Source organism: Escherichia sp. HH091_1A (genome assembly GCF_030295175.1).
In the GTDB taxonomy this organism is placed as follows: Bacteria; Pseudomonadota; Gammaproteobacteria; order Enterobacterales; family Enterobacteriaceae; genus Escherichia; species Escherichia coli_F.
In genome coordinates this window covers 3,503,580-3,618,922 of the sequence record NZ_AP025747.1, presented here as the reverse complement: position 1 = coordinate 3,618,922, position 115,343 = coordinate 3,503,580, and the positions used below count along the sequence as shown (strand labels likewise).

101 protein-coding genes, 4 tRNA genes, 4 pseudogenes and 1 other annotated feature (2 of these 110 cut by a window edge) are annotated in these 115,343 nt (G+C 47.0%); of the genes and pseudogenes, 73 read left to right on the top strand and 36 right to left on the bottom strand.

What is annotated here, in order from left to right:
• The 18 genes and pseudogenes from QUF14_RS18245 to QUF14_RS18160 all read left to right on the top strand — a co-directional run.
• A tRNA-Gly gene (locus tag QUF14_RS18245) sits at nucleotides 1-71 on the top strand (it extends 3 nt beyond the left edge of the window).
• 232 nt (nucleotides 72-303) lie between these two features.
• Complete coding sequence (gene ygeQ / locus QUF14_RS18240) at nucleotides 304-1,128, top strand: protein YgeQ (protein ID WP_283936781.1); 825 nt, start codon at nucleotides 304-306, stop codon at nucleotides 1,126-1,128.
• Between the two features lie 75 nt (nucleotides 1,129-1,203).
• A protein-coding gene (locus QUF14_RS18235; RefSeq protein WP_097494069.1) for an IS3-like element IS2 family transposase occupies nucleotides 1,204-2,432 on the top strand; the annotation gives its coding sequence in 2 pieces (ribosomal slippage) (nucleotides 1,204-1,519 and nucleotides 1,519-2,432; 1,230 coding nt in all).
• Nucleotides 2,432-3,250, top strand: a pseudogene (locus tag QUF14_RS18230) (hypothetical protein); the annotation flags it as partial. The gene QUF14_RS18235 and the pseudogene QUF14_RS18230, both read left to right, overlap by 1 nt.
• Before the next feature lie 66 nt (nucleotides 3,251-3,316).
• On the top strand, nucleotides 3,317-3,496 hold the full coding sequence (locus tag QUF14_RS18225) for a GhoT/OrtT family toxin (protein WP_001301699.1): 180 nt from the start codon (nucleotides 3,317-3,319) through the stop codon (nucleotides 3,494-3,496).
• Nucleotides 3,497-3,841: 345 nt separating this feature from the next.
• The gene (eivF, locus tag QUF14_RS18220; RefSeq protein ID WP_000568778.1) at nucleotides 3,842-4,591 is read left to right on the top strand and encodes a type III secretion system transcriptional regulator EivF; all 750 of its coding nucleotides are present in this window, start codon (nucleotides 3,842-3,844) and stop codon (nucleotides 4,589-4,591) included.
• Nucleotides 4,588-6,291, top strand: coding sequence for a type III secretion system outer membrane ring subunit SctC (gene sctC / locus QUF14_RS18215; RefSeq protein ID WP_100733552.1), 1,704 nt, complete (start codon nucleotides 4,588-4,590; stop codon nucleotides 6,289-6,291). Before eivF ends, sctC begins: the two co-directional genes overlap by 4 nt.
• Before the next feature lie 4 nt (nucleotides 6,292-6,295).
• Nucleotides 6,296-7,441, top strand: coding sequence for a YopN/LcrE/InvE/MxiC type III secretion system gatekeeper (locus tag QUF14_RS18210; protein ID WP_000974421.1), 1,146 nt, complete (start codon nucleotides 6,296-6,298; stop codon nucleotides 7,439-7,441).
• Nucleotides 7,434-9,494, top strand: coding sequence for an EscV/YscV/HrcV family type III secretion system export apparatus protein (locus QUF14_RS18205; protein WP_000482500.1), 2,061 nt, complete (start codon nucleotides 7,434-7,436; stop codon nucleotides 9,492-9,494). The genes QUF14_RS18210 and QUF14_RS18205 overlap by 8 nt, the downstream gene beginning before the upstream one ends.
• A gap of 31 nt (nucleotides 9,495-9,525) precedes the next feature.
• Complete coding sequence (gene sctN, locus QUF14_RS18200) at nucleotides 9,526-10,818, top strand: type III secretion system ATPase SctN (RefSeq protein WP_000734305.1); 1,293 nt, start codon at nucleotides 9,526-9,528, stop codon at nucleotides 10,816-10,818.
• Complete coding sequence (locus QUF14_RS18195) at nucleotides 10,808-11,266, top strand: SpaM family type III secretion system protein (RefSeq protein ID WP_001305819.1); 459 nt, start codon at nucleotides 10,808-10,810, stop codon at nucleotides 11,264-11,266. Before sctN ends, QUF14_RS18195 begins: the two co-directional genes overlap by 11 nt.
• Nucleotides 11,244-11,474, top strand: a pseudogene (locus QUF14_RS18190) (SpaN/EivJ family type III secretion system needle length determinant); the annotation flags it as partial. The gene QUF14_RS18195 and the pseudogene QUF14_RS18190, both read left to right, overlap by 23 nt.
• Before the next feature lie 75 nt (nucleotides 11,475-11,549).
• Nucleotides 11,550-12,119 carry a SpaN/EivJ family type III secretion system needle length determinant gene (locus QUF14_RS28940; protein ID WP_349642480.1) on the top strand — a complete coding sequence of 190 codons (570 nt, stop codon included), beginning with the start codon at nucleotides 11,550-11,552 and terminating at the stop codon, nucleotides 12,117-12,119.
• A pseudogene (locus tag QUF14_RS18180) lies at nucleotides 12,079-13,066 on the top strand (YscQ/HrcQ family type III secretion apparatus protein). The gene QUF14_RS28940 and the pseudogene QUF14_RS18180 overlap by 41 nt, the downstream one beginning before the upstream one ends.
• The gene (locus QUF14_RS18175; protein WP_000071537.1) at nucleotides 13,056-13,721 is read left to right on the top strand and encodes an EscR/YscR/HrcR family type III secretion system export apparatus protein; all 666 of its coding nucleotides are present in this window, start codon (nucleotides 13,056-13,058) and stop codon (nucleotides 13,719-13,721) included. Before QUF14_RS18180 ends, QUF14_RS18175 begins: the two are co-directional and overlap by 11 nt.
• Nucleotides 13,722-13,730: 9 nt before the next feature.
• Nucleotides 13,731-13,991 (top strand): EscS/YscS/HrcS family type III secretion system export apparatus protein, encoded by a 261-nt coding sequence (locus QUF14_RS18170; protein ID WP_100733550.1) that lies wholly within the window; start codon nucleotides 13,731-13,733, stop codon nucleotides 13,989-13,991.
• Nucleotide 13,992: 1 nt separating this feature from the next.
• Nucleotides 13,993-14,760: a type III secretion system export apparatus subunit SctT gene (gene sctT, locus QUF14_RS18165; RefSeq protein WP_000503296.1), complete on the top strand. Its 768-nt coding sequence runs from the start codon at nucleotides 13,993-13,995 to the stop codon at nucleotides 14,758-14,760.
• A gap of 8 nt (nucleotides 14,761-14,768) precedes the next feature.
• Complete coding sequence (locus QUF14_RS18160; RefSeq protein WP_001284723.1) at nucleotides 14,769-15,881, top strand: EscU/YscU/HrcU family type III secretion system export apparatus switch protein; 1,113 nt, start codon at nucleotides 14,769-14,771, stop codon at nucleotides 15,879-15,881.
• A 69-nt stretch (nucleotides 15,882-15,950) separates the two neighbouring features.
• Here QUF14_RS18160 and QUF14_RS18155 read toward each other — a convergent pair whose 3' ends face one another.
• Together QUF14_RS18155 and QUF14_RS18150 are read right to left on the bottom strand one after the other, a co-directional pair.
• Nucleotides 15,951-16,244: an invasion protein gene (locus QUF14_RS18155; RefSeq protein ID WP_000060687.1), complete on the bottom strand. Its 294-nt coding sequence runs from the start codon at nucleotides 16,242-16,244 to the stop codon at nucleotides 15,951-15,953.
• Nucleotide 16,245: 1 nt separating this feature from the next.
• Nucleotides 16,246-16,746 carry a helix-turn-helix transcriptional regulator gene (locus QUF14_RS18150; RefSeq protein ID WP_001195865.1) on the bottom strand — a complete coding sequence of 167 codons (501 nt, stop codon included), beginning with the start codon at nucleotides 16,744-16,746 and terminating at the stop codon, nucleotides 16,246-16,248.
• A gap of 258 nt (nucleotides 16,747-17,004) precedes the next feature.
• Between QUF14_RS18150 and QUF14_RS18145 the strand changes: the two genes are divergently transcribed.
• The 7 genes from QUF14_RS18145 to QUF14_RS18115 all read left to right on the top strand — a co-directional run bounded on the left by QUF14_RS18145 (nucleotide 17,005) and on the right by QUF14_RS18115 (nucleotide 21,623).
• On the top strand, nucleotides 17,005-18,186 hold the full coding sequence (locus QUF14_RS18145) for a PrgH/EprH family type III secretion apparatus protein (protein WP_001354949.1): 1,182 nt from the start codon (nucleotides 17,005-17,007) through the stop codon (nucleotides 18,184-18,186).
• A gap of 13 nt (nucleotides 18,187-18,199) precedes the next feature.
• Nucleotides 18,200-18,439 (top strand): type III secretion system needle complex protein, encoded by a 240-nt coding sequence (locus QUF14_RS18140; RefSeq protein ID WP_000796272.1) that lies wholly within the window; start codon nucleotides 18,200-18,202, stop codon nucleotides 18,437-18,439.
• 19 nt (nucleotides 18,440-18,458) lie between these two features.
• Complete coding sequence (sctI, locus tag QUF14_RS18135; protein ID WP_000116717.1) at nucleotides 18,459-18,791, top strand: type III secretion system inner rod subunit SctI; 333 nt, start codon at nucleotides 18,459-18,461, stop codon at nucleotides 18,789-18,791.
• Nucleotides 18,788-19,522, top strand: a complete 735-nt coding sequence (locus QUF14_RS18130) for an EscJ/YscJ/HrcJ family type III secretion inner membrane ring protein (protein WP_000875228.1) — start codon at nucleotides 18,788-18,790, stop codon at nucleotides 19,520-19,522. The genes sctI and QUF14_RS18130 overlap by 4 nt, the downstream gene beginning before the upstream one ends.
• 15 nt (nucleotides 19,523-19,537) lie before the next feature.
• Nucleotides 19,538-20,119 (top strand): type III secretion apparatus protein OrgA/MxiK, encoded by a 582-nt coding sequence (locus QUF14_RS18125; protein WP_001389479.1) that lies wholly within the window; start codon nucleotides 19,538-19,540, stop codon nucleotides 20,117-20,119.
• Complete coding sequence (locus QUF14_RS18120) at nucleotides 20,061-20,768, top strand: hypothetical protein (protein ID WP_001227544.1); 708 nt, start codon at nucleotides 20,061-20,063, stop codon at nucleotides 20,766-20,768. Before QUF14_RS18125 ends, QUF14_RS18120 begins: the two co-directional genes overlap by 59 nt.
• A gap of 222 nt (nucleotides 20,769-20,990) precedes the next feature.
• Nucleotides 20,991-21,623 (top strand): LuxR C-terminal-related transcriptional regulator, encoded by a 633-nt coding sequence (locus tag QUF14_RS18115; RefSeq protein ID WP_000516283.1) that lies wholly within the window; start codon nucleotides 20,991-20,993, stop codon nucleotides 21,621-21,623.
• Between the two features lie 17 nt (nucleotides 21,624-21,640).
• Here the strand turns inward: QUF14_RS18115 and QUF14_RS18110 are convergent, their stop codons facing one another.
• The 5 genes from QUF14_RS18110 to QUF14_RS18090 all read right to left on the bottom strand — a co-directional run bounded on the left by QUF14_RS18110 (nucleotide 21,641) and on the right by QUF14_RS18090 (nucleotide 25,533).
• Entirely contained in the window at nucleotides 21,641-22,144 is a 504-nt protein-coding gene (locus tag QUF14_RS18110; protein ID WP_001239196.1) for a lytic transglycosylase domain-containing protein, read from the bottom strand.
• An 83-nt stretch (nucleotides 22,145-22,227) separates the two neighbouring features.
• A complete protein-coding gene (locus QUF14_RS18105; RefSeq protein WP_000184105.1) occupies nucleotides 22,228-22,446 on the bottom strand; it encodes a hypothetical protein in 219 nt (72 codons plus the stop codon).
• Between the two features lie 166 nt (nucleotides 22,447-22,612).
• Nucleotides 22,613-23,989: a HilA family transcriptional regulator YgeH gene (gene ygeH, locus QUF14_RS18100; protein WP_000362671.1), complete on the bottom strand. Its 1,377-nt coding sequence runs from the start codon at nucleotides 23,987-23,989 to the stop codon at nucleotides 22,613-22,615.
• 334 nt (nucleotides 23,990-24,323) lie between these two features.
• Nucleotides 24,324-24,815 carry a tetratricopeptide repeat protein gene (locus tag QUF14_RS18095; protein ID WP_000102383.1) on the bottom strand — a complete coding sequence of 164 codons (492 nt, stop codon included), beginning with the start codon at nucleotides 24,813-24,815 and terminating at the stop codon, nucleotides 24,324-24,326.
• A 226-nt stretch (nucleotides 24,816-25,041) separates the two neighbouring features.
• Nucleotides 25,042-25,533 carry a hypothetical protein gene (locus tag QUF14_RS18090; protein WP_000804513.1) on the bottom strand — a complete coding sequence of 164 codons (492 nt, stop codon included), beginning with the start codon at nucleotides 25,531-25,533 and terminating at the stop codon, nucleotides 25,042-25,044.
• A gap of 430 nt (nucleotides 25,534-25,963) precedes the next feature.
• Between QUF14_RS18090 and yqeK the strand changes: the two genes are divergently transcribed.
• A complete protein-coding gene (gene yqeK, locus QUF14_RS18085; protein ID WP_000350603.1) occupies nucleotides 25,964-26,389 on the top strand; it encodes a protein YqeK in 426 nt (141 codons plus the stop codon).
• Nucleotides 26,390-26,424: 35 nt separating this feature from the next.
• Complete coding sequence (locus QUF14_RS18080; RefSeq protein ID WP_072132081.1) at nucleotides 26,425-26,505, top strand: hypothetical protein; 81 nt, start codon at nucleotides 26,425-26,427, stop codon at nucleotides 26,503-26,505.
• 32 nt (nucleotides 26,506-26,537) lie between these two features.
• Here the strand turns inward: QUF14_RS18080 and QUF14_RS18075 are convergent, their stop codons facing one another.
• The 4 genes from QUF14_RS18075 to QUF14_RS18060 all read right to left on the bottom strand — a co-directional run bounded on the left by QUF14_RS18075 (nucleotide 26,538) and on the right by QUF14_RS18060 (nucleotide 30,477).
• Nucleotides 26,538-27,020 carry a YqeJ family protein gene (locus QUF14_RS18075; RefSeq protein ID WP_000568331.1) on the bottom strand — a complete coding sequence of 161 codons (483 nt, stop codon included), beginning with the start codon at nucleotides 27,018-27,020 and terminating at the stop codon, nucleotides 26,538-26,540.
• A complete protein-coding gene (locus tag QUF14_RS18070) occupies nucleotides 27,013-27,822 on the bottom strand; it encodes a winged helix-turn-helix domain-containing protein (protein WP_001354945.1) in 810 nt (269 codons plus the stop codon). The genes QUF14_RS18075 and QUF14_RS18070 overlap by 8 nt, the downstream gene beginning before the upstream one ends.
• Nucleotides 27,823-28,155: 333 nt before the next feature.
• A complete protein-coding gene (locus QUF14_RS18065; RefSeq protein ID WP_001305805.1) occupies nucleotides 28,156-28,788 on the bottom strand; it encodes a helix-turn-helix transcriptional regulator in 633 nt (210 codons plus the stop codon).
• 459 nt (nucleotides 28,789-29,247) lie between these two features.
• Nucleotides 29,248-30,477, bottom strand: a complete 1,230-nt coding sequence (locus QUF14_RS18060; RefSeq protein WP_000065947.1) for an amino acid permease — start codon at nucleotides 30,475-30,477, stop codon at nucleotides 29,248-29,250.
• Between the two features lie 254 nt (nucleotides 30,478-30,731).
• Here QUF14_RS18060 and QUF14_RS18055 point away from each other — a divergent pair, with 254 nt between their 5' ends.
• The 5 genes from QUF14_RS18055 to ygeA all read left to right on the top strand — a co-directional run bounded on the left by QUF14_RS18055 (nucleotide 30,732) and on the right by ygeA (nucleotide 36,381).
• The gene (locus QUF14_RS18055) at nucleotides 30,732-31,913 is read left to right on the top strand and encodes an acetyl-CoA C-acetyltransferase (RefSeq protein ID WP_000656039.1); all 1,182 of its coding nucleotides are present in this window, start codon (nucleotides 30,732-30,734) and stop codon (nucleotides 31,911-31,913) included.
• 286 nt (nucleotides 31,914-32,199) lie between these two features.
• Entirely contained in the window at nucleotides 32,200-33,036 is an 837-nt protein-coding gene (gene kduI / locus QUF14_RS18050) for a 5-dehydro-4-deoxy-D-glucuronate isomerase (protein WP_000383251.1), read from the top strand.
• Nucleotides 33,037-33,065: 29 nt separating this feature from the next.
• Nucleotides 33,066-33,827, top strand: coding sequence for a 2-dehydro-3-deoxy-D-gluconate 5-dehydrogenase KduD (gene kduD, locus QUF14_RS18045; RefSeq protein ID WP_000603526.1), 762 nt, complete (start codon nucleotides 33,066-33,068; stop codon nucleotides 33,825-33,827).
• A gap of 314 nt (nucleotides 33,828-34,141) precedes the next feature.
• Nucleotides 34,142-35,560, top strand: coding sequence for an arabinose-proton symporter AraE (gene araE / locus QUF14_RS18040; RefSeq protein ID WP_000256438.1), 1,419 nt, complete (start codon nucleotides 34,142-34,144; stop codon nucleotides 35,558-35,560).
• 128 nt (nucleotides 35,561-35,688) lie between these two features.
• Nucleotides 35,689-36,381 (top strand): amino acid racemase, encoded by a 693-nt coding sequence (ygeA, locus tag QUF14_RS18035; protein ID WP_000848650.1) that lies wholly within the window; start codon nucleotides 35,689-35,691, stop codon nucleotides 36,379-36,381.
• On the opposite strand, the gene lysR is transcribed toward ygeA, so the two are convergent.
• Nucleotides 36,368-37,303 carry a DNA-binding transcriptional regulator LysR gene (gene lysR / locus QUF14_RS18030; RefSeq protein WP_000741809.1) on the bottom strand — a complete coding sequence of 312 codons (936 nt, stop codon included), beginning with the start codon at nucleotides 37,301-37,303 and terminating at the stop codon, nucleotides 36,368-36,370. The genes ygeA and lysR overlap by 14 nt on opposite strands.
• 121 nt (nucleotides 37,304-37,424) lie before the next feature.
• Between lysR and lysA the strand changes: the two genes are divergently transcribed.
• A complete protein-coding gene (gene lysA, locus QUF14_RS18025) occupies nucleotides 37,425-38,687 on the top strand; it encodes a diaminopimelate decarboxylase (protein ID WP_001120733.1) in 1,263 nt (420 codons plus the stop codon).
• Nucleotides 38,688-38,693: 6 nt separating this feature from the next.
• Here the strand turns inward: lysA and galR are convergent, their stop codons facing one another.
• Nucleotides 38,694-39,725: an HTH-type transcriptional regulator GalR gene (gene galR / locus QUF14_RS18020; RefSeq protein WP_000201034.1), complete on the bottom strand. Its 1,032-nt coding sequence runs from the start codon at nucleotides 39,723-39,725 to the stop codon at nucleotides 38,694-38,696.
• Between the two features lie 585 nt (nucleotides 39,726-40,310).
• Between galR and aas the strand changes: the two genes are divergently transcribed.
• Nucleotides 40,311-42,470, top strand: a complete 2,160-nt coding sequence (aas, locus tag QUF14_RS18015; RefSeq protein WP_000899019.1) for a bifunctional acyl-ACP--phospholipid O-acyltransferase/long-chain-fatty-acid--ACP ligase — start codon at nucleotides 40,311-40,313, stop codon at nucleotides 42,468-42,470.
• A complete protein-coding gene (gene lplT / locus QUF14_RS18010; protein ID WP_000004604.1) occupies nucleotides 42,463-43,656 on the top strand; it encodes a lysophospholipid transporter LplT in 1,194 nt (397 codons plus the stop codon). The genes aas and lplT overlap by 8 nt, the downstream gene beginning before the upstream one ends.
• A 38-nt stretch (nucleotides 43,657-43,694) precedes the next feature.
• On the opposite strand, the gene QUF14_RS18005 is transcribed toward lplT, so the two are convergent.
• The 5 genes from QUF14_RS18005 to mutH all read right to left on the bottom strand — a co-directional run bounded on the left by QUF14_RS18005 (nucleotide 43,695) and on the right by mutH (nucleotide 48,483).
• Nucleotides 43,695-45,350, bottom strand: coding sequence for a DUF4139 domain-containing protein (locus tag QUF14_RS18005; protein WP_000904521.1), 1,656 nt, complete (start codon nucleotides 45,348-45,350; stop codon nucleotides 43,695-43,697).
• Between the two features lie 157 nt (nucleotides 45,351-45,507).
• Nucleotides 45,508-46,548, bottom strand: coding sequence for an NADP(H)-dependent aldo-keto reductase (locus tag QUF14_RS18000; protein WP_001199299.1), 1,041 nt, complete (start codon nucleotides 46,546-46,548; stop codon nucleotides 45,508-45,510).
• Between the two features lie 107 nt (nucleotides 46,549-46,655).
• A complete protein-coding gene (ygdR, locus tag QUF14_RS17995) occupies nucleotides 46,656-46,874 on the bottom strand; it encodes a lipoprotein YgdR (protein ID WP_000758655.1) in 219 nt (72 codons plus the stop codon).
• 137 nt (nucleotides 46,875-47,011) lie between these two features.
• On the bottom strand, nucleotides 47,012-47,725 hold the full coding sequence (locus tag QUF14_RS17990) for a TerC family protein (RefSeq protein WP_000895624.1): 714 nt from the start codon (nucleotides 47,723-47,725) through the stop codon (nucleotides 47,012-47,014).
• Nucleotides 47,726-47,793: 68 nt separating this feature from the next.
• Entirely contained in the window at nucleotides 47,794-48,483 is a 690-nt protein-coding gene (gene mutH, locus QUF14_RS17985) for a DNA mismatch repair endonuclease MutH (protein WP_000082189.1), read from the bottom strand.
• A 185-nt stretch (nucleotides 48,484-48,668) separates the two neighbouring features.
• Between mutH and ygdT the strand changes: the two genes are divergently transcribed.
• The 13 genes from ygdT (at nucleotide 48,669) to recD (ending at nucleotide 67,511) form a co-directional block, all read left to right on the top strand.
• Nucleotides 48,669-48,815, top strand: coding sequence for a protein YgdT (gene ygdT / locus QUF14_RS17980; protein WP_269218580.1), 147 nt, complete (start codon nucleotides 48,669-48,671; stop codon nucleotides 48,813-48,815).
• Nucleotides 48,816-49,167: 352 nt separating this feature from the next.
• On the top strand, nucleotides 49,168-49,698 hold the full coding sequence (gene rppH, locus QUF14_RS17975) for an RNA pyrophosphohydrolase (protein WP_000564486.1): 531 nt from the start codon (nucleotides 49,168-49,170) through the stop codon (nucleotides 49,696-49,698).
• 12 nt (nucleotides 49,699-49,710) lie between these two features.
• Nucleotides 49,711-51,957, top strand: coding sequence for a phosphoenolpyruvate--protein phosphotransferase (ptsP, locus tag QUF14_RS17970; RefSeq protein WP_000957918.1), 2,247 nt, complete (start codon nucleotides 49,711-49,713; stop codon nucleotides 51,955-51,957).
• Nucleotides 51,958-52,107: 150 nt separating this feature from the next.
• Complete coding sequence (gene lgt, locus QUF14_RS17965; RefSeq protein WP_000204658.1) at nucleotides 52,108-52,983, top strand: prolipoprotein diacylglyceryl transferase; 876 nt, start codon at nucleotides 52,108-52,110, stop codon at nucleotides 52,981-52,983.
• Between the two features lie 6 nt (nucleotides 52,984-52,989).
• Nucleotides 52,990-53,784, top strand: coding sequence for a thymidylate synthase (thyA, locus tag QUF14_RS17960; protein WP_000816232.1), 795 nt, complete (start codon nucleotides 52,990-52,992; stop codon nucleotides 53,782-53,784).
• A 184-nt stretch (nucleotides 53,785-53,968) separates the two neighbouring features.
• The gene (locus QUF14_RS17955; RefSeq protein ID WP_000857046.1) at nucleotides 53,969-54,439 is read left to right on the top strand and encodes a prepilin peptidase-dependent protein; all 471 of its coding nucleotides are present in this window, start codon (nucleotides 53,969-53,971) and stop codon (nucleotides 54,437-54,439) included.
• Nucleotides 54,430-54,993 (top strand): prepilin peptidase-dependent protein, encoded by a 564-nt coding sequence (locus tag QUF14_RS17950; RefSeq protein WP_001144320.1) that lies wholly within the window; start codon nucleotides 54,430-54,432, stop codon nucleotides 54,991-54,993. Before QUF14_RS17955 ends, QUF14_RS17950 begins: the two co-directional genes overlap by 10 nt.
• Nucleotides 54,990-55,397: a DUF2509 family protein gene (locus QUF14_RS17945; protein WP_001078401.1), complete on the top strand. Its 408-nt coding sequence runs from the start codon at nucleotides 54,990-54,992 to the stop codon at nucleotides 55,395-55,397. Before QUF14_RS17950 ends, QUF14_RS17945 begins: the two co-directional genes overlap by 4 nt.
• Nucleotides 55,382-55,705, top strand: coding sequence for a prepilin-type N-terminal cleavage/methylation domain-containing protein (locus QUF14_RS17940; protein ID WP_001276462.1), 324 nt, complete (start codon nucleotides 55,382-55,384; stop codon nucleotides 55,703-55,705). The genes QUF14_RS17945 and QUF14_RS17940 overlap by 16 nt, the downstream gene beginning before the upstream one ends.
• A gap of 12 nt (nucleotides 55,706-55,717) precedes the next feature.
• Nucleotides 55,718-59,086, top strand: coding sequence for an exodeoxyribonuclease V subunit gamma (gene recC, locus QUF14_RS17935; protein ID WP_000946851.1), 3,369 nt, complete (start codon nucleotides 55,718-55,720; stop codon nucleotides 59,084-59,086).
• 175 nt (nucleotides 59,087-59,261) lie between these two features.
• The gene (ptrA, locus tag QUF14_RS17930) at nucleotides 59,262-62,150 is read left to right on the top strand and encodes a pitrilysin (protein ID WP_001138178.1); all 2,889 of its coding nucleotides are present in this window, start codon (nucleotides 59,262-59,264) and stop codon (nucleotides 62,148-62,150) included.
• Nucleotides 62,143-65,685 (top strand): exodeoxyribonuclease V subunit beta, encoded by a 3,543-nt coding sequence (recB, locus tag QUF14_RS17925; protein WP_024212120.1) that lies wholly within the window; start codon nucleotides 62,143-62,145, stop codon nucleotides 65,683-65,685. Before ptrA ends, recB begins: the two co-directional genes overlap by 8 nt.
• Nucleotides 65,685-67,511, top strand: a complete 1,827-nt coding sequence (gene recD, locus QUF14_RS17920) for an exodeoxyribonuclease V subunit alpha (RefSeq protein WP_000775993.1) — start codon at nucleotides 65,685-65,687, stop codon at nucleotides 67,509-67,511. The genes recB and recD overlap by 1 nt, the downstream gene beginning before the upstream one ends.
• 237 nt (nucleotides 67,512-67,748) lie before the next feature.
• On the opposite strand, the gene argA is transcribed toward recD, so the two are convergent.
• On the bottom strand, nucleotides 67,749-69,080 hold the full coding sequence (gene argA, locus QUF14_RS17915) for an amino-acid N-acetyltransferase (RefSeq protein ID WP_000237940.1): 1,332 nt from the start codon (nucleotides 69,078-69,080) through the stop codon (nucleotides 67,749-67,751).
• A 230-nt stretch (nucleotides 69,081-69,310) separates the two neighbouring features.
• Between argA and amiC the strand changes: the two genes are divergently transcribed.
• The 6 genes and pseudogenes from amiC (at nucleotide 69,311) to QUF14_RS17885 (ending at nucleotide 76,043) form a co-directional block, all read left to right on the top strand.
• Nucleotides 69,311-70,564: an N-acetylmuramoyl-L-alanine amidase AmiC gene (amiC, locus tag QUF14_RS17910; protein WP_000016907.1), complete on the top strand. Its 1,254-nt coding sequence runs from the start codon at nucleotides 69,311-69,313 to the stop codon at nucleotides 70,562-70,564.
• Nucleotides 70,565-70,821: 257 nt separating this feature from the next.
• On the top strand, nucleotides 70,822-71,646 hold the full coding sequence (locus QUF14_RS17905) for a PRD domain-containing protein (RefSeq protein ID WP_024212121.1): 825 nt from the start codon (nucleotides 70,822-70,824) through the stop codon (nucleotides 71,644-71,646).
• A gap of 31 nt (nucleotides 71,647-71,677) precedes the next feature.
• Nucleotides 71,678-73,258 carry a PTS transporter subunit EIIC gene (locus tag QUF14_RS17900; protein WP_000810570.1) on the top strand — a complete coding sequence of 527 codons (1,581 nt, stop codon included), beginning with the start codon at nucleotides 71,678-71,680 and terminating at the stop codon, nucleotides 73,256-73,258.
• On the top strand, nucleotides 73,258-74,433 hold the full coding sequence (locus QUF14_RS17895) for a MalY/PatB family protein (protein WP_000382401.1): 1,176 nt from the start codon (nucleotides 73,258-73,260) through the stop codon (nucleotides 74,431-74,433). Before QUF14_RS17900 ends, QUF14_RS17895 begins: the two co-directional genes overlap by 1 nt.
• 125 nt (nucleotides 74,434-74,558) lie before the next feature.
• Nucleotides 74,559-75,013 (top strand): annotated as a pseudogene (locus tag QUF14_RS17890) (KpsF/GutQ family sugar-phosphate isomerase); the annotation flags it as partial.
• 82 nt (nucleotides 75,014-75,095) lie between these two features.
• Complete coding sequence (locus QUF14_RS17885) at nucleotides 75,096-76,043, top strand: phosphoglycerate dehydrogenase (RefSeq protein ID WP_100733548.1); 948 nt, start codon at nucleotides 75,096-75,098, stop codon at nucleotides 76,041-76,043.
• A gap of 78 nt (nucleotides 76,044-76,121) precedes the next feature.
• Here QUF14_RS17885 and QUF14_RS17880 read toward each other — a convergent pair.
• From QUF14_RS17880 to QUF14_RS17870, 3 genes are all read right to left on the bottom strand, one after another.
• A tRNA-Met gene (locus QUF14_RS17880) sits at nucleotides 76,122-76,198 on the bottom strand.
• Between the two features lie 33 nt (nucleotides 76,199-76,231).
• Nucleotides 76,232-76,308 (bottom strand) — tRNA-Met (locus QUF14_RS17875).
• A 33-nt stretch (nucleotides 76,309-76,341) separates the two neighbouring features.
• Nucleotides 76,342-76,418, bottom strand: a tRNA-Met gene (locus QUF14_RS17870).
• A gap of 208 nt (nucleotides 76,419-76,626) precedes the next feature.
• Here QUF14_RS17870 and mltA point away from each other — a divergent pair.
• Both mltA and tcdA read left to right on the top strand, forming a co-directional pair.
• Entirely contained in the window at nucleotides 76,627-77,724 is a 1,098-nt protein-coding gene (gene mltA, locus QUF14_RS17865) for a murein transglycosylase A (protein WP_000678652.1), read from the top strand.
• Nucleotides 77,725-77,800: 76 nt separating this feature from the next.
• A complete protein-coding gene (tcdA, locus tag QUF14_RS17860) occupies nucleotides 77,801-78,607 on the top strand; it encodes a tRNA cyclic N6-threonylcarbamoyladenosine(37) synthase TcdA (RefSeq protein ID WP_000117732.1) in 807 nt (268 codons plus the stop codon).
• A 50-nt stretch (nucleotides 78,608-78,657) separates the two neighbouring features.
• Here tcdA and csdE read toward each other — a convergent pair whose 3' ends face one another.
• The gene (gene csdE / locus QUF14_RS17855; RefSeq protein ID WP_100733547.1) at nucleotides 78,658-79,101 is read right to left on the bottom strand and encodes a cysteine desulfurase sulfur acceptor subunit CsdE; all 444 of its coding nucleotides are present in this window, start codon (nucleotides 79,099-79,101) and stop codon (nucleotides 78,658-78,660) included.
• Nucleotides 79,101-80,306, bottom strand: a complete 1,206-nt coding sequence (gene csdA / locus QUF14_RS17850) for a cysteine desulfurase CsdA (RefSeq protein WP_024211950.1) — start codon at nucleotides 80,304-80,306, stop codon at nucleotides 79,101-79,103. The genes csdE and csdA overlap by 1 nt, the downstream gene beginning before the upstream one ends.
• A 191-nt stretch (nucleotides 80,307-80,497) precedes the next feature.
• Between csdA and QUF14_RS17845 the strand changes: the two genes are divergently transcribed.
• The 4 genes from QUF14_RS17845 to rlmM all read left to right on the top strand — a co-directional run bounded on the left by QUF14_RS17845 (nucleotide 80,498) and on the right by rlmM (nucleotide 83,500).
• The gene (locus QUF14_RS17845; protein WP_000750398.1) at nucleotides 80,498-80,725 is read left to right on the top strand and encodes a YgdI/YgdR family lipoprotein; all 228 of its coding nucleotides are present in this window, start codon (nucleotides 80,498-80,500) and stop codon (nucleotides 80,723-80,725) included.
• Nucleotides 80,726-81,075: 350 nt separating this feature from the next.
• Nucleotides 81,076-81,993: a glycine cleavage system transcriptional regulator GcvA gene (gene gcvA / locus QUF14_RS17840; protein WP_000044406.1), complete on the top strand. Its 918-nt coding sequence runs from the start codon at nucleotides 81,076-81,078 to the stop codon at nucleotides 81,991-81,993.
• 18 nt (nucleotides 81,994-82,011) lie between these two features.
• Nucleotides 82,012-82,407, top strand: coding sequence for a DUF423 domain-containing protein (locus QUF14_RS17835; protein ID WP_000203905.1), 396 nt, complete (start codon nucleotides 82,012-82,014; stop codon nucleotides 82,405-82,407).
• A complete protein-coding gene (gene rlmM / locus QUF14_RS17830) occupies nucleotides 82,400-83,500 on the top strand; it encodes a 23S rRNA (cytidine(2498)-2'-O)-methyltransferase RlmM (protein WP_001045520.1) in 1,101 nt (366 codons plus the stop codon). The genes QUF14_RS17835 and rlmM overlap by 8 nt, the downstream gene beginning before the upstream one ends.
• Nucleotides 83,501-83,543: 43 nt before the next feature.
• On the opposite strand, the gene fucR is transcribed toward rlmM, so the two are convergent.
• From fucR to fucP, 5 genes are all read right to left on the bottom strand, one after another.
• A complete protein-coding gene (gene fucR, locus QUF14_RS17825; RefSeq protein ID WP_001308912.1) occupies nucleotides 83,544-84,275 on the bottom strand; it encodes an L-fucose operon activator in 732 nt (243 codons plus the stop codon).
• 57 nt (nucleotides 84,276-84,332) lie between these two features.
• Nucleotides 84,333-84,755 (bottom strand): L-fucose mutarotase, encoded by a 423-nt coding sequence (gene fucU / locus QUF14_RS17820; RefSeq protein WP_000920840.1) that lies wholly within the window; start codon nucleotides 84,753-84,755, stop codon nucleotides 84,333-84,335.
• A 1-nt stretch (nucleotide 84,756) separates the two neighbouring features.
• The gene (gene fucK / locus QUF14_RS17815) at nucleotides 84,757-86,175 is read right to left on the bottom strand and encodes an L-fuculokinase (protein WP_000808365.1); all 1,419 of its coding nucleotides are present in this window, start codon (nucleotides 86,173-86,175) and stop codon (nucleotides 84,757-84,759) included.
• 108 nt (nucleotides 86,176-86,283) lie between these two features.
• Nucleotides 86,284-88,059, bottom strand: coding sequence for an L-fucose isomerase (fucI, locus tag QUF14_RS17810; protein ID WP_000724148.1), 1,776 nt, complete (start codon nucleotides 88,057-88,059; stop codon nucleotides 86,284-86,286).
• A gap of 32 nt (nucleotides 88,060-88,091) precedes the next feature.
• Nucleotides 88,092-89,408, bottom strand: a complete 1,317-nt coding sequence (gene fucP / locus QUF14_RS17805) for an L-fucose:H+ symporter permease (protein WP_000528581.1) — start codon at nucleotides 89,406-89,408, stop codon at nucleotides 88,092-88,094.
• 546 nt (nucleotides 89,409-89,954) lie between these two features.
• On the opposite strand from fucP, the gene fucA reads away from it, so the two are divergent.
• Nucleotides 89,955-90,602, top strand: a complete 648-nt coding sequence (fucA, locus tag QUF14_RS17800) for an L-fuculose-phosphate aldolase (protein ID WP_286333074.1) — start codon at nucleotides 89,955-89,957, stop codon at nucleotides 90,600-90,602.
• Between the two features lie 27 nt (nucleotides 90,603-90,629).
• Nucleotides 90,630-91,778, top strand: coding sequence for a lactaldehyde reductase (gene fucO / locus QUF14_RS17795; protein ID WP_000013607.1), 1,149 nt, complete (start codon nucleotides 90,630-90,632; stop codon nucleotides 91,776-91,778).
• 54 nt (nucleotides 91,779-91,832) lie between these two features.
• On the opposite strand, the gene xni is transcribed toward fucO, so the two are convergent.
• From xni to queF, 5 genes are all read right to left on the bottom strand, one after another.
• Nucleotides 91,833-92,588: a flap endonuclease Xni gene (gene xni, locus QUF14_RS17790; RefSeq protein WP_024211949.1), complete on the bottom strand. Its 756-nt coding sequence runs from the start codon at nucleotides 92,586-92,588 to the stop codon at nucleotides 91,833-91,835.
• Between the two features lie 111 nt (nucleotides 92,589-92,699).
• Entirely contained in the window at nucleotides 92,700-94,067 is a 1,368-nt protein-coding gene (gene sdaB, locus QUF14_RS17785) for an L-serine ammonia-lyase II (protein WP_000626401.1), read from the bottom strand.
• Nucleotides 94,068-94,124: 57 nt separating this feature from the next.
• Nucleotides 94,125-95,414, bottom strand: a complete 1,290-nt coding sequence (gene sdaC, locus QUF14_RS17780) for an HAAAP family serine/threonine permease SdaC (RefSeq protein ID WP_286333073.1) — start codon at nucleotides 95,412-95,414, stop codon at nucleotides 94,125-94,127.
• Nucleotides 95,415-95,970: 556 nt separating this feature from the next.
• Nucleotides 95,971-97,335, bottom strand: a complete 1,365-nt coding sequence (ppnN, locus tag QUF14_RS17775; RefSeq protein ID WP_000627995.1) for a nucleotide 5'-monophosphate nucleosidase PpnN — start codon at nucleotides 97,333-97,335, stop codon at nucleotides 95,971-95,973.
• A gap of 111 nt (nucleotides 97,336-97,446) precedes the next feature.
• Nucleotides 97,447-98,295, bottom strand: a complete 849-nt coding sequence (queF, locus tag QUF14_RS17770) for an NADPH-dependent 7-cyano-7-deazaguanine reductase QueF (protein WP_100733546.1) — start codon at nucleotides 98,293-98,295, stop codon at nucleotides 97,447-97,449.
• Nucleotides 98,296-98,362: 67 nt separating this feature from the next.
• Here queF and syd point away from each other — a divergent pair, with 67 nt between their 5' ends.
• From syd to QUF14_RS17750, 4 genes are all read left to right on the top strand, one after another.
• Nucleotides 98,363-98,908 carry a SecY-interacting protein gene (syd, locus tag QUF14_RS17765; protein ID WP_000342436.1) on the top strand — a complete coding sequence of 182 codons (546 nt, stop codon included), beginning with the start codon at nucleotides 98,363-98,365 and terminating at the stop codon, nucleotides 98,906-98,908.
• Between the two features lie 621 nt (nucleotides 98,909-99,529).
• Nucleotides 99,530-99,859: a YqcC family protein gene (locus tag QUF14_RS17760; RefSeq protein WP_000206981.1), complete on the top strand. Its 330-nt coding sequence runs from the start codon at nucleotides 99,530-99,532 to the stop codon at nucleotides 99,857-99,859.
• Complete coding sequence (gene truC, locus QUF14_RS17755) at nucleotides 99,859-100,641, top strand: tRNA pseudouridine(65) synthase TruC (RefSeq protein ID WP_000890001.1); 783 nt, start codon at nucleotides 99,859-99,861, stop codon at nucleotides 100,639-100,641. Before QUF14_RS17760 ends, truC begins: the two co-directional genes overlap by 1 nt.
• Before the next feature lie 17 nt (nucleotides 100,642-100,658).
• The gene (locus QUF14_RS17750) at nucleotides 100,659-101,108 is read left to right on the top strand and encodes a flavodoxin (protein ID WP_000807756.1); all 450 of its coding nucleotides are present in this window, start codon (nucleotides 100,659-100,661) and stop codon (nucleotides 101,106-101,108) included.
• 64 nt (nucleotides 101,109-101,172) lie between these two features.
• Here QUF14_RS17750 and QUF14_RS17745 read toward each other — a convergent pair.
• A protein-coding gene (locus tag QUF14_RS17745) for an IS3 family transposase (protein ID WP_371829233.1) occupies nucleotides 101,173-102,386 on the bottom strand; the annotation gives its coding sequence in 2 pieces (ribosomal slippage) (nucleotides 101,173-102,098 and nucleotides 102,098-102,386; 1,215 coding nt in all).
• Nucleotides 101,989-102,105 (bottom strand) — a sequence feature (AL1L pseudoknot). It overlaps the preceding gene by 117 nt.
• A 454-nt stretch (nucleotides 102,387-102,840) precedes the next feature.
• Between QUF14_RS17745 and gudP the strand changes: the two genes are divergently transcribed.
• From gudP to gudD, 3 genes are read left to right on the top strand one after another with little or no spacing between them, the layout of a single operon-like run.
• On the top strand, nucleotides 102,841-104,193 hold the full coding sequence (gene gudP / locus QUF14_RS17740; RefSeq protein ID WP_000097082.1) for a galactarate/glucarate/glycerate transporter GudP: 1,353 nt from the start codon (nucleotides 102,841-102,843) through the stop codon (nucleotides 104,191-104,193).
• Between the two features lies 1 nt (nucleotide 104,194).
• Complete coding sequence (locus QUF14_RS17735) at nucleotides 104,195-105,535, top strand: enolase C-terminal domain-like protein (RefSeq protein WP_000235398.1); 1,341 nt, start codon at nucleotides 104,195-104,197, stop codon at nucleotides 105,533-105,535.
• A 20-nt stretch (nucleotides 105,536-105,555) separates the two neighbouring features.
• Entirely contained in the window at nucleotides 105,556-106,896 is a 1,341-nt protein-coding gene (gene gudD, locus QUF14_RS17730) for a glucarate dehydratase (protein WP_000098256.1), read from the top strand.
• Nucleotides 106,897-107,127: 231 nt separating this feature from the next.
• On the opposite strand, the gene barA is transcribed toward gudD, so the two are convergent.
• Nucleotides 107,128-109,884 (bottom strand): two-component sensor histidine kinase BarA, encoded by a 2,757-nt coding sequence (gene barA, locus QUF14_RS17725; protein ID WP_100733541.1) that lies wholly within the window; start codon nucleotides 109,882-109,884, stop codon nucleotides 107,128-107,130.
• 56 nt (nucleotides 109,885-109,940) lie between these two features.
• Here barA and rlmD point away from each other — a divergent pair, with 56 nt between their 5' ends.
• The 4 genes from rlmD to pyrG all read left to right on the top strand — a co-directional run.
• Entirely contained in the window at nucleotides 109,941-111,242 is a 1,302-nt protein-coding gene (rlmD, locus tag QUF14_RS17720) for a 23S rRNA (uracil(1939)-C(5))-methyltransferase RlmD (protein ID WP_000046782.1), read from the top strand.
• Nucleotides 111,243-111,289: 47 nt separating this feature from the next.
• Nucleotides 111,290-113,524, top strand: coding sequence for a GTP diphosphokinase (gene relA, locus QUF14_RS17715; protein WP_000226814.1), 2,235 nt, complete (start codon nucleotides 111,290-111,292; stop codon nucleotides 113,522-113,524).
• 95 nt (nucleotides 113,525-113,619) lie between these two features.
• Nucleotides 113,620-114,411: a nucleoside triphosphate pyrophosphohydrolase gene (gene mazG / locus QUF14_RS17710; RefSeq protein WP_001071637.1), complete on the top strand. Its 792-nt coding sequence runs from the start codon at nucleotides 113,620-113,622 to the stop codon at nucleotides 114,409-114,411.
• Nucleotides 114,412-114,638: 227 nt separating this feature from the next.
• A protein-coding gene (pyrG, locus tag QUF14_RS17705) for a glutamine hydrolyzing CTP synthase (protein WP_000210878.1) crosses the window boundary here: on the top strand, nucleotides 114,639-115,343 show its 5' end (the start). The gene runs 933 nt beyond the window's last position; the window shows 705 of its 1,638 coding nt (coding positions 1-705); it begins with the start codon at nucleotides 114,639-114,641; its stop codon lies beyond the right edge, outside the window.

Genomic DNA, 115,343 nt, shown 5'->3' with positions numbered 1-115,343 from the left:
GGCGTAGTTCAATGGTAGAACGAGAGCTTCCCAAGCTCTATACGAGGGTTCGATTCCCTTCGCCCGCTCCAATTTATCTTCACCTCATCAACCTGCCATTTTTGTTGTATCTGATTTTCTATATTATCTTAATTCAATCGCTTCAGACTTTTCGCAATCGCCGTAATACTTCCCCATTTTTTTGTAAATAAAAGCGTTTACGCAATGCAATCCATTTGTAACAACCCAGGTAAAATACCTTATTTTCAAGTTGTTAAATAAGTGGTTATCTACGCTTTTAACAAACGATTGATGGAATCTTTTATGAAAGGGAAATCTACATTAACTCTTCTGCTCGCTGGTATATTTTCATGCGGCACATGCCAGGCGACAGGGGCAGAAGTGACGAGTGAATCTGTATTTAACATTCTTAATTCCACAGGGGCAGCAACTGATAAAAGTTATTTATCGTTAAATCCAGATAAGTATCCTAATTATCGTCTTCTGATTCACTCAGCCAAATTAAAAAATGAAATAAAGAGCCACTATACCAAAGACGAAATTCAAGGATTGTTAACATTAACAGAAAATACACGAAAGTTAACGTTGACGGAGAAACCCTGGGGAACATTTATTCTTGCTTCTACTTTCGAAGATGACAAAACAGCGGCAGAAACCCACTATGATGCTGTCTGGTTGAGGGATAGTTTATGGGGCTATATGGCATTAGTATCAGATCAGGGAAATAGTGTAGCCGCAAAAAAGGTTCTGCTCACTCTGTGGGATTATATGTCTACGCCCGACCAGATTAAGCGGATGCAGGATGTCATTAGCAACCCAAAACGACTGGATGGTATTCCTGGGCAAATGAATGCTGTGCATATCCGATTTGACAGCAACTCCCCCGTGATGGCAGATGTGCAGGAAGAAGGCAAGCCGCAGCTGTGGAACCATAAACAAAATGATGCGTTAGGTCTTTATCTTGATCTCCTTATACAAGCAATCAATACTGGTACTATTAACGCTGAAGATTGGCAAAAAGGTGACCGATTAAAATCGGTTGCGCTGCTGATTGCTTATCTGGATAAAGCCAATTTCTATGTTATGGAAGATTCCGGAGCGTGGGAGGAAGATAGACTGGCCCCCTGAATCTCCAGACAACCAGTATCACTTAAATAAGTGATAGTCTTAATACTAGTTTTTAGACTAGTCATTGGAGAACAGATGATTGATGTCTTAGGGCCGGAGAAACGCAGACGGCGTACCACACAGGAAAAGATCGCAATTGTTCAGCAGAGCTTTGAACCGGGGATGACGGTCTCCCTCGTTGCCCGGCAACATGGTGTAGCAGCCAGCCAGTTATTTCTCTGGCGTAAGCAATACCAGGAAGGAAGTCTTACTGCTGTCGCCGCCGGAGAACAGGTTGTTCCTGCCTCTGAACTTGCTGCCGCCATGAAGCAGATTAAAGAACTCCAGCGCCTGCTCGGCAAGAAAACGATGGAAAATGAACTCCTCAAAGAAGCCGTTGAATATGGACGGGCAAAAAAGTGGATAGCGCACGCGCCCTTATTGCCCGGGGATGGGGAGTAAGCTTAGTCAGCCGTTGTCTCCGGGTGTCGCGTGCGCAGTTGCACGTCATTCTCAGACGAACCGATGACTGGATGGATGGCCGCCGCAGTCGTCACACTGATGATACGGATGTGCTTCTCCGTATACACCATGTTATCGGAGAGCTGCCCACGTATGGTTATCGTCGGGTATGGGCGCTGCTTCGCAGACAGGCAGAACTTGATGGTATGCCTGCGATCAATGCCAAACGTGTTTACCGGATCATGCGCCAGAATGCGCTGTTGCTTGAGCGAAAACCTGCTGTACCGCCATCGAAACGGGCACATACAGGCAGAGTGGCCGTGAAAGAAAGCAATCAGCGATGGTGCTCTGACGGGTTCGAGTTCTGCTGTGATAACGGAGAGAGACTGCGTGTCACGTTCGCGCTGGACTGCTGTGATCGTGAGGCACTGCACTGGGCGGTCACTACCGGCGGCTTCAACAGTGAAACAGTACAGGACGTCATGCTGGGAGCGGTGGAACGCCGCTTCGGCAACGATCTTCCGTCGTCTCCAGTGGAGTGGCTGACGGATAATGGTTCATGCTACCGGGCTAATGAAACACGCCAGTTCGCCCGGATGTTGGGACTTGAACCGAAGAACACGGCGGTGCGGAGTCCGGAGAGTAACGGAATAGCAGAGAGCTTCGTGAAAACGATAAAGCGTGACTACATCAGTATCATGCCCAAACCAGACGGGTTAACGGCAGCAAAGAACCTTGCAGAGGCGTTCGAGCATTATAACGAATGGCATCCGCATAGTGCGCTGGGTTATCGCTCGCCACGGGAATATCTGCGGCAGCAGGCTTGTAATGGGTTAAGTGATAACAGATGTCTGGAAATATAGGGGCAAATCCAGAAGATGCCCGATTAAACACATCTTCCGTTGCACTGGTGACCTCTGGACTGGAACGTTTGTCAAACCTACTCTCGAAGAAAGACTCTGTTTTTATCTCTGATTTACTACGCGAAGCTAAAGCCAATGAACTGGATGAACCACTTTCAACAACGAGGTTGAACCACCTCATAGATAAAGGTTATGAAAGAATAACGCTACAGCTTGATTTAGGGGGAGAATCTCCTGGTTATCTGGAAAAAGATAAACATTACAGAGAAGCTGATGCGGCCTTACTTAATGTTATTTATCCTGCAAATCTTTCAAAGATAAATACCAGAAGAAAAGAGCAAGTTTTAAAAATAGTTAAAAAACTAGCAGGTCCGTATGGTATAAAAAGATACGAGAAGGATAATTATCAGTCGGCAAATTTTTGGTTCAATGATATTAAAACTGATACTGATGAAAATTCACATGCGAAAAGAGAAAAGAGCTTCATTCCATCAACAGAAGCAGAATGGTTTTTTGACTCATGGTATGCAAAATCAGCAGCAATTGTTTATAAAGAATCAAGAAAAGAAGAATATTTGAATGACTCAGTGCAATTTATGAATAGATCATTGGCCCAAATAACAGGCGAGAATATGATTGGTGCAAATGGCAGGAGCGTACCTGAAATGGCACTTCCCGAAAGCTATAACTATATCCACAAGTCAGGAACTTTGCATGAAGCGCCAAGCCCTATCATTCCGCTAAACTGGTCGAAAGCCTCAATGACTCTTATGTTGAAAGAAATGTCCAACCTTATCAATGATGAGGGAATTAAATAGTTTTCATAATGAGGCGGTCCTGGATTAAAAGGACCGCTCAAAGAGAAATCGAAAGGGGAGGTAAAAGTGATCAATAAATTACTGTTAGCTTACCTGATAGGTCTGGTTGTGACATCGACTTTAATATTTATCTTCTCGGAAGAAAAAGTAACATATCGGTTGTTTGCTGCAATAATTACAGGTTTAACCTGGCCGCTTAGTCTCATTCCTTCCATTATAAGTCTCATGATTCGTAAATCCGACTAACAAGAAAATTATATGATCGATTAAGAAAAATAGAATCGAACAGGAGAATAAAATATATGCGGGGAGTAACAAAACACTCGCAGTGCGTTAATGAAGAACTAACAAATATGATTTGTATTGAAAATAGTCACCAAACAAGTGTTATAAGAAATACGGGGTATGTTTAAGTAAAACATATCAACAGTTGCAATTCTGTATATGGACAGGATGACTTACTACTGTAAGTGGCTGATAGCTATTCGCTCATAACAAAATCATTATTTTATAAATAGGAATCATCACTTTTTAATCATGTTTTTATTGCAAGTTTATGGAGAATGAGAATATGGAATAAGGAGATGAAACATGATTGAAGAAGGGCTGTTACTTCCAATGAATGTTTTGCTTCAAGGACAGAAGTTAACCCTACTGGACCCTGAAATGTGGTTCTTACGGGGAAATGAAAACAAGGATGTAACCCTTGTTATTACGATTGGTAATAACCATCAAAAATTAATGGTAGTGGAAGACATATTACTGCTCATTGACCGAAGCCAAATTGAGGTAACTGCAGGGAAAGTAATTTATCATCCACTTCGCATTGATATCCTGAGTAAATTATTAGCTTTTATAGATGAATCAACGGGGAGTGTGGAAAGGGAACACCATGACTTGTTTGCTGATGCCTTGCCCTTTGCATCAGAAGTTGTGCTATTCAGTAAAGTTGCAAGTGAAGCCTGGTTTTTAGCCACTTATCTGAGCAGCGATAATATTAATGAAATTCTGTTTCAGCATCTAAGAAAAACAGAATGCTATAAACTGGTTCGCTATTTATTATCGCAATCGCTCATACAGACTTCACTCTATGATCTTGGTGAGCTTTACGGCGTATCGTATTCACATTTTCGCCGTTTATGTAGTTATGCATTGGGTGGTAAAGTTAAAACGGAATTATGTGGCTGGAGAGTTGCCAGAGCCGTGTTGGAAATCATTGAAGGAAACAGTGATATGACAACTATTGCGCATAAATATGGCTACTCATCCTCATCACACTTTTCAGCCGAAGTAAAAAGCCGGTTAGGAAAAACACCGAGAGAACTATGTAAAAAGTTATGAAAATAAAATTACGTATTACTATTATATTAATTTCAGCCTTATGCATTTTTAATGGATTATTGACTCCTGGTGCATATGCCGCAGCAGCGAATGGATACGTAGCAAATAAAGAAAATCTACGTAGTTTTTTTGAAACGGTTTCATCATATGCGGGTAAGCCTACAATAGTAAGTAAGCTTGCCATGAAGAAACAGATCAGCGGAAATTTTGATTTAACCGAACCCTATGCCTTGATTGAACGCCTGTCGGCGCAGATGGGACTTATTTGGTACGATGATGGCAAAGCTATTTATATCTATGACTCATCAGAGATGCGTAATGCGCTGATTAACCTGAGAAAGGTATCGACGAATGAGTTTAATAATTTTTTAAAAAAATCGGGTCTGTATAACTCTCGTTATGAAATTAAAGGGGGCGGCAATGGTACTTTCTATGTATCGGGGCCACCGGTTTATGTTGACCTGGTCGTTAATGCTGCAAAATTAATGGAGCAAAACAGTGATGGCATTGAGATCGGACGCAATAAAGTAGGTATTATTCACCTGGTCAACACATTCGTTAATGACCGGACTTATGAATTACGTGGCGAAAAGATAGTTATTCCTGGCATGGCAAAAGTACTATCGACGTTGTTAAATAATAACATTAAGCAAAGCACTGGGGTTAACGTACTTTCTGAAATTTCAAGTCGTCAACAACTAAAAAACGTATCACGTATGCCTCCTTTTCCTGGTGCTGAAGAAGATGATGACCAACAAGTAGAGAAAATAATATCGACAGCTGGAGCGCCAGAGACTGACGATATACAAATTATTGCATATCCAGATACCAACAGTTTACTTGTTAAAGGAACAGTATCTCAGGTTGATTTTATCGAGAAGTTAGTAGCTACGCTCGATATTCCAAAGCGACATATTGAATTATCTTTATGGATAATAGATATTGATAAGACTGATCTAGAACAGTTAGGAGCTGACTGGTCGGGCACGATAAAAATTGGATCCAGCCTAAGTGCATCATTTAATAATTCAGGTTCAATTAGTACCCTGGATGGGACACAGTTTATTGCAACAATACAGGCACTTGCGCAAAAAAGAAGAGCCGCCGTTGTTGCTCGTCCTGTCGTTTTAACACAGGAGAATATTCCTGCTATATTTGATAATAACCGTACTTTCTATACTAAATTAGTCGGCGAGCGTACTGCGGAGTTGGATGAAGTAACCTATGGTACGATGATTAGCGTGCTACCACGATTTGCTTCGCGAAATCAAATTGAATTACTCTTGAATATTGAAGATGGCAATGAAATCAATTCCGACAAGACCAATGTTGATGACCTGCCTCAGGTTGGTAGAACGCTTATAAGTACTATTGCGCGCGTGCCTCAAGGGAAAAGTCTTTTGATTGGTGGATATACACGAGATACGAATACCTATGAAAGTCGCAAGATCCCAATATTAGGCAGTATTCCATTTATTGGTAAATTATTTGGATATGAAGGAACAAATGCGAATAACATCGTTCGTGTCTTTCTTATTGAGCCAAGAGAGATCGATGAGCGCATGATGAATAATGCGAATGAGGCTGCGGTTGACGCCAGAGCAATAACACAGCAAATGGCAAAAAATAAAGAAATCAACGATGAATTACTGCAGAAATGGATAAAAACTTACTTGAATCGTGAAGTCGTCGGAGGATAGTGAAATGGCGATTCATGTAGAGCATGTCGGTGTATTAGAAAGAGCCAGAGAAGTTTCTCGCTTAGAGGACATTATCACAGAAGATAATGAAGATATTGAAGCTGAAATGCCTAAAATGGGAGATGATCCCGCCGGTAAAGAAGCTCGATTCTTACAAGCTACTGACGAGATGTCAGCAGCGTTAACGCAGTTTATGAAGAAAAAAATCTACGAAGAACAACTGGCCAACTTTCTGGACGGAGAAGAATATGTCCTGGAAGATCAGCCAATAGAAAAAACCGATAAAGTCATGGAGGCGCTTAAGGCAGCAACTACCCATGACTATGAAGTGTATAGCTTTGCTAAAAAATTATTTCCAGATGAAAGCGATCTGGTGGTTGTATTACGTGCAATTTTACGTAAAAAACAAATATCTGAAAATGTGCGGCTAAACGCTGAAGCATTACTTAGAAAAGTTAATCAAGAGACTACTAAAAAATTCATTAATAGTGGCATTAACTCGGCATTAAAAGCAAAGTTATTTGGCCAGGCGTTGTCATTAAATCCAAAATTACTAAGGGCAAGTTATCGACAATTTTTAATGGCAGAAGACGATGCTGTAGATACTTATGTAGAATGGATTGGTAGTTATGGCTATCAAAATAGAATGCTAGTGACAAAATTTATCAAAGAGACGCTTTTCTCAGATATAAATGCACTTGATGCGAGTTGTTCATCATTGGAATTTGGTATGTTTCTCAATAAGTTGTCACAACTATTGTCTCTTCAGTCGGCAGAGGCTTTATTTCTGAAAACTTTAATGAATAACCCAATAATTAAAAAATTTATTAGCGCAGAAGATTACTGGATATTTTTTCTGATATCGTTAATAAAATTTCCTGAGACTGCAGAGGAACTCCTGAAAAATGCACTGGTAACCCTACCCGCAGATGCTAATTATAAAGACAAAACGTTACTCCTGAAGGCGATTTACAGCGGATGTACAAATCTTCCATTTTCACTTTTTATTAATAATGAACAATTATTAGAGATTAGGGAGTGTTGTAAACAGGCAATAAAACTAACATTTGCAGTAGAGCTCTTAGATACACAAAACAGTAATAAAAAACAAAATAAAAAACCATGGAATAAGGTAATGTTCAATGTTTAACAAAGTTTTGATAGGGTTAAGGAGTCATCCAGAATTAATAATTCTTGGATTAATGGTGATGATTATCGCCATGCTCATAATTCCATTGCCCACCTACTTAATCGATTTTTTGATTGGGCTGAACTTAACATTGGCAATACTTGTGTTTTTAGGATCATTCTATGTTGATAGGATCTTAAGTTTTTCTTCATTCCCATCAATTCTCCTCATCACAACGTTATTTCGTTTGGCGCTGGCGATCAGTACCAGTCGACTTATACTTCTTGAGGCGGACGCCGGAGAAATTATAACGAGTTTTGGTGAATTCGTTATTGGAGATAGCCTGGTAGTTGGTTTTGTTATTTTCTCCATTGTTACTATTGTTCAGTTTATCGTGATTACTAAAGGTTCGGAACGTGTGGCTGAAGTTGCTGCCCGCTTTTCGCTTGACGGTATGCCAGGTAAACAAATGAGTATTGACGCCGATCTACGCGCCGGGATCATTGATGCAGATTTAGCAAAAGAACGTCGTAGCGTATTAGAACGAGAGAGTCAGCTGTATGGTTCCTTTGATGGTGCGATGAAATTTATCAAAGGTGATGCTATTGCAAACATCATTATTATCTTTGTTAATATTATCGGTGGGCTATCAGTAGGAGTAGGCCAAAATGGAATGGATTTCTCGACAGCGTTGACCGTCTACACAATTCTTACCGTCGGTGATGGTCTTGTTTCTCAAATTCCAGCTTTATTAATTGCTATTAGCGCAGGGTTTATCGTAACGCGCGTGAATGGCGATAGTGATAATATGGGGCAAAATATAATGTCCCAGTTATTAAGTAATTCTTTTGTCATTATTGTGACATGTGTCCTCGCGCTAAGTATTGGGTTGCTTCCAGGTTTTCCCCTTCTTGTGTTTTTATGTTTGGCAGTAATCTTAGGAATTTATTTTTACTTTAAATTCAAAAAGAAAGGGGTTGAAGAAACGGTTGTTGAGGGAGATATCACCGTTGGGTTGGAACCCTATAATCAGGATGATGATATTTCATTAGGTATTATTAATAAACTTGATCAGGTTATTACCGAAACGGTACCCTTGGTTTTGATTATGAATAGTGCACAGGCTAAAAAATACACTGAAATCAATCTTGCTGATAGGATTCGTAGTCAGTTTTTTATTGAGTATGGTATCCGTATTCCCGGTATTGTCATTCGCGAGGGAGAAGGCCTTAATGATGAAGATGTCATATTAATGCTAAATGAAGTCAGAGCCTCGCAATTTAAAATTTATCATGATCTTGTCTTGTTGGTTGAATATTCAGATGAAGTGGTTTCGACTTTGATCAAGAAACCTGTCATCGTAAATAGTAATGGTGAACAATATTATTGGGTTACAAAAAGTGATGCCCAAAAATTAACAAAAATTGGCTGTTATACTCGCACGGCCATGGATGAAATGTACAATCATTTATCTGTATGTCTGGCTCATAATATTAATGAGTATTTTGGTATACAAGAAACCAAATATATTCTTGATCAATTAGAGATGAAGTATCCTGATCTATTAAAAGAAATATTAAGATATATAACCGTGCAGCGCATTTCAGAGGTAATTCAGCGTCTGATCCAGGAGCGAATTTCAGTGCGCAATATGCGTTTAGTTATGGAGGCTTTAGCATTATGGAGCCCACGAGAGAAAGATATAATTACACTCGTTGAGCATGTACGAGGTGCATTAGGTCGCTACATTTGCCATAAGTTTTCATATTCTGGAGAAATTAAAGCAATTGTGATTTCGCCTGAAATAGAGGACAGAATTAGAGATGGTGTCAGGCCTACCGCTGGCGGTACTTTTCTTAATCTCGATGCATCCGAAGCTGAGATGATTCTGGATAATTTTAAACTGGCACTTTCTGGAATCAATATTCCTATTAAAGACATTATTTTACTGGGATCTGTGGATATTCGTCGTTTTATCAAAAAACTTATTGAATCTAGTTATCGAGACCTCGAAGTACTTTCGTACGGGGAACTAACGGAAAATGTTCCCGTTAATATTCTGAAAACTATTTAGGATAATGTCTTGCGATATGGAGCATGCTGGTATGAAAAAATTAAAACTATTAAATAAATACAGCTACTTACATAGCATAAACGGCTCGCTGATTGAAGCAGAGCTTGACGACGTTTCAGTGGGCGAAGTATGCGAAATTTATGCGAGCTGGCAAGCAATTGAACGTATAGCCAGGGCTCAGGTCGTTGGCTTTCGCAATGGAAAGACATTATTAAACCTTATAGGCAGCTCTGTGGGGCTTACACGTACTGCAGTATTGAAACCAACGGGAGAGCAGTTAACCATACAGATCAGTGATGCCTTTCTTGGTTCAGTTTTGAATGCTTCTGGTCAAATTATGGAAAGGTTTGTCCCGGTCACTCCAGGGGATAGGGGAAATTTACGCCTGATTGATGAACTGCCACCGTCGTATCAGGAACGTCGAGTTATTAATACACCACTAGAGACACGGATAAGAGTCATTGATGGCGTACTGACATGTGGCATTGGTCAACGTGTTGGGATTTTCGCATCGGCTGGCTGTGGCAAAACGGTTTTAATGCATATGCTTGTAAACAACACTGAAGCTGATGTGTTTGTTATTGGCTTGATTGGCGAACGTGGAAGGGAAGTTACGGAATGCGCGGAATCGCTGAAAAAATCAGTAAATGCAGCAAAATGTGTTTTGGTTTATGCCACCTCTGATTTTTCGTCAGTAGATCGGTGTAATGCCGCCCTGATGGCGACAACCGTGGCAGAGTATTTTAGAGATCGAGGAAAGAGAGTTGTACTTTTTATCGACTCAATGACGCGCTATGCACGAGCACTACGCGATATGAAGCTGGCAGCGGGTGAACCACCTGCCAGACGTGGTTATCCTGCTTCTGTTTTTGACAGCTTACCTCGCTTACTGGAGAGGCCGGGACCAACACTAAAAGGAAGTATTACTGCCTTTTATACCGTATTACTGGAGGGGGAGGATGAATCAGACCCACTGGGGGATGAAATTCGCTCAATCCTTGATGGCCATATCTATCTAAGTCGCAAACTCGCTGGGCAAGGTCATTATCCGGCAATAGATGTTCTAAAAAGTGTGAGTCGAGTATTTGGTCAGGTCACTGATGAAAAACACAGAGATAATGCTGCACGGGTAAGGAAGATCCTCACAACTTTGGAAGATCTACAGGTGTTTATTGATTTAGGGGAATATCGCGCTGGGCAAAATGCTGAAAATGATTTTGCTATGAATGCCCGGCCTAAACTCACAAATTGGTTAAAACAGCCAATTAATGAAAAAATGCCAATGAGTGAAACGCTAAAAGAGCTTGAACGAATTGTTAAGTAAGGTTAATCGACTTATCAGAAGAACAGCGCAGAGCCTGGCTGCATGTGAAGCATCATTACAAAAGTTAAATGCAGAAAAAGAAAAGTTAGTCGAAAAGGAACGCCTGTATGATATGCAACTTAAAAACCTACAGTCACTGTTAGATATGAAGGAGTTACTCGGCGAAGTAGTATTTCGCCAGGATATATTTTACTCGTTACGTAAAGTTGCAGTCATTCAGCAGCAGATCGCTGAGATAAATCTTGAAAAGCAAAAAATAGCAGAGCGGCGAAAAATACTTAACAAGGAAATAGTTCAACAGCAAGCACAAAGAAAACACTGGTGGCTAAAAGGAGAAAAGTACGATCGACTAAAGAAGCGCATCAAAAAACAACTTTTAAATCAGATGCTTTATCAAGACGAGCTTGAACAGGAGGAGAAATATAATGGACGAAGTCAAGAAAATTGAACATTATAAAAATTTAAACACAGACACAGCCGAGAATTCTGCTGCGGATTTAGGCAGTTTCTTAAAGAAAAACAAAAAAAATAAAGAAATGAGTGAGATTGTTGCTGGATCCATTCTCCAGTTATTACGTCAGACTCAGGATAGTCATTTCCCTATCTTAGAGAAAAAGAATGGGCAAATGAAGTCTATTGATAACAAATCGTCTCTCCAGGTTGACAGGAATTCATCTTTTTCTTTGCAAACAAATGGAATAGAGCAGCTTTCTACAAAGAAAGTCCTCAATATGACTTCACGAGATCAGGGTGTTAATTCTGAACTATCTGATAAAACGATACAATTTAAGGGGGGAATCCATAATGGTATCCATACAGAAAAATTCACGGTTCAAAACCACAGTAATAATAAAGAGCGTGAAAAAAAATATCGCGATGGAGACAAAAAAAATGGAGAGCAGGCCCATTTATTAGATATTACTAACGAAAGAAGGTTTGCTGATAACAAAACCATGTTTACTCAACATATCGAAAAGCAAAGGAATGTTCATACGCTCAATCAGAATGATATAAATAATTCTGTTAATAGTGCCAATGTACCCGAAAATGAATTGACATATCAGTTTCAGCGTTGGGGACAGAATCATACAGTTCGGATTCTGGAAAGTAGTGAAGGGATACGACTAAAACCATCAGACACGATTGTCTCCGACAGACTCCATGAAGCCCAACACAATGATGTTACAGCACAACGTTGGGTATTGACTGAGCATGATGAACGACAAGGGCAACGACATCAGACTCATGATGAGCAAGAAAATGAAGGTAAATTCGAAAACGATCAGAAGGACGAAAGTTAATGTTCGGTCTGAGAAAAGTAAATGGAAACACTCATTCCTTTGAAACCACTTTTCAAAACTGGAAAGAAAATGGTGAAGATGTTGCGTTATTAATGCCCGAATTTAGCGCCAAATGGCTACCGATAGCAGAAGAGAGCGGCAGCTGGTCTGGATGGGTGTTACTTCGAGAAATATTTCCCTTAATTTCTGCCGAGCTCGCTGGGATGGCTTTAATGCCAGAAACGGAAAGGTTAATAGTGGAATGGCTCAGTTTATCTAGTACCCCGTTAAATCTAAAGTATCCTGAACTAAAATATAATCGTTTGTGTGTAGGTAAAGTATTTGATGGAGTATTGAGTCCAGCTCAACCACTAATAAGAATATGGACAGGGGAATTAAATGTTTGGTTAGATAAAGTCACGGTCTGCCAATACGAAAACGCTCTAACGCTAGACAAAAAAACATTATATTGGCCCATTCATTTTGTAATTGGATTTAGTAAAACATGTTACAGAACCATTGTTGATATTGAAGTTGGTGATGTTTTATTAATTTCAGATAATTTTGCTTATGCGGTTATTTATAATACAAAGATTTGTGATCTGATTTATCCAGAGGAGTTAAAAATGGCTGATCATTTTGAGTACGAGGAAGATTTTGAAACAGATGACTTTGATATCAAAAAAAGCGAAATCGAGATTAATGATGAAAATGACTATCAGCAGATTAATAGTTTTGAAGACTTGCCTGTAAAAATTGAGTTTGTTCTTGGTAAGAAAATAATGAATCTATATGAAATAGACGATCTCTGTGCAAAAAGAATAATATCTCTGCTTCCTGAATCTGAGAAAAATATAGAGATACGTGTAAATGGCGCGCTAACTGGCTATGGCGAACTTGTTGAAGTGGATGATAAATTGGGCGTAGAGATTCATTCTTGGTTATCAGGGCATAATAATGTCAAATAGCATTTCGCTGATAGCGATACTATCATTATTTACACTTTTGCCGTTTATAATAGCATCCGGGACATGTTTTATTAAATTCTCGATTGTTTTTGTTATTGTCCGAAACGCGCTGGGACTTCAGCAAGTGCCATCAAATATGACACTTAATGGGGTTGCTTTGCTATTGTCAATGTTTGTAATGATGCCGGTTGGGAAGGAAATATATAATAACAGTCAGAATGAGAATCTTTCATTCAATAATGTAGCGTCGGTTGTTAATTTTGTTGAGACAGGCATGAGTGGTTATAAATCATATTTGATAAAATATTCTGAACCGGAGTTGGTTAGCTTTTTTGAAAAGATTCAGAAGGTGAATAGTTCTGAAGACAATGAAGAGATAATCGATGATGAGAATATTTCAATTTTCTCGTTACTCCCGGCATATGCGTTGAGTGAGATAAAAAGTGCATTTATTATAGGTTTCTATATCTATTTACCCTTTGTTGTAGTTGATCTGGTTATATCCAGCGTTCTGTTAACGTTAGGTATGATGATGATGAGTCCGGTAACCATATCTACACCGATAAAATTAATTCTGTTTGTCGCGATGGACGGTTGGACAATGTTATCGAAAGGACTCATTTTACAATATTTTGACCTATCCATTAATCCCTGAGGAAAAAATATGGACGGCATTGTTTTTGCGGGGAATAGGGCGCTGTATCTGATTTTAGTTATGTCTGCAGGACCTATTGCAGTTGCGACATTTGTTGGTTTATTGGTAGGGCTTTTTCAAACGGTAACACAGTTGCAAGAACAGACTTTGCCATTTGGCGTCAAATTATTGTGCGTAAGTATTTGCTTTTTTTTAATGAGCGGATGGTATGGTGAAAAATTATATTCGTTTGGTATCGAAATGCTTAATTTAGCATTCGCGAGAGGATAGCATGGGGGAGGCGATACTCTATCAGTTGCATAGTCTGCTGGCTGCTACAGCGCTCGGTTTTTGCCGATTGGCACCAACTTTCTATTTGTTACCATTTTTCGCCAGCGGGAATATACCAACAGTAGTCCGTCATCCAATAATAATAGTGGTATCATGTGCATTAGTTCAGCATTACCACTATGAATTATCTACCCTAAATGAAATAGATATCGCTTTGTTTGCTGCCAGAGAAATTATCATAGGGTTGTTTATTGCTTGCTTATTAGCATCCCCATTTTGGATTTTCCTTGCTATAGGCAGCTTTATCGATAACCAACGTGGTGCAACGTTAAGTAGTACTTTGGATCCGGCTACAGGTGTCGATACATCGGAATTAGCAAGATTATTTAACCTTTTCTCTGCAGCAGTTTATCTTACTAACGGTGGATTGAACTTTATTCTGGAGACTCTATGGCAAAGTTATAACTTATGGCCTTCAGGAAATTTTAATTTTCCTAAATTAGAGCCTTTATTCTCATATATTAATAATATAATGACTCATACTATCGTTTACGCAAGCCCCGTGATTGCGGTTATGCTGGGCGGTGAAGCTGTCCTGGGATTGCTGGCACGCTATGCTTCACAACTAAATGCTTTTGCCATCTCACTGACTGTCAAAAGTGCGCTGGCATTTTTAATATTAATTATTTATTTTGGCCCAATACTGGCTGAACGAGTTATGCCGTTATCCTTCTTCCCAGAACAATTGCAATTATACATTGATAAATAGAGTGTTTCATGGCAAATAAAACTGAAAAGCCAACACAAAAGAAACTCCAGGATGCTTCTAAAAAAGGGCAAATTCTAAAAAGTAGAGACTTAACAGTCTCTGTAATAATGCTTGTGGGCACTTTATATCTCGGATATGTATTTGATGTGCATCATATTATGTCGATTCTTGAATACATCCTTGATCATAACGCTAAACCGGATATTTGGGACTATTTTAAAGCTATGGGGATAGGTTGGTTGAAAACGATCATTCCTTTTTTGCTGGTTTGCATGTTTACAACAATACTTGTCTCATGGTTTCAAAGTAAAATGCAATTAGCAACTGAAGCTATTAAGTTTAAGTTTGATTCATTAAATCCAGTAAATGGCTTAAAACGTATATTTGGCTTAAAAACCGTAAAAGAATTTGTCAAAGCAATACTTTATATTATTTTTTTTGCATTGGCGATCAAAGTATTTTGGAGTAACCATAAATCACTGCTTTTTAAAACTCTTGATGGAGATATCATATCTTTATTATCAGATTGGGGAGAGATGCTATTCCTTCTCATACTATATTGTCTCGGCAGTATGATAATTGTTCTAATATTTGATTTTATCGCTGAGTATTTTTTATTTATGAAAGATATGAAAATGGATAAACAAGAAGTTAAAAGAGAATACAAGGAACAAGAAGGAAATCCAGAAATTAAGTCTAAACGCAGAGAACGCCATCAAGAAATTCTGTCAGAGCAATTGAAATCTGATGTCAGTAATAGCCGTCTGATGATTGCCAACCCTACGCACATTGCCATAGGGATATACTTTAAGCCACATCTGTCACCTATACCATTGATTTCTGTAAGAGAAACTAATGAGGTCGCATTAGCCGTAAGGAAATATGCAAAAGAAATCGGAATACCAATTATTACAGATAAAAAATTAGCACGAAAAATTTATGCTACCCATCGTCGCTACGATTATGTTAGCTTCGAAAATATAGATGAGATCTTGCGTCTTCTGCTGTGGCTTGAAGATGTGGAGAATGCTGGACAACCTATTCCAGATGAACTGCTCCCCTCAGAAGATAAATTCAAAGAAGGTGAAGACACAAAAAGTGAGAATAAAGACAATAATTAAAAAAATTAAACATCTATCATAGTCGGAAATTTATAAGAATCTACACGCAAAAAGCGTGTAGATTCTTATTTAATGTGTTAAACGATCTTGCGAAATGACAAGCAATTGATACATACTCATCTCTTTATAAGCTGGAACAGTCGTAACCTGTGCAAATTCGCGATATAGTTTCTGCTCTAGTTCTGCTGATGATATATATTCCGGGTGTTCGCTAAAGAACTGTCTTGCATCTACTATCGCTTGAGATTCGCCACTTCTTTTATTCTGAGTATCCTTTAATGAATTTTCTCTGGTGCATGCAGAGAGCAACGATATCAGCGCGACAGTTATTATTATTTTACTATTATATCTTACTAATGACATATCAACTTTCTCTTATGCAAGATTGGAGTTTAAAATAATGTTTATCCCATTCACAGAGTGCTATAAACAACTCAACAGTACCTTTTATGTTAAGTTTATTTAGGGCTCTTATTTTGTGATATGATACTGTTTTATAATCAATTCCTTTGATAATGGCTATTTGTTTTAACGAATAAGAAACACATAACCGCAGGATATCTATCTCATCATGGGTAAGTGGTTCTTGAGTGGAATACACATTTTGTGTATGAAGATTCGAAACCAGGAAATGCGTTAAATCAGATAATGTAATATTCTTATTGATCCTGATGAAATTGTTGCTCAAAAGGGTGTTTACAGGTTCTGTATTTGGTTTGAGATTTCGATGTTGGTGCTCATCAATAACAACGAACGAATGTCCAAGATCAACCAACGCAACCAAATCGCTGTAATATTCCTTTTGGGATGCTAATAATGCATTAGTGCCTACAGTGAAGTAGACATCACTGGAAAAGACTTGCATATGCCAACCTGCACTCTAAAATCATTTAGGGTAAATATTACGTGTAAAATTTAAAATAATGGTAATTGTTATATTTGCATATCAATGAGGGAATAGGGTGAATACCTTAAATTGCAAATAAAGTTATGTATGTAGGCATTTAAAATGGTTCTCGAAAATTATAATCTTTTTATTGTGTGTCATCATAATTTGGTCATGAAATTTCCGTCTTGTTACACTACTCTAAACTAGAGCTTATGGAATTAGCGGGTGGTATTCATGGGAAATAATGATAAATTCTTATCACAAGACTTATTGGAATCTTATGCCATTCGTTTATTGAGCGGACCATTGAATGGATGCGAGTATGAAATACTTAATGGGCGTGTACTCGTTATCGTTGGTAATGATGTTTCGTTAGGAAGAAGTGATTCTTTTTCTGAGTTACCAGAGAATACGATAGTCATTCCTTATGGAGAGCTTACAGGCAGTTTTGAGGTAATAATCACTACCGACCCTGATCTGGTTGTAACAATCAGAGAATTAACAGCACAAGAACCTGAAGATAGAACGTTAACATTGAATCAGCAAATAGAAGTTTTAGGCCTCAAATTTGCTGTAAAAGGAAAAAATGAAGTTTGGCAGTATTCAATACCAGGTATTGTTGAAAATAACATTACTTCAACAAGACAACATTTCTTTAGTAGTACGCTGTTTAAATATGTAACGCTATTTTTTCTTTTTGCTATCATTTTTATAGCTTTTTATATTGTTAATGCCAGTAATGATCCGCAGCTGAGACATATCGATAAAATTCTTGTAAACAAAAATAGAAATTATGAAATTTTATATGGTAGGGATCATGTCATCTATATCAATACCAATAGTTTGGATGAAGCTGTCTGGGTCAAACAAGCACTGGAAAAAAATCAACCAGGAAAGCCAGTACGGGTGATAAATCCTGATGATGAATCGATACGAATTTTTTCATGGCTTGCTGATAATTTCCCAGATCTACAATATTTTAAACTACAGCTATTAGATGCCAGTAATCCAAGACTGACAGTGAGTAAGCAACGGAATGCTATCACACAGCAACTAATCGATAATCTTATTAAAGGATTACTGCAAACTATGCCATATGCCAGCAATATAAGTATTGCGGTATTAGATGATAATGTATTGGAAAGTCAGGCAATTGAAACATTGTCGGCAATAGGTCTTTCTTATGAAAAATATAAAACAGCTAACAATGTATATTTCAATATCATTGGTACGTTAAGCGACAGTGAATTAAATAAAATTAATAATTATGTTGACGAATATTATAAACAATGGGGTAAACAATATGTAAGATTTAATGTGAATTTGAAAAATCAGGACACAAACAATAGTTCATTTAGCTACGGAGATAACCGATTCGAGAAGTCTCAAGGTAGCAAGTGGACATTTCAGGAATAATTGAGGAGGACTTATGGCAGATTGGAATGGTTATATTATGGATATCAGCAAACAATTTGATCAGGGCGTTGATGATCTTAACCAACAAGTTGAAAAGGCGTTGGAGGATTTAGCAACCAATCCTTCCGACCCGAAATTCCTTGCCGAATATCAGAGTGCATTAGCTGAGTATACATTATATCGAAATGCGCAATCTAACGTTGTAAAAGCGTATAAAGATCTTGATTCGGCAATCATACAAAACTTCCGCTAAACTGGATAAGGATTTTATTATGTCAGTAAGCAATATGCCACCTATTGATAGAGCTGAGCAATCAACTGCTCATGAAATACAGCAAGCGAAAGTTATTGATTTAAATGACCGGGTTCTCAATCTTGATAACCCGGATGATAAAATGATCTCCGCTTTTGCTAACTATGCGGTACAAACTGAAAATTGGCAGCAAAATGCGTTACAAGCATTAAGGTCTGATAAAAAGGGGTTAACTCCTGAAAAATTATTAGTCTTGCAGGATCATGTGCTTAATTATAATGTCGAGGTTTCATTGGTGGGAACATTAGCAAGAAAAATTGTCGCTGCAGTTGAGACGTTGACTCGCTCATGAAATATATATCATTATTCTTGTTTATCCTGCTGTTGTGCGGTTGCAAGCAGCAGGAATTACTGAACCATCTTGATCAACAGCAAGCTAATGATGTCCTTGCTGTTTTACAAAGACATAATATTAATGCTGAGAAGAAGGATCAAGGCAAAACTGGATTTTCAATCTATGTAGAACCAACGGATTTTGCTTCTGCGGTGGATTGGCTAAAAATCTACAATCTCCCGGGTAAGCCTGATATTCAAATATCGCAGATGTTCCCTGCAGATGCACTCGTTTCCTCTCCACGAGCGGAAAAAGCAAGATTGTATTCTGCTATTGAACAGCGTTTAGAGCAATCTCTCAAAATTATGGATGGCATTGTTTCTTCAAGAGTACATGTTAGTTACGATGTTGATACAGGTGATAGTGGCAAAACTGCTCTACCAATTCATATTTCTGTACTTGCTGTATATGAAAAAGATATCAATCCAGAAATAAAAATAAATGACATTAAGAGATTTATTGTTAATAGCTTTGCAAGCGTACAATATGAGAATATTTCAGTCGTATTGTCAAAACGAAGAGATATTATTGAACAAGCACCAACATATGAAATTAACGAACCTGTTTTTGCTTATGATAAGACTATGCCGGTTTCTATCTTACTTGCATTAATGTCCATTGCGACTTGCTGGCTGTTATGGAAGTACAGGGCTATTCTAACTAATTTAATCAGGTTAAAAAATAAGTAGACATATGAGAACGTTATGAATCTTGCCCTAAGAAAGATTATATATGATCCAATTAGTTATATTCATCCTCAACGAGTAAGTTTGAATAATGCACGTATTAGCAATCCGGTACTTAGATCTATTACCAATGAAATGATACTCCTACAGTACAATCTTTCAGTTGAGCATTTCAGTCTGAATAGTTCACTTATTTACTACATAAACAATTGGAAATTATTTCCATTGATCTGTTTACTCAGTGGTTGTCACTTTTATCGAGAAAGGTTTGCAGAACGGGGATTTTTTTACAAGGTTCCTGATGTGCTAAGGAATTATTTATCAGCGATACCGGTGGAAATAAATGAAAAGGCACGATATAAACCTGGCATCGTTAACTATCAGAATATCATCACATGTGGTTTTTCAACGTTGTTGCCCTATGTAAGGCAACAACCGTTGGCAATGCAGCAACGATTTAATTTATTATTTCCTGATTTTGTTGACCACATACAATTGCCGTTACCACTTGCGTCTACTCTTTTGGAGAGAATTACATTTTATGCGAAAAAAAATAGAGATGAGCTTGATAAACTCTCCTGCAAATGGTGTTGTGATTAAAAGAATAATTTCTGATGGATTGAAAGAAATAGTCTCTCTAAAAGAACAGATCCTTCTTGAAACCACCGCAAAAATTCAGAGTATTGAGGAAAAGAGAGAAGAAAAAGTTATTCAAGGTTATTATGATGGCTATGCGAAAGGCATTATTGATGTGATGGATAATTTTATACCCTTGATAAGTTTGCTGAGCTCAGAATTAGAAAAAAACAGAATAAACATGATAAACGATCTGAAGAGCATATTGTTAAAATCTTCAGAGGAAGTTGAAGTTTTTATCAAACTTTTTGAAAGTTGGGTAACAAAATTACCGTCAATATCAGGCCCTTTAAATCTCTATATACCTACCAGTTTCAAAGATAAGTCTATTGAAGTAGAGTCATATTTTGTCGACAAGTCAATATGGAATGTCCATATTTCATATCATGATGACAAACGTTTTATTTTTTTTACAGATCAATTTATTGCTGAATTTAGTCCGCAGGAATTTGTGGATAATTGTGAGCAATATTTAATTAGCAATCACTGTTTTTCCCCTGATAAGGTTAATGAAATCTGTGAACATGCCAGACATTATTTAGTTGAAAGAATGTGTGAAATAGATTCTTTGGCTATGAATAACTCTGATTTGAAGAACCCAGAGGACTTATAGATCACTGTCTCCGGTTTAATGACTTGAATATAATCTAATTCTAATATTTTAAACGCCTAATGATTTTTCAACACTGGACTTATTTTGCTTACACAAAAATTTTATTTTTAATTATATTTCATTATTATTTCATCAATGTATTCTTTGGATTTTGCTTATAATAATAATGGAAGGGATGATTATAAATGAATGCGTTATAGCATTTACACTCAGGATGAATATATGGGAAAGATTAAAATTGTAGTTTCAGATCAGCAGCCGTTTATGATTGATGGGATAATTGGATTTCTCGGACATTATCCCGATTTATATGAGGTTGTTGGGGGCTATAAAGATCTGAAGAAAGCTATAGCGGAGTGTAACAAATCTGCAGCCCAAATATTTATTTTAGGAGAATTTGCAGGTGGAATGATGGGGTCCGAACTCATAAAATGGGTTAAATCTCATAAAATAGATGCTCATATTATTACATTTGTAGCAAAAATGCCGTATATTGATTCAATAAAATTGCTTGAAGCCGGTGCGAAAGGATGCGTATGGAAAACCAGTCACCCGGCGAAACTAAATCGCGCTATTGATTCGATTAGTAATGGTTACACTTATTTTGATAGTGTACATATGGATTGTGAAAAAATATCTTCAAGATATTCCTCTGATAATCAACTTACAAATCGTGAGTCTGAAATACTACAACTCATAGCTGATGGAAAAACAAACAAAGAAATCGCTAATTTCTTGCAGTTAAGCAGGAAAACAGTCGAAACTCATAGACTCAATATCATGAAGAAATTAGATGTTCACAGTGGTATCGAGTTGATCAAAACAGCTTTACGTATGGGTGTTTGCACTATATAAAAAAAGAGGCTTTAGGCTCATTTTGCTAAAGCCTTACGCTTGTCTATTTCATTAAGTCTGGTATATACAACATATATTTTTTTTGCATATTGCAGCCTCTTTTTTTGGTTTTCCATTGCAAAACCCGCGTTATAAGTCCCCAGACATTGCCACGTTACCCCACAACGTGAAAAATGATTATATAAAATCTCGGTCCCTATTTTAATGTTCAGACAGGGGTTATCTAACAAATCTCGTTCATCTTTTATTATTCCACGTTTTTTTAACATGGGAATGTGCATCTGGTTTATCTGCATTAAACCATAATCAAAACTCTTTATATTGTTTTTCTTATCCCTGTTCTTGCCGATGCTATCATTTTTTAAATTACTTTCAACAAGAGCGATAGCTTTGATCAAATTTGGTTCGATTCTGAAAATTGATCCTGCTTCATTAAAGCAAGCGCTACTGGCGAAAGACATTTTTGTAATTAATATAGAAAATATGAAGATGGATAAGATTTTAACTTTGGGTAAGCGCATATATTTTTATGTGTAGGATTGAAGGAAAGGAACGAGATACTAATATAATCAGTATCTCGTTAAACATTTAAGTGGTCAATTGTCTACCATTCCAGTTCATAGTAAGGAGAGATAGGGTTATCTTTCGAATACATTTCATTTTGAAAAGATGCCATCCATGTTGAAACTATAAATACTTGTATTTGATCTGTATCAGTAGCACTGGTGGTGATGTGTTTATCTAATGAAACTACTTCATCACCCGTTGCAGTTGCTATATTTAAACTTTGAGAAAAATTATTCATATTGATTGGATTAGTCATAAAGTTCCCTTTTTATTTGTCCGGGCCAATAGCCTATACACAATACTTTTTAATCTAGAGTATTTGATATATATTGCAATAAGGTAAATATCTTAGATATTTTCATCTCTGTTGTTTAAATAACTAGTTGCATACATCTAAACAATAAAATTGCGACAATAAAGATTTATCGCATACAAATTCTCGTCAGTTGCTTTAGTTTCAAAATGTTGTCAATTATAACTCGATGGCTTTCACTCGAAGTTTCTTTATAGTAGAGTTTCATGTTGCTTTTGAGTGGGTTAGGCACATACATATCTACACACTCTTTTATCACAACTGCTTTTCGTCTTCTGGGTTCGAGTTGTAGTGATTTGTCTATACAAATCCTTGCCTCTTCAATTCTTTCATTATGAAAGTTGACAAGTGCTCTATAGTAGTAGAGAGAGGCTATATCAGTTGTGTGTATCTTAGCCTGTTCAAATAAGATATGAGATACTTTTTCTTGTCCAGACAGGCCAGTTATCAGTCCCATAATAGCTAAAATTTTTCCATCGACATTGGTTATGTCTGATACATAATGTAAAAGCTCTAATGCTTTTTGAGCAGCAAGTTCAAGTTCATATTTTCCATGAAGTGCCAAAGACATATGGCATTCCGCTAGCAGACAATAACATTCTGTTTTTAGCGTCTGTATATCACTTTTATTTTGTAATCCATCAAATATAGTCATAGCCCTGTAAATGCTTTCAGGAGTAAACTCGTAAAGTTCTTTCTTACCAGCCAACAGTTCATCTGATAAATAATGATTCTTGTAACCTTGATCCGGTTTAGCTAATCTTACAGAACGCTCTGGATTATGTACCGTTTGAAGGATATTATCTATAATAAATTGTGATGTGTTATGTAGTTCATCAACAGGAAGATGATTACTGGCGATGAGGAAAAGATTTTTAGCGTCGATCAGTTCAATGTATAAAGTTTTCACCGCGTTATTCTGGTTTATTCTTCCTGTAACGAAATAATCTGGCTTGAATCTTCTCAAAAATGAATTTTGCGATATGTGATCATTACAAAAATTTGTCGCAGCCATCGGATAGGCATAAAGGCCATCGATTTTTTTATTTGAAATGTTTTGCACTAATTCCTGATTAAGTATTAATGGATCCAGGGTATTCAATGAAGTGGTGAAAGGAAATATAGCTATGGAATAGTCTGAAGTGTTATCTTCATTTATTCTAGTTTTGAAAACCTGTCCACTGAAACGATAACCTTTCCGGTAGATTGTTTCTATGCAACGATCATAGCCAATTTTTTCAAAAATGCAGCGCAAAGAATAGATACATCTTGTCAGGGACTCGTCACTTACAATAATATTTTTCCATACTGATTCGATGATCATATCTTTCAGGACAACATGACCAGCGGATTCAAGTAATACGATCAATACTCCTAACTCTTTCGGTGGAATATAAATTTGCTCATTTCCTTGAGTAAGAATTCCATCTTCCGTGAGCGTTAATCCCTCAAGAAAATGATATGAGAATTTATTTTCTAAGTCCATTAGTTAACCTCTATGAAAAAATTGGTTTCTTGCATCCTGCATAAGCAATAGAAATAGTGGCTATTCATATTTATGTGTCATTAATGCTATAGGAGTTTACATTCGACATATCTATGGTTGTGTTCACTAATTTATCTTAGGAATTCAGTGATGTAATCTGAAATAGCCTTATTCAATTTTGATAAAATAGATTGTTCTCTAACGCGTTGAAAAATAATAATTTATAGTGTGTTCTTAACTGTTTTAAGATGTTGATTTAAGAAAACATAAGAGAAGCTGGTCATAGTGGTTAACTGCACTATAACCAGCAATTTTAACCAAAAGATTGTAATGCTTAGCCATTATCTTCTGAATTATCAGTTAAGAGTTCAATATATGCCTGCGCTTTGCTCTTAACACTTTCATCCTCACAATTGTTAATAATATGATAGAAACATTGCATTGCGTTATCGATATTTTTAGCCCCAATTTGACATTGACCCATACGATAAATAACTGAATAGTCATCATACGGGGAGTAATTGTAACTTAGTTTGTAAAGGTCATATGCTTGTTGATATTTCTTTTTTGACTGGCATACTGATGCAAAACCTTTTAGATATTCATGATTTTCGAACGCATAAATGCACAGAAATTTATAATAAATTTCTGCGTCCGTTATATTACCTTTTTCATGGTAGTCGAATGCATATGCATATATTCTATCAAGGATATCAGGAGTCAATCCATGTAGTAATGCCAGATTTTCTCCTTGCGATAATGCGTGTTTTAGTTGACTTGCCCATTCATCACTGTTATTGAATATTTCAAGTGTATCTGTGCTCATAATATTCCTCTGTGATGTGTTTCGTGATGCTAAATTATTATTGATTGACTCATTAATTTTTATGTATTTATCTTTTTTGAATTATGAGTTTTAAGCTTGCATTGCTTATGGGTATATTGGTTCATTATTAGTAAAAATACTGACCACTATAAACCAATAATGTCATTAGTTGTTTTGCTAATATTCATCTTATTAGTTATCTTATTTACGATATTTCATAAATGCCTTAATATGCATGACCTTGATTCATATTATCAATTTCCATTTTTTCGATGAAAATTAAAAAGGGGATTTTTGCGAAGGGTCGTAAGTCGTCTGGTTTTTTTTCTTTATTATGTCTGATGACGAGGGGGGATAGTACATCGGTGCATATAGTAGAGAATTTATTCAGGTCTAAATTATTCTCTATTTTGGCCAGTTTTATGAGTTCATTTGTAGCCATACTCATTAAATCATCTGTTATCGGAAATTTATATATGCTCATAGCAGATAATATTGCTTGCTGAATTATTTCTTCAGAAATATCCGCTATCTTTATTGACAAATCATGTGTTAGATATTTTCCTCCAAGAGATTCTTGTTCAATATAATTTAAACCAGACCTCATCGTAATTTTAACTGGATTCACGAATTTCTCTTCATTTTTCTTATTTTTGTTCTCCTGATCAGGAACTAATGGTTGCAGTGGTAGGCTATTATTAATATTTCGTGGCTTCATTTTACATTTCTCTCATTTGATTAGAGCAAAATCCGAATTCGCAGCTTCTGATAATGTCAAATATCACCTTTTCTAATGCTTTATTCTATCAAAAATCGCTCATTTTTACTTTTTTTACCATAATGTTACTTAGTAGCATCGGCAATTTACATAACTTACATGTTGCTTTTTATATCCTGAAAAAACAGATAGATAGTGTGCGCACTCGAAATGATATTGGTAACATAAATAGCTTTATTCGTGACAAACATCTCAAAAGATTTCCTTTTATTATTTTTGAAATTCATTTGATCAAGGTTATCACCTTATGGAGACGTTACGTAGAATGACTATATTTGTTATCGGCACATTAGGGGTATTAAATTTAGTATTGATGGAAGGTGATTATTGAACAATAACATCGAGTCACGGTAAAAGTATGAGGTATATAATGGACATTGAGTTTTCGCAGATTCATGAAATGGTCTATATGCATGATATTGTAAATTCGGACTCGAAAAAGAAACCAAGGATTCCGTTAAAAAAATTCCTTAATGCTGAGAAGGTTCTCACGCAAACAACATCATGGGCACTAAATTCAAGATATGTGAATGTTAATTCTGTCAGTAAAGTCAACGTAAAGAGTAAAGTTAAAAACAGTTATATCTCACGATCTGTCAATGATGAGTTTAGTTTAACAGATGATGAAATCAATTCTTTTAAAGAAACGTTAGTCCTTTCCTCTATTGATTCACTAAGTAAACTGGTTCTTAATAATCCTCTTTCTGTATTGTTTACATCGACTGTACGAAGGAATAATAATAGAGCTAAGATGAATGTTGAGTTCGACTCATGGATTTGCACCAGATGTTGTTGATACATGATATTTTACATTGCAAGGTGATGTCTAAAATGAAAGATGTTGATCAAAACTTTGATGCTTTATACTGGCATATACTACAAGCATATTTAATTTTATTGTTTTATGATTAACGAGGTTCCATCTTTTTGTTATCTATTTAAGTTTACCTTGCACAATGCATGATTGCTCTGTTACCAATACTCAAAATAAAAGCATGCTTACCTTGCTTTAGTATATTATAGCTTACACTTTTTTCTGGAAAGACATAAAAATCAGGAATAAGTTCTGCAAGTCTATCATCATCGACTTGATCCATGATCTCAAATTTATTAACTTTCTTTGATGTTAAATGGGCTGTGTCATAGTTTTCAATCCATGTGTATTCAATATTTCGCCGTATTGATTTACTTTCTCTGTTACCTTGTTGCCAGGTTCCGCTCAACGCAACAGTTCCTGTTTTATTTTTTTGGTTATACATAAAGTCGATGGTAAGATTTGCTCGCCCCTTGTCATTAAAAATTACCCAATTTGCAGTGCATGTTTCATTATATATCATTTTTTCTGCAGTATAAGAGTAAACAATGAAGAGAATAAACCCACTGATGAAAACTAAAATAAATAATAAGTTTTTTTTATAATCAATCACGATTAACCTCACGGTAAGACAGGGTTAAACAGCCTGCCACTTCATGTTGGTTATAGTTTTTATTGCATGCCATAACAATCATCCTTGGTGAGGATTTTGCAAGAGGGAAGTATAACCACGGATATTTTTTACAGTTAATCCCCGAATCCAGTATCCGTGTCTTATATTTATCGAACTCTTTCAACCCATCAATTGTATCTTCTGTCACATTAAAATGGCAGCCATTAATTTCCGCAACAGTCTTGTAATCCTTGAAGAATGGCTTCGGTTGATTCTTATTCCATAGCCAATGTGCAGAATATACGCCTATAGCAAATATGCTCAACATAATTAGATAACTTTTTATATGTTTGAGGATTTTGTTATTGAAATTGTTTGCGCTACCAATGCTCTCTTTGTACTCCGCATTACCTTTTACGGCAGGTGGGGTATTGTGTGTATGTGCGTCTGTTGAAGAGTTTATTGCATGATTTTGTATGTTAATGTCATTATGAATCTTGAATCCTCTTCTCGGCACGGTTGCAATAAGCGAGTGGGTGGTATCACCAACAGCGCGAAATCCGCGTCTGATAATGGATATGTTCTGATATAACGTGTTAGTTGGCACACGCATACCTTCTTCTTCCCAGACTCTGGTGAAAAAATCTTGTTGTGCAACCACATCAGGAAAAGCTTCAAGTAGAAGTGATAAACAACGACTGGCTGGCGTTGTCAGAACGACGTTAAGATCGGCGTTATGTACCGATATTAATTTTCGGTGCTCAGGCCAGAACTCGATATTATCGTTAATAATCCAGTACATACGTCAATAGACACTAAATCAATCGAAATGGAAATCACATAGTTTGCTAAGTATATTGGTATTTACGGCATAAATATATATTAATTTTATATTTATCATAATGATTGAAATGAGGCTTTAATGTCGCAACGTAAAACTTTACGTAAATTAACATGATTAACATTTACGCCACTATTGTTTGTAAATTCATATTTCGTAATGCTTCTGAATTTTTCGTGTGATGGTTTTAAATACCATGTTGTTTACTCTTGGGGTTACTGCTTATTTATAAAATACGGGCATTTCAATAGATGCCCGTATAAGCAGAGTATGATTCTGGCAGATTGTTTAGTATCAATGTTGGACCGAATGTGAGCGAATAAATAACTCGTTTATTTTACCACCCATTCTCTTTTCGATTCGTTGCTTGTACGCGTAGATGCTACGGATATCCATATCCAGAACTTCAGCAATCTGATATGGATTATAACCAGAAACCATATACCCCATTATGGTGAATTCCATCTGAGTTAATGTGTTCCCTCTGGTAAATGATAAATAACGACCAATAAATAGTTGTCTGATCTTTTCATTGGCAACATCAAGACCATCATCATTATATATGACAGCAGATATTGCAGAGTTGTGTTTTCGCCAGTAGTTAGCTAACGATTGCATATTGCGGTCGCTGACTAAAACAATCCCCATGTCAGTACTTGCAAGATAGTCAATCCAGTCTTTTTCAAGGAATAGACGTAAAAAACTTACTGAAAAATCGACAAAAATATATCCGCTTAATCTCGCATTGTGGTTTTTTGTTAAGATACCTTCCACCACACCACGATTAAAATATGAACTTTCTTCGGGCCACATACAAAAACACGAGTTTGCGCAATACTGCAAACGTGGTGACTCTTCTGGCATTATTTGGCAATGCATTGAGCAACTATTGCATGTAAGACTTTTATAACGACTACAAAGCCCCATGTTAAGAACCTCCCTATCCGTATATAATTGCATAATTTCATTGGTTATTGATGATGTCAATACACCATGATTTTGTAATTTTGCTGGGAAAAATTGCGATTAATCTGTATTTACTATAATTCTGAGTAAGGCATTTAAAAATGCATTTCTCGTTATCAAATATGATTATGTTTCACTGATTTAATCTTGCATGGTTGAGAACGGTTCAGATAACTATCTCATGGTATAAGAATATCTATATCGCAAATTGTTTTTGAATGACCAGAAGATATCTTGTGAATCTAAGTTATGCATCTTAAATAGTCTTATTTAAGATGTTCAGATCTCTTTGTGTGTTTAACTAACTGATAATACTAGGATATGACGAGAGAAGTGATAGAGCGGAATAATAACAAATGAACATTATGAAAACTGGAATGGTTCAAAATTGTAGCAATTTTGAACCATTCACAACGGATATTAGCTAAAGAACATTACCGATACGCACAGGATACCCACGATCAGCGTAATCAGATTTCCGATGGAACGCCAGGGTTTAAGCGCCGGGATGAGATATGTTGACAGCGTAGGCATGATGAAAAGTATCATGGCAATGAGCGGGCCGCTGATCGCGTAAATCATCGAAATCGCGTTCGGGTTAATGCAACAAACAAAGAAGGTAATGAGCGATACCAACATAATTGATAGTGCGCGGTTAAATGCACGACTTTTCTTTACACCAACCTGCTGTAGTGTTGTTTTGACGACCTCCGTGGCACCTTCAATAACGCCAAAGTACGTACCCAGGAATGATTTCGACATCGCAACTACTGCGACAATAATCCCGGAAATTGACAACCATGCTGGGGCGTTCGGCAGCATAGAAAGCGCCGATAAAATGGTAACCCCTTCTTCTTTAGCCGCTTCAATATACGAAGGTGGAATAGAAAGCAGGCAGCTAAAGACAAAGAACAGTACACTTATGCAGATGATGAGATAAGCGACTTTCATAATTTTTTTGCATTTATCCATAGCGTGTTCGCCATATTTTTCACGTCTGTCTATGGCAAACGTAGAAATAATGGGCGTATGGCTAAAGGCGAAAACCATCACGGGAATCGATATCCATATCTGGTGAAGGGTATTCTGATTGAACTCTACCTGGGTAGTTAATAGATCAGGTTGCCAACTACCGACCAGGTAAATAGATAGAAATAGGAAATAGGCAATCAATGGGAATACCAAAAATCCCATTACCCGAATAGTGGCATGGCGTCCCATCAGAAAAATGAGATTCAGGATTAATACAACACCCAGACTCACCAACATACGGATGCGAAGATCAATAACCATATGCTTTGCCAGCTGTTCCGTAAGTGAGTTGGTAATTGCCACGGCATATATCAACACGACGACAAAAAAGGCGATGAAGTACAGCGTGGTAATCAGATTACCAATCTTCTTGCCATAGTAGTGTGTTACCGCGCCCGTTATCCCTTCACCTGCTGATGTTTTTGATGAGAGGATGAATTGGCATAAGGCTTTATGTGGCCAATATGTTAAAGGCCAGGCGACCAGAGCAGTAATAAACAGGACCACAGCCCCTGCCGAACCTAACTGAATAGGAAGGAAGAGCGTGCCTGCACCAACGGCTGTGCCGTAGAGCGCGAAACTCCACAGAGTTTCTTCTTTTGACCAAATATTAGACATTATCTGAACGTATCATCTACAAATTAAACAAAATGGAGGGCAATTTACCATAAACCAGGTTAAGTATGGGAGATTAACGCCCTTTCTACCTCTCTATTGGTGGGTTAGTGGTTGCAAACCTTACGTGCCAGTTATGTCTCTGACTGCTGGTCAGGCGTATTTCCTTTGTGATAAAAATCACTTTTTTTAAACAATTAAGATAACTGTAATTAACAATCATTTACTATTGCACTGTTAATTGGTGCGAGGTTGTGATGAAAGACGTTGTGATTGTCGGGGCGTTACGGACACCTATCGGCTGTTTTCGTGGTGCGTTAGCGGGTCATTCCGCCGTGGAACTTGGCAGCCTGGTCGTGAAAGCGTTAATAGAACGTACCGGTGTTTCTGCATATGCGGTGGATGAAGTGATTCTTGGTCAGGTGTTGACTGCAGGGGCAGGGCAGAATCCGGCAAGGCAATCGGCTATTAAAGGTGGTCTTCCTAACAGCGTTTCTGCAATCACTATTAATGACGTTTGCGGTTCCGGGCTTAAAGCACTGCATCTGGCTACTCAGGCGATCCAGTGTGGCGAGGCGGATATTGTCATCGCCGGTGGCCAGGAAAACATGAGCCGCGCACCACACGTTCTTACAGATAGCCGCACCGGTGCACAGCTTGGCAATAGCCAGTTGGTTGATAGTCTGGTGCATGATGGCTTGTGGGATGCCTTCAATGATTATCATATTGGTGTCACCGCCGAAAATCTGGCTCGCGAATATGGCATCAGCCGTCAGTTGCAGGATGCTTACGCACTTAGCTCGCAACAAAAAGCGCGAGCGGCGATTGACGCCGGACGATTTAAAGATGAAATCGTCCCGGTAATGACCCAAAGTAACGGGCAGGCGTTGGTTGTTGATACCGATGAACAGCCACGCACTGACGCCAGTGCAGAAGGCTTGGCCCGTTTAAATCCTTCATTTGATAGTCTCGGTTCTGTGACAGCGGGTAATGCATCATCCATAAACGATGGCGCAGCTGCGGTAATGATGATGAGCGAAGCCAAAGCGCGAGCGTTGAATTTACCCGTGCTTGCCCGCATTCGCGCATTTGCCAGCGTTGGTGTAGATCCGGCATTAATGGGAATTGCGCCGGTGTATGCGACACGCCGTTGCCTGGAACGTGTCGGCTGGCAGTTGGCTGATGTCGATCTTATTGAGGCTAATGAAGCGTTTGCTGCTCAGGCGCTTTCGGTTGGCAAGATGCTTGAATGGGATGAGCGTCGGGTCAATGTTAATGGTGGCGCGATCGCGCTCGGTCACCCAATAGGCGCGTCCGGTTGCCGAATCCTGGTTTCTCTGGTTCATGAAATGGTGAAACGTAATGCCCGCAAAGGACTGGCTACGCTTTGTATCGGCGGGGGCCAGGGCGTGGCATTGACCATTGAACGTGACGAATAGCTCTGCATTTCCTCCTTACCGATAAATATCAGCCGTCATTAATCTGTTGAATAATGGTGGCTGGCGAGTCGACATACATTTTCAGGGCTCCCTGATTTTTCCATTCTCATGACATATTCGTGATCGACACTGCACTTTCTTCAGTCCTCACCTTAAAAATGAAACATTGTTTTATTTTTAATTGAAAACCCTATCCTGTGGGCATATCATCCCCTTATAGAGAAAACGAAACAGCGTTTCACTATCGTTTTCTATTTTCACGCTTCACTGATTATCGGAGGTTGATGTGGACGTAAGACAAAGCATCCACAGTGCGCATGCAAAAACGCTGGATACCCAGGGGTTGCGCAATGAATTTTTGGTTGAAAAGGTATTTGTCGCCGATGAGTACACCATGGTTTACAGCCACATTGACCGTATTATTGTTGGCGGCATTATGCCGGTAACTAAAACGGTTTCCGTTGGCGGGGAAGTTGGTAAACAACTCGGGGTAAGCTATTTCCTGGAACGTCGCGAGTTAGGTGTTATCAATATTGGCGGTGCCGGTACGATTACCGTCGATGGTCAATGCTATGAAATCGGTCACCGCGAAGCCCTGTATGTTGGTAAAGGCGCAAAAGAAGTTGTCTTTGCCAGTATTGATACCGCTACTCCGGCGAAGTTTTATTACAATTGCGCACCTGCGCATACGACGTATCCCACCAAAAAAGTCACACCGGACGAAGTATCTCCAGTCACGTTAGGCGATAACCTCACCAGCAACCGTCGCACGATTAACAAATATTTTGTCCCGGATGTGCTGGAAACCTGCCAATTGAGTATGGGGCTGACGGAGCTGGCTCCGGGTAACTTGTGGAACACCATGCCGTGTCACACCCACGAGCGCCGGATGGAAGTTTATTTCTATTTCAATATGGATGATGACGCCTGCGTTTTCCACATGATGGGGCAGCCGCAAGAAACGCGTCATATTGTGATGCATAACGAGCAGGCGGTGATCTCCCCGAGCTGGTCGATCCATTCCGGTGTCGGAACCAAAGCTTATACCTTTATCTGGGGCATGGTCGGTGAAAACCAGGTCTTTGATGATATGGACCATGTGGCCGTTAAAGATTTGCGCTAGTTGTGGGCATAAACGAATAAGGTATTGTTATGATTTTAAGTGCATTTTCTCTCGAAGGTAAAGTTGCGGTCGTCACTGGTTGTGATACTGGACTGGGTCAGGGGATGGCGTTGGGGCTGGCGCAAGCGGGCTGTGACATTGTCGGCATTAACATCGTTGAACCGACTGAAACCATCAAGCAGGTCACGGCGCTGGGGCGTCGTTTTTTAAGCCTGACCGCCGATCTGCGAAAGATTGATGGTATTCCTGGACTGCTGGATCGCGCGGTAGCTGAGTTTGGTCATATTGATATCCTGGTGAATAACGCCGGATTGATTCGGCGCGAAGATGCTCTCGAGTTCAGCGAAAAAGACTGGGACGATGTCATGAACCTGAATATCAAGAGCGTATTCTTCATGTCTCAGGCAGCGGCGAAACACTTTATCGCACAAGGCAATGGCGGCAAGATTATCAATATCGCGTCAATGCTCTCCTTCCAGGGCGGGATCCGTGTGCCTTCTTATACCGCATCAAAAAGCGGCGTGATGGGCGTGACGCGATTGATGGCGAATGAATGGGCTAAACACAACATTAATGTTAATGCGATAGCTCCGGGTTACATGGCGACCAACAATACTCAACAACTACGGGCAGATGAACAACGTAGCGCGGAAATTCTCGACCGCATTCCAGCTGGCCGTTGGGGACTGCCGAGTGACCTGATGGGGCCGGTAGTGTTTCTTGCCTCCAGTGCTTCAGATTATGTGAATGGTTATACCATTGCCGTGGATGGCGGTTGGCTGGCTCGTTAATCCATTCTTCTTACTTTTATGACCCTGCCGCATGGCAGGGTTTTTTATACCTGTAGATCATCATAATCCATATCATGGTTATGAAATAATCCATATCAATTATCAATTAGTGAACTTTATGAATTTTATCTGCTTTAAAATTAGTTGGTTAATAATAATCTCAATAATTCAACTTAATTTGAAAATTGGAATATCCATCACATAACGACATGTCGCAGCAATTTAATCCATATTTATGCTATTTCCGACCTGACACCTGTGTGAATTGTTCACGTATTTTTTCACTATGTCTTACTCTCTGCTGGCAGGAAAAAATGGTTACTATCAATACGGAATCTGCTTTAACGCCACGTTCTTTGCGGGATACGCGGCGTATGAATATGTTTGTTTCGGTAGCTGCTGCGGTCGCAGGATTGTTATTTGGTCTTGATATCGGCGTAATCGCCGGAGCCTTGCCGTTCATTACCGATCACTTTGTGCTGACCAGCCGTTTGCAGGAATGGGTGGTCAGTAGCATGATGCTCGGCGCAGCAATTGGTGCGCTGTTTAATGGGTGGCTGTCGTTCCGCCTGGGGCGTAAATACAGCCTGATGGCGGGGGCTATCCTTTTTGTGCTCGGTTCGATAGGGTCCGCTTTTGCGACCAGCGTAGAGATGTTAATCGCCGCTCGTGTGGTGCTGGGCATTGCTGTCGGGATCGCGTCTTACACCGCTCCTCTGTATCTTTCTGAAATGGCAAGTGAAAACGTTCGCGGTAAGATGATCAGTATGTACCAGTTGATGGTCACACTCGGCATCGTGCTGGCGTTTTTATCCGATACAGCGTTCAGTTATAGCGGTAACTGGCGCGCAATGTTGGGGGTTCTTGCTTTACCAGCAGTCCTGCTGATTATTCTGGTGGTCTTCCTGCCAAATAGCCCGCGCTGGCTGGCGGAAAAGGGGCGTCATATTGAGGCGGAAGAAGTGTTGCGTATGCTGCGCGATACGTCGGAAAAAGCGCGAGAAGAACTCAACGAAATTCGTGAAAGCCTGAAGTTAAAACAGGGCGGTTGGGCACTGTTTAAGATCAACCGTAACGTCCGTCGTGCTGTGTTTCTCGGTATGTTGTTGCAGGCGATGCAGCAGTTTACCGGTATGAACATCATCATGTACTACGCGCCGCGTATCTTCAAAATGGCGGGCTTTACGACCACAGAACAACAGATGATTGCGACTCTGGTCGTAGGGCTGACCTTTATGTTCGCCACCTTCATTGCGGTCTTTACGGTAGATAAAGCAGGGCGTAAACCGGCTCTGAAAATTGGTTTCAGCGTGATGGCGTTAGGCACTCTGGTGCTGGGCTATTGCCTGATGCAGTTTGATAACGGTACGGCTTCCAGTGGCTTGTCTTGGCTCTCTGTTGGCATGACGATGATGTGTATTGCCGGTTATGCGATGAGCGCCGCGCCAGTGGTGTGGATCCTGTGCTCTGAAATTCAGCCGCTGAAATGCCGTGATTTTGGCATCACCTGCTCAACGACGACAAACTGGGTGTCGAATATGATTATCGGCGCGACCTTCCTGACACTGCTTGATAGCATTGGCGCTGCCGGTACGTTCTGGCTCTACACTGCGCTGAACATTGCGTTTGTGGGCATCACTTTCTGGCTCATTCCGGAAACCAAAAATGTCACGCTGGAACATATCGAACGCAAACTGATGGCTGGTGAGAAGTTGAGAAATATTGGCGTCTGATTTCATGGGCCGGATGTGCTGTACATCCGGCCCTTTTTTCGTTAATAGAGATTGGGCACCTGGCCGTTGAGGCGTTTGTCTCGTTCCTTATTCAGCCTTGTTGCGGTAACACACATCAGGAGAGAGGAATGAAAACAATTGGTTTGCTGGGAGGAATGAGTTGGGAATCCACTATTCCTTATTATCGTCTGATTAATGAAGGTATTAAACAGCGGCTTGGTGGGCTTCACTCTGCGCAAGTGCTGCTACATAGCGTCGATTTTCATGAAATAGAAGAGTGCCAGCGTCGCGGCGAGTGGGACAAAACCGGGGATATTCTGGCTGAGGCGGCGCTTGGCTTACAGCGGGCGGGCGCAGAAGGCATTGTGTTATGTACCAATACGATGCACAAAGTGGCGGATGCCATTGAGTCTCGTTGCTCTCTGCCTTTCTTACATATAGCGGATGCCACTGGACGTGCAATTATCCGGGCTGGGATGACTCGTGTGGCGCTGCTGGGTACGCGTTACACCATGGAACAGGATTTTTATCGCGGGCGGCTGACGGAACAATTTTCCATCAACTGTCTCATTCCTGAAGCGGATGAACGGGCGAAAATTAATCAGATTATTTTTGAAGAACTGTGTCTGGGGCAATTTACCGAAGCGTCACGCACTTATTATGCGCAAGTGATTGCTCGCCTTGCAGAACAGGGCGCACAGGGTGTCATTTTTGGCTGTACGGAAATTGGTTTACTGGTGCCAGACGAGCGCAGTGTTCTGCCTGTGTTTGATACCGCGGCGATCCATGCCGAGGATGCTGTCGCTTTTATGCTGTCGTAGCTGACGACAAAATAGCGTCAAGAGAAGTGACCAGTTTCGGTAATCCCGCTTGTAAATGCTCACTAAACGCCTGAACCAGCGCTGATGACGGGCGGTGCAGGGGGCGGATCAGGCTGACGGTGAACGGAACCGCAATACTGAACCGCCGCACTACTAAACCGCTTGCCGCATAATCCAGTGCGGTGAGCGGGTTAACCACCGAAACACCTACCCCCGCCCGTACCATTGCGCAGACTGACGCGGCGCTGTGGGTTTCTACGATCATGCGTCGTTTAACCTGATTCTCAGTAAACAATTGATCCAGCAACTGGCGATAGCTGTCAGTACGGGAAAGGCTGATGTAGTTCTCACCCTGAAAATCATCCGGCGTTAATACCTTTTTTACCGCCAGCGGATGATCCGGGGGTAACACACATACTTCATCTAAAGAGAGTAATTCGGTACGTTCTGTTCCCGCAGGCGTATGGAGTGTCTCGGTGAGTCCTAAATCATGACGCTGGGCCGAGAGCCACTCTTCAAGTAGCGGTGACTCCTGCGGCACGATATTTAAGCTGACATCGGGATAACGTGCCAGAAAAGGTTGCAGGAGCTGCGGTAAAAAAGATTGCGAAAAGACCGGCAGGCAGGCAATAGACAGTTCTCCCTGGCGAAACTCGCGCAGACTTTCTGCGGCACTGACAATGCGATCCAGTCCGTACCAGGATCGTTGCACTTCTTCAAACAGACGCAGTCCTTGCACGGTAGGATGTAATCGTCCACGTATGCGCTCAAACAATTTCAGCCCGATCACCTTCTCAAAGCGCGCCAGTTCGCGGCTGACGGTTGGCTGTGAGGTGTGTAGCAGGTGTGCCGCCTCAGTCAGGCTTCCGGCGGTCATTACCGCATGAAAAATTTCAATATGACGTAAGTTAACGGCGGCCATTAGCGCTCTCTCGCAATCCGGTAATCCATATCATTTTTGCATAGACTCGACATAAATCGATATTTTTTATTCTTTTTATGATGTGGCGTAATCATAAAAAAGCACTTATCTGGAGTTTGTTATGCCACATTCACTGTTCAGCACTGATACCGATCTCACCGCCGAAAATCTGCTGCGTTTGCCCGCAGAATTTGGCTGCCCGGTGTGGGTCTACGATGCGCAAATTATTCGTCGGCAGATTGCAGCGCTGAAACAGTTTGATGTGGTGCGCTTTGCACAGAAAGCCTGTTCCAATATTCATATTTTGCGCTTAATGCGTGAGCAGGGCGTAAAAGTGGATTCCGTCTCGTTAGGCGAAATAGAGCGTGCACTGGTGGCGGGGTACAATCCGCAAACGCACCCCGATGATATTGTTTTTACGGCAGATGTTATCGATCAGGCGACGCTTGAACGCGTCAGTGAATTGCAAATTCCGGTGAATGCGGGTTCTGTTGATATGCTCGACCAACTGGGGCAGGTTTCGCCAGGGCATCGGGTATGGCTGCGCGTTAACCCGGGTTTTGGTCACGGGCATAGCCAAAAAACCAATACCGGTGGCGAAAACAGCAAGCACGGTATCTGGTACACCGATCTGCCCGCCGCACTGGACGTGATAAAACGTCATCATCTACAGCTGGTCGGCATTCACATGCACATTGGTTCTGGCGTTGATTATGCCCATCTGGAACAGGTATGTGGTGCTATGGTGCGTCAGGTCCTCGAATTCGGTCAGGATTTACAGGCTATTTCTGCGGGCGGTGGGCTTTCTATTCCTTATCAACAGGGTGAAGAGGCGGTTGATACCGAACATTATTATGGTCTGTGGAATGCCGCGCGTGAGCAAATTGCCCGCCATTTGGGCCATCCTGTGAAACTGGAAATTGAACCGGGTCGCTTTCTGGTAGCGCAGGCTGGCGTATTAATTACTCAAGTGCGGAGCGTCAAACAAATGGGTAGCCGCCACTTTGTGCTGGTTGATGCCGGGTTCAACGATCTGATGCGCCCGGCAATGTACGGTAGTTACCACCATATCAGTGCCCTGGCATCTGATGGGCGTTCTCTGGAACACGCACCAACGGTGGAAACCGTCGTCGCCGGACCGTTATGTGAATCGGGCGATGTCTTTACCCAGCAGGAAGGGGGAAATGTCGAAACCCGCGCCTTGCCGGAAGTGAAGGCAGGTGATTATCTGGTACTGCATGATACAGGGGCATATGGCGCATCAATGTCATCCAACTACAACAGCCGTCCGCTGTTACCAGAAGTTCTGTTTGATAATGGTCAGGCGCGGTTGATTCGCCGACGCCAGACCATTGAAGAATTACTGGCGCTGGAATTGCTTTAACTGCGGTTAGTCGCTGGTTGCATGATGACTTGCCTCCAGCGACGGAGTTGACACTGAATGGCGACGTACCAGCGTCGGACTAAAGACATTAGTGATTTCCGGGAGAGGGCGATTATCAGCCAGCGCCAAAGCCAGTTCGGCAGCCTGGGTCGCCATCGTCACGATTGGGTAACGCACGGTGGTCAGACGCGGGCGCACATAGCGTGACACCAGCACATCATCAAAGCCAATTAACGAAATCTCACCCGGTACTTCAATACCATTATCATTGAGAACGCCCATCGCACCCGCCGCCATTGAATCGTTATAACAGGCTACCGCAGTGAAATTCCTTCCGCGTCCCAAAAGCTCGGTCATTGCCTGTTCGCCGCCGCTTTCGTCTGGTTCGCCAAATGTCACCAGCCGGTCATTGGCCGGAATACCACTTTCAGCAAGGGCATCGTAATACCCTTGCAGACGATCTTCGGCGTCAGAAATAGAGTGGTTAGAGCACAGATAACCAATGCGGGTATGACCTTGCTGAATTAAATGACGCGTTGCCAGCCAGGCACCGTAACGATCGTCCAGAGCAATACAACGGTTTTCAAAGCCAGGCAGGATACGGTTGATCAGCACCATACCGGGCATTTGTTTCATTAATGAGGCTAAATCGGCATCCGGGATCATTTTGGCATGGACAACCAGCGCAGCACAGCGGTGGCGGATCAGTTGCTCAATGGCCTGACGCTCTTTTTGTTCGTTGTGGTAACCGTTGCCAATCAATAAAAAATTACCAGTGTGATAAGCCACCTGTTCGACCGCTTTCACCATTGCACCGAAAAACGGATCGGAAACATCACCAACGACCAGACCGACCGTTTCAGTGGTCTGTTGCGCCAGCGCACGGGCGTTGGCGTTCGGGTGATAATTAAGAGACTCCATTGCACTATGCACAGCCAGCCGGGAGGCTTCGCTGGCTTTGGGTGAATTATTAATGACGCGGGAAACGGTGGCGACTGAAACGCCTGCCAGTCGGGCTACATCCTTTATGGTCGCCATGAAAATACCTTAGTGGGTAAACGCTTACATTCTGTCAGTGTTACGGAAAATACCTGTTGGTTCAAGTGGCGACGTGTTTTCATCGTGGGAATGTGAGCCAAACGCAAATAAATAAGACAAAAAAAGAGATTGCAAACCTTTGGTTACACTTTGCGAAACGCTGTTGCGATTGACCGCTGGTGGCGTTTGGCTTCAGGTTGCTAAAGTGGTGGTCCCAGAGGTATTGATAGGTGAAGTCAACTTCGGGTTGAGCACATGAATTACACCAGCCTGCGCAGATGCGCAGGTTTTTTTTTGCCGGCCATCAATCTGTAACAGTAACCGACAATTTACACACCTCGTTGCATTTCCCTTCATTCCTTTGCGTTTTCTCGCTGGCGAAGAGTCGTTGTGCAGACCACAATCAAGATCCCAGAGGTATTGATTGGTGAGATTATTCGGTACGCTCTTCGTACCCTGTCTCTTGCACCAACCTGCGCGGATGCGCAGGTTTTTTTTCGCACCTAATTTACTGTCGCTCGCGTTCTTTATCTCGTGTAATCTCCCTCCATTCGCTTTTACTGAATCAGAGCAAAGGGAGTTGGAATGCTTTTTAGCTTTTTTCGAAATTTGTGCCGTGTTTTGTATCGCGTTCGCGTTACGGGTGACACCAAGGCACTGAAGGGCGAGCGCGTTCTAATTACGCCTAATCACGTCTCTTTTATTGATGGCATACTGCTGGCATTGTTTTTACCCGTACGTCCGGTATTTGCCGTTTACACCTCAATAAGCCAACAGTGGTATATGCGTTGGCTGAAATCATTTATCGACTTTGTTCCTCTCGACCCGACGCAACCTATGGCGATTAAACATCTGGTACGTCTGGTGGAACAGGGCCGACCAGTGGTGATTTTCCCTGAAGGACGCATCACCACCACTGGCTCGCTGATGAAAATCTACGATGGCGCGGGTTTTGTCGCGGCGAAGTCTGGTGCAACGGTTATTCCTGTGCGTATTGAAGGGGCGGAACTTACGCACTTCAGCCGCCTGAAAGGTCTGGTTAAACGTCGCTTGTTTCCGCAAATTACTCTGCATATTTTGCCACCAACGCAGGTGGAGATGCCGGATGCGCCGCGTGCCCGTGACCGTCGCAAAATCGCTGGCGAAATGCTGCATCAAATAATGATGGAAGCGCGTATGGCGGTGCGCCCGCGTGAAACGCTGTACGAATCTTTACTGAGCGCAATGTACCGCTTCGGAGCCGGGAAGAAATGTGTCGAAGACGTCAACTTTACCCCAGACTCCTATCGCAAATTGCTTACTAAAACGCTGTTTGTTGGACGCATCCTTGAAAAATACAGTGTTGAAGGCGAACGCATCGGCTTAATGCTGCCCAATGCAGGCATCAGTGCGGCAGTGATTTTTGGGGCCATCGCCCGTCGTCGCATTCCTGCAATGATGAACTACACCGCTGGGGTAAAAGGGCTGACCAGCGCCATTACGGCAGCTGAAATCAAAACCATCTTCACTTCCCGTCAGTTTCTCGATAAAGGCAAACTCTGGCATCTGCCAGAGCAACTTACTCAGGTGCGCTGGGTCTATCTGGAAGATTTAAAAGCGGACGTCACCACTGCTGACAAAATATGGATCTTTGCCCATCTGTTGATGCCGCGTCTGGCCCAGGTAAAACAACAGCCAGAAGAAGAGGCGCTTATCCTCTTTACCTCCGGCTCTGAAGGCCATCCAAAAGGCGTGGTCCATAGCCATAAAAGCATTCTGGCGAACGTCGAGCAGATTAAAACGATTGCCGACTTTACTACCAACGATCGCTTTATGTCGGCGTTACCGCTGTTTCACTCCTTTGGTTTGACAGTAGGCCTGTTTACGCCACTGCTCACAGGCGCAGAAGTGTTTCTTTATCCAAGCCCGCTGCATTACCGCATTGTGCCGGAGCTGGTGTATGACCGCAGTTGCACCGTGTTGTTCGGCACCTCGACTTTCCTCGGTCATTACGCGCGTTTCGCCAACCCATATGACTTCTATCGTCTACGCTATGTGGTGGCAGGCGCAGAAAAACTACAAGAAAGTACTAAACAGCTTTGGCAGGATAAATTTGGCCTGCGCATCCTTGAAGGCTACGGTGTGACCGAATGCGCGCCTGTCGTTTCTATCAACGTACCGATGGCGGCGAAACCCGGTACGGTAGGGCGTATTCTACCAGGAATGGATGCGCGCCTGTTGTCGGTTCCTGGTATCGAAGAGGGCGGACGCCTGCAACTGAAAGGGCCGAACATAATGAACGGCTATCTCCGGGTGGAGAAGCCAGGTGTACTGGAAGTGCCCACCGCCGAGAATGTTCGCGGCGAAATGGAGCGCGGCTGGTATGACACTGGCGATATCGTGCGTTTTGACGAGCAGGGCTTTGTGCAGATTCAGGGCCGCGCAAAACGCTTTGCCAAAATTGCAGGCGAAATGGTGTCGCTGGAAATGGTGGAACAACTGGCACTTGGTGTTTCGCCAGATAAAGTCCATGCCACTGCGATTAAGAGCGATGCCAGCAAAGGCGAGGCACTGGTGCTTTTCACCACAGATAACGAACTGACGCGCGATAAGTTACAACAGTATGCCCGCGAGCACGGCGTGCCGGAGCTTGCTGTACCGCGCGATATTCGCTATCTGAAACAGATGCCATTACTTGGCAGCGGCAAACCTGACTTTGTCACGTTGAAAAGCTGGGTAGACGAAGCGGAACAACACGATGAGTGAGTCAGTGCACACTAACACTTCGTTGTGGTCGAAGGGGATGAAAGCGGTTATCGTGGCGCAGTTTCTCTCTGCGTTTGGCGATAATGCGCTACTGTTTGCCACTCTGGCGTTACTGAAAGCGCAGTTCTATCCGGAGTGGAGCCAGCCCATCCTGCAAATGGTGTTTGTAGGTGCTTACATTCTGTTTGCGCCGTTTGTCGGGCAGGTGGCGGATAGCTTCGCCAAAGGCCGGGTGATGATGTTTGCCAATGGCCTGAAGCTACTGGGCGCAGCCAGTATCTGCTTTGGTATCAATCCGTTTCTCGGCTATACGTTGGTGGGTGTTGGTGCTGCAGCCTATTCACCGGCGAAATACGGTATTCTCGGCGAATTAACCACGGGTAGTAAGTTAGTAAAAGCTAACGGTTTAATGGAAGCGTCTACCATAGCGGCGATTTTGCTCGGTTCCGTAGCTGGTGGTGTTCTGGCTGACTGGCATGTCCTGATCGCCCTGGCCGCATGCGCACTGGCCTACGGTGGTGCGGTCGTTGCCAATATCTACATTCCTAAACTGGCGGCGGCGCGTCCGGGGCAGTCCTGGAATCTCATCAGCATGACCCGCAGTTTCCTGAATGCCTGCACATCGCTATGGCGCAATGGTGAAACGCGTTTTTCGTTGGTGGGTACCAGTTTATTCTGGGGAGCGGGTGTCACGCTGCGTTTCCTGTTGGTGCTGTGGGTACCGGTGGCGCTGGGTATTACCGATAACGCTACGCCCACCTATCTCAACGCGATGGTAGCGATTGGTATCGTGGTTGGCGCAGGTGCGGCAGCGAAGTTGGTTACGCTGGAAACCGTGTCACGCTGTATGCCAGCCGGGATTTTGATTGGCGTGGTGGTACTGATTTTCTCCCTGCAACACGAGCTGCTGCCAGCCTATGCTTTGTTGATGCTGATTGGCGTGCTGGGAGGCTTTTTTGTCGTTCCGCTCAATGCGTTGCTACAGGAGCGGGGTAAAAAAAGCGTCGGGGCGGGGAATGCGATTGCAGTACAAAACCTTGGCGAAAACAGCGCCATGTTGTTGATGCTGGGCATTTACTCGCTGGCGGTAATGGTAGGCATCCCGGTCGTGCCCATTGGCATTGGCTTCGGTGCGCTGTTTGCGCTGGCAATAACGGCGCTGTGGATCTGGCAGCGCCGTCATTAAGCTTTCACCAGATGGCATATTCAGCCATCTGGTGAAGATCACATTCCCGAAGGGTGCATACCTTTCGGATACTTCACGCTGTATGAGAATGGCAGACTCACGTTCTCTTTGCCTGACAGTTTCAGCGTCCAGGACAGTTCACCCGTTTTCGCATCAAACTGTGCCTGGCCATATTGCATTTTTTCCACCGTAATATCACTGTTAGCACTGACTGGGATCTGGTCGAGTAGAGTGATATCCACCGCTTCGCCGTAGCTGTTCTTTACATTGAGGGTGTAACTGAAGTTGCGTACCGCGCTGTCGTTAAAGATAGATAACGCATTCTCTTTTTTGAGTACGGCTTTACGCTGAATAATCAGCTTAGGATCGCGGTTAAGTTGAATATCCAGCGACTTACCATCTTCTGGCGGCTGCAAATAGCCCACGCCGGTACGGTTGTTACCAAAGAAGATCTGACTTTCGCCGGGGATTAAATTTAACTGTTCCCACTCTTTAATTTGCACCTGGAGATACGCGTCATTACTGATCTTCGGAATAGCAAAGAAGCGATATTTACCGCTGACCGACTCTTCCTTAATGACCACCGTGCGCGCGGTATTATCGCTGTCGATTTGCCACGGCAGCGAAAGCGCATAGCGGACATTTTGCGCAGTGAAACTTTCTGGTCGAGCCGAAGCTGGCACTGCCTGTTCGACATACTTGCGCCCGGCTTGTCGCTCCCTTGTTTTTTGCATCTCTGCCTTCAGGGTTTTCTGCAATTCTGAGGCATCCTGGTTAGACGAATATTCCGAACGCTGTTCCATCACGGGTGATGCTGAAAGCGAGCCGCTTACACCACCATACTCCGGAACATCCACATACAGGGTTTCCAGGTGTGGCAACGTAAGATGAGTATCAGGTTCACTGGTCGAGAGCACGAGATTAACGCCTTTCCAGGGCAACCCCGTATACTGGCGAATATTAGCCTTGTAAACCAGACGCAGCGGCTGGTTTATGGCAGTGGCGTGAATATCATAGATCGGCGTCCAGGTAGCATCAGGGGTCATATAATGCACCACCGCTTTCGCAGTGACGGCTTTTGGGGCATAGACCTTAGCGATGATAACCTGCGGATCATCGGCTGCCTCTGAATCACCGTTACTCATACTCTCTCGTTGCTCCAGCTTTTCAATTTCAAGCTGGTTATCAGCAAGTTTCTGCGTCAACTCATTGTCGGCTCGTAATAACTCACCATTTTTCTCTTTCACCATTTGCAGATACTTGCCAACTTCGGCGGCACTTTTATTTGTTAATGTGCTATTTGCCTCTAATACCTTAATTTGAGCCGCGATATTGTTTTTCTCGGCGGTCAGTTTTGCCTGTTCCACCTTTGCTGCTTTTAACTGTTGCTGAATATCTGACGGCAGTGCATTCGGCTGTATTTCCATTAGCGCGATACGTGAGGAAAGCACCGTCACTCCGTTATCGATAGAAATGGCGATGCTGTCGTCGGTTACTGAATTGGCGATATTAGTAAAGATAATTTCGCTTTCACCTGCCGGTAAGTTGAGTATCTCTTCACCTTGCAGGCTGGCACCATGCAGATAAACAGTGACGTCTTTAAGTGTTAACGGTTGGGTTACCTGCGCCCCCCAAGCGGAGGACAGACACCCGGTAAGCAACATGGCGAGGGGAATAGGTTTGAAAATCAACATGGTTATCCTTAACAATGGGCACAGACATTGAAACGCGCGCTGGCGTTGACCAAAAGAGTCTATTGCGCTTTGTCAGGAAAGATGCGGCGAAAAGTAGTGAATATATTCTGAAAAGTGGGGAAAAGAGACGCCTGGTGCAAAACACCAGGCGAAAGGATCACGGTGCCGGATAAGTATAAACCTGATGCACCGCTTCAATTTCAGCTAATACGTCTTCGCTTAACTCCAGATGCAAACTTTCGACGTTAGTTTTCAGCTGCTCCATCGTGGTTGCGCCCAGCAGAGTGCTGGCAACAAACGGTTGACGGCGTACAAAAGCGAGCGCCATCTGAGCAGGATCCAGGCCATGACGTCTGGCGATATCAACATACGCCGCGACGGCTTTTTGCGTTTGCTCACCGCTATAGCGAGTGAAGCGGCTAAAGAGCGTATTACGTGCGCCAGCAGGTTTTGCACCGTTGAGGTATTTCCCGGTCAGCGTGCCGAAACCCAGACACGAATAGGCCAGCAGCTCAACCCCTTCATACTGGCTGACTTCTGCCAGACCCACTTCAAAACTGCGGTTTAACAGACTGTAGGGGTTCTGAATGGTGACAATACGCGGCAGATCGTGTTTGTCCGCCAGATGCAGGTAACGCATTACGCCAAATGCAGTTTCATTCGATACGCCGATATAACGAATTTTCCCCGCGCGTTGGTACTCTGCCAGTGCGTCCAGCGTATCCAGCAGCGAAACCGCAGGGGCAGAATCTGTCCAGCTATAACCGAGTTTGCCGAAGCAGTTGGTTGGGCGCTGCGGCCAGTGCACCTGATAAAGATCGAGGTAATCAGTCTGCAGGCGCTTGAGGCTGTCATGCAGAGCTTCGCGGATATTCTTCCGATCCAGCGCCTGATCCGGGCGGATGCCCTTGTCATTATTGCGCGACGGTCCGCTCACTTTGGAAGCGATAATTAACTTTTCGCGGCTGCCATGTTTTGCCAGCCAGTTACCGACGTAGGTTTCGGTTAACCCTTGCGTTTCGGGGCGCGGCGGCACTGGGTACATTTCGGCAACGTCGATAAGGTTAATGCCCTGAGCGACGGCATAGTCGAGTTGTGCGTGGGCGTCGGCTTCGCTGTTCTGTTCACCAAACGTCATCGTGCCAAGCCCCAGCGTGCTGACTTCCAGCGAACTGTGGGGTATACGGTGATATTGCATAGCCGTTTCCTTTTTATAATCACGACATAAGGAATATAAAAATGGCAGAGGGAAGGGAAAAGGGAAAGCGAAAAATCTTAAGGCCAGCCGGATGCTGACCTTATTTTTTAACGTTCAATAATTTGCGAAACATCATCACGGTTAATTTGCATCGCGTTACCTTGCTGATCGTGATAACTCACCAGCCCGGTATCATCATCAATTTCAGGTTTTCCATCGGTCAAAATCATACGGCCATCTTTGGTCGCCATGACGTAATCACTGGAACACCCGGAAACAGCAAACGCCAGTCCGACTGCAGAAATTATTACTGCCCATTTTTTCATCCGGTTATCCTCATTTGGCCCACCTATGATAATAGTCTTTTTATAAACCGACGTTATATATCTTGAAAGCAGGAAAATCTTAAACTGTGAGGGTAACAGGAGTGAGTACGCTCTCCTGCAGGAGAGCGTACGGAGTATCAGAGCGGATTCTTTTTGTTGCGAATCAGGTTGAGGCTTTCAACCGCAATAGAGAAGAACATCGCGAAGTAGATGTAACCTTTCGGTACGTGGATGTCGAAACTTTCCAGAATCAGGGTAAAGCCCACCAGAATCAGGAAAGAGAGCGCCAGCATTTTTACCGAAGGATGGCGTTCGACAAAATCACCAATCGAGCGCGCGGCAAACATCATCACGCCTACGGCAATCACCACGGCTGCCATCATAATAAACAGGTGATCTGACAGACCCACAGCGGTAATCACCGAGTCGAGGCTGAAGATAATATCCAGCAGCATAATCTGCACGATAGCGCCGAGGAATGATGAAACGCGTGTTTTCAGCCCTTCTTCTTCACCTTCGATGGATTCGTGGATTTCCTTGCTGGCTTTCCAGATAAGGAACAGACCTCCCAGCAGCAGAATCAAATCACGGGCGGAAATTTCCTGACTGAATATTGTAAAAAGTGGATTCGTCAGGCGCGTTACCCAGGCTATTGACGCCAGCAGCGCCAGACGCATAACCATGGCTCCCGCCAACCCCAGACGGCGCGCATGTGCACGTTGTGCCGTGGGGAGCTTTGCCACCACCAGAGAAAGGAAAATAATATTGTCGATCCCAAGAACGATCTCCAGCAGCGTCAGCGTACCGAGCGCAAGCCAGGCGTTAGGATCGGTTATCCATGCAAATAACATCTAAAAAGCCCTGCCAAAAAAATGAAGCGGTAATTATATGCCCGGAAAGCGGCAGGTCAAAGCGATGGCTACCGGATCAGAAAATGACGGGCCAGTAGCGCACTGGTGAAATTCTTCTTCAAATAAAAGCCACGCGGCAGCGTCAGAATCCGTTCGCCCCGGGCACCAATGGCTTCGGTAAGCGCTTTCGCATTCGCTGCTTTCGGGCGTATCTGTAAATACTCCCCGTGACGAGCGGTGATCCGCTCAACCTGACCGAGAACAATCATATCCATTAATTCTTCCCAGTCTTCGCGCAGTTGCCGGTCTTCCTCTTCATTCGGGCTCCATAGCAATGGTGATCCTACGCGACGCTGCGCCAGCGGGATGCTGCGCTCGCCTTCAACCGGTATCCACAGCACGCGTTTGAGCTTGTGGCGCACGTGGCTGGTTTCCCAGGTCACCCCGCTATTACCCGTTAACGGGGCAACACAAACGAATGTTGTTTCCAGCGGACGACCAAGACTATCCACAGGGATAGTTTTAAGTTCCACGCCCAGAGCAGCAAAATCTTGCTCAGGTTTACTCCCTGCGCTGGCACCTAGCCAGATCTCCAGTAACACGCCAATCCAGCCCTTATCGCGTTTTAAATTCTCCGGCGTCACCAGCCCAGCAAGTGCCGCCAGTTCTCCCAATGTATAACCAGAAAGTTGTTGTGCTTGCGCTAACAATTGTTCTTCAGTTTCGGGAGGAGAGAGCAGTGGGCGAGGTTGGGACATGTCATGATACCTTGGTTAAAAAACAAACAGCACTTCTGTGCCGAATATTCGCAGTGTAACTTTTTCCACATGCGTTGTTCAATTCTCTGATTTATATTGCTTTTTAGGTGTCGGATAATCCAGTTGCGCAACACTGCAACGGGTTTTCCAAATCTGGTCACTGAAAATAAACAGGATCTTACACCATGTTATCCACAGAAAGCTGGGATAACTGTGAAAAACCTCCACTACTGTTTCCATTTACAGCCTTGACGTGCGACGAAACTCCAGTTTTTAGTGGTTCAGTGCTTAACTTAGTGGCACATTCTGTGGATAAATACGGCGTTGGTTGATCTTTCGCCAACCTGTAAATGAGAGGTGTGACCTGGGTCACGAATTACTCCTTTTTATTACTTAAATTACATGTAATGCATTGACTAATAATGATTATTTTAAAATGTCGATATCAGGCTTATTCAGAATGCTCCGGGTTTTCCCGTAGTAATTCCGTAGTTCTTCACAACTCTATCCACAGAAAAGGTGAATAAAAACGGCTATCCACCCCTTCCTCTGTTTATAACTCTGCACATAACTGTGAGTTATTCAATTGTTATTAGTGTGTAATGCCCTGCAGAGAGTGGTTTACCGTCTTCATGGAGTATGAAACAATCATTCGTATATAAAGCTTTATTTTGAGGTAGTCCGGTGATTGATGACGATGGCTACCGCCCAAACGTAGGTATCGTGATTTGTAATCGCCAGGGGCAGGTAATGTGGGCCCGGCGATTTGGTCAGCACTCCTGGCAATTTCCGCAAGGCGGAATCAACCCCGGAGAATCCGCAGAGCAGGCGATGTACCGTGAATTGTTTGAAGAAGTAGGATTAAGCCGCAAAGACGTTCGAATCCTTGCTTCAACGCGTAACTGGTTGCGCTACAAATTACCGAAACGTTTGGTGCGTTGGGACACGAAGCCGGTTTGTATCGGCCAAAAACAAAAATGGTTTCTCTTGCAGCTGGTGAGCGGCGATGCAGAAATCAATATGCAAACCAGCAGTACACCAGAGTTTGATGGCTGGAGATGGGTAAGTTACTGGTATCCGGTCAGACAGGTGGTGTCATTTAAACGTGATGTCTACCGTAGGGTAATGAAAGAGTTCGCGAGTGTTGTGATGGCGCTGCAGGATAATACGCCAAAACCACAAAACGCATCTGCTTATCGACGTAAAAGAGGTTAAGTCACGCCAATTATGCTCACTCGCCTGCGCGAAATAGTCGAAAAGGTAGCCAGCGCACCACGCCTGAATGAGGCGTTAAATATTCTGGTTACCGACATCTGTCTTGCGATGGATACCGAGGTCTGTTCGGTCTACCTGGCCGATCATGACCGACGTTGTTACTACCTGATGGCGACCCGGGGGCTGAAAAAACCACGCGGTCGCACTGTAACGCTTGCGTTTGATGAAGGGATCGTCGGCCTGGTTGGCAGGCTGGCGGAACCGATAAACCTTGCAGATGCGCAAAAGCACCCCAGCTTCAAATACATCCCCTCCGTAAAAGAAGAACGTTTCCGCGCGTTTTTAGGCGTACCAATTATTCAACGTCGCCAGTTGCTTGGTGTACTGGTGGTACAGCAACGAGAGTTGCGCCAGTATGACGAAAGTGAAGAATCCTTCCTGGTGACGCTTGCCACCCAGATGGCAGCGATTCTTTCTCAGTCGCAGTTGACTGCCTTGTTTGGGCAATATCGCCAGACGCGAATCCGTGCATTACCGGCAGCGCCCGGTGTAGCAATTGCCGAAGGCTGGCAGGATGCCACGTTACCTTTAATGGAACAGGTGTATCAGGCATCAACGCTGGATCCGGCTCTGGAACGCGAACGACTGACCGGGGCGCTGGAAGAAGCGGCAAACGAGTTTCGCCGCTACAGCAAACGCTTTGCCGCCGGTGCACAAAAAGAAACGGCGGCTATTTTCGATCTTTACTCGCACCTGCTTTCGGACACCCGGCTGCGTCGCGAATTGTTTGCCGAGGTTGATAAAGGCTCGGTGGCAGAGTGGGCGGTAAAAACGGTCATTGAAAAATTTGCCGAACAGTTTGCCGCGCTAAGCGATAACTATCTCAAAGAGCGGGCTGGCGATTTACGTGCGCTGGGTCAGCGATTGCTGTTTCATCTTGATGACGCTAATCAAGGGCCGAACGCCTGGCCGGAACGTTTCATTCTGGTGGCAGATGAACTGTCAGCGACAACGCTTGCTGAGCTGCCCCAGGATCGCTTAGTCGGTGTTGTCGTGCGAGATGGCGCAGCCAACTCCCATGCTGCGATCATGGTACGTGCGCTGGGGATCCCTACCGTAATGGGCGCGGATATTCAGCCTTCGGTGCTGCATCGTCGGACGTTGATCGTCGATGGTTATCGCGGTGAATTGCTGGTCGATCCGGAGCCGGTACTGCTGCAAGAATATCAGCGGCTAATTAGTGAAGAGATTGAGCTTAGCCGTCTGGCGGAAGATGACGTCAATTTACCCGCCCAGTTAAAAAGCGGCGAGCGCATTAAAGTCATGCTCAATGCCGGTTTAAGCCCAGAACATGAACAAAAACTGGGCAGCCGTATTGATGGCATAGGACTTTATCGCACTGAAATCCCATTCATGCTGCAAAGTGGTTTTCCATCGGAAGAAGAACAGGTGGCGCAGTATCAGGGGATGCTGCAAATGTTTAATGATAAACCCGTCACCTTGCGTACGCTGGATGTCGGAGCTGATAAGCAGCTGCCTTACATGCCGATCAGCGAAGAGAATCCATGCCTGGGTTGGCGTGGGATTCGCATTACGCTCGATCAGCCGGAGATCTTCTTGATTCAGGTGCGGGCGATGCTGCGTGCTAATGCCGCTACGGGCAACCTGAATATTCTGTTGCCGATGGTCACCAGCCTCGATGAAGTTGACGAAGCACGCCGCCTGATTGAACGTGCCGGACGTGAAGTCGAGGAGATGATCGGTTACGAAATTCCCAAACCACGTATCGGCATCATGCTTGAAGTGCCGTCAATGGTATTTATGCTGCCGCATCTGGCAAAGCGGGTCGATTTTATCTCTGTTGGCACCAACGATCTGACTCAATACATCCTGGCCGTTGATCGCAACAATACCCGGGTGGCGAACATTTATGACAGTCTTCATCCTGCAATGTTACGAGCTCTGGCGATGATCGCTCGGGAAGCGGAAATACATGGTATCGATCTCCGTTTGTGCGGTGAAATGGCGGGCGATCCCATGTGCGTGGCAATCCTCATTGGGCTTGGGTATCGCCATCTGTCTATGAACGGACGTTCTGTAGCGCGCGTAAAATACCTGCTGCGGCGCATTGATTATGCCGAAGCAGAAAATCTTGCGCAGCGTAGTCTGGAAGCGCAACTGGCGACCGAAGTTCGCCATCAGGTTGCAGCCTTTATGGAGCGTCGCGGCATGGGCGGGTTGATTCGCGGAGGGTTATAGCGCGGATCATATACATATCTTTTAACGGTATCCGGCAACCAGCCAGGTCCCCTTGTGCTATTATTCGCACCTTTGGAGCGCCTGAAACCTGCGGCGCGCATTTCAATCGCTGTTCTCTTTCAGCGAAATAACAAGAACTTGTGGTGACAGATGACCAGTAGCTATCTGCATTTTCCGGAGTTTGATCCGGTCATTTTCTCAATAGGACCCGTAGCGCTTCACTGGTACGGCCTGATGTATCTGGTGGGTTTCATTTTTGCAATGTGGCTGGCAACACGTCGGGCGAATCGTCCGGGCAGCGGCTGGACCAAAAATGAAGTTGAAAACTTACTCTATGCGGGCTTCCTCGGCGTCTTCCTCGGTGGACGTATTGGTTATGTTCTGTTCTACAACTTCCCGCAGTTTATGGCCGATCCGCTGTATCTTTTCCGTGTCTGGGACGGCGGCATGTCCTTCCACGGCGGCCTGATTGGCGTTATCGTGGTGATGATTATCTTCGCCCGCCGTACTAAACGTTCCTTCTTCCAGGTTTCTGATTTTATCGCACCACTCATTCCGTTTGGTCTTGGTGCCGGGCGTCTGGGCAACTTTATTAACGGTGAATTGTGGGGCCGCGTTGACCCGAACTTCCCGTTTGCCATGCTGTTCCCCGGCTCCCGTACAGAAGATATTTTGCTGCTGCAAACCAACCCGCAGTGGCAATCCATTTTCGACACTTACGGTGTGCTGCCGCGCCACCCATCACAGCTTTACGAGCTGCTGCTGGAAGGTGTGGTGCTGTTTATTATCCTCAACCTGTATATTCGTAAACCGCGCCCAATGGGAGCTGTCTCAGGTTTGTTCCTGATTGGCTACGGCGCGTTTCGCATCATTGTTGAGTTTTTCCGCCAGCCCGACGCGCAGTTTACCGGTGCCTGGGTGCAGTACATCAGCATGGGGCAAATTCTTTCCATCCCGATGATTGTCGCGGGTGTGATCATGATGGTCTGGGCATATCGTCGCAGCCCACAGCAACACGTTTCCTGAGGAACCATGAAACAGTATTTAGAACTGATGCAAAAAGTGCTCGACGAAGGCACACAGAAAAACGACCGTACCGGAACCGGAACGCTTTCCATTTTTGGTCATCAGATGCGTTTTAACCTGCAGGATGGATTCCCGCTGGTGACAACCAAACGTTGCCACCTGCGTTCCATCATCCACGAACTGCTGTGGTTCTTGCAGGGCGACACTAACATTGCTTATCTACACGAAAACAATGTCACCATCTGGGACGAATGGGCCGATGAAAATGGCGACCTCGGTCCGGTGTATGGTAAACAGTGGCGTGCCTGGCCAACGCCAGATGGTCGTCATATTGACCAGATCACTACGGTACTGAACCAGCTGAAAAACGACCCGGATTCCCGCCGCATTATTGTTTCAGCGTGGAACGTTGGTGAACTGGATAAAATGGCGCTGGCACCGTGCCATGCATTCTTCCAGTTCTATGTGGCAGACGGCAAACTCTCTTGCCAGCTTTATCAGCGCTCCTGTGACGTCTTCCTCGGCCTGCCATTTAACATTGCCAGCTATGCGTTACTGGTACATATGATGGCGCAGCAGTGCGATCTGGAAGTGGGTGATTTTGTCTGGACCGGTGGCGACACGCACCTGTACAGCAATCATATGGATCAAACCCATTTGCAATTAAGCCGTGAACCGCGCCCGCTGCCGAAGCTGATTATCAAACGTAAACCTGAATCCATCTTCGACTACCGTTTCGAAGACTTTGAGATTGAAGGCTACGATCCGCATCCGGGCATTAAAGCGCCGGTGGCTATCTAATTACGAAACATCCTGCCAGAGCCGACGCCAGTGTGCGTCGGTTTTTTTTACCCTCCGTTAAATTCTTCGCGACGCCTTCCCGAAATTTTGCAACCTCCTGCAACGGCGTAAATAGTCCGGAAGATGCGCCGAAGAAATAGAAACTGGCCCTCGTCTTTTTTTCTCCTCGCTCCATACTGCCGGCATGAAAACACAACGTGGTTATACGCTGATTGAAACGCTGGTCGCGATGCTGATTCTGGTCATGCTAAGCGCAAGTGGACTCTATGGCTGGCAATACTGGCAGCAGTCGCAACGGCTATGGCAAACCGCCAGCCAGGCGCGGGACTATTTGCTCTATTTACGTGAAGATGCCAACTGGCATAACCGCGACCACAGTATCAGCGTTATCAGGGAGGGGGCGTTATGGTGCCTTGTGAGTTCCGCGGCTGGGGCCAATACCTGTCATGGCAGTTCACCATTGGTCTTTGTGCCTCGCTGGCCCGAAGTCGAAATGAGCGACCTGACACCTTCGCTCACTTTCTTTGGCCTGCGCAATACCGCTTGGGCCGGACATATTCGCTTCAAAAACTCAACGGGAGAGTGGTGGCTGGTGGTTTCGCCGTGGGGAAGACTCCGGCTTTGTCAGCAAGGAGAAACAGAAGGATGCCTGTAAAAGAGCAAGGTTTTTCTTTGCTGGAAGTGTTGATTGCTATGGCGATCAGTAGCGTATTGTTGCTGGGGGCAGCACGCTTTCTGCCTGCGTTACAGCGTGAAAGTTTAACGAGCACCCGTAAGCTGGCGCTGGAAGATGAAATCTGGCTGCGGGTATTTACCGTCGCGAAGCATCTCCAGAGGGCGGGTTATTGTCATGGCAGCTGTACCGGCGAAGGGCTGGAAATTGTCGGACAGGGGGACTGTATCATTGTGCAGTGGGATGCGAACAGTAACGGTATCTGGGATCGCGAACCGGTAAAAGAGTCCGACCAAATTGGATTTCGTCTGAAGGAGCATGTGCTGGAAACGCTACGCGGTGCGACATCCTGTGAAGGTAAGGGCTGGGATAAAGTCACTAATCCGGATGCCATCATTATCGACACTTTTCAGGTTACCCGACAGGATGTCAGCGGTTTCTCGCCGGTGTTGACGGTTAATATGCATGCTGCCAGCAAGGCTGATCCACAAACTGTGGTGGATGCCAGCTATAGCGTGACAGGATTCAACCTGTGAACCGCGAAAAGGGTGTTTCGTCACTGGCTCTGGTCCTTATGCTGCTGGTTTTGGGTAGCTTGCTATTGCAAGGAATGAGTCAGCAGGATCGCAGTTTTGCCTCTCGCGTGAGCATGGAAAGTCAGTCATTGCGCCGCCAGGCCATCGTTCAGTCGACGCTGGAGTGGGGAAAAATGCACGCCTGGCAGACGCAGCCCGCAGTTCAGTGCTTACTGTACGCTGCCACCGGTGCCCGGGTTTGTCTGCGTTTATTGGCAGATAATGAAGCCTTATTGATTGCCGGTTATGAAGGCGTTTCGTTGTGGCGAACAGGCGAAGTCATCGATGGAAACATTGTTTTTTCGCCACGCGGCTGGAGCGATTTTTGTCCGCTGAAAGAGAGGGCGTTATGTCAGCTTCCCTGAAGAATCAACAAGGCTTTAGCCTGCCGGAGGTGATGTTGGCGATGGTGCTGATGGTGATGATTGTCACTGCGTTATCGGGTTTCCAGCGAACATTAATGAACAGTCTTGCCAGTAGAAACCAGTACCAACAGCTCTGGCGGCATGGCTGGCAGCAAACGCAACTGCGCGCGAATTCGCCACCTGCCCACTGGCAGGTCAACCGAATGCAGACATCGCAGGCGGGATGTGTCAGCATCAGCGTTACGCTAGTTTCACCCGGGGGCAGAGAAGGCGAGATGACCCGCCTGCATTGCCCGAATCGTCAGTAGTCAGGAGCCGCTATGTTAAGGGTCTACCATTCCAATCGTCTGGACGTGCTGGAAGCGTTGATGGAGTTTATTGTCGAACGCGAACGGCTGGACGATCCTTTCGAACCAGAGATGATTCTGGTGCAAAGTACCGGTATGGCGCAGTGGCTGCAAATGACCCTGTCGCAAAAGTTTGGTATTGCGGCAAACATTGATTTTCCGCTGCCAGCGAGCTTTATCTGGGATATGTTCGTCCGGGTGTTACCGGAGATACCCAAAGAGAGCGCCTTTAACAAACAGAGCATGAGCTGGAAACTGATGACTCTGCTGCCGCAATTGCTGGATCGCGAAGACTTTACCCTGTTGCGGCATTATCTGACTGACGATAGCGACAAGCGAAAACTGTTCCAGCTTTCCTCTAAAGCGGCGGACCTGTTTGACCAGTATCTGGTCTATCGCCCGGACTGGCTGGCACAGTGGGAAGCCGGGAATCTGGTAGAAGGACTTGGAGAGGCGCAGGCCTGGCAAGCGCCGTTGTGGAAGGCGCTGGTGGAATATACCCATCAACTCGGGCAACCGCGCTGGCACCGCGCCAATCTCTATCAGCGCTTTATCGAAACGCTGGAGTCCGCGACGACCTGCCCGCCGGGGTTACCTTCGCGCGTCTTTATATGCGGTATTTCCGCGTTACCGCCTGTTTATCTCCAGGCGCTACAGGCGCTGGGTAAACATATTGAAATCCATCTCCTGTTTACCAACCCCTGCCGTTATTACTGGGGCGACATTAAAGATCCTGCTTATCTGGCGAAACTGCTGACTCGCCAGCGCCGACACAGTTTTGAAGATCGCGAATTACCGCTATTTCGCGACAGCGAAAATGCCGGGCAGCTCTTTAACAGCGATGGTGAACAGGATGTCGGCAACCCGCTGCTGGCCTCATGGGGCAAGCTTGGGCGCGACTACATTTATCTCCTTTCTGATCTGGAGAGCAGCCAGGAGCTGGACGCTTTTGTCGATGTGACGCCAGATAACCTGCTGCATAACATTCAGTCTGACATTCTGGAACTGGAGAACCGCGCCGTTGCGGGTGTGAACATCGAAGAGTTTTCCCGTAGCGATAACAAACGCCCTCTTGATCCACTGGATAGCAGTATCACCTTCCACGTTTGCCATAGCCCGCAGCGTGAAGTTGAAGTTTTACACGATCGCTTGCTGGCGATGCTGGAGGAAGACCCGACACTGACTCCGCGCGACATCATCGTGATGGTGGCTGATATCGACAGCTACAGTCCGTTTATTCAGGCAGTGTTTGGTAGCGCACCTGCGGATCGTTACCTGCCATACGCCATTTCCGATCGTCGGGCGCGGCAGTCACATCCGGTACTGGAAGCGTTTATCAGCCTGTTATCACTGCCTGACAGCCGATTTGTGTCGGAAGACGTGCTGGCATTACTGGATGTGCCGGTGCTGGCGGCGCGGTTTGACATCACCGAAGAAGGGCTGCGTTATTTACGTCAGTGGGTCAACGAGTCCGGAATTCGTTGGGGGATAGATGACGATAACGTTCGCGAGTTGGAACTCCCCGCCACCGGTCAACACACCTGGCGGTTTGGCCTGACGCGCATGTTGCTGGGCTACGCGATGGAGAGCGCGCAGGGCGAGTGGCAATCGGTTCTGCCTTATGATGAATCGAGTGGCTTAATTGCAGAACTGGTGGGGCACCTGGCTTCACTGCTAATGCAGCTAAACATCTGGCGTCGCGGGCTGGCGCAGGAGCGTCCGCTGGAAGAGTGGTTACCGGTTTGTCGCGATATGCTCAACGCCTTCTTCCTGCCGGATGCGGAAACCGAAGCGGCGATGACGCTGATCGAACAACAATGGCAGGCGATTATCGCCGAAGGTTTAGGTGCGCAGTATGGCGACGCGGTGCCGTTGTCACTATTGCGTGATGAACTGGCACAACGTCTGGATCAGGAACGTATCAGCCAGCGTTTTCTCGCCGGGCCGGTTAACATTTGTACTCTGATGCCAATGCGTTCCATCCCATTCAGAGTGGTGTGCCTGCTGGGAATGAACGACGGCGTTTACCCACGCCAGCTTGCGCCATTGGGCTTTGACCTGATGAGTCAGAAACCGAAGCGTGGCGACCGTAGCCGTCGCGATGACGACCGCTATCTGTTCCTGGAAGCGTTAATTTCCGCGCAGCAAAAACTCTATATCAGCTATATCGGGCGTTCCATTCAGGATAACAGTGAACGTTTCCCGTCGGTACTGGTGCAGGAACTGATCGACTACATCGGGCAAAGCCATTATCTACCGGGCGATGAAGCGCTCAACTGTGATGAAAGCGAGGCAAGGGTAAAAGCGCATCTTACTTGCCTCCATACCCGAATGCCGTTTGATCCGCAAAACTACCAGCCAGGCGAACGACAAAGTTATGCTCGTGAATGGCTACCTGCGGCCAGCCAGGCTGGTAAAGCACATTCTGAATTTGTTCAGCCGCTGCCGTTTACCTTACCGGAAACCGTGCCGCTGGAAACGCTACAACGATTCTGGGCACATCCGGTGCGGGCATTTTTCCAGATGCGTTTGCAGGTGAACTTCCGTACCGAAGACAGCGAAATCCCCGACACCGAGCCATTTATTCTGGAAGGGCTTAGCCGTTATCAAATCAATCAGCAGTTATTGAATGCACTGGTTGAGCAGGATGATGCCGAACGCTTGTTCCGTCGCTTCCGGGCGGCAGGAGATTTACCGTATGGCGCTTTTGGTGAAATTTTCTGGGAAACACAGTGCCAGGAGATGCAGCAGCTTGCCGACAGAGTCATTGCCTGTCGCCAACCGGGGCAAAGTATGGAAATTGATCTCGCCTGCAACGGTGTGCAAATAACGGGTTGGTTGCCGCAGGTGCAGCCGGATGGCCTGTTACGCTGGCGTCCCTCTTTATTAAGTGTGGCGCAGGGAATGCAACTTTGGCTGGAACACCTTGTCTACTGTGCCAGCGGTGGTAATGGTGAAAGTCGCCTTTTTCTACGCAAAGACGGCGAGTGGCGTTTTCCGCCGCTTGCAGCCGAACAGGCTTTACATTACCTCTCAGAACTGATTGAGGGGTATCGTGAAGGGATGTCCACGCCGCTGCTGGTGTTACCTGAAAGTGGCGGCGCGTGGCTAAAAACCTGTTATGACGCGCAAAACGATGCCATGCTGGATGACGATTCCACGTTGCAGAAAGCCCGTACGAAATTCCTTCAGGCTTACGAAGGCAACATGATGGTGCGTGGAGAAGGTGATGATATCTGGTATCAACGGCTCTGGCGGCAATTAACACCAGAGACAATGGAAGCCATCGTTGAACAGTCGCAACGTTTCCTGTTACCGCTGTTTCGCTTTAATCAGTCATGAGTGCTGTATAAAAATTGCGCAATTCATCTGCTTACTTTATGATGCGCACCAGTCACGGACTGATGGTTATATAGACATAGGCTGACTCGTGCAGCACAAGATTAAATTCTGCCGGATAATTTTCGTTAACGTATTGAATCTGGTTAGAAAATAAAGTTGATAATGAGGTCCGTGAATGCCCCGCAGCACCTGGTTCAAAGCATTATTGTTGTTTGTTGCCCTTTGGGCACCCTTAAGTCAGGCAGAAACGGGATGGCAGCCGATTCAGGAAACCATCCGTAAAAGTGATAAAGATAACCGTCAGTATCAGGCTATACGTCTGGATAACGGTATGGTGGTTTTGCTGGTTTCTGACCCGCAGGCGGTTAAATCGCTCTCGGCGCTGGTGGTGCCCGTTGGGTCGCTGGAAGATCCCGAGGCGTACCAGGGGCTGGCACATTACCTTGAACATATGAGTCTGATGGGTTCGAAAAAGTACCCGCAGGCTGACAGTCTGGCTGAATACCTCAAAATGCACGGCGGCAGCCACAATGCCAGCACGGCACCGTATCGCACGGCTTTCTATCTGGAAGTTGAGAACGACGCCTTACCCGGTGCGGTAGACCGCCTGGCCGATGCTATTGCTGAACCCTTGCTCGACAAGAAATACGCCGAACGTGAGCGTAATGCGGTGAACGCTGAATTAACCATGGCGCGTACGCGTGATGGGATGCGCATGGCACAGGTCAGCGCAGAAACCATTAACCCGGCACACCCAGGTTCAAAGTTTTCTGGTGGTAACCTCGAAACTTTAAGCGATAAACCCGGCAATCCGGTACAGCAGGCGCTGAAAGATTTCCACGAGAAATATTACTCTGCCAATCTGATGAAGGCGGTTATTTACAGCAATAAACCGTTGTCGGAGTTGGCAAAAATGGCGGCGGACACTTTTGGTCGCGTGCCGAACAAAGAGAGCAAAAAACCGGAAATCACCGTGCCGGTAGTCACCGACGCGCAAAAGGGCATTATCATTCATTACGTCCCGGCGCTGCCGCGTAAAGTTCTGCGCGTTGAGTTTCGCATCGATAACAATTCAGCGAAGTTCCGTAGTAAAACGGATGAATTGATTACCTATCTGATTGGTAATCGCAGCCCAGGTACACTTTCTGACTGGCTGCAAAAGCAGGGATTAGTTGAGGGCATTAGCGCCAACTCCGATCCTATTGTCAACGGCAACAGCGGCGTATTAGCCATCTCTGCGTCTTTAACCGATAAAGGTCTGGCTAATCGCGATCAGGTTGTGGCGGCAATATTCAGCTATCTCAATCTGTTGCGTGAAAAAGGTATTGATAAACAATATTTTGATGAACTGGCCAATGTACTGGATATCGACTTTCGTTATCCGTCAATCACCCGTGATATGGATTACGTCGAATGGCTGGCAGATACCATGATTCGCGTTCCTGTTGAGCATACGCTGGATGCAGTCAATATTGCCGATCGGTACGATGCTAAAGCAGTAAAAGAACGCCTGGCGATGATGACGCCGCAGAATGCGCGTATCTGGTATATCAGCCCGAAAGAGCCGCACAACAAAACGGCTTACTTTGTCGATGCGCCGTATCAGGTAGATAAAATCAGCCCACAAACTTTCGCTGACTGGCAGAAAAAAGCCGCCAATATTGCGCTCTCCTTACCGGAGCTTAACCCTTATATTCCTGACGATTTCTCGCTGATTAAGTCAGAGAAGAAATACGACCATCCAGAGCTGATTGTTGATGAGTCGAATCTGCGCGTGGTGTATGCGCCAAGCCGTTATTTTGCCAGCGAACCAAAAGCTGATGTTAGCCTGATTTTGCGTAACCCGAAAGCCATGGACAGCGCCCGCAATCAGGTGATGTTTGCGCTCAATGATTATCTTGCCGGACTGGCGCTTGATCAGTTAAGCAACCAGGCGTCGGTTGGTGGCATAAGTTTTTCCACCAATGCTAACAACGGCCTTATGGTTAATGCCAATGGTTACACCCAGCGCCTGCCGCAGCTGTTCCAGGCTCTGCTGGAGGGCTACTTTAGCTATACCGCTACGGAAGATCAGCTTGAGCAGGCGAAGTCCTGGTATAACCAGATGATGGATTCCGCAGAAAAGGGCAAAGCGTTCGAGCAGGCGATTATGCCCGCGCAGATGCTCTCGCAAGTGCCGTACTTCTCGCGAGATGAACGGCGCAAAATTTTGTCTTCAATCACTTTGAAAGAGGTGCTGGCCTATCGCGACGCCTTAAAATCAGGGGCTCGACCAGAGTTTATGGTTATTGGCAACATGACCGAAGCCCAGGCAACAACGCTGGCACGCGATGTGCAAAAACAGTTGGGCGCTGATGGTTCGGAGTGGTGTCGTAACAAAGATGTCGTGGTCGATAAAAAACAATCCGTCATCTTTGAAAAAGCCGGTAACAGCACCGACTCCGCACTGGCAGCGGTATTTGTACCGACTGGCTACGATGAATACACCAGCTCAGCCTATAGCTCTCTGCTGGGGCAGATCGTACAGCCGTGGTTCTACAATCAGTTGCGTACCGAAGAACAGTTGGGCTATGCCGTGTTTGCGTTTCCAATGAGCGTGGGACGTCAGTGGGGCATGGGCTTCCTGTTGCAAAGCAATGATAAACAGCCTTCATTCTTGTGGGAGCGTTACAAGGCGTTTTTCCCAACCGCAGAGGCAAAATTGCGGACGATGAAGCCAGAAGAGTTTGCGCAAATCCAGCAGGCGGTAATAACCCAGATGCTGCAGGCACCGCAAACGCTCGGCGAAGAAGCATCGAAGTTAAGTAAAGATTTCGATCGCGGCAATATGCGCTTCGATTCGCGTGATAAAATCGTGGCCCAGATAAAACTGCTGACGCCGCAAAAACTTGCTGATTTCTTCCATCAGGCGGTGGTCGAGCCGCAAGGCATGGCTATTCTGTCGCAGATTTCCGGCAGCCAGAACGGGAAAGCCGAATATGTGCATCCTGAAGGTTGGAAAGTGTGGGAGAACGTCAGCGCGTTGCAGCAAACAATGCCCCTGATGAGTGAAAAGAATGAGTGATGTCGCCGAGACACTAGATCCTTTGCGCTTGCCCTTACAGGGCGAGCGCCTGATTGAAGCCTCTGCCGGCACAGGCAAAACCTTTACGATTGCGGCGCTCTATTTGCGCCTGTTACTTGGACTAGGCGGTTCTGCCGCCTTTCCCCGCCCGCTGACCGTTGAAGAACTGCTGGTGGTGACCTTTACCGAGGCTGCCACGGCAGAATTGCGCGGTCGTATCCGTAGCAATATCCACGAGTTGCGCATCGCCTGTCTGCGTGAAACCACCGACAATCCACTGTACGAACGCCTGCTGGAAGAGATCGACGATAAAGCGCAAGCCGCGCAGTGGTTGTTGTTAGCCGAACGGCAGATGGATGAAGCGGCAGTCTTTACTATTCACGGTTTTTGCCAGCGCATGCTCAACTTGAATGCCTTTGAATCCGGCATGCTGTTTGAGCAGCAGCTGATTGAAGATGAGTCTCTGCTACGCTACCAGGCCTGCGCCGATTTCTGGCGTCGCCACTGCTACCCGCTGCCGCGTGAAATTGCCCAGGTGGTCTTTGAAACCTGGAAAGGACCGCAGGCGTTGCTGCGCGATATTAATCGTTATCTGCAAGGCGAAGCACCGGTTATCAAAGCACCGCCGCCCGATGATGAAACGCTGGCTTCCCGCCACGCGCAAATTGTGGCGCGTATTGATACGGTAAAACAGCAGTGGCGCGACGCAGTGGGTGAACTGGATGCGCTGATCGAATCTTCTGGTATTGATCGACGCAAGTTTAACCGTAGCAATCAGGCTAAATGGATCGAGAAGATCAGTGCCTGGGCAGAAGAAGAGACCAACAGTTATCAGTTACCGGAGTCGCTGGAAAAATTCTCTCAGCGTTTCTTAGAAGATCGCACGAAAGCCGGGGGGGAAACCCCGCGACATCCACTGTTTGAGGCGATCGATCAACTGCTTGCAGAACCATTGTCGATCCGTGATCTGGTGATCACCCGCGCATTGGCTGAGATCCGCGAAACAGTAGCGCGTGAAAAACGCCGCCGTGGCGAATTGGGTTTTGATGACATGTTAAGTCGGCTCGATTCCGCGCTGCGTAGCGAAAGCGGCGAGGTGTTGGCAGCGGCGATCCGTACGCGATTCCCGGTGGCAATGATTGATGAATTTCAGGATACCGACCCCCAGCAGTACCGAATTTTTCGACGTATCTGGCACCATCAGCCGGAAACCGCTTTGTTGCTGATTGGCGACCCGAAACAGGCCATATATGCATTCCGGGGTGCGGATATCTTCACTTATATGAAGGCGCGTAGCGAAGTTCACGCCCACTACACCTTAGATACCAACTGGCGCTCCTCACCAGGGATGGTGAACAGCGTGAATAAGCTTTTCAGTCAGACTGATGACGCGTTCATGTTTCGCGAAATACCGTTTATTCCAGTGAAATCAGCCGGGAAAAATCAGGCGTTACGTTTTGTGTTTAAAGGTGAAACGCAGCCTGCGATGAAAATGTGGCTGATGGAAGGCGAAAGCTGCGGCGTTGGCGACTATCAAAGTACCATGGCGCAGGTATGTGCTGCGCAAATCCGCGACTGGCTACAAGCCGGACAGCGGGGCGAAGCGTTGCTGATGAACGGCGACTACGCGCGTCCGGTGCGTGCTTCGGACATCAGTGTGCTGGTGCGCAGCCGCCAGGAGGCCGCCCAAGTGCGCGATGCCTTAACGCTGCTGGAAATCCCTTCCGTTTACCTTTCGAACCGCGACAGTGTTTTTGAAACTCTGGAAGCGCAGGAGATGCTTTGGCTGTTGCAGGCTGTGATGACGCCCGAACGTGAGAACACCCTGCGCAGTGCGCTGGCAACGTCAATGATGGGGCTGAATGCGCTGGATATTGAAACGCTGAACAATGACGAACACGCGTGGGATGCGGTAGTCGAAGAGTTCGATGGTTATCGGCAAATCTGGCGCAAACGTGGCGTTATGCCGATGCTGCGGGCGCTAATGTCGGCGCGTAACATTGCAGAAAACCTGTTGGCTACGGCAGGCGGAGAGCGACGGCTTACAGACATTTTGCATATCAGCGAACTGCTACAAGAAGCCGGAACGCAGCTGGAAAGTGAACATGCGCTGGTACGCTGGTTATCGCAACATATCCTCGAGCCAGACAGTAATGCCTCCAGCCAACAAATGCGTCTCGAAAGTGATAAACATCTGGTGCAGATTGTCACGATCCACAAATCGAAAGGGCTGGAATATCCATTGGTCTGGCTGCCGTTTATCACCAATTTCCGCGTCCAGGATCAGGCGTTTTATCACGATCGCCACTCGTTTGAGGCTGTTCTGGATCTTAATGCTGCGCCAGAAAGCGTCGACCTCGCGGAGGCCGAACGTCTGGCGGAAGATCTGCGTTTGCTTTACGTGGCGCTGACGCGTTCGGTTTGGCATTGCAGTCTCGGCGTTGCACCGCTGGTGCGCCGTCGTGGCGATAAAAAAGGTGACACCGACGTCCACCAAAGTGCGCTCGGGCGTTTGCTGCAAAAAGGGGAACCGCAAGATGCGGCAGGGCTTCGCACCTGTATTGAAGCGTTGTGCGATGAGGATATTGCCTGGCAAACGGCACAAACGGGTGATAACCAGCCCTGGCAGTTTAATGATGTTTTTACAGCAGAACTGAATGCGAAGATGCTACAACGATTGCCTGGCGATAACTGGCGCGTCACCAGCTATTCAGGTTTGCAGCAGCGTGGTCACGGTATCGCTCAGGATCTGATGCCACGGCTGGATGTTGATGCCGCAGGCGTGGTCAGCGTCGTTGAAGAACCGACGTTAACACCGCATCAGTTCCCGCGCGGTGCGTCACCAGGGACATTCTTGCACAGTTTGTTTGAAGACCTCGATTTTACCCAGCCGGTTGACCCGAACTGGGTACAGGAAAAACTGGAACTCGGCGGCTTTGAATCGCAGTGGGAACCAGTATTGACCGAGTGGATCACGGCTGTCCTCCAGGCACCTCTCAATGAAACGGGTGTTAGCCTGAATCAGCTTTCCGACCGCGATAAACAGGTGGAGATGGAGTTTTACCTGCCGATTAGTGAACCGCTCATCGCCAGCCAGCTTGATGCACTAATTCGCCAGTTTGATCCGCTATCCGCTGGCTGCCCGCCGCTGGAGTTCATGCAGGTACGCGGCATGTTAAAAGGCTTTATCGACCTGGTATTCCGCCACGAAGGGCGTTATTACCTGCTCGACTATAAATCCAACTGGCTGGGTGAAGACAGTTCGGCTTATACCCAACAGGCTATGGCAGCGGCGATGCAGGCACACCGCTATGATCTGCAATATCAGCTTTATACCCTGGCGCTGCATCGTTATCTGCGCCATCGCATTGCTGATTACGACTATGATCGTCACTTTGGCGGCGTTATCTATCTGTTCCTGCGTGGCGTTGATAAAGAACATCCGCAACAAGGGATTTACACAACCCGACCCAACGCCGGGTTGATTGACCTGATGGATGAGATGTTTGCCGGTATGACCCTGGAGGAGGCGTAATGAAATTGCAAAAGCAATTACTGGAAGCTGTGGAGCACAAACAGCTACGCCCGCTGGATGTGCAATTTGCCCTGACCGTGGCGGGAGATGAACATCCTGCCGTCACCCTCGCGGCAGCCCTGTTAAGCCACGACGCCGGGGAAGGGCATGTCTGTTTACCGCTCTCACGACTGGAAAATAACGAGGAGTCACATCCGCTGTTAGCAACCTTCGTCAGCGAAATCGGTGAGTTACAAAATTGGGAAGAATGCTTGCTGGCTTCACAAGCGGTCAGCCGGGGAGATGAACCAACGCCGATGATCCTCTGTGGTGATCGTCTTTATTTGAATCGCATGTGGTGTAACGAGCGCACAGTGGCACGCTTTTTCAACGAAGTGAATCATGCCATTGAGGTTGATGAAGCTCTACTGGCGCAAACCCTGGACAAACTTTTTCCAGTAAGCGATGAAATTAACTGGCAAAAAGTGGCGGCGGCAGTGGCGCTGACGCGGCGGATCTCGGTGATTTCCGGCGGCCCTGGCACCGGTAAAACGACCACCGTAGCGAAGTTGCTGGCAGCGTTAATTCAAATGGCAGACGGCGAACGCTGCCGTATCCGCCTGGCTGCGCCAACGGGGAAAGCTGCCGCGCGCTTAACCGAATCGCTTGGCAAAGCTTTGCGCCAGTTACCGCTGACCGATGAACAAAAGAAACGCATACCGGAAGACGCCAGCACCTTGCACCGTCTCCTGGGCGCGCAGCCAGGTAGCCAGCGTTTACGCCATCATGCCGGTAACCCGCTGCATCTTGATGTGCTGGTGGTGGATGAAGCGTCAATGATCGATCTCCCCATGATGTCGCGCCTGATCGATGCGTTGCCCGATCATGCCAGAGTGATCTTCCTCGGTGATCGCGATCAACTGGCCTCGGTTGAGGCTGGAGCTGTGCTGGGCGATATCTGCGCTTATGCCAACGCAGGCTTTACCGCCGAGCGTGCCGGGCAATTAAGTCGTCTGACGGGAAGTCATGTTCCGTCAGGAACTGGCACAGAAGCGGCATCTTTGCGCGACAGTCTCTGCCTGCTGCAAAAAAGCTATCGTTTCGGCAGCGATTCTGGCATTGGTCAGTTAGCTGCGGCGATCAACCGTGGTGATAAAACGGCAGTGAAAACCGTTTTTCAGCAGGATTTTACTGATATCGAAAAACGGCTTTTACAGAGCGGCGAAGACTATATTGCGATGCTTGAGGAGGCTCTTGCGGGTTACGGGCGTTATCTGGATCTGCTGCAAGCGCGTGCCGAGCCGGATTTAATCATTCAGGCGTTCAATGAGTACCAGCTTTTGTGCGCCCTGCGGGAAGGGCCGTTTGGCGTGGCTGGACTGAATGAGCGAATTGAGCAGTTTATGCAACAGAAGCGCAAAATTCATCGTCATCCGCACTCTCGTTGGTACGAAGGCCGACCAGTGATGATTGCCCGTAATGACAGCGCGCTTGGGTTGTTTAATGGCGATATCGGTATTGCGCTGGATCGCGGGCAGGGGACGCGCGTCTGGTTTGCGATGCCGGATGGCAATATTAAGTCTGTGCAACCGAGCCGCCTGCCAGAACACGAAACCACGTGGGCGATGACGGTACATAAATCGCAGGGATCGGAGTTTGACCATGCGGCGTTGATTTTACCGAACCAACGCACGCCAGTTGTAACGCGAGAGCTGGTTTACACTGCGGTGACCCGCGCGCGTCGCCGTCTGTCGTTGTATGCCGATGAGCGCATATTAAGTGCGGCAATCGCCACTCGTACTGAGCGGCGCAGTGGTCTGGCGGCGTTGTTTAGTTCGCGGGAATAAACGTGATTGCCTGATGCGACGCATGCGCGTCCTGTCATGCCTCCGGGCATTGCGCATATGCGCATCTGGCGATTTCCGTCGCTTACCCTAAATCCGCCATCAACACCTTTGATTTGATGTAGGTCGGATAAGGCGTTCACGCCGCATCCGACGATGAGCGTCAATACCTGATGCGATGCTAGCGTGTTTATCATGCCTCCAGGCATTGCGCATGTCGCATCTGGCGATTTCCACCACTTACCCCAAATCCGCCATCAACACTTTGGATTTACGCTGGTAGTTGTACAACTGCTTTTTGCTCTCGGGCAGTAAATCAATATCCACCGGGGTAAATCCACGTTCCTGGAACCAGTGAATACTGCGCGTGGTCAGTACAAACAATTTGCTTAATCCGCTTTGCTTCGCCTGAGCGGCAATGCGCTCCAGCAAAACCTCGCCCCTTGATGAGCTGCGGTAATCCGGGTGAACGGCCACACAGGCCATTTCCCCAATCTTCTCTTCCGGGAACGGATAGAGTGCTGCGCAGGCAATAGTCGTGTTATCGCGCTGAATAATGGTGAATTTGTCGATTTCCATCTCCAGTTGCTCGCGAGAACGGCGTACCAGAATACCTTGCTGCTCCAGTGGGCGAATCAACTCCAGAATGCCGCCAATATCGTTGATTGTTGCGCGACGAATTTGCTCGGCGCTTTCCATCACAATCTGCGTACCGATACCGTCACGTGAGAACAACTCTTGCAACAGCGCGCCATCTTCCTGGTAACTAATTAAATGACAGCGACGTACGCCGCTGCGGCAGGCTTTCACCGCACCACGCAAAAAGCGCACCGTACCGGAGTTGTAATCGCCTTTCTCTTCCTGAGCTTCTACCCGCGCTTGTGCTTCGTTAGGGAAAAGCTCGGAGACAATATCGCCGTCGTCATTAGTGACGCCCTGTGAAGAGCAAAAACCAATCATCTTTTCAGCTTTCAGTTTGATGGCCAGTTGAGTGGCGATCTCTTCCGAGGTCAGATTAAAGCTCTCGCCAGTGACTGAAACCGCGACCGGCCCCAGCAGCACTATCGCACCGCTGTCCAGTTGACGATGAATCGCATCTTCGTCAATCCGCCGGATACGCCCGCTATGGCAGTAATCCACACCGTCATCCACGCCCAGCGGCTGGGCAATAATAAAATTGCCACTGACGACGTTGATATGCGCGCCCTGCAGCGGCGTGTTATTGAGACTCATCGACAGGCGAGCAGTAATGTCCAGTTGCAATGTTCCCGCAGCCTGCTTCACCAGTTCTAGTGTTTTGGCGTCGGTCACGCGTATATTTTTGTGATATAGCGGTTCGTGGTGATGCGCTGCCAGATTCGCATCGATCTGCGGGCGCGCTCCATAGACCACGACCAGACGGATGCCGAGGCTGTGCAGCAACCCGATATCATTAACGATACTGGAGAAATTCTCATGCTCAATGGCTTCACCGCCGAGCATGATGACAAACGTTTTTCCCCGGTGGGTATTGATATAAGGAACCGAATGGCGGAATCCCTCGACCAACTCGGTTTTACGTTCCTTCACCACGGCACACCTCTTTGCATGATTATTCGTAATTATTGTATTTTTATTCTGTTTTTTCACTGGGTGCAAGTGCAAATTTTACGCATGAGCAACTTTTTTATCAGTAATGCCGTGAATATAAAAAGAATGTTTACCGTTTATTAGATGACAGATTATGCGTCTTTCGCTAAAGTTTCCGGTCAAATTAGTCGTTTATTTGTTACACAGCTTAGATTTTTTTGCTCGGGAGATGCATGTCGGGATCCAACACAGCAATCAGCCGTCGTCGTTTACTGCAAGGCGCGGGTGCCATGTGGCTATTGAGCGTAAGTCAGGTCAGTCTGGCTGCGGTCAGCCAGGTCGTGGCGGTGCGCGTCTGGCCTGCGTCCAGCTACACCCGTGTGACGGTAGAATCTAATCGTCAGCTGAAATATAAGCAGTTCGCGTTGAGTAACCCTGAACGCGTGGTGGTGGATATCGAAGATGTAAACCTGAACTCAGTGCTCAAGGGGATGGCGGCACAAATTCGTGCTGATGACCCGTTCATCAAGTCGGCGCGCGTCGGGCAGTTTGACCCGCAAACCGTGCGGATGGTTTTTGAGTTAAAGCAAAACGTAAAACCGCAGCTGTTTGCCCTTGCTCCGGTCGCCGGGTTTAAAGAGCGTCTGGTGATGGATCTCTATCCTGCCAATGCTCAGGACATGCAGGACCCGCTGTTGGCGCTGCTGGAGGATTACAATAAAGGCGATCTCGAAAAGCAGGTGCCGCCTGCGCAGAGTGGCCCGCAGCCAGGCAAAGCAGGGCGCGATCGTCCGATTGTCATTATGCTTGACCCTGGCCATGGCGGCGAAGACTCCGGTGCGGTGGGGAAATACAAAACGCGTGAAAAAGACGTGGTATTGCAAATTGCCCGCCGTTTGCGCTCTCTGATTGAGAAAGAGGGCAATATGAAAGTTTACATGACCCGTAATGAAGACATCTTCATTCCGTTGCAAGTGCGCGTAGCAAAAGCACAGAAACAGCGTGCTGACTTGTTTGTCTCTATTCATGCCGATGCCTTTACCAGTCGCCAGCCGAGCGGTTCCTCTGTGTTTGCGCTCTCTACCAAAGGTGCAACCAGTACCGCGGCAAAATATCTGGCGCAAACTCAGAACGCCTCGGACTTGATTGGTGGCGTGAGTAAGAGCGGCGACCGTTATGTCGACCATACTATGTTCGATATGGTGCAGTCGCTGACCATTGCCGACAGTCTGAAGTTTGGTAAAGCTGTGTTGAATAAGCTCGGTAAAATCAACAAGCTGCATAAAAATCAGGTTGAACAAGCCGGGTTTGCCGTGCTGAAAGCGCCTGATATACCCTCTATTTTGGTCGAAACGGCGTTTATCAGTAACGTTGAGGAAGAACGTAAACTGAAAACGGCAACCTTCCAGCAGGAAGTTGCGGAATCAATCCTCGCAGGGATAAAAGCGTATTTTGCCGATGGGGCGACGCTGGCGAGAAGGGGATAATGTTTTTATTTATTCAATGAATTTATATTTCGTTGAATAGATAATATTTACCTGAATATTAGACGTTGGTTTTGTGACTGATGTCGAATATTTGAATGTCGGCTTGAAAAATAAGCCGACCATCTCTTTAATTAAGCACAATTCCGTGTAATGTATATGCATTAGTTAATCATCTTGTAACTGTTAAATCAGGCAAGGCAATGTTTGAAGTAATTATTACTTCTGACGTGCCTTGCCTTTTTTTTTGGAGCTATGGAATGATCATCGAAAAAGTCATGAACAATAATTGTGTACAGGCATCGATGAATGGACAGGAGGTTATCATTTCTGGGCCTGGCGTCGGTTACAACAAAAAATATGGAATGTCGGTCCCTGAGCATCCGGCTAACCGGATTTTTTATGTCAGAAATGAACAAAAAAATAAACTCTACAAATTGATTGAGCATGTGGATATTGAGTATATTTTTGTTGCCGAAAAAATAGTGCAATATGCGGAGAACAATCTCGAAAAAAATCTCAATCCATCGCTACTATTGATTCTTGCTGATCATATTTCGAATGCAATATCCCGAGTCGCTTCAGGCATACAAATTAATAATGTTTTCCTTGATGAAATCAAAGCGTTGTACAAAGCAGAGTATGCGATAAGTCGCGATGCATTAACTATCATTAATGAGCAATTCAGCGTTCAACTTCCTGATGATGAGATTGGTTTTATAGCATTGCATATTTTAAATAATTATGAGAATTCAGTTGATTATGAATCAGTACGGATTATTGAGTTGTCGCAAATAATCACGGGGCTTATTGAAGTTGTTTATAACAGAAAGGTGGACAGAAGTTCATTTAATTATTCCAGGTTCATGATACACCTTAAATATTTTTCAAGTCGCGTATTATGCAATGAAAAAATAAAACAGAAAGATATTGGTGATCTCTATGAACAGTTTCTTGAGAAAGACATTCTGTTACAGCGCGCAATTCATGAAATTGAAAGGTATTTGTACGCCACTTTTAAATATGAATTGATTTTGGAAGAAAAACTATATCTCTCTATTCGCACCAAAGTATTAATGGACTGATTATATATAACATTTATATGAGATAACCCGCATGAAACAAAAGAAAGCCTGGAGTTTTTTTCAGAGCCTGGGAAAGGCATTTATGTATCCCATCGCTCTGCTAAGTGTATGTGGCATGATGTTAGGGCTAGGAAGTGGTTTAGCCAGCGATGATATGGCAAAATTAATTCCACTACTGGCTATTCCCGTAATTAAAACCATTCTTGATTTTATTGTTAGCCTTGGTTTGTTTGCCTTTGTCAATTTACCTGTATTGTTTGCGATAGCTATACCTCTGGGGTTATTAAAAGAGAAAGAGGATAAAGCCTATGGCGCTTTTTCTGGCTTAATTGGTTTCATGGCGATGCATCTGGGAACGAACTTTTATCTTAAACAACATGACTTATTGGTCGCTGCTGATCAAATGTCGACACATGGGCAAACCATTATTCTGGGAATCCAGTCCTACAATACCAGTGTGTTGGGTGGGATTATAGCAGGATTATTAGTCGCCAGTATGTATAAAAAGATCGTTAACTTACGTATTCCTGAATCATTAGGATTTTATAGTGGCCCACGCCTGGTGCCTATTATTACACTGATTGTGATGAGTGGATTTGGTCTGATCATCCCTTTTATCTGGCCGCCATTTTTCAATCTTTTCATGCTCATTGGCCACTGGATTTCAACTTCCGGTCCTGTTGGCTATTTTTTCTATGCAGTCGCCGAACGCGTGACGATACCTTTTGGTTTAAATCACCTGGTGACGTCAGTTTTCCGCTTTACCCCCATCGGCGGATCGGCAGTGATCGGCGGCGAAGAGTATTATGGCACCCTGAACATGTTTATGGCGTACGTCAAAGAGAATGCGGTCATTCCGCTGGATTTGGCGGGGAAAATGGAACAGGGCAAACTGATGATTCAGTATGGTCTGGCTGGTGCCGCGCTGGCGATGTATCGCACTGCTCATGCTCAAAACAGAAAAGCTATCAAAGCATTGCTTATTTCCGGGGTGCTTACAGTCATTATTGGCGGCGTCAGCGAACCGATTGAGTTTCTGTTCTTATTTGTCAGTCCACTGCTATTTGTCTTCCATGCTTTTATGAATGGATTCGCCAACATGGTCTTGCCATATATGGGCGTGAAGATGGGATTTACTGGCGATCTGATTCAATTTATTAGCTTTGGCGTATTGCGTGGCACAAGAACAGGTTGGCCAATAGCGGTGTGTGTCGAAGTGGCCTATTTCTTTATTTATTACTTTGTGTTCCGTTGGACTATTCTCAAATTTAACCTGATGACGGTAGGCCGTGAAGAGTCCAGTCCTGTCACGCTGAACGCTCATGAGGATACGGCTATAGCGGATATCCCACCGCTTGATAAATCAGAGCTGCAAGCAGCGGAGCAGATGGTTAAGGCACTTGGTGGTAAAGAGAATATTAAATCCCTGGATAATTGCGTAACTCGTTTACGTTTAACAATCGCAGATATGGGATTGATTGACGAGGCAGCAATAAAAAGAGCTGGTGGAATTGCGGTTGTTAAACTTTATCAAAATACCCTACAAGTCATTATCGGTACTAAAGTCATCGCCTTGCGTCGGGATATGGATAACTACATGGGGATATGCTGATGGATGTTTTTAATACTCCTATTTCCCGCAAAGGAACATATTGTACCCAATGGGACTTTTGCGAGGACAGATTTGGTGTAAAAGATGTATTACCATTCTCTATTTCAGATATGGATCTTCCGATACCGGAAGCAATCATCAGGGCATTAAAAAAACGCCTGGAACACCCGATTTTAGGGTACAGCCGTTGGCAGCATGATGACTATCTGAATGCGATAGTCAATTGGTATCATCAACAATATAAAACTGAAATCAAACCAGAATGGATAACCTATAGCCCAAGCGTGATGTACTCCATTGCTAAAGCAATAGAGTTATTGACATCGCATGGTGATAATATTCTCGTTTTTACACCTGTCTATAATGCATTTTTTGATATAATTAAACATAGTGAGAGAAATATTCTGACAGCCTCTTTGATTATAAAAAATGAGGGGGGCTACGCTATCAATTGGCAAGATTTTGATCTTAAGATTCAAAGCGCAAAGATGGTGTTATTATGTAATCCTCATAACCCGACAGGAACCGTCTGGTCGGAAGAAGATCTGCATAAAATCGCTGCAAGCTGTGCAAGACATAATGTCTGGTTATGTTCAGATGAAATTCACAGTGATTTTGTTTTTAATCGTAGCTTTACATCTGCGCTTAAAATAAAAAAAGAAAAAGTAGTGGTGTTTAATTCGATATCGAAGACATTTAATGTTCCTGCGCTAACAGGATCGTATATGATTTCAACTGACGATAATTTTAATCATAAGTTCAGAACGATATCAAGATATCGCGATTTTGTAAACTCCCCATCCGTACTGAATATAATTGCAACTATTATTGCCTATAACGAATGTGAGGGATGGTTAAAGTCATTAAAGGCACATATTGCCTCTAACATTCAATTCACCCAGCAGTATCTGAACGAAAATACTCCAGAATTGATCGTAAGGCCAGCTGATGGTTGCTATTTTTCGTGGATAGATTGCTCTGCTATTGGTTATCCATTTGATGAATTCTACAGTCGATTAATTCATGAAGGCAAAGTGGGCATTATGGCGGGGAATGTCTATGGAACGGAGGGGGAGGGCTACCTTCGTCTGAACCTGGCCTGCGGTCGAGAAAAATTATATATGGGGCTTACGCGTCTTGCGAGTGTAATTAAAAATATTAATCAAGGAAAATAAAAATGAACAGCACGGATCTTATCCATCTCATTAAACATTTTATGCGTAACGAACATAAAGCAGTTGAAGAAGTTATTGATTCCCCCCTTTCGGAGGTCGCAAATTTAATTAAAGTATTACAGTCTTGTCAGGGGAAAGTTGTTTTTATTGGTGTCGGTAAGTCCGGTATTATTGCCCGAAAACTCGCCGCAACATTTGCCAGCACTGGAACTCCCTCGTTTTTTGTTCACGGTACTGAAGCCGTACACGGCGATCTTGGGATGGTGGCGAAAGATGATGTTGTTATTCTTATTTCAAACAGTGGTGAGACGACAGAAATCCTGGCAACACTACCTAGTCTGAAAAAAATGGGTAATTATTTGATCTCCTTTACCCGCAGTCATCGCTTGCGATAAGTTGTGATTTATCCGTTGAAATTCCCGTAAAAAGTGAGGCGGATAATTTAGGTTTAGCGCCGTCATGCTCATCAACAGTCGTTCTGGTTGTTGGTGATGCGGTGGCGCTTGCGCTCTCCGAATTGAAAAAGTTTACTCGTGCTGATTTCGGCTTATATCATCCAGGAGGTGCGCTCGGTATTAAAGCAAACTCATAATTTTAGAATATAAAACAGTAACCGGTCACGCCATCTTTTGGGGTGGCGTTCATTGATGTGAGTGTCAGCTATGAAAAACGTTCTGGTCACCGTTCCCAGCTTTTCAGCGCGTTGTGTTTCTGCCAGCAAGCTGCTAAGAGAAAATCATTTTAACCTTATTATCAAGAATAATGTGGAGCATCTGGTTAAATCAGAATCCACAGTATTACGAGAATCTATTTGCGCAGTCATTGCCGTAAAAGATTGTTATCAAGCGGATACGTTATCGCGACTACCAGGAGTGAAAATAATATCGAGATTCGGGACAGGGATTGATAATATTGATCTTCATACGGCTCGACAATCAGGTATTGTGGTCAATAATGCTGTTGGGATTAATTCAAATGCAGTCGCGGAATTTATCATTGGTCTTATTTTTGCGAGCATGAGAAATATCCCCGGTAGCTATCATGCGATGCAAAATGGTTATTGGGGCGAGTCGCATGGCTGCGAGTTACAAGGTAAACGTATTGGCCTGCTTGGCTACGGCAATATTGGCAAAACACTGGCGAAAAGGTTATCTGGTTTTGATGTTGAGCTTTTAGCTTTTGACAAACAACCCGATTTCCAGGCCGCAGGCAAAGATGGAGTTCAGTTCGTATCAATTGAAGATATCTTTATGCAGTCTCATGTCATCATCGTTCTTTTGCCATTTTCTCCGGAGCTGGAGAACTTCATTAGTCATAAATATTTGTCGATGATGCGCAATGGTGCTCTTATCATCAACGCCGCAAGGGGAAAGTTGCTGGATGAGGGTGCTTTACTTCAGGTAATTGAAGAACGAAATGTTTTTGCAGCACTGGATGTGTTTAGCTCTGAGCCGCTAGCGCAATTTAGCCCATTGCTACATGCCAGGAATATCATTACAACGCCGCATATTGCGGCCGCCACCGTTGAGTCATACCAGCAAACCGGGATATACGTTGCCAGGTCGATAATAGATTTCTTTGCAGGAAGGGAGATAAAAAACGTGCTGTGAGTTCAGCTAAGGAAGATTTCAGGTACAAAAAAACCGCAATTTGTGAAACACATTGCGGTTTATCAGCATCATAAGTGTTGGTTGCGGGGGCCGGATTTGAACCGACGACCTTCGGGTTATGAGCCCGACGAGCTACCAGGCTGCTCCACCCCGCGTCACCGTACTGCTTTACTTCATCAAATTTTGATTGGTTGCGGGGGCCGGATTTGAACCGACGACCTTCGGGTTATGAGCCCGACGAGCTACCAGGCTGCTCCACCCCGCGTCACCGTACTGCTTTACTTCATCAAATTTTAATTGGTTGCGGGGGCCGGATTTGAACCGACGACCTTCGGGTTATGAGCCCGACGAGCTACCAGGCTGCTCCACCCCGCGTCCGTGGATGCGCACTATACTCCGCTCGCGTTTTCATGCAACCTTTTTTTTACCCAGATCACGGATTTGGTATGATTTTGAGCAAAAACAAATCACTAAAGCCTGTTTTTTGTGCAAAATTTGCGTCAGGGAGAGGCTGCTCATTTCATTAAACGCGGCGGTTTGTTATCTTCATTGCGCCTTATTTTTTAAACTGAAGAAGAGAACAATGAAAGGACGTTGGGTAAAGTACCTTCTTATGGGCACGGTTGTGGCAATGCTTGCCGCCTGCTCTTCCAAACCAACCGATCGCGGACAGCAATATAAAGACGGGAAATTTACCCAGCCTTTCTCTCTGGTAAACCAGCCAGATGCCGTTGGCGCGCCAATTAACGCCGGTGATTTTGCCGAGCAAATTAACCATATCCGTACTTCGTCACCGCGTCTGTATGGCAACCAGAGTAATGTTTATAATGCGGTGCAGGAGTGGCTACGCGCAGGCGGTGATACCCGCAATATGCGTCAGTTCGGCATTGACGCCTGGCAGATGGAAGGTGCCGACAACTATGGTAACGTGCAGTTTACAGGCTATTACACGCCGGTAATTCAGGCACGCCATACCCGCCAGGGCGAGTTCCAGTATCCGATTTACCGTATGCCACCAAAACGTGGTCGTCTGCCGTCTCGTGCGGAGATCTACGCGGGAGCATTGAGCGATAAATACATCCTCGCTTACAGCAACTCTCTGATGGATAACTTCATTATGGATGTGCAGGGTAGCGGGTATATCGATTTTGGTGATGGCAGTCCGCTTAACTTCTTCAGCTATGCCGGAAAGAATGGTCATGCCTATCGCAGTATTGGTAAGGTGCTGATTGACCGTGGCGAAGTGAAAAAAGAAGATATGTCGATGCAGGCGATTCGTCACTGGGGTGAAACACACAGTGAAGCCGAGGTTCGCGAGCTGCTGGAACAGAACCCGTCTTTCGTCTTCTTTAAACCGCAATCTTTTGCTCCGGTGAAAGGGGCAAGTGCGGTGCCGCTGGTTGGTCGCGCTTCAGTTGCGTCCGATCGTTCCATTATCCCGCCTGGTACAACCTTACTGGCAGAAGTGCCGCTGCTGGATAATAACGGCAAATTTAACGGTCAGTACGAACTACGGCTGATGGTGGCGCTGGATGTCGGTGGTGCAATCAAAGGCCAACACTTCGATATTTATCAAGGTATCGGGCCGGAAGCCGGACACCGCGCAGGTTGGTACAACCACTATGGACGTGTTTGGGTGCTGAAAACCGCCCCGGGCGCAGGTAACGTCTTTAGCGGCTGATGTGTTATTCTGTATACCGTTTTGACGGATACGACAGGGTGAGGGATAACCTCGCCCTTTTTAATTCTGAGGTGCTATGTCTGTGGTAATTAGTGATGCATGGCGTCAGCGTTTTGGTGGCACTGCGCGTCTGTATGGTGAAAAAGCGTTGCAACTGTTTGCTGATGCGCATATTTGTGTGGTCGGTATCGGTGGCGTCGGTTCCTGGGCGGCGGAAGCGCTGGCGCGTACGGGGATTGGCGCAATCACACTTATCGATATGGATGATGTGTGCGTCACTAATACCAATCGGCAAATTCACGCGCTGCGCGATAACGTCGGGCTGGCCAAAGCGGAAGTAATGGCGGAGCGTATTCGCCAGATTAACCCGGAGTGCCGTGTAACGGTGGTGGATGACTTCGTGACGGTGGATAACGTAGCGCAATATATGAGTGCCGGTTATTCGTACGTGATTGATGCCATTGATAGTGTGCGACCCAAAGCGGCGCTGATTGCTTATTGTCGGCGCAATAAAATCCCTCTGGTCACGACTGGTGGTGCTGGTGGGCAGATTGATCCGACGCAGATTCAGGTTACCGATCTGGCGAAAACAATTCAGGACCCGCTGGCGGCGAAGTTGCGCGAGCGCCTGAAAAGCGATTTTGGTGTAGTGAAAAACAGCAAAGGTAAGCTCGGCGTGGATTGCGTGTTCTCTACCGAAGCGCTGGTGTACCCGCAGTCAGACGGTACGGTGTGTGCCATGAAAGCCACGGCAGAAGGGCCGAAGCGGATGGATTGTGCATCTGGATTTGGCGCGGCGACGATGGTGACCGCCACCTTTGGTTTTGTTGCGGTTTCTCATGCGTTGAGGAAGATGATGGCGAAAGCGGCGCGTCAGGGGTAAACAATCAGGTCGGATGCGACGCGAACGTCTTATCCGACCTGATTCTGTGCTTAAACCTGCTTCGCCGCCGCGATAATCGCCTCGCTTAACGCATTCAACCCCTGGCTGCGTGAGGCGCTAAGCTGCCCACGCAATCCCAGCTCATCAAACAATGCCAGCGGCGACTGTGCCTGCAATTCGGCGGCGGTTTTCCCCTCAACGGCAGTCAACAACACCGCCAGCAGGCCGCGCACAATGCGTCCTTCGCTGTCGCCAAAGAAATGCATCGTGCCGTTTTCAGCCACGGTATATCCCAGCCAGACGCGGTTTTCGCATCCGGCGATCTCTTTAGCCTGCGCTTTTAACTCGTCTGGCAAAGCTGGAAGCTGTTTCCCCAACATAATTAGCTGACGATATTTGTCTTCCCATTGAGTCAACGGCGCGAAAGTATCGTGTAACGTCTCTACGGTAACGGTTGTGCCGAACGGATGTCCGGCGAATTGCGGGTTCGTCATTAATCCACCAATAATTCCAGCGCACGGTCAACGGCATTCACCAGCGCATCCACATCACTCTTTGTATTATATGGCGCAAAAGAGGCGCGCAGTGTGCCGGTTACGCCTAATTCTGCCAGTAGCGGCTGAGCGCAATGCTGCCCGGCCCGCAGGGCAATGCCGTACTCCGCCAGCAGCGTCACCATATCGCTGTGATGAACGCCAGCAAAATCAAAGGCTAGCAGGCTGGAATCCTGGCTGCGGAATGAACGAAAGCCTGGACGTTTTGCCAGCGCCTCTTCTGCAATCGTCGCCAGGCTGCGACTCCAGCTTTCTGCCTGGTTGATATCGTAATCTGCCAGCCATTCCAGCGCCGCGCTTAACCCAATTACGCCAGCCACATTTGGCGTTCCGGCTTCCAGTTTCCACGGCGCGGATTGAGGGGTGAAGCTGTCAAAACTCACTTCGTGAATCATTTTACCGCCACCCAGCCAGGGCGACATCGCTTCCAGCAGTTCTGGTTTGCCATACAGCACGCCGATACCTGTCGGGCCATACAGTTTGTGACCTGAAAAAGCATAGAAATCAATATCCAGTTGCTGAACATCTGCGGGGAAATGCACCGCACCCTGAGCACCATCAACCATCACCACCATCCCGGCTGAATGAGCAAAGGTAATCGCTCGTGCCAGCTCCGGGCAACCGCCAGTGACGTTCGACATCTGGCCCAACGCCAGAATCCGACTACGAGGTGTGATCAGTTCTGGCAACAAATCGACATCCGGCAGTCGCTGTGCATTCAGCGGCAATTTCACCACTTTGGCTCCAGTTTGTTGGGCGACCATCAGCCAGGGGACGAGGTTGGCGTGGTGCTCTGCCACACTGACAATAATTTCATCGCCCGGTTGCAGACGCGGACGGGCATAGCATTGCGCCACCATGTTGATGGATTCAGTGGTGCCACGCGTCCAGACGATAGTTTTGTCATCTGGTGCATTCAGTAATTGCGCCACTTTTTCCCGTGCAGCTTCGTAACGCGCGGTCAGGCGTTGGGCCTCGGCAAACTGACTACGATGGACGTTTCCGGCGCTCAGGCTGTAAAACTGTCGGGTTGCTTCAACCACGACTTCAGGTTTAAGCGCGGTCGCGGCACTGTCGAGATAGACGCCCGCATCCTGTAGCGCGGGAAACTGGGCGCGAAATTGCGCGGGATTAAAAACGTTCATGGTACTCCTCGGCTTGATGCACCGATCGTGACGCAAAATTCACTTTGATACAAGGAGAGTGCTAACCATCAGAATTATCTGGATATCCTGGCGAAGCCGCGTAAGTAACATATGCTAAATAGTGTTAGGCGTTAATTTTAGCCTGTTAATCAATACTATTAAGATTTATTAATCGCTTTAAGGAGAAGATGATGAAAAAGACTGCCGCAATTATTTCTGCCTGTATGCTGACTTTTGCCCTGAGCGCCTGTTCCGGTTCGAACTATGTGATGCACACCAATGACGGACGTACCATCGTCTCTGACGGCAAACCACAGACTGATAACGATACCGGTATGATTTCGTATAAAGACGCTAATGGCAACAAACAGCAGATCAACCGTACCGACGTGAAAGAGATGGTCGAACTGGATCAGTAATTCGCGATCGCAAGGTAAAAAAAAGCACCGCAATTAGGCGGTGCTACATTAATCACTATGGACAGACAGGGTAAATGTACAGGAAGTGAAAAAAGGTAGCTTTGCTACCATGGTCTGAATCGCAGACCAATTGCAAACACAACAACACAACATCACAACCGTAAGCCAAAAGTTCACCAGAACACGCATTCCGATAAAACTTTTCGTTCCGGCTCAGGAAGTGCCGCCACTATAGGTATTTGCTGGTAGAAGCTCAACGGACAATTTATAATGGCTCAGATTAAAAAAACTAATAGGTTACACAGTGTGATCTAATTGTTAAATTCATTTAACATCAAAGTTTAAAAGCCATGTCTAAACGATTACCACCGCTAAATGCCTTACGAGTTTTTGATGCCGCAGCACGCCATTTAAGTTTCACTCGCGCAGCAGAAGAGCTTTTTGTGACTCAGGCCGCAGTAAGTCATCAAATCAAGTCTCTTGAGGATTTTCTGGGGCTAAAACTGTTCCGCCGCCGTAATCGTTCACTCCTGCTGACCGAGGAAGGGCAAAGCTATTTCCTCGATATCAAAGAGATATTTTCGCAATTAACCGAAGCGACACGTAAACTCCAGGCCCGTAGCGCCAAGGGGGCGTTGACGGTCAGTTTACTCCCCAGTTTCGCCATTCATTGGTTGGTTCCACGACTTTCCAGCTTTAATTCAGCTTATCCGGGAATTGACGTTCGCATCCAGGCGGTTGATCGTCAGGAAGATAAGCTGGCGGATGATGTTGACGTGGCGATATTCTATGGTCGGGGCAACTGGCCGGGGCTACGGGTGGAAAAACTTTACGCCGAATATTTATTGCCGGTGTGTTCGCCGCTACTGCTGACAGGCTATAAACCCTTGAAGACCCCGGAAGACTTGGCTAAACATACGTTATTACATGATGCGTCTCGCCGTGACTGGCAGACATATACTCGCCAATTGGGGTTAAATCATATCAACGTTCAGCAAGGACCAATATTTAGTCATAGCGCCATGGTGCTGCAAGCGGCTATCCACGGGCAGGGAGTGGCGCTGGCGAATAACGTGATGGCGCAATCTGAAATTGAAGCCGGACGTCTTGTTTGCCCGTTTAATGATGTTCTGGTTAGTAAAAATGCTTTTTATCTGGTTTGTCATGACAGTCAGGCAGAACTGGGTAAAATAGCCGCCTTTCGTCAATGGATCCTGGCGAAAGCCGCTGCTGAACAAGAAAAATTCCGCTTTCGTTATGAACAATAATTTACGTAGGGTACGACCATGACCAGCCGTTTTATGCTGATTTTTGCCGCCATTAGCGGCTTCATTTTTGTGGCTCTGGGCGCTTTTGGCGCGCATGTGTTAAGTAAAACCATGGGGGCCGTTGAGATGGGCTGGATCCAGACCGGCCTCGAATACCAGGCGTTCCATACGCTGGCGATCTTAGGTCTGGCGGTGGCAATGCAGCGTCGCATCAGTATCTGGTTTTACTGGAGTAGCGTTTTCCTTGCGTTAGGCACGGTGCTGTTCAGCGGCAGCCTTTATTGCCTGGCGCTGTCCCATCTGCGTTTGTGGGCATTTGTCACACCGGTTGGCGGCGTGAGCTTCCTCGCGGGCTGGGCGTTAATGTTAGTTGGTGCTATCCGTTTAAAGCGCAAGGGCGTAAGTCATGAATAAGGTTGTATTGCTGTGCCGTCCGGGCTTTGAAAAAGAGTGCGCCGCAGAAATTACCGATAAAGCCGGCCAGCGGGAAATTTTCGGTTTTGCCCGCGTGAAAGAGAATGCGGGTTATGTCATTTATGAATGTTATCAACCTGATGATGGCGATAAGTTAATCCGTGAGCTGCCGTTCAGTTCATTAATTTTTGCCCGCCAGTGGTTTGTGGTCGGGGAACTCCTGCAGCATTTGCCGCCAGAAGATCGTATTACCCCCATTGTCGGCATGTTACAGGGCGTAGTAGAGAAGGGCGGTGAACTGCGTGTTGAAGTTGCCGATACCAACGAAAGCAAAGAGTTGCTGAAATTCTGCCGTAAATTCACCGTGCCGCTACGCGCTGCCTTGCGCGATGCCGGGGTGCTGGCGAACTATGAAACGCCGAAGCGTCCGGTTGTGCATGTATTCTTTATTGCACCAGGTTGCTGCTATACCGGTTACTCATACAGCAACAATAATTCGCCGTTCTATATGGGCATTCCGCGCCTGAAATTTCCGGCAGATGCGCCGAGTCGTTCCACGCTCAAACTGGAAGAGGCATTTCATGTGTTTATTCCGGCGGATGAGTGGGATGAACGCCTGGCGAACGGGATGTGGGCGGTGGATTTAGGCGCTTGCCCAGGCGGCTGGACCTACCAACTGGTGAAGCGCAACATGTGGGTTTATTCCGTCGACAACGGCCCGATGGCGCAAAGTCTGATGGATACCGGGCAGGTGACGTGGCTGCGGGAAGACGGTTTCAAATTCCGTCCGACACGCAGCAATATCTCCTGGATGGTATGCGATATGGTTGAAAAACCGGCGAAAGTTGCGGCATTGATGGCGCAGTGGCTGGTTAATGGCTGGTGCCGTGAAACCATTTTCAACCTCAAACTGCCGATGAAAAAACGCTACGAAGAAGTGTCACATAATCTGGCGTATATTCAGGCACAGCTTGATGAACATGGCATAAATGCTCAGATTCAGGCGCGACAGTTGTATCACGATCGTGAAGAAGTGACGGTGCATGTCCGCCGTATCTGGGCTGCGGTGGGAGGCCGTCGCGACGAGCGATAACTAACAAGGCCGGGGCGTCGTCTCCGGCCTGCTACCCTTTCCGTCAGGCTGTTACCAAAGAAGCCGCAACCTGGCGCTCATCAGAAATAATGTGCGTGACCTCATCCAGATGCCCGATGCGGGCTTCCCCTGAACGATTAAATTTACTTTTATCAATCAATAACAACGATTGCGCGGCACGTTTTAATAGCATCGATTTGTAATCAGCGTTGATGGCATTGGAGTCCCACAGTGCACCGCTGCTATCGATCCCTTCACAAGAAAAAATAAACAGATCGATTTCCAGCGATTTAAGTTGGGAAATCAGCGAGGGATTGACGTAACAGCCATATTTACGCTCAAGTGTGCCGCCGGAACTGATCAGTTGAATGCGTTCACGTTTACCGAGTTCATGGCAAATCGGATGGCTATTGGTGAAGACCTGGATGTTGATGTCAGGCAACTGGCGTGCCAGATACCAGCAGGTTGAACTGGCGTCTAAGGCTATCACCATCCCTTCTTCAATCCACGCGAGCGCCTCGCGCGCGATATCTGCTTTATGCGCATAATGGCTTTTCAGCCGGATGTGAAAGGGATCGCCACTGTCTTGATTTTGACGGTGGATATATTTAGCGCGCCCATGATTGCGCAGAATTTTACCCTGCGTCTGTAATTCATTGAGATCGCGACGAATGGTTTCTTTACTGACCTTTAGCTGTTCAGAGAGCGCTTCCGTGGTCAGGCTGGTATGGTTCAGCAGCAGGTCGACTATCGCTTGCTGGCGTGCCGCTTTCATATTTTTCACCCCATCATTCGATAACCGCCCGCGTCATGCGGGCGTACCGGTATGAGATTACGGTGTTACCCCTTTTTTTAAAAGAATATTCCCGTACTTCGCTCGTTCGCCTGTGATAACGATCGCAAAGGCTTTTTGCGCCCGTTCATAAAACGCAAAACGATTGATGCGGATGATGTCAGGACAGGGGGCTTGTAGTGAAAGCGCATTTCGATAACGTCGTTCTACTTCAGGATCGAGAGTGTCACCTTCTACCGCCGCCATCATCACCAGCGGCGGTGCATAACTGTCCAGTTCAAATAACGGGATTATCGCCTGGAGCAAGTCGCTCACCAACAGGCCATCAGCGCGGATCACCTGCGGTCCCATCGAATGGGCGGGAAAGTGAGCATCGGAAAAAATAATTTCATCTCCATGTCCCATCTCTGCCAGCACTTTCAATAGTTCGGGAGAAATTAACGGCGAAATTGTTTTCAGCATTTCACACTTCCTCTATAAATTCAGGTTCAGTTTGCGGGTAGAAATAACGGTACTGATAATGAATCTGCGCGCGAGCTTCTTCCGGGCTGTTAAATTCCCCTACGCCATACCAACCGAACAGCGCAGCTCCTGCGACGGTCGTTTCGGCGTCGTCGAGAACTTTTACCGGAATATCAAGCATATTGGCTTTAATCTGATTCCACAATGTGTTGCGACTTCCTCCACCTACTAACAATAATTCAGAGGCTTTAAAGTGCCCGATTTTTTCCAGCATCTGTAGATTGCGCTGTAATTGCGCGGTTAACCCTTCCAGCGCCGCGCGATAGAAATGTCCGCGCGTGGTATTGAGCGTCACTCCTTGCCAGCCAGCGTTCTGACACGACAATAAATCACACTGCATTTTCACACCATCCGTACCCGGGGGGATCAGACGAGCTTCATCAATCAACATTTGCCAGGGCGTTTCAGTAGTCCAGAACAGTTTTCTCACCCATTCCAGCACGCCGGATGCCAGCCATTGCATACCGGGGTTATACAATCCTGCCTGGCTATCCAGTTCGCAGGTGGAACCGGCGTACTGACTTAGCAGTGAAGTATCAACCTGCGTACTGCGGACCATTAAAATTTCCCAGGTACCGGAAGAGAGCACGGGTTCATTTTGTTCGGCACCAGCACCAAAAAGGGCGAACTGGGTATCGTGACCTGCAGAAATTACCGGTATGCCAACGGGTAAGCCGAGCATTGCTGCGGCGCTGTTCTGTAGCGTACCAATCTGTTCACCCGCTTCCACCAGACGAGGGAAGAGTCGGCGTGGAATACCGGTGGCTTGTAAAATTTGCGGACTGAAATCGCGTTGCTGGATATCCAGCATCTGGCTGGTTCCGGCCATCGTGATATCAGTAGTGAATTCGTCGGTTAAACGGTGGTTAATCAGCGACGAAATAAAGAGCCAGGCGTGCGCGCGTTCCAGCAGTTGTGGATGATTTTCTTTCAACCACACCAATTTATATAACGTATTGAAACTAAAGGCTCCGACGCCAGAAATAGCCTGCAACTGCTGTGCGGAGATCAACCGTTCAATATTGTCCATTACCGCTGCTGTTCGCGGACATTTCCAGCTAATGATCGGATAGAGTAAATCGCCTTGCTTATCTACCAGAGCGCCATCCACACCAAAGGTGGTGACGGCGATACCGCGGATGTGGCATTCAGTCAGTTCACTATTGATTTGCCGACAGCAATCAGCAAAGCGTTGCAAAATGGCGTCTAAAGACCACTGGTGCCAGGTGTTGTTTTCCATCGCGATATCGCTGGCATTAGGCGTTGAGGCGCGGGCAACAATTTTTCCCTGCCGATTTACTGCGATGGCCCTGACATTGGTCGCGCCACAGTCGAGTACCAGGATAACTTCTTGTTTCATAATCGCTCCTGCAATATAGCCGGATAACATTGTTTATCCGGCTAACCACTCTTGCTTGTTCAGGCCCGATAGCCGGAGCGACCGGGCATCACATCAGGGAGTAATGTATTAACGCTTGTACAACGGGCCGTAGTTCTGGCAAGCGCGGTAATCCTGGCCTTCAATATCCATGCCGTGCGCGGCCCAGGCAGAAGGACGATACACTTTGGTCTCTTCAACGTTGTGCATACATACCGGGATACGCAGCATGGAGGCGAGAGTGATAAAGTCTGCGCCAACGTGGCCGATGGTCAGAACCCCGTGGTTAGCGCCCCAGTTCGCCATTACCGAGTACACATCCGTAAACGGCCCTTTACCGGTGAGGCGCGGTGCAAACCAGGTGGTTGGCCAGGTTGAGTTGGTGCGTTTGTTGAGGATGTCATGCACATCCTTCGGTAACTCAACGCTCCAGCCTTCCGCGATTTGCAGTACCGGGCCCAGGCCTTTGATGATGTTGACACGGGTCATGGTGAACGGGACACCGCCTTCAGTAAGGAAGCGGGAAGAGTAACCACCGCCACGGAAATATTCGTGGATAGCCGGGCACCATTCGGTCGCGGCGAGGCAAGCGTCAGCCTCTTGCTGAGAGATTTCCCAGTGCGGCTTCATCGTCGGTTTACCTTCGCTGTCGCGTTGTTTACAGGATCCGTCCAGCGCAGCAGAACCGGAGTTGATCAAGTGGATGATGCCGTGTTCTGCCAGTCCGTCCAGTTTATGCCCCGTTACACGCTCAATTGCTTCTGGTGACCAGTAGGTACGCACATCGGCAAATACCTGAGCGGTGCCGGTGAGCTGGTGGCCCATTAGCATTGCCACGCCGTTAAGACTGTCGTTTTCGGTCGCCACGACAAAGGGTTCGCGTACGCCATTCCAGTCAAATGAACTGTTGAGGATCGCTTCGGCGGTGTCGCCATTTGGATATTGATCGGTCCAGTGACGTTGCCCCTGGAAGCCCGCAGCGATGGCGTTGTAACCAAGAGATTCTTCCACGCGACCAATATCGGCCAGTTTGCTGTTGCCTTGCATCATGTCGCGGATACACATCGCCATCAGTAAACTTTCGCGTAGAACTGCGCGGCTTTGCTCGGCATTGCGTTGATACTGTTTGTTATTTTCATCTTCGCCATAGCGGAAGTTTTTATCAGCCCAGGCCAGCGCCATTTCCAGTTCTGCTTCGTCGTAAATCTTCTGATCAATACGGCGACGCAGTTCGGTCATATCCACCGCCTGGACTTTCATTCCCAGCCAGGATTCAAAGAAGTTGTGGTCAACGATGGAACCGGCGATCCCCATCGAAACGCCGCCCAGCGACAGATAGCTTTTACCTTTCATACTGGCGACTGCCAAACCGGCGCGGGCAAAGCGCAGCAGTTTTTCTTCAACGTCGGCAGGAATCGATGTGTCATCGGCATCCTGAACGTCATGACCGTAAATGGAGAATGCCGGGATACCTTTCTGACTGTGAGCTGCCAGAGCTGCGGCGAGGTAAACAGCGCCTGGGCGTTCAGTGCCGTTAAAGCCCCAAATGGCTTTCGGGCGGGTAGGGTCCATGTCAATGGTTTCACTGCCATAGCACCAGCAAGGCGTTACCGTAATGGTGAGGCCTACATTCTGGCTGCTGAATTTTTCTTCGCAAGCAGCAGCTTCAGCCATACCCGCGATACAGGTATCGGAAATGACACACTCGACGGCAGCTCCGCAGGCATGGCGCAGTTTCTCGGTCAGCAGTGCGGCCGTGGCTTTCGCCATATTCATTGTTTGTTCTTCAAGCGACTCACGAACACCCATGCGACGACCGTCAATAACCGGGCGGATACCAATTTTCGGTAAGCTGATTTTTTTCATTACAGATTCCTCACTTTATTCGGAAAATATGTTCAGTTAGTTGCCGTTTGAGAACGGAAACGGGCAAAGATAAAGATGACCGCGAAGCAGAGTGCGGGGATCAGTTCGGCTGTGGGGATGTTGCCCGCCGCGTCACTGACAAAACCCATGACCGGAGTGACAATACCGCCGCCAATAATGGTCATAACGATGAAGGACGAGCCGTATTTGGTGTCCTGGCCGAGATTCTTAATGCCCAGCGAGAAGATTGTTGGGTACTGAATCGACATAAAGGCGCTGCATAAAGTCAGGGCTATTAAACCCACATGACCGCCAGCGAAGGCTGAGATCAGGCACAGTGCCATAGCGATTAATGCGTAGGCTGCCAGGACTTTGTGTGGTGCGAAGCGACTGATGAGCCAGGTGCCGGTGAAACGACCAATAAAGAAGCACACCATGGTTCCGGTTAAATAGTTAGCGGCAAAGCCTGCGGTCATACCTGGAATTTCTTCTACAGCGTAGCGAATCAAATAGCTCCAGCAGGCCGTTTGCGCGCCGACGTAGCAGAATTGCGCTAATACTGCCCAGCGCCAGTGGCGAATACGCGCCAGGCGAGAAAGCGATGCGGAGAACGATCCTTGTTTGGCGTCACTGTGATTATCACTCTGCAATGCCGGGAATTTCGTCAGCATGATCAGCAGGGCGACCAGTAACACGATAGCCACGATGATCATATAAGGTGTCTGTACCGATAATACCAGGCTGTGTTTATACGCACTCAATTGCTCTGGTGACATTTTATCGAGAACATCTTGCGATTGATGTGGCACGTTAGACAAAATAAGACTTTGCCCAAAGACAACCGCAATAATTGCGCCAAATGAGTTAAATGTTTGCGCAAGATTTAAGCGAAAGTGACCGCTGCTTTCTGGTCCTAATACCGTAACGAAAGGGTTTGCGGCAGTTTCCAGACAACCTAATCCGGCTGCAATAATAAATAGGCCAATTAAAAATAAGGTGTAGTTCATTATTTCTGCGGCGGGCCAGAATAATGCAGCGCCGAAGGCATATAAAAACAATCCGGTAATAATCCCTGCTTTATAACTGAGTTTTTTCATCAATATCCCGGCAGGGATTGGGATAATGAAATAACCAAAGTAAAAGGCCGATTGGATCAGACCTGCCTGAAAGTTTGTCAGCGTAAAAGCCTGCTGAAATTGAGGCAATAAAATGTCGTTAAGGTTATTGGCTACCGCCCAAAGAAAAAACAGTGAGCACAGCAGCGCGAATGGAATAATGTAACTTCTGCTTTGCCCTGCATCTTTATCTACCGCACGGTAACTCTGCGTTTGTATTGATGTGTTTCCCATAGCATCCTCTTAGGTTCAGAAGCTTAAGCACGTAATCGGTTATGTTTTCAAAAGTGCAAAACCAGCGAGTTCGGGCTTCATATCAGTGAATATTTGCCTGTCAGAAATGAACTCATGGATTCATTTTCAAATAAAAAACGCTCTGTAATATGACGACGGTCACACTTATTAGCTGGGAGGTGACTTTATGTGACTACCATCACTTTAATAATCGAAATTTCATGCCCGTTTCAGAAAATAAATCATAAAAAACACAAACCCGATGACCGTATTAATTGTTTGTGCCGAAAACGGGCATTTCTGGCGATGGGAAATGGAAAAATGACCGTTTTGATAAATATTTTTAAGAGCGGTCATTTTTAATAGGGTTATGAGAAGAGAACTTGCAGTTATTTACTGTGATTAGTTGAACCAGGTCACAAAATATAAGCTTGTGAATTTCTTTCTGGTTAATCAGGAAGAAGATGGTGGGTAATTAAACGGCTAATTCAATAGTGTGAAAGGAACAACATTATTGCCCTGTTTTGAATCAGAGAGAGGTAGCTAATGGAACGAAATAAACTTGCTCGTCAGATTATTGACACTTGCCTGGAAATGACCCGCTTGGGACTGAACCAGGGGACAGCGGGTAACGTCAGTGTACGTTATCAGGATGGGATGCTGATTACGCCTACGGGCATTCCGTATGAAAAACTGACGGAGTCGCATATTGTCTTTATTGATGGCAACGGTAAACATGAGGAAGGAAAGCTTCCCTCAAGCGAATGGCGTTTCCATATGGCGGCCTATCAAAGCAGACCGGATGCCAACGCGGTTGTTCACAATCATGCCGTTCATTGCACGGCAGTTTCCATTCTTAACCGACCGATCCCTGCTATTCACTACATGATTGCGGCGGCTGGTGGTAATTCTATTCCTTGCGCGCCTTATGCGACCTTTGGAACTCGGGAACTTTCTGAACATGTTGCGCTGGCTCTCAAAAACCGTAAGGCAACTTTGTTACAACATCATGGGCTTATCGCTTGTGAGGTGAATCTGGAGAAAGCGTTATGGCTGGCGCATGAGGTTGAAGTGCTGGCGCAGATTTACCTGACGACCCTGGCGATTACGGACCCGGTGCCAGTGCTGAGCGATGAAGAGATTGCCGTAGTGCTGGAGAAATTCAAAACCTACGGGTTACGGATTGAAGAGTAATTTCGTAAAGCAACAAGGAGAAGGATGATGGCTAACAGAATGATTCTGAACGAAACGGCATGGTTTGGTCGGGGGGCTGTTGGGGTTTTAACCGATGAGGTGAAACGCCGTGGTTATCAGAAGGCGCTGATCGTCACCGATAAAACGCTGGTGCAATGCGGCGTGGTGGCGAAAGTGACCGATAAGATGGATGCTGCAGGGCTGGCATGGGCGATTTACGACGGCGTAGTGCCCAACCCAACAATTACTGTCGTCAAAGAAGGGCTCGGTGTATTCCAGAGTAGCGGCGCGGATTACCTGATCGCTATTGGTGGTGGTTCTCCACAGGATACTTGTAAAGCGATTGGCATTATCAGCAACAACCCGGAGTTTGCCGATGTGCGTAGCCTGGAAGGACTTTCCCCGACCAATAAACCCAGTGTACCGATTCTGGCAATCCCCACCACAGCAGGCACTGCGGCAGAAGTGACCATTAACTACGTGATCACTGACGAAGAAAAACGGCGCAAGTTTGTTTGCGTTGATCCGCATGATATCCCGCAGGTGGCATTTATTGACGCTGACATGATGGATGGTATGCCGCCTGCGCTGAAAGCCGCGACGGGTGTCGATGCGCTCACTCATGCTATTGAGGGGTATATTACTCGTGGTGCGTGGGCGTTAACCGATGCGCTGCACATTAAAGCGATTGAAATTATTGCTGGGGCGCTACGAGGATCGGTTGCTGGTGATAAGGATGCCGGAGAAGAAATGGCGCTCGGGCAGTATGTTGCGGGTATGGGCTTCTCGAATGTTGGGTTAGGGCTGGTGCATGGTATGGCGCATCCGCTGGGCGCGTTTTACAACACGCCACACGGTGTTGCGAACGCCATCTTGTTACCGCATGTCATGCGTTATAACGCCGATTTTACCGGCGAGAAGTACCGTGATATCGCGCGCGTTATGGGCGTGAAAGTGGAAGGTATTAGCCTGGAAGAGGCACGTAATGCCGCTGTTGAAGCGGTATTTGCTCTCAACCGTGATGTCGGTATTCCGCCACATTTGCGTGATGTTGGTGTACGCAAGGAAGACATTCCGGCACTGGCGCAGGCGGCTCTGGACGATGTTTGTACCGGTGGCAACCCGCGTGAAGCAACGCTTGAGGATATTGTAGCGCTTTACCATACCGCCTGGTAATTGCGCTGATGTGACGATGCCGGATGCGACGTTTGCGCCGTATCCGGCACGCCGTTACCGTACCAACCGCAATTGCTGTAAATTGCCGTCGATATGCAAATCAGTCTGTAAGCGGGCAATATCGCGGCACAGAAATGCCATCTCTTTATACATTTCTAATTTTTTGCGCCACTTTTCGGCAACCGCGTCCAGATTTTCATATATCCCTTCCAGGTTTTGATATTCGACCAGCAGCTGCGTAGCGCTTTTTGGCCCGATCCCCGCAACGCCTGGCACCTTTGAACTGCTGATCCCCGCCAGCCCCCAGTAATCGGGTAACTGCTGCGGTTGAACGCCAAATTCTTTATCAATAAATGGTGCATCCAGCCAACGTTTCTGGAAGTAATCACGAATACGTAATGTAGGTGAAAGTAACTGGCAGTAGCCTTTATCTGTCGAAACAATAGTTGCCTGATGCCCGGCCTGAGTTACTTTGACCGCCAGCGTGGCGGCTAAGTCATCGGCTTCGTTGCCGCTGGCTGACCAGCACGGGACGCCTCGTTGCTCAAAGGCGGCGCGTAATGCAGGCATTTCGTTGTGCAACTCTTCCGGCATTGGTGGTCGACCCGCTTTGTAATCTGGTAAACGCTGATGACGCCAGCCGCTACTGCGGTTTTCATCATCAAAAACGGCGACCGCGTGGGTTGGCTGGCTGTGCATAATGAGCTGATCGAGCGCGTGCTGGCAGGTTTCGACACAAGGCGACCCCTGAACGGCATGAATGCGACGGATAAGATTCAGTGCATCGACAATAAGCAAATGAACAGCCACGATAACCCCCTTAAAGATCAGGTGATAAGGGTAACATTCACTACTGGAAGAGGCTACGGCTGGATGAGAAAACGGGAAGAGGCCTCGCAAATCGAGGCCTCTGGAGAGCGATTAATCGCAGGCAACAATCTTCATCGCCAGGCCACCACGAGAGGTTTCGCGGTACTTGGCATTCATATCTTTACCTGTTTCGTACATGGTTTCGATAACTTTATCGAGGCAGACACGTGGTTCGCTGGTACGGCGTAGCGCCATACGTGCAGCGTTCACCGCTTTTACTGCCGCAATGGCGTTACGCTCAATGCACGGTACCTGAACTTGTCCAGCAACCGGGTCACAAGTCAGACCGAGGTTGTGTTCCATGGCGATTTCCGCCGCGATGCACACCTGCGCCGGGCTTGCGCCTAACAGTTCTGCCAGACCAGCTGCCGCCATAGAGCACGCCACGCCAACTTCACCCTGGCAACCCACTTCGGCACCAGAAATCGAGGCGTTCATCTTATAAAGAGAACCAATCGCGCTTGCTACCAGCAGGTAACGAGCCAGTGAGTTAGCGTTCACTTCGCGGATAAACTTGTCGTAGTACGCCAGCACTGCCGGGATAATCCCGCACGCACCGTTAGTCGGCGCAGTCACCACGCGACCGCCCGCAGCGTTCTCTTCGTTCACTGCCAGCGCAAACATGTTGATCCAGTCAACAACTGCCATCGGATCAGTGGTGGTTTTATCCTGGCTAACCAGCATCCGGCGCAGTGCCGCAGCGCGGCGTGGAACGCGCAGTTTGCCTGGCAACACGCCTTCGGTGGCAATACCGCGCTCAATACCGCCACGCATTACTTCCCAGACGTTCGCCAGGTGCTGTTCCAGTTCTTCTTTGCTGTGCAGCGCCAGCTCGTTTTTCATCATTAGACCAGAGAGTGACAGCCCGGTCTCCTGACAATGTTTTTGAAGATCGGCAGCGGAACTGTACGGATAAGGAACTTCAACCGGTGCGCTATCCTGCTGACCAAAATGTTCTTCATCAACGATAAAGCCACCGCCGATAGAGTAGTAAGTCTGACTGTAAACGACTTTATCGCCCGCCAGCGCGGTAATGCGCATGCCGTTTTCATGCAGAGAAAGGTTATCGGCATGGAAGTTCATGCACTGATCAACCGGGAACTCCACTTCGTGCTGACCGTTTGCCAACATCAGGCGACCATGAGTATTCACATCCTGAATAAAACCAGGGATGGAATCGATATCCACGGTATCCGGCAAATTACCCGCCAGGCCCATAATAATGGCAATGTCAGTGTGGTGGCCTTTACCTGTCAGAGAGAGTGAACCGTACACGTCCACCACAACACGGGTGACATCTTTCAGCAGGTTACGGGCAATCAGATCATCGGTAAATTGTTTACCCGCTTTCATTGGTCCAACGGTATGGGAACTGGAAGGGCCAATGCCGATTTTGAAAATATCGAATACGCTAATCATAGGAAATACATCGCGTTAAAACGGAGGAAGCGCCGCCCGAAAGCGGCGCGAAAGGACTTAGCTGAACAGAGAGTAGAAGATTGCGGAGATTGCAATCAGACCCATCACGACAACGAATACGTTGCTGATGTGACCGCTGTATTTACGCATTGCCGGTACTTTCTGAATTGCGTACATCGGCATCAGGAACAGGATCATCGCGATGATTGGGCCGCCCAGGGTTTCAATCATACCCAGGATGCTCGGGTTCAGGGTGGCAACAATCCAGGTCGTTACCAGCATGAACAGCGCAGTGATACGGTTCAGCTTGTTGATTTCTATAGACTTACCTTTACCACGCAGAGATTTAATCACCATACCGTTGAAGCCTTCACGTGCGCCCAGGTAGTGGCCGAGGAAGGATTTGGTGATAGCGATAATCGCGATAATCGGAGCCATCCACGCGATAACCGGTGCGTTAAAGTGGTTAGCCAGGTAAGACAGAATCGAGATGTTCTGCTCTTTAGCCGCAGCCAGGTCTGCCGGAGTCAGGCTCAGTACACAGCTGAAGACGAAGAACATTACGGTCAGCACCATCATGATGTGTGCGAATGCCAGGATCTTCGAGCATTTCTGTTCTGCCATATCGCCGTACTCTTCACGCTTCGCAACGGCGAAAGAAGAGATGATCGGAGAGTGGTTGAACGAGAACACCATGACCGGAATCGCCAGCCACAGGGTCATCCACAGACCGTTGCCGGTTGCCGATGCAGTGTCCTGAGACAGCGTTTCCAGTGCTGCGCCGTTCCACTGCGGGATCAGGTACAGAGCCAGCAGCATCAGTACACCAACAAACGGGAATACCAGAATACTCATCGCCTTCACGATCATCTGCTCACCGAAGCGAACAATGGTCATCATACCCACAATCAGGATCAGAGACAGAATCGCACGCGGCGGCGGCGTCATACCCAGCTGGTGAGACATGAAGCTTTCAACCGTGTTGGTGATTGCCACACTGTAAACCAGCAGGATCGGGTAGATAGCAAAGAAGTAGAGCAGGGTAATCAGTTTACCTGCACCAATACCAAAGTGTTCTTCTACAACCTCGGTGATGTCTTCGCCTGGGTTTTTACCAGACAGTACGAAGCGAGTCAGGCCGCGGTGAGCAAAAAACGTCATCGGGAACGCAAGGATAGCCATGATGATCAGCGGGATCATACCGCCAACACCGGCGTTGATTGGCAGGAACAGCACGCCCGCGCCGATTGCCGTGCCGTAAAGGCCCAGCATCCACATGGTGTCTGTCTTGCGCCATGCACTACGTGAGTCTTTCGACACAATCGTGCTGGTTTGAGTCGTTTCCATCAATTTCTCCTGGAGGAATGCAAATAATTCAGCTTTTAGCCAGTTCAGCCCGGGAAGGTGCCTGACCGTAAAAATGAAATCTGTCTATCGGCGATGGCTTAATCATTTTCCGCCGTAATAATTTGAGGGCGGAAAGATACACACAAGTTATGTATCTATCAGTGATCTTGATCTCAAATACAATAATCTACTTGGAAGATAGATAATCTCAACGCTTTACTCTGTAAATCAAAAGTAAAAGAGAATTTAAGGGCAATATTTGCCCATTAAACGACATCTGACCTCTTCCGGGGCGCGCAATATATGTAGGTTGAGCTGAAAAAATCAATACTTTTAGTGAATAATTGGGATAATTTATTTTTCATAGCGATAAAATGTGGTTTGTGAAAATAGGGAAACGTTTGCGTTGCAATATAAATTGTATGACATATTAACTGTGATGATATTTATCGCGTGAGGACGGTAAGAAACATTTATATAACAAATGAAATGAATTGATGAGTAAGTAACCAAAAACGAGAAAACCCGGCAACAAATGTCACCGGGGAAGGGGAGATTACGTGCAGATTTCGTAGCAAGGGATGTAGGCTGAGCCTGGCAACTTCATACGATGCTGGGCAACAAAACCCTGTAGCAGGTCGTCCATACGACGCATAATCTCTTTATCGCCGTTGATTTTGTAAGGACCAAACTCTTCAATGGCGCGAATACCGACTTCTTTTACGTTACCCGCCACAATACCGGAGAAGGCACGACGCAGATCAGCGGCCAAAACTTCTACTGGCTGATCCGGGTACAGTTTCAGATTAGCCATGTTCTCGTGAGACGGCTCAAACGGCATTTGCAGATCGGGCGCAATGCGCATTGACCAGTTAAAGCTGTAGGCATCGCCCGTATCGCGACGGTTTTCTTTCACCAGCGGCATCGATTTTTTCATCTGACGAGCGACTTCAGCGGCGTCATCAATGATGATGCGATAATGGCGCCGCGCGTTTTCTCCCAGCGTATGCACGACAAACTCGTCCAGTACGCGGAAGTAGTCTGCGCTCTCTTTCGGGCCGGTGAGGATCAATGGTAAAACCTGATCTTTGTTGGCCGGGTTCATTAAAATTCCCAGCAAATACAGCAACTCTTCTGCCGTACCCACACCGCCAGGGAAGATAATGATACCGTGAGCGATACGGACAAACGCTTCCAGACGTTTTTCGATATCTGGCATGATGATCAATTCGTTGACCAGCGGGTTAGGCGGTTCAGCGGCAATAATCGACGGCTCTGTCATACCAATAAAACGACTGTCTTTGTAACGCTGCTGTGCGTGTCCGACCGCAGCACCTTTCATCGGCGCTTCCATCGCTCCCGGACCACAGCCGGTGCAGATATTCAGCTCACGCAGGCCCAGCTGATTCCCGACGCGACGGGCATACAAATACTCGTTTTCGTTAATTGAGTGCCCGCCCCAGCAGACCACCATATTTGGCGCTTCACCGACATGCAGTGCGCGAGCGTTACGCAAGATGGAAAAGACCAGGTTAGTGATGTGGACGGAGTTGTCGAGATTCAGGTTGGGAAAACGAACGGTGTTATGGATTTGCCCGTAAACGAAGAGAATGTCACGCAGAACCGCGAACAAGTTGGCCTGCAAAGCGCGGATAATACGCCCATCGACAAAAGCTTCTTCCGGGGGATTAATCAGTTCCAGCTTTACGCCGCGTTCACGGCGCAGGACGTTAATATCGAAATTTTCAAAACGAGACAGCAATTCTTTGCTGTTATCGGTCAAACTACCGGAGTTCAGTACGGCAAGTGAACAGTTGCGAAACAGTTGATAGAGGTCGCTGCTGGCGGTGCGTTTAAGCATATCCACTTCCAGCTGCGACAACATATCCATGGAGCCAAGCGGGCTAATATGTGTAATCAAGAAAAACTCCTTATGGGACGAATATCGTCATTCCCTTTGATTACAATAGCCCTGCCTGATGACCTTTCACAACCTTCTGCGTGAATCCAGCACGCAAAATTGAGAAAAAATTTATTGCCGAACCAGTCTTGTGGTCGATGGGACAAAATCGCTATTACTGCGCCACGGGTTAATGTCCAGACCGCCACGACGGGTATAACGTGCGTAAACGCTCAATTTCTCTGGCTGGCAGAAGCGTAACAGGTCATTAAAGATGCGTTCCACGCACTGTTCGTGGAACTCGTTGTGATGACGGAAAGAAACCAGGTAACGCAGCAGTTTTTCTCTGTCAATTTGGCGTCCACGATACTGAATTTGGATCGAACCCCAATCTGGTTGATGGGTGATCAGGCAGTTTGATTTCAGCAGGTGGCTGACGAGCGTCTCTTCTACTACTTTTTCACCACTGGTGGCATTCTCAAGATAGTCAGTAGTGAATTCATAGTTATCGATAGTGATATCCTGGTCATCAATGCAGGTGCCATTGAAATGACCTATCGGCTGGCCTTCCAGTTCATCAAGACGATATAACGCCACGCTAACCTTACCCTGAGCGCAAGTGCTTAAGTCGCGCTCCAGCGTCTGGCGCACCTCATCCCAGTTATTAAAACGCGTCTGGTTAAAACTGTTGAGATAAAGCTTAAAACTCTTCGACTCAATCAGATTTACGCTGGTGTAATCAAGTTCAACATGACCGACAGCGACCTGCGGCAAACCTTTCGCATTCAGCCAGGAGAGTTCATACAGCGTCCAGATATCAGCGCCATGAAAAGGCAGGTTATCTGCTTTCAGGCCCAACGGGTCGCGATTCAGGCTGCGTGGAACGACTTGCAGTAGGCTGGCGTCATAGGTATCCCGGTAATCGGTTGATTTTCCAAGAGTCAGGCCCGCAAGTGCCTGATGGTTTGCATAAGAAGACATGTTTCACCGTCATAAACCAGATAAACTAAACGACAAGTGTATCTGGTTTAAGTGAAGAGAGAAATTAGTGGACGATTTGACCGCACAAGCCTTGAAAGATTTTACTGCACGCTACTGCGATGCGTGGCATGAAGAGCATAAAAGCTGGCCGTTAAGTGAGGAACTGTACGGCGTTCCTTCACCGTGCATTATTTCAACCACCGAAGACGCTGTATACTGGCAACCCCAGCCGTTTACCGGTGAACAAAATGTTAACGCGGTTGAACGTGCTTTTGATATTGTGATACAACCCACGGTTCATACTTTTTACACGACCCAGTTTGCCGGGGATATGCACGCGCAGTTTGGCGATATCAAACTGACATTGCTGCAAACCTGGAGTGAAGACGACTTCCGTCGGGTGCAGGAAAATCTGATTGGTCATCTGGTGACTCAGAAAAGGCTAAAACTGCCGCCCACGCTATTTATCGCGACGCTGGAAGAAGAGTTAGAGGTCATCTCGTTGTGTAATCTCTCCGGTGAAGTGTGCAAAGAGACGCTGGGAACACGCAAACGGACGCATTTAGCCTCAAATCTTGCGGAATTCCTTAATCAACTTAAGCCTCTTCTGTAATCCAAATACCCCATCTTGTTGTGAGAGATCTCTTACAGACTCTGTAGGAGATCGCCAGGAAATAAGCGAATACTTAAAAAGATAAGAATCGTTATTTTCATTTAAAATCAATATATTGCTTGTTAATTCTTAACTTTCATATGAAATTTTCCTTAAGGCATTGTCTGTAAGCGCCTTGTAAGACTTCGCGAAAAAGACGATTCTATCTTCGTCGACAGGGAGTCAGACAACGAAGTGAACATCAGGATGATGACACTTCTGAAGGACACACCATGAGGGTGTTTCAGGGAAAGGCTTCTGGATGAAGCGAAGAGGATGACGCAGGACGCGTTAAAGGACACCTCCAGGATGGAGAATGAGAACCGGTCAGGATGATTCGGTGGGTCAGGAAGGCCAGGGACACTTCAGGATGAAGTATCACATCGGGGTGGTGTGAGCAGGAAGCAATAGTTCAGGATGAACGATTGGCCGCAAGGCCAGAGGAAAAGTTGTCAAGGATGAGCAGGGAGCAACAAAAGTAGCTGGAATGCTGCGAAACGAACCGGGAGCACTGTGAATACAGTGCTCCCTTTTTTTATTCCTGCTATCCTTCGCGGCAGTTTTTCTTATTGAGGTTGCTTTATGACCACTCATGACCGCGTTCGTCTCCAGTTGCAGGCGCTTGAAGCATTACTGCGTGAACATCAGCACTGGCGAAACGATGATCCTCAGCCGCATCAATTTAACAGTACCCAACCGTTCTTTATGGACACCATGGAACCACTGGAGTGGTTGCAATGGGTGCTGATCCCGCGAATGCACGATTTGTTAGATAATAACCAGCCATTACCGGGCGCTTTTGCTGTTGCACCCTATTATGAAATGGCGCTGGCGACGGACCATCCGCAACGCGCGCTTATTCTGGCTGAGCTGGAAAAACTGGATGCTCTTTTTGCGGATGATGCGAGCTGATGCTGGAAATACTCTATCAGGATGAATGGCTGGTTGCGGTAAATAAACCCTCCGGCTGGCTGGTTCACCGCAGCTGGCTGGATCGCGACGAGAAAGTGGTGGTTATGCAAACCGTGCGTGACCAGATTGGTCAGCATGTATTTACCGCGCATCGGCTGGATCGACCGACGTCCGGCGTATTGCTGATGGGACTATCCAGCGAGGCCGGACGGCTGCTGGCACAACAGTTTGAACAGCACCAAATCCAGAAACGTTACCATGCGATTGTGCGCGGCTGGTTGATGGAAGAAGCAGTTCTGGATTATCCACTGGTGGAAGAACTGGACAAAATCGCTGATAAATTCGCCCGCGAAGATAAAGGTCCACAGCCAGCGGTGACACATTATCGCGGTCTGGCGACCGTAGAAATGCCTGTAGCGACCGGACGTTACCCGACTACGCGCTACGGTCTGGTGGAACTGGAGCCGAAAACAGGACGCAAGCATCAGCTCCGTCGCCATCTTGCCCACTTGCGCCATCCGATTATTGGCGACAGCAAACATGGTGATTTACGTCAGAATCGTAGCGGTGCTGAACATTTTGGCCTTCAGCGGTTAATGCTGCATGCCAGTCAGTTGTCATTGACACATCCATTTACTGGCGAGCCGCTGACTATTCACGCGGGCCTGGACGACACCTGGATGCAGGCGTTATCACAATTTGGCTGGCGTGGTCTACTCCCTGAAAATGAAAGGGTTGAGTTCAGCGCGCCATCGGGTCAGGATGGAGAGATAAGTTCCTAATCCAGGGAGAAAACGGTATGGCGGAAATTGGTATTTTTGTGGGCACAATGTACGGAAATTCGCTGTTAGTGGCGGAAGAAGCGGAAGCAATTCTGACCGCGCAGGGCCACAAAGCAACGGTATTTGAAGATCCTGAATTAAGCGACTGGCTGCCCTATCAGGATAAGTATGTTCTGGTGGTTACGTCCACGACCGGGCAGGGCGACCTTCCTGATAGCATTGTGCCGCTCTTTCAGGGAATTAAAGATACCCTGGGCTTCCAGCCGAATCTGCGTTATGGCGTGATTGCGCTCGGCGACAGTAGTTATGTGAATTTCTGCAATGGCGGCAAACAGTTCGATGCCTTGTTGCAGGAACAGAGCGCTCAGCGAGTTGGCGAAATGCTGTTGATTGACGCCAGTGAGAACCCGGAACCGGAAACGGAATCAAATCCGTGGGTCGAACATTGGGGCACGCTGTTGTCCTGAAAAATTGCCGTTTTAAGCAAACTGAACCGCCCCGGGTTTCCTGGAGAGTGTTTTATCTGTGAACTCAGGCTGCCAGATCATTGTTTCCGATGGAAGCATAATAAGCTTTTTCTGCTTCTGCCGGAGGAGTATGGCCCAGCCTTCCCAGCAATCGTCGATTGTTATACCAGTCCACCCACGTTAGTGTGGCCAGTTCCACTTCTGCACGGTTTTTCCAGCTCTTACGGTGTATTACCTCCGCTTTGTAAAGACCATTGATGCTCTCAGCCATCGCGTTGTCATACGAGTCGCCTGTACTCCCTGTTGATGCCAGTAATCCGGCTTCTTTTAGTCGCTCCGTATAGGCCAGTGACACATACTGAGAGCCTTTATCGCTGTGATGGATGGTGCCAGACGGACGACGGGCCCACAACGCCTGCTCCAGCGCATCCAGCACGAATGTCGTTTCCATAGACGATGAGACCCGCCACCCCACGATGTATCCGGCAAACACATCAATGATAAACGCCACATAGACGAAGCCCTGCCATGTGCTGACGTAAGTAAAATCAGCCACCCACAGCTGGTCAGGACGTTCTGCCACGAACTGACGGTTTACGCGGTCACCTGTGGCAACGGTTTTCCGGCTGACGGTAGTGCGGACCTTTTTACCCCGGAGAACACCGGCAAGTCCCATAACCGCCATGAGGCGCGCCACTGTACATCTGGCCACCCTGATTCCTTCCCGTAACAACTGACGCCAGACTTTACGCACACCGTACACCTGATGATTTTCATCGTATACGCGCTGTATCTCTCTCTTCAGCCAGTCATCGTGCTGCGCACGGGCACTGCGTTTATCCGGATGATGTCGCTGTTGCTGACAATGGTAATACGTTGACGGGGCAATATGCAGTTCGCTGCATACCGGTCCGACCCCGTACTGCTCACGCAGCTTATCCAGCAGTGGCATCATTTTTTCCAGAGGCGGTCGAACTCCGCCTTCGCAAAATAAGCGGAAGCCTGGCGAAGGATATCGTTACTGCGGCGCAGTTCACGATTTTCACGTTCCAGCTCTTTCAGACGCTGACGTTCAGCGCTGGTGAGCCCACCATCACCGCCCCCGGTATCCCGCTCATGCTGGCGAACCCAGACACGCAGAGTCTCCGGCGTACAGCCAATCTTTGGGGCAATGGAACAAATTGCCGCCCACTGTGAGTCATATTCATCCTGACTTTCCAGAACCATACGAATCGCCCGCTGACGGACTTCGGGGGAAAAACGAGTATTTTTAGTCATCCTGTTTACCTCTTTCTCAGGGAGTTTAGTCTCCAGGATTTCCGGGGCGGTTCAAACTGAATCGAATCTTTTCAGGCAAATGCCAGTAAAAACTGCTTCATAGCGCGGATTTTTACTGGCGTTTGCCTGGAGTCAAGCGATCCGTTTCATACTCTTCTTTATTTCTTCGTTTTAATCCTTCCTTTCTTATTCTTGTTTTCATTTCCGTGAAGTGGATTCCACCGTCCAGGGCTAATGCCAAAATCGGGCCTCATTGAACGCATTAATGTTGTGTTGTTGCACGGTGAGCCGCTATGGCGCGCTTTTTATACTGTTATTGCCAGATATAAACACGCGCCGTATTCGGCGAACGACCTATAAAAACGGCAAAAAATACCCTACGTCACCTCTGATTTCCTGGCGATGTCGCAGTCCAGAGTGAGCGTGGCTAACGCGAATTTTCAGGAGTGCAACAATGAGTTCTTTAAGTCAGGCTGCGAGCAGTGTGGAAAAACGCACGAATGCTCGTTACTGGATAGTGGTGATGTTGTTTATCGTCACATCCTTCAACTACGGCGACCGCGCTACGCTCTCTATCGCCGGTTCGGAAATGGCCAAAGATATCGGCCTTGATCCTGTGGGAATGGGCTATGTGTTCTCTGCCTTCTCATGGGCTTATGTTATCGGGCAGATCCCTGGTGGCTGGTTGCTGGATCGTTTTGGTTCAAAACGCGTCTACTTCTGGTCGATCTTTATCTGGTCGATGTTTACCTTGCTGCAAGGCTTCGTCGATATCTTTAGTGGATTCGGCATTATCGTTGCCCTGTTTACGCTGCGCTTCCTGGTCGGGCTTGCTGAAGCGCCATCTTTCCCTGGCAACAGCCGCATTGTTGCGGCCTGGTTTCCGGCGCAGGAAAGGGGAACGGCGGTGTCGATTTTTAACTCCGCCCAATACTTCGCAACGGTTATCTTCGCGCCGATTATGGGCTGGCTGACTCATGAAGTGGGTTGGTCACATGTCTTCTTCTTCATGGGCGGTCTGGGCATTGTCATCAGCTTTATCTGGTTGAAAGTCATCCATGAGCCAAATCAACATCCGGGCGTAAATCAGAAAGAGCTGGAGTACATCGCCGCGGGTGGCGCGCTGATCAATATGGATCAGCAAAACACCAAAGTTAAAGTGCCGTTCAGCGTGAAGTGGGGGCAGATCAAACAGCTGCTCGGGTCACGGATGATGATCGGCGTTTATATCGGTCAGTACTGTATCAACGCCCTGACTTACTTTTTCATTACCTGGTTTCCGGTTTATCTGGTGCAGGCACGCGGGATGTCGATTCTGAAAGCGGGCTTTGTGGCTTCCGTTCCGGCGGTTTGCGGTTTTATCGGCGGTGTGCTGGGTGGGATTATTTCCGATTGGCTGATGCGCCGCACGGGATCGCTGAACATTGCGCGTAAAACACCGATCGTAATGGGCATGTTGCTGTCGATGGTGATGGTGTTCTGCAACTACGTCAACGTTGAGTGGATGATCATCGGCTTTATGGCGCTGGCCTTCTTCGGTAAGGGCATCGGGGCGCTGGGTTGGGCAGTAATGGCAGATACCGCGCCAAAAGAGATCAGCGGTCTTTCCGGTGGCCTGTTCAACATGTTCGGTAACATTTCTGGCATCGTCACGCCAATCGCAATTGGTTATATCGTTGGCACGACTGGCTCGTTTAATGGGGCGCTGATTTATGTTGGTGTTCATGCCTTAATCGCGGTACTGAGCTACCTGGTGCTGGTGGGCGATATCAAGCGTATCGAGTTGAAACCTGTTGCGGGGCAATAAGATGGCGACACAATCCAGTCCTGTTATTACTGATATGAAAGTCATTCCGGTGGCCGGGCATGACAGCATGTTGCTTAATATTGGTGGTGCACATAACGCATATTTCACCCGCAATATTGTGGTACTCACCGATAACGCCGGGCATACCGGTATTGGTGAAGCGCCGGGCGGAGAGGTGATTTATCAAACACTGGTCGATGCTATTCCGATGGTGTTGGGCCAGGAAGTTGCGCGCCTGAATAAAGTGGTTCAGCAGGTGCATAAAGGTAATCAGGCAGCCGATTTTGATACCTTCGGCAAAGGTGCCTGGACTTTTGAATTGCGCGTTAATGCCGTGGCGGCGCTGGAAGCCGCCTTGCTAGACCTGCTAGGTAAGGCGCTGAATGTTCCGGTCTGCGAACTGTTAGGGCCAGGCAAGCAACGCGATGCTATTACCGTCCTCGGTTATCTGTTTTATATCGGTGATCGGACCAAAACCGATCTTCCTTATCTGGAAAATACGCTGGGCAACCATGAGTGGTATCAATTGCGGCATCAGAAAGCGATGAACAGCGAAGCCGTTGTGCGTCTGGCGGAAGCTTCACAGGATCGCTATGGCTTTAAAGATTTCAAACTTAAGGGCGGCGTGTTACCTGGCGAGCAAGAAATCGACACTGTTCGTGCATTGAAGAAACGCTTCCCGGATGCGCGAATTACCGTTGATCCCAACGGTGCATGGCTGCTTGATGAAGCCATTTCTCTGTGCAAAGGGCTGAATGATGTTCTTACCTATGCCGAAGATCCATGCGGAGCAGAACAGGGCTTCTCCGGACGTGAAGTGATGGCGGAGTTTCGGCGGGCGACCGGCTTGCCCGTCGCGACTAATATGATCGCCACCAACTGGCGCGAAATGGGCCATGCGGTGATGCTCAATGCGGTAGATATTCCACTTGCCGATCCGCATTTCTGGACGCTTTCCGGTGCAGTCCGCGTGGCGCAACTTTGCGACGACTGGGGGCTGACCTGGGGCTGCCATTCCAATAACCACTTTGATATCTCTCTGGCGATGTTTACCCATGTGGGTGCGGCGGCACCGGGTAATCCTACCGCTATCGATACCCACTGGATTTGGCAGGAGGGCGATTGTCGCCTGACCCAAAATCCGCTGGAGATTAAAAACGGAAAAATTGCCGTTCCTGATGCGCCCGGTCTGGGCGTGGAACTGGACTGGGAACAGGTACAAAAGGCACATGAGGCCTATAAACGTCTGCCTGGCGGTGCGCGTAACGACGCAGGCCCTATGCAGTACCTGATCCCCGGCTGGACCTTTGACCGTAAACGTCCCGTTTTCGGCCGTCATTGATTTTGAAAAAGGACATAAAGATGAGTTCTCAATTTACGACGCCTGTTGTTACTGAAATGCAGGTCATCCCGGTGGCGGGTCATGACAGTATGCTGATGAATCTGAGTGGTGCACACGCACCGTTCTTCACGCGTAATATTGTGATTATCAAAGATAATTCTGGTCACACTGGCGTAGGGGAAATTCCCGGCGGCGAGAAAATCCGTAAAACGCTGGAAGATGCGATTCCGCTGGTGGTGGGTAAAACGCTGGGTGAATACAAAAACGTTCTGACGCTGGTGCGTAATACATTTGCCGATCGTGATGCCGGCGGGCGCGGTTTGCAGACATTTGATTTGCGGACCACTATTCATGTGGTTACTGGGATAGAAGCGGCAATGCTGGATCTGCTGGGGCAGCATCTGGGGGTTAACGTGGCATCGCTGCTGGGCGATGGTCAACAGCGTAGCGAAGTCGAAATGCTCGGTTATCTGTTCTTCGTCGGTAATCGCAAAGCCACACCGCTGCCGTATCAAAGCCAGCCGGATGACTCATGCGACTGGTATCGCCTGCGTCACGAAGAAGCGATGACGCCGGATGCGGTGGTGCGCCTGGCGGAAGCGGCATATGAAAAATATGGCTTCAACGATTTCAAACTGAAGGGCGGTGTACTGGCCGGAGAAGAAGAAGCCGAATCTATTGTGGCACTGGCGCAACGCTTCCCGCAGGCGCGTATTACCCTCGATCCTAACGGTGCCTGGTCGCTGAACGAAGCGATTAAAATCGGTAAATACCTGAAAGGTTCGCTGGCTTATGCAGAAGATCCGTGTGGTGCGGAGCAAGGTTTCTCCGGGCGTGAAGTGATGGCAGAGTTCCGTCGTGCGACTGGCCTGCCGACCGCAACCAATATGATCGCCACCGACTGGCGGCAGATGGGCCATACGCTCTCGTTACAATCCGTTGATATCCCGCTGGCGGATCCGCATTTCTGGACGATGCAAGGTTCGGTACGTGTGGCGCAAATGTGCCATGAATTTGGCCTGACCTGGGGTTCACACTCTAACAACCACTTCGATATTTCCCTGGCGATGTTTACCCATGTAGCCGCTGCTGCACCGGGTAAAATTACTGCTATTGATACGCACTGGATCTGGCAGGAAGGCAATCAGCGTCTGACCAAAGAACCGTTTGAGATCAAAGGCGGGCTGGTACAGGTGCCGCAAAAACCAGGATTGGGCGTAGAAATCGATATGGATCAGGTGATGAAAGCCCACGAGCTGTATCAGAAACACGGGCTTGGCGCGCGTGACGATGCAATGGGAATGCAGTATCTGATTCCTGGCTGGACGTTCGATAACAAGCGTCCGTGCATGGTGCGTTAAGACAGAAAACCAAAACCGGCTCTGTCAGGAGCCGGGTTGAGTCTGATGCCAAACGCAAAATTGCCTGTTGCGCTACGTATCAGGCCTACATTATTTTTTTAATTCATTGAATTTAATTGGTGTTTATGCCGGATAAGGCGTTAACGCCGCATCCGGCATAAACACTGGCACCTTGTCACCAGTCTGAAACCTGCGTTATAAAAAGCCGATTGCTACTCGACAAGACGTCCATTACCCGAGAATTTTGCTGGCTTCGCGCGCTACATTATCCATCTCGTCCAACAGTTCCAGCAGCTCCGGCTCCAAATCTTCTTCTTTAGTACCGCTACGTAGCTGTTGTTCGATCAGTTGGCAGAGATTCTTCATACGCGGCACACCGCTATAGCCGCAACTGCCATGCAGTTTATGAATCAAATCAACCAGGCCTTCCGGGTTTTCTCCAACCAGCTGTTCCTCAACTTTGTTGCGAACTTCAGGCAGGAAATCGAGTAACATTTGCAGCATATCGAGCGCTAAATCGGTTTTTCCTGCTGCCTGGCGTAGTGCCAGTTGCCAGTCGAGGGTCGCATTCGGGTTCACCACAATTTCATTGACTTCGGGGGTCACGACGCGAGAGGAAATACCGCTGCCAGGCTTGTAGCGCAACAGCAAATTATGCAATCGTTCTTCTTCAATCGGTTTCGCCAGATAATCGCTCATCCCTGCGCCAAGCAGCTTCTCTTTTTGCCCGGCCATTGCATGCGCCGTTACCGCGATAACCGGTGTTTGTTGCTGATGGGGGAGCTGGTGGATGAGTTCGCAGGCCCGAATTCCGTCCATGTCCGGCATTTGAATATCCATTAAGATCAGATCGAACGGCATCTGTTTCGCCCGTTCAACGGCCTGATGCCCGCTATCGCAAAGCTCTACATGTTGCACCATATCTTCCAGTAACGCGCCGATAAGTTTCAGGTTAGCGGGGTTGTCATCAACCGCCATGACAGTCATTGCCAGCTTACTTTCATCGGTAACAGGCAAAAGCGTGTTTTGTTTGTGATGACAAAATTCCGTCAGGGCAGGGAACAGGCGCGTAGGTGTTAATGGTTTCAGCAGACACGCGCCGATACCATCTTGCTTAAGTTTTTCAGCATTGACTTGTGCATGGCAAGGAAGTGCCAGCATCAGAAAATCGGTCATCGATACCGCTTTCGCTAATCGCTCATGTTGCATTGTTAGCGGCTCGCGGAAGGTCACCGCAATGCCTAATAACATCATGTCGTAATGCGCGGGAGGCAGCGCGGAGAACGTTGGGCTATAAACCACTTCCAGCGGCGTTTCACTTAAAATATCCAGCGTGCATTGCGCTGCTGCGGAGTTTGGTTCGACATAGGCCAGGCGCTTGCCGGCGAGGCACTGGGTGGATGGCCCTTCGATAATAATGTTCGGATTCAGATCGAGATTAATGTGGAGCCAGAAAGTTGAACCGCGATTCGGCTGGCTATGGAACGAAATATCGCCGCCCATTTCATTAACCAGTTTCTGTGTGATCACCAGCCCCAGCCCGGTGCCACCATGACGGCGGGAAATACTGGCATCAGCCTGTCGGAAGGCCTGGAATAAGCGCGATTGATCGCGTTCCGGAATACCAATGCCGGTATCCCGAATCTGTACTTCAATCTGCACTTTGGTATTACTCAGCGCACGTTTTTCTACCAGAATATCAATGTTGCCATTCTCGGTGAATTTAATTGCATTCCCCACCAGGTTAGTGATGATTTGCTGTAATCGCAGTGGGTCGCCAATTACGTTATCGGGCACGTCGCTCTTAATATTGAGCGTCAGTTCCAGCCCTTTATCGTGAGAAGAATGTGCCAGCAGGGTAACGACTTCATCCAGCGTGCTGCGTAGTGGGAATGGAATACTTTCCAGAATCAGCTTACCTGCTTCCAGTTTCGAGAAGTCGAGAACATCATTAATAATTGCCAGCAAATTATTTGCCGAACGTTCAATCGTATTCAGGTGATCGCGCTGCGTTGGCGTTAATTCTGTTTTCAGCGTCAGGCGGGTAAAGCCAATAACACCATTCAGTGGTGTACGCAGCTCGTGTGACATATTTGCCAGAAACTCGGATTTAATACGCGCCGCTTCCTGGGCGCGCTTTTTCGCCAGATCCAACTCAACGTTCTGAATTTCCATCTGCTCCAGCGTTTCACGTAGATCGGACGTCGCCTGGTCGATATTGTGCTGCATCTCTTCGTGATAAGCTGCCAGCGACATTGCCATCGAGTTGATACCGTTTTTCAGCATATCCAGCTCGCCGAGCATAAATCCTTCCACCCGGCTGTCGAGTTGCCCGCGACGGATGCGGTCGACGGTATTCACCATGTTGCGAATCGGACCGGTTACATCGCGCATTAAGCGCCAGCCAAAAATAAGCGCAATACCGATACAAAACAGCATCATCACGCTGGAAATAAAGATCTCTTTATATTGCTGCAAGCGAACCGATTTAAGATCCAGCTCAAGCGCAATATATCCCAACATATTTTGACTATTTTTGGCATCGCTACTGGGCGATTCGTCGGGGGAGTAACTCTCAGAAATAATCGGCGTGCGGAGGATCATAATATCGCCGTCACGAGTGACAGTGAGCTGGCGAGGAAACGGCACGTTGCTGCCGAGCTGCATTGATGAGGGATCAAGATGAAAATTGGAGGTGACAAAGAGTCGGTTATTTTCATCATAAACCGAAATCGCGCGAACAATATCGGAATGGCGACGATGCAGTACGCTTATTAACTGACCGATAGATTCGCGATTTTGCAGGCTCATGCCATATTCAGTAGAAACTGCAAGCGGCTCAATAATGCTGGCTCCGGCATCTTCCAGTTGACGCTGCAAGTCGTTATAGCGATGCACAACGAAAAAGATACTCAGCAATAAACCAATAAGGACGGTCGGTGCCAGGATCAGAATCATCATGCGTGCGCGCAGGCTGTAGTTGGTCATGGAGTTCCGTTATGGGACAATTAAGGTCACACTGTTAAATTGAGAAAGTCTCGCCAATGGCGCAATTCTACTCTGCAAAACGACGCACGACGACGCGTCAGATCATAACTGTTTCAGTCAACGACCTCGACTCTTTTGGTCAGGGCGTGGCACGACATAACGGCAAAGCGTTATTTATTCCTGGATTATTGCCACAGGAAAACGCGGAAGTTACTGTTACTGAAGATAAAAAACAGTACGCCCGCGCTAAAGTCGTACGCCGGTTAAGCGATAGCCCGGAACGCGAAACGCCACGCTGCCCTCATTTTGGCGTATGCGGTGGCTGTCAGCAACAACACGCCAGCGAGGATTTACAGCAGCGAAGCAAAAGTGCGGCACTCGCCCGATTAATGAAACACGAAGTCTCTGAAGTGATCGCCGATGTTCCCTGGGGCTATCGCCGTCGCGCGCGTTTAAGTTTGAACTACTTACCGAAAACACAGCAACTTCAGATGGGGTTTCGCAAAGCGGGCTCCAGTGACATTGTCGACGTTAAACAATGCCCCATTTTAGTGCCCCAACTTGAAGCATTGCTGCCCAAAGTCAGGGCATGCCTGGGCAGCTTACAAGCTATGCGCCATCTTGGTCATGTTGAACTGGTACAGGCAACCAGCGGCACGCTGATGATTTTGCGCCATACCGCATCGCTAAGTTCGGCAGATCGCGAAAAACTGGAACGCTTTTCGCATTCTGAAGGCCTGGATCTGTATCTCGCCCCCGATAGTGAGATACTCGAAACCGTCTCTGGTGAGATGCCCTGGTATGACTCAAACGGGTTGCGCTTAACTTTTAGCCCGCGCGATTTTATTCAGGTCAATGCGGGTGTGAACCAAAAAATGGTAGCGCGTGCGTTGGAATGGCTGGATGTACAACCTGAAGATCGCGTACTGGATCTGTTCTGCGGTATGGGCAACTTTACACTGCCATTGGCGACACAAGCTGCCAGTGTGGTGGGTGTAGAAGGCGTTCCGGCGCTGGTTGAAAAAGGCCAGCAGAATGCGCGTCTTAATGGCTTACACAATGTGACGTTTTATCACGAAAATCTTGAGGAAGATGTCACAAAGCAGCCGTGGGCGAAAAACGGCTTCGATAAAGTGTTGCTGGACCCGGCGCGAGCAGGTGCCGCAGGTGTTATGCAGCAAATTATAAAACTGGAACCTATTCGTATAGTTTATGTATCCTGTAATCCTGCAACGCTGGCTCGGGATAGCGAAGCGTTATTAAAAGCAGGATATACCATTGCGCGACTGGCGATGCTGGATATGTTCCCACACACGGGACATCTGGAATCGATGGTACTTTTCTCGCGCGTTAAATAGTTACGATTTGCCGATTTCGGCAGGTCTGGTCCCTAAAGGAGAGGACGATGGTTGCGGTAAGAAGTGCACATATCAATAAGGCTGGTGAATTTGATCCGGAAAAATGGATCGCAAGTCTGGGTATTACCAGCCAGAAGTCGTGTGAGTGCTTAGCCGAAACCTGGGCGTATTGTCTGCAACAGACGCAGGGGCATCCGGATGCCAGTCTGTTATTGTGGCGTGGTGTTGAGATGGTGGAGATCCTCTCGACATTAAGTATGGACATTGACACGCTGCGGGCGGCGCTGCTGTTCCCTCTGGCGGATGCCAACGTAGTTAGCGAAGATGTGCTGCGTGAGAGCGTCGGTAAGTCGGTCGTTAACCTTATTCACGGCGTGCGTGATATGGCGGCGATCCGCCAGCTGAAAGCGACGCATACCGATTCTGTTTCCTCCGAACAGGTCGATAACGTTCGCCGGATGTTATTGGCGATGGTCGATGATTTCCGCTGCGTGGTCATCAAACTGGCAGAGCGTATTGCTCATCTGCGCGAAGTAAAAGACGCGCCGGAAGATGAACGCGTACTGGCGGCAAAAGAGTGCACCAATATCTACGCGCCGTTGGCGAACCGTCTTGGGATTGGGCAACTGAAATGGGAGCTGGAAGATTACTGCTTCCGTTATCTCCACCCGACCGAATACAAACGCATCGCAAAACTGCTGCATGAACGCCGTCTCGACCGCGAACACTATATCGAAGAGTTTGTCGGTCATCTGCGCGCTGAGATGAAAGCTGAAGGCGTTAAAGCTGAAGTGTATGGTCGTCCGAAACACATCTACAGTATCTGGCGCAAAATGCAGAAAAAGAACCTCGCCTTCGATGAGCTGTTTGATGTGCGTGCGGTACGTATTGTCGCCGAGCGTTTACAGGATTGTTATGCCGCACTGGGGATAGTGCACACTCACTATCGCCACCTGCCGGATGAGTTTGACGATTACGTTGCTAACCCGAAACCAAACGGTTATCAGTCTATTCATACCGTGGTTCTGGGGCCGGGTGGCAAAACCGTTGAGATCCAAATCCGCACCAAACAGATGCATGAAGATGCAGAGTTGGGTGTTGCTGCGCACTGGAAATATAAAGAAGGCGCGGCAGCTGGCGGCGCACGTTCGGGACATGAAGACCGAATTGCCTGGCTGCGTAAACTGATTGCGTGGCAGGAAGAGATGGCTGATTCCGGCGAAATGCTCGACGAAGTACGCAGCCAGGTTTTTGACGACCGGGTGTATGTCTTTACGCCGAAAGGCGATGTCGTTGATTTGCCTGCGGGATCAACGCCGCTGGACTTCGCTTACCACATCCACAGTGATGTCGGACACCGCTGCATCGGGGCAAAAATTGGCGGGCGCATTGTGCCGTTCACCTACCAGTTGCAGATGGGCGACCAGATTGAAATTATCACCCAGAAACAGCCGAACCCCAGCCGTGACTGGTTAAACCCAAACCTCGGTTACGTCACAACCAGCCGTGGGCGTTCGAAAATTCACGCCTGGTTCCGTAAACAGGATCGTGACAAAAATATTCTGGCAGGGCGGCAAATCCTTGACGACGAGCTGGAACATCTGGGGATCAGCCTGAAAGAAGCAGAAAAACATCTGCTGCCGCGTTACAACTTCAATGATGTCGACGAGTTGTTAGCAGCGATTGGTGGCGGGGATATCCGTCTCAATCAGATGGTGAACTTCCTGCAATCGCAATTTAATAAGCCGAGTGCCGAAGAGCAGGATGCCGCCGCGCTGAAGCAACTTCAGCAAAAAAGCTATACGCCGCAAAACCGCAGTAAAGATAACGGTCGTGTGGTGGTAGAAGGTGTCGGCAACCTGATGCACCACATCGCGCGCTGCTGTCAGCCGATTCCTGGAGATGAGATTGTCGGCTTCATTACCCAGGGGCGCGGTATTTCAGTACACCGCGCCGATTGCGAACAACTGGCGGAACTGCGCTCCCATGCGCCGGAACGCATTGTTGACGCTGTATGGGGCGAGAGTTACTCCGCCGGATATTCGCTGGTGGTCCGCGTGGTGGCTAATGATCGTAGTGGGTTGTTACGTGATATCACGACCATTCTCGCCAACGAGAAGGTGAACGTGCTTGGCGTTGCCAGCCGTAGCGACACCAAACAGCAACTGGCAACCATCGACATGACTATTGAGATTTACAACCTGCAAGTGCTGGGCCGCGTGCTGGGTAAACTCAACCAGGTGCCGGATGTTATCGACGCGCGTCGACTGCATGGGAATTAATCATGCATAGCTGGATATGGCATCAGCCGTATCCAGCGGTATCTTTTACTCGAAGGTATTACACCTGACAGACCCGCAATTTTCAGGACATTCTAATGAATCAAATCGACCGTTTGCTCACTATTATGCAGCGCCTGCGCGACCCGGAAAACGGCTGCCCGTGGGATAAAGAGCAGACATTTGCCACCATTGCACCTTACACCCTTGAAGAAACCTACGAGGTGCTGGACGCCATTGCCCGTGAAGATTTTGACGATCTGCGCGGTGAACTCGGCGATCTGCTGTTCCAGGTGGTGTTTTACGCACAAATGGCCCAGGAAGAAGGGCGCTTTGACTTTAATGATATTTGCGCTGCGATTAGCGATAAATTAGAGCGTCGCCATCCGCATGTTTTTGCTGACAGTTCTGCCGAAAACAGTCGTGAAGTGCTTGCCCGTTGGGAGCAAATCAAAACCGAAGAGCGCGCGCAGAAAGCGCAGCATTCGGCGCTGGACGATATTCCTCGTAGTTTACCGGCTTTAATGCGTGCGCAAAAAATCCAGAAACGTTGCGCCAACGTTGGCTTCGATTGGACGACGCTTGGTCCGGTAGTCGATAAAGTCTACGAAGAGATCGACGAGGTGATGTACGAGGCGCGGCAGGCTGTTGTCGACCAGGCTAAACTGGAGGAGGAAATGGGTGACCTGCTGTTTGCCACGGTCAACATGGCCCGCCATTTAGGGACAAAAGCAGAGATTGCACTACAAAAAGCCAATGAAAAATTCGAGCGCCGTTTTCGCGAAGTGGAGCGTATTGTTGCCGCGCGTGGACTGGAAATGACAGGTGTAGACCTCGAAACAATGGAAGAAGTCTGGCAACAGGTAAAACGGCAGGAAATTGATCTCTAAGGGAATTACCTGGTCAAGCGCGATTTGTGTCATTTTTTAAATGACAAGCGCTTGATTTGTGTCAAAAACATTTACCCCAAAGGGGCTATTTTCTCACTCCTGATTTCAATGGTGAGCTGGCGAAGAGGAGGGATAATGAAAGTTTGTGGCACAGGTCATGTTCGGGTATACTGCTTTCCCGTCCTGGTTATTCCATCGTCTTTTCAACCTAACTTCTCAGGTTCAGCATGACAACGAACTATATTTTTGTGACCGGCGGGGTCGTATCCTCTCTGGGTAAAGGCATTGCCGCAGCCTCCCTCGCAGCCATTCTTGAAGCCCGTGGCCTCAATGTGACCATCATGAAACTGGATCCGTACATCAACGTCGATCCAGGTACTATGAGCCCAATCCAACACGGGGAAGTGTTCGTTACTGAAGACGGCGCTGAAACCGACCTGGACCTGGGGCATTACGAGCGTTTCATTCGTACCAAAATGAGCCGCCGCAACAACTTCACCACGGGTCGTATCTACTCTGACGTTCTGCGTAAAGAACGCCGCGGTGATTACCTCGGCGCAACCGTACAGGTTATTCCGCACATCACTAACGCTATCAAAGAGCGCGTGCTGGAAGGCGGTGAAGGTCATGACGTGGTACTGGTAGAAATCGGCGGTACTGTAGGTGATATCGAGTCCCTGCCGTTCCTCGAAGCGATTCGCCAGATGGCTGTTGAAATTGGCCGTGAGCACACCCTGTTTATGCACCTGACGCTGGTGCCGTACATGGCAGCGTCTGGTGAAGTCAAAACCAAACCGACTCAGCACTCTGTAAAAGAACTGCTCTCCATCGGTATCCAGCCTGACATCCTGATTTGTCGTTCAGATCGCGCTGTTCCGGCGAACGAACGTGCGAAGATTGCATTGTTCTGTAATGTTCCGGAAAAAGCGGTT

Excerpts from the sequence above, each read along its gene's own strand:
- ptrA (WP_001138178.1), top strand. The coding sequence starts at position 59,262 with ATGCCCCGCAGCACCTGGTTCAAAGCATTATTGTTGTTTGTTGCCCTT.
- QUF14_RS18080 (WP_072132081.1), top strand. The coding sequence starts at position 26,425 with ATGAAAGATGTTGATCAAAACTTTGATGCTTTATACTGGCATATACTA.
- QUF14_RS18115 (WP_000516283.1), top strand. The coding sequence starts at position 20,991 with ATGGGAAAGATTAAAATTGTAGTTTCAGATCAGCAGCCGTTTATGATT.
- QUF14_RS17940 (WP_001276462.1), top strand. The coding sequence starts at position 55,382 with ATGTCAGCTTCCCTGAAGAATCAACAAGGCTTTAGCCTGCCGGAGGTG.
- fucA (WP_286333074.1), top strand. The coding sequence starts at position 89,955 with ATGGAACGAAATAAACTTGCTCGTCAGATTATTGACACTTGCCTGGAA.
- ygeA (WP_000848650.1), top strand. The coding sequence starts at position 35,689 with ATGAAAACAATTGGTTTGCTGGGAGGAATGAGTTGGGAATCCACTATT.
- rlmM (WP_001045520.1), top strand. The coding sequence starts at position 82,400 with ATGAATAAGGTTGTATTGCTGTGCCGTCCGGGCTTTGAAAAAGAGTGC.
- QUF14_RS18070 (WP_001354945.1), bottom strand. The coding sequence starts at position 27,822 with ATGTACTGGATTATTAACGATAATATCGAGTTCTGGCCTGAGCACCGA.
- ygeQ (WP_283936781.1), top strand. The coding sequence starts at position 304 with ATGAAAGGGAAATCTACATTAACTCTTCTGCTCGCTGGTATATTTTCA.
- fucP (WP_000528581.1), bottom strand. The coding sequence starts at position 89,408 with ATGGGAAACACATCAATACAAACGCAGAGTTACCGTGCGGTAGATAAA.
- QUF14_RS18210 (WP_000974421.1), top strand. The coding sequence starts at position 6,296 with ATGGCGATTCATGTAGAGCATGTCGGTGTATTAGAAAGAGCCAGAGAA.
- fucO (WP_000013607.1), top strand. The coding sequence starts at position 90,630 with ATGGCTAACAGAATGATTCTGAACGAAACGGCATGGTTTGGTCGGGGG.
- relA (WP_000226814.1), top strand. The coding sequence starts at position 111,290 with ATGGTTGCGGTAAGAAGTGCACATATCAATAAGGCTGGTGAATTTGAT.
- lplT (WP_000004604.1), top strand. The coding sequence starts at position 42,463 with ATGAGTGAGTCAGTGCACACTAACACTTCGTTGTGGTCGAAGGGGATG.
- gudP (WP_000097082.1), top strand. The coding sequence starts at position 102,841 with ATGAGTTCTTTAAGTCAGGCTGCGAGCAGTGTGGAAAAACGCACGAAT.
- QUF14_RS17990 (WP_000895624.1), bottom strand. The coding sequence starts at position 47,725 with ATGTTATTTGCATGGATAACCGATCCTAACGCCTGGCTTGCGCTCGGT.
- tcdA (WP_000117732.1), top strand. The coding sequence starts at position 77,801 with ATGTCTGTGGTAATTAGTGATGCATGGCGTCAGCGTTTTGGTGGCACT.
- recC (WP_000946851.1), top strand. The coding sequence starts at position 55,718 with ATGTTAAGGGTCTACCATTCCAATCGTCTGGACGTGCTGGAAGCGTTG.
- QUF14_RS18155 (WP_000060687.1), bottom strand. The coding sequence starts at position 16,244 with ATGTCATTAGTAAGATATAATAGTAAAATAATAATAACTGTCGCGCTG.
- ptsP (WP_000957918.1), top strand. The coding sequence starts at position 49,711 with ATGCTCACTCGCCTGCGCGAAATAGTCGAAAAGGTAGCCAGCGCACCA.
- yqeK (WP_000350603.1), top strand. The coding sequence starts at position 25,964 with ATGGACATTGAGTTTTCGCAGATTCATGAAATGGTCTATATGCATGAT.
- QUF14_RS18140 (WP_000796272.1), top strand. The coding sequence starts at position 18,200 with ATGGCAGATTGGAATGGTTATATTATGGATATCAGCAAACAATTTGAT.
- QUF14_RS17835 (WP_000203905.1), top strand. The coding sequence starts at position 82,012 with ATGACCAGCCGTTTTATGCTGATTTTTGCCGCCATTAGCGGCTTCATT.
- rlmD (WP_000046782.1), top strand. The coding sequence starts at position 109,941 with ATGGCGCAATTCTACTCTGCAAAACGACGCACGACGACGCGTCAGATC.
- sctC (WP_100733552.1), top strand. The coding sequence starts at position 4,588 with ATGAAAATAAAATTACGTATTACTATTATATTAATTTCAGCCTTATGC.
- QUF14_RS17845 (WP_000750398.1), top strand. The coding sequence starts at position 80,498 with ATGAAAAAGACTGCCGCAATTATTTCTGCCTGTATGCTGACTTTTGCC.
- ygeH (WP_000362671.1), bottom strand. The coding sequence starts at position 23,989 with ATGGACTTAGAAAATAAATTCTCATATCATTTTCTTGAGGGATTAACG.
- sctN (WP_000734305.1), top strand. The coding sequence starts at position 9,526 with ATGAAAAAATTAAAACTATTAAATAAATACAGCTACTTACATAGCATA.
- QUF14_RS18095 (WP_000102383.1), bottom strand. The coding sequence starts at position 24,815 with ATGAGCACAGATACACTTGAAATATTCAATAACAGTGATGAATGGGCA.
- QUF14_RS17885 (WP_100733548.1), top strand. The coding sequence starts at position 75,096 with ATGAAAAACGTTCTGGTCACCGTTCCCAGCTTTTCAGCGCGTTGTGTT.
- QUF14_RS18000 (WP_001199299.1), bottom strand. The coding sequence starts at position 46,548 with ATGCAATATCACCGTATACCCCACAGTTCGCTGGAAGTCAGCACGCTG.
- sctI (WP_000116717.1), top strand. The coding sequence starts at position 18,459 with ATGTCAGTAAGCAATATGCCACCTATTGATAGAGCTGAGCAATCAACT.
- fucU (WP_000920840.1), bottom strand. The coding sequence starts at position 84,755 with ATGCTGAAAACAATTTCGCCGTTAATTTCTCCCGAACTATTGAAAGTG.
- fucK (WP_000808365.1), bottom strand. The coding sequence starts at position 86,175 with ATGAAACAAGAAGTTATCCTGGTACTCGACTGTGGCGCGACCAATGTC.
- eivF (WP_000568778.1), top strand. The coding sequence starts at position 3,842 with ATGATTGAAGAAGGGCTGTTACTTCCAATGAATGTTTTGCTTCAAGGA.
- QUF14_RS17900 (WP_000810570.1), top strand. The coding sequence starts at position 71,678 with ATGAAACAAAAGAAAGCCTGGAGTTTTTTTCAGAGCCTGGGAAAGGCA.
- aas (WP_000899019.1), top strand. The coding sequence starts at position 40,311 with ATGCTTTTTAGCTTTTTTCGAAATTTGTGCCGTGTTTTGTATCGCGTT.
- QUF14_RS18150 (WP_001195865.1), bottom strand. The coding sequence starts at position 16,746 with ATGCAAGTCTTTTCCAGTGATGTCTACTTCACTGTAGGCACTAATGCA.
- QUF14_RS18130 (WP_000875228.1), top strand. The coding sequence starts at position 18,788 with ATGAAATATATATCATTATTCTTGTTTATCCTGCTGTTGTGCGGTTGC.
- QUF14_RS18145 (WP_001354949.1), top strand. The coding sequence starts at position 17,005 with ATGGGAAATAATGATAAATTCTTATCACAAGACTTATTGGAATCTTAT.
- QUF14_RS18160 (WP_001284723.1), top strand. The coding sequence starts at position 14,769 with ATGGCAAATAAAACTGAAAAGCCAACACAAAAGAAACTCCAGGATGCT.
- gcvA (WP_000044406.1), top strand. The coding sequence starts at position 81,076 with ATGTCTAAACGATTACCACCGCTAAATGCCTTACGAGTTTTTGATGCC.
- csdA (WP_024211950.1), bottom strand. The coding sequence starts at position 80,306 with ATGAACGTTTTTAATCCCGCGCAATTTCGCGCCCAGTTTCCCGCGCTA.
- kduD (WP_000603526.1), top strand. The coding sequence starts at position 33,066 with ATGATTTTAAGTGCATTTTCTCTCGAAGGTAAAGTTGCGGTCGTCACT.
- QUF14_RS18105 (WP_000184105.1), bottom strand. The coding sequence starts at position 22,446 with ATGACTAATCCAATCAATATGAATAATTTTTCTCAAAGTTTAAATATA.
- lysA (WP_001120733.1), top strand. The coding sequence starts at position 37,425 with ATGCCACATTCACTGTTCAGCACTGATACCGATCTCACCGCCGAAAAT.
- sctT (WP_000503296.1), top strand. The coding sequence starts at position 13,993 with ATGGGGGAGGCGATACTCTATCAGTTGCATAGTCTGCTGGCTGCTACA.
- thyA (WP_000816232.1), top strand. The coding sequence starts at position 52,990 with ATGAAACAGTATTTAGAACTGATGCAAAAAGTGCTCGACGAAGGCACA.
- csdE (WP_100733547.1), bottom strand. The coding sequence starts at position 79,101 with ATGACGAACCCGCAATTCGCCGGACATCCGTTCGGCACAACCGTTACC.
- galR (WP_000201034.1), bottom strand. The coding sequence starts at position 39,725 with ATGGCGACCATAAAGGATGTAGCCCGACTGGCAGGCGTTTCAGTCGCC.
- recD (WP_000775993.1), top strand. The coding sequence starts at position 65,685 with ATGAAATTGCAAAAGCAATTACTGGAAGCTGTGGAGCACAAACAGCTA.
- QUF14_RS18205 (WP_000482500.1), top strand. The coding sequence starts at position 7,434 with ATGTTTAACAAAGTTTTGATAGGGTTAAGGAGTCATCCAGAATTAATA.
- QUF14_RS18125 (WP_001389479.1), top strand. The coding sequence starts at position 19,538 with ATGAATCTTGCCCTAAGAAAGATTATATATGATCCAATTAGTTATATT.
- QUF14_RS17905 (WP_024212121.1), top strand. The coding sequence starts at position 70,822 with ATGATCATCGAAAAAGTCATGAACAATAATTGTGTACAGGCATCGATG.
- barA (WP_100733541.1), bottom strand. The coding sequence starts at position 109,884 with ATGACCAACTACAGCCTGCGCGCACGCATGATGATTCTGATCCTGGCA.
- QUF14_RS18120 (WP_001227544.1), top strand. The coding sequence starts at position 20,061 with ATGCGAAAAAAAATAGAGATGAGCTTGATAAACTCTCCTGCAAATGGT.
- lysR (WP_000741809.1), bottom strand. The coding sequence starts at position 37,303 with ATGGCCGCCGTTAACTTACGTCATATTGAAATTTTTCATGCGGTAATG.
- QUF14_RS17760 (WP_000206981.1), top strand. The coding sequence starts at position 99,530 with ATGACCACTCATGACCGCGTTCGTCTCCAGTTGCAGGCGCTTGAAGCA.
- gudD (WP_000098256.1), top strand. The coding sequence starts at position 105,556 with ATGAGTTCTCAATTTACGACGCCTGTTGTTACTGAAATGCAGGTCATC.
- QUF14_RS18065 (WP_001305805.1), bottom strand. The coding sequence starts at position 28,788 with ATGGGGCTTTGTAGTCGTTATAAAAGTCTTACATGCAATAGTTGCTCA.
- ygdT (WP_269218580.1), top strand. The coding sequence starts at position 48,669 with ATGTTATCCACAGAAAGCTGGGATAACTGTGAAAAACCTCCACTACTG.
- QUF14_RS18055 (WP_000656039.1), top strand. The coding sequence starts at position 30,732 with ATGAAAGACGTTGTGATTGTCGGGGCGTTACGGACACCTATCGGCTGT.
- fucI (WP_000724148.1), bottom strand. The coding sequence starts at position 88,059 with ATGAAAAAAATCAGCTTACCGAAAATTGGTATCCGCCCGGTTATTGAC.
- araE (WP_000256438.1), top strand. The coding sequence starts at position 34,142 with ATGGTTACTATCAATACGGAATCTGCTTTAACGCCACGTTCTTTGCGG.
- amiC (WP_000016907.1), top strand. The coding sequence starts at position 69,311 with ATGTCGGGATCCAACACAGCAATCAGCCGTCGTCGTTTACTGCAAGGC.
- QUF14_RS18005 (WP_000904521.1), bottom strand. The coding sequence starts at position 45,350 with ATGTTGATTTTCAAACCTATTCCCCTCGCCATGTTGCTTACCGGGTGT.
- mutH (WP_000082189.1), bottom strand. The coding sequence starts at position 48,483 with ATGTCCCAACCTCGCCCACTGCTCTCTCCTCCCGAAACTGAAGAACAA.
- truC (WP_000890001.1), top strand. The coding sequence starts at position 99,859 with ATGCTGGAAATACTCTATCAGGATGAATGGCTGGTTGCGGTAAATAAA.
- lgt (WP_000204658.1), top strand. The coding sequence starts at position 52,108 with ATGACCAGTAGCTATCTGCATTTTCCGGAGTTTGATCCGGTCATTTTC.
- mazG (WP_001071637.1), top strand. The coding sequence starts at position 113,620 with ATGAATCAAATCGACCGTTTGCTCACTATTATGCAGCGCCTGCGCGAC.
- ygdR (WP_000758655.1), bottom strand. The coding sequence starts at position 46,874 with ATGAAAAAATGGGCAGTAATAATTTCTGCAGTCGGACTGGCGTTTGCT.
- sdaC (WP_286333073.1), bottom strand. The coding sequence starts at position 95,414 with ATGGAAACGACTCAAACCAGCACGATTGTGTCGAAAGACTCACGTAGT.
- QUF14_RS28940 (WP_349642480.1), top strand. The coding sequence starts at position 11,550 with ATGACTTCACGAGATCAGGGTGTTAATTCTGAACTATCTGATAAAACG.
- recB (WP_024212120.1), top strand. The coding sequence starts at position 62,143 with ATGAGTGATGTCGCCGAGACACTAGATCCTTTGCGCTTGCCCTTACAG.
- QUF14_RS17750 (WP_000807756.1), top strand. The coding sequence starts at position 100,659 with ATGGCGGAAATTGGTATTTTTGTGGGCACAATGTACGGAAATTCGCTG.
- QUF14_RS17950 (WP_001144320.1), top strand. The coding sequence starts at position 54,430 with ATGCCTGTAAAAGAGCAAGGTTTTTCTTTGCTGGAAGTGTTGATTGCT.
- QUF14_RS17955 (WP_000857046.1), top strand. The coding sequence starts at position 53,969 with ATGAAAACACAACGTGGTTATACGCTGATTGAAACGCTGGTCGCGATG.
- mltA (WP_000678652.1), top strand. The coding sequence starts at position 76,627 with ATGAAAGGACGTTGGGTAAAGTACCTTCTTATGGGCACGGTTGTGGCA.
- QUF14_RS18090 (WP_000804513.1), bottom strand. The coding sequence starts at position 25,533 with ATGAAGCCACGAAATATTAATAATAGCCTACCACTGCAACCATTAGTT.
- queF (WP_100733546.1), bottom strand. The coding sequence starts at position 98,295 with ATGTCTTCTTATGCAAACCATCAGGCACTTGCGGGCCTGACTCTTGGA.
- QUF14_RS18060 (WP_000065947.1), bottom strand. The coding sequence starts at position 30,477 with ATGTCTAATATTTGGTCAAAAGAAGAAACTCTGTGGAGTTTCGCGCTC.
- QUF14_RS17895 (WP_000382401.1), top strand. The coding sequence starts at position 73,258 with ATGGATGTTTTTAATACTCCTATTTCCCGCAAAGGAACATATTGTACC.
- fucR (WP_001308912.1), bottom strand. The coding sequence starts at position 84,275 with ATGAAAGCGGCACGCCAGCAAGCGATAGTCGACCTGCTGCTGAACCAT.
- QUF14_RS18170 (WP_100733550.1), top strand. The coding sequence starts at position 13,731 with ATGGACGGCATTGTTTTTGCGGGGAATAGGGCGCTGTATCTGATTTTA.
- QUF14_RS18175 (WP_000071537.1), top strand. The coding sequence starts at position 13,056 with ATGTCAAATAGCATTTCGCTGATAGCGATACTATCATTATTTACACTT.
- QUF14_RS17735 (WP_000235398.1), top strand. The coding sequence starts at position 104,195 with ATGGCGACACAATCCAGTCCTGTTATTACTGATATGAAAGTCATTCCG.
- sdaB (WP_000626401.1), bottom strand. The coding sequence starts at position 94,067 with ATGATTAGCGTATTCGATATTTTCAAAATCGGCATTGGCCCTTCCAGT.
- QUF14_RS18110 (WP_001239196.1), bottom strand. The coding sequence starts at position 22,144 with ATGCGCTTACCCAAAGTTAAAATCTTATCCATCTTCATATTTTCTATA.